This is a genomic window from Pantoea sp. SGAir0184, from assembly GCF_043544755.1.
In genome coordinates, this window is sequence record NZ_CP028050.1 from 628,574 (window position 1) to 743,916 (window position 115,343).

Annotated in this window: 95 protein-coding genes, 4 tRNA genes and 1 pseudogene (2 of these 100 running past the window's edge); 63 read left to right on the forward strand and 37 right to left on the reverse strand. The window is 58.3% G+C overall.

The window, feature by feature from the left end:
- Both C1N60_RS02965 and C1N60_RS02970 read right to left on the reverse strand, forming a co-directional pair.
- Window positions 1–2,590, reverse strand: partial view of an Ig-like domain-containing protein gene (locus C1N60_RS02965; RefSeq protein ID WP_394521373.1) — the 5' portion only. Its footprint begins 830 nt before the window's first position; 2,590 of the gene's 3,420 nt are visible here — the first part of the coding sequence; it begins with the start codon at window positions 2,588–2,590; its stop codon lies beyond the left edge, outside the window.
- A gap of 194 nt (window positions 2,591–2,784) precedes the next feature.
- On the reverse strand, window positions 2,785–4,629 hold the full coding sequence (locus C1N60_RS02970; RefSeq protein WP_394521374.1) for an Ig-like domain-containing protein: 1,845 nt from the start codon (window positions 4,627–4,629) through the stop codon (window positions 2,785–2,787).
- A 401-nt stretch (window positions 4,630–5,030) separates the two neighbouring features.
- Between C1N60_RS02970 and C1N60_RS02975 the strand changes: the two genes are divergently transcribed.
- Window positions 5,031–6,353: an MFS transporter gene (locus C1N60_RS02975; RefSeq protein ID WP_394521375.1), complete on the forward strand. Its 1,323-nt coding sequence runs from the start codon at window positions 5,031–5,033 to the stop codon at window positions 6,351–6,353.
- 640 nt (window positions 6,354–6,993) lie between these two features.
- Here C1N60_RS02975 and C1N60_RS02980 read toward each other — a convergent pair.
- From C1N60_RS02980 to C1N60_RS03005, 6 genes are all read right to left on the reverse strand, one after another.
- Window positions 6,994–8,148 carry an IS481 family transposase gene (locus C1N60_RS02980; protein ID WP_394520916.1) on the reverse strand — a complete coding sequence of 385 codons (1,155 nt, stop codon included), beginning with the start codon at window positions 8,146–8,148 and terminating at the stop codon, window positions 6,994–6,996.
- Window positions 8,149–8,592: 444 nt separating this feature from the next.
- Window positions 8,593–9,555 carry a Csu type fimbrial protein gene (locus tag C1N60_RS02985; protein WP_394521376.1) on the reverse strand — a complete coding sequence of 321 codons (963 nt, stop codon included), beginning with the start codon at window positions 9,553–9,555 and terminating at the stop codon, window positions 8,593–8,595.
- Window positions 9,552–11,984, reverse strand: coding sequence for a fimbria/pilus outer membrane usher protein (locus C1N60_RS02990; protein WP_282996826.1), 2,433 nt, complete (start codon window positions 11,982–11,984; stop codon window positions 9,552–9,554). Before C1N60_RS02990 ends, C1N60_RS02985 begins: the two co-directional genes overlap by 4 nt.
- Entirely contained in the window at window positions 11,984–12,682 is a 699-nt protein-coding gene (locus C1N60_RS02995; RefSeq protein WP_370445701.1) for a fimbrial biogenesis chaperone, read from the reverse strand. The genes C1N60_RS02990 and C1N60_RS02995 overlap by 1 nt, the downstream gene beginning before the upstream one ends.
- Before the next feature lie 24 nt (window positions 12,683–12,706).
- The gene (locus tag C1N60_RS03000) at window positions 12,707–13,210 is read right to left on the reverse strand and encodes a Csu type fimbrial protein (RefSeq protein WP_021509579.1); all 504 of its coding nucleotides are present in this window, start codon (window positions 13,208–13,210) and stop codon (window positions 12,707–12,709) included.
- Window positions 13,211–13,232: 22 nt separating this feature from the next.
- Window positions 13,233–13,802, reverse strand: coding sequence for a spore coat protein U domain-containing protein (locus C1N60_RS03005; RefSeq protein WP_021509578.1), 570 nt, complete (start codon window positions 13,800–13,802; stop codon window positions 13,233–13,235).
- Window positions 13,803–14,349: 547 nt separating this feature from the next.
- On the opposite strand from C1N60_RS03005, the gene C1N60_RS03010 reads away from it, so the two are divergent.
- From C1N60_RS03010 to C1N60_RS03020, 3 genes are all read left to right on the forward strand, one after another.
- The gene (locus tag C1N60_RS03010; protein WP_346303051.1) at window positions 14,350–16,449 is read left to right on the forward strand and encodes a putative bifunctional diguanylate cyclase/phosphodiesterase; all 2,100 of its coding nucleotides are present in this window, start codon (window positions 14,350–14,352) and stop codon (window positions 16,447–16,449) included.
- Window positions 16,450–16,611: 162 nt separating this feature from the next.
- A complete protein-coding gene (locus C1N60_RS03015) occupies window positions 16,612–18,702 on the forward strand; it encodes a putative bifunctional diguanylate cyclase/phosphodiesterase (protein WP_150360415.1) in 2,091 nt (696 codons plus the stop codon).
- A 255-nt stretch (window positions 18,703–18,957) separates the two neighbouring features.
- Entirely contained in the window at window positions 18,958–20,388 is a 1,431-nt protein-coding gene (locus C1N60_RS03020) for an aminotransferase-like domain-containing protein (protein ID WP_021506715.1), read from the forward strand.
- Window positions 20,389–20,400: 12 nt separating this feature from the next.
- On the opposite strand, the gene C1N60_RS03025 is transcribed toward C1N60_RS03020, so the two are convergent.
- The 4 genes from C1N60_RS03025 to pepA form a co-directional block, all read right to left on the reverse strand.
- Entirely contained in the window at window positions 20,401–20,907 is a 507-nt protein-coding gene (locus C1N60_RS03025; protein ID WP_370586218.1) for a GNAT family N-acetyltransferase, read from the reverse strand.
- A 63-nt stretch (window positions 20,908–20,970) separates the two neighbouring features.
- Window positions 20,971–23,826, reverse strand: a complete 2,856-nt coding sequence (locus C1N60_RS03030; protein ID WP_058776584.1) for a valine--tRNA ligase — start codon at window positions 23,824–23,826, stop codon at window positions 20,971–20,973.
- Window positions 23,827–23,831: 5 nt separating this feature from the next.
- The gene (locus C1N60_RS03035; RefSeq protein ID WP_058757215.1) at window positions 23,832–24,290 is read right to left on the reverse strand and encodes a DNA polymerase III subunit chi; all 459 of its coding nucleotides are present in this window, start codon (window positions 24,288–24,290) and stop codon (window positions 23,832–23,834) included.
- A 335-nt stretch (window positions 24,291–24,625) separates the two neighbouring features.
- Window positions 24,626–26,137 (reverse strand): leucyl aminopeptidase, encoded by a 1,512-nt coding sequence (pepA, locus tag C1N60_RS03040; RefSeq protein ID WP_021506719.1) that lies wholly within the window; start codon window positions 26,135–26,137, stop codon window positions 24,626–24,628.
- A gap of 267 nt (window positions 26,138–26,404) precedes the next feature.
- Here pepA and lptF point away from each other — a divergent pair, with 267 nt between their 5' ends.
- Together lptF and lptG are read left to right on the forward strand one after the other, a co-directional pair.
- Window positions 26,405–27,505: an LPS export ABC transporter permease LptF gene (gene lptF / locus C1N60_RS03045; protein WP_031279533.1), complete on the forward strand. Its 1,101-nt coding sequence runs from the start codon at window positions 26,405–26,407 to the stop codon at window positions 27,503–27,505.
- Window positions 27,505–28,581, forward strand: coding sequence for an LPS export ABC transporter permease LptG (lptG, locus tag C1N60_RS03050; RefSeq protein WP_021506721.1), 1,077 nt, complete (start codon window positions 27,505–27,507; stop codon window positions 28,579–28,581). Before lptF ends, lptG begins: the two co-directional genes overlap by 1 nt.
- A gap of 115 nt (window positions 28,582–28,696) precedes the next feature.
- On the opposite strand, the gene C1N60_RS03055 is transcribed toward lptG, so the two are convergent.
- From C1N60_RS03055 to C1N60_RS03065, 3 genes are all read right to left on the reverse strand, one after another.
- A complete protein-coding gene (locus C1N60_RS03055; RefSeq protein WP_394521377.1) occupies window positions 28,697–29,974 on the reverse strand; it encodes a DUF445 domain-containing protein in 1,278 nt (425 codons plus the stop codon).
- Between the two features lie 23 nt (window positions 29,975–29,997).
- Window positions 29,998–31,500: a helicase HerA-like C-terminal domain-containing protein gene (locus C1N60_RS03060; protein ID WP_058757213.1), complete on the reverse strand. Its 1,503-nt coding sequence runs from the start codon at window positions 31,498–31,500 to the stop codon at window positions 29,998–30,000.
- Between the two features lie 167 nt (window positions 31,501–31,667).
- Window positions 31,668–33,242 carry an ABC transporter substrate-binding protein gene (locus tag C1N60_RS03065; RefSeq protein ID WP_394521378.1) on the reverse strand — a complete coding sequence of 525 codons (1,575 nt, stop codon included), beginning with the start codon at window positions 33,240–33,242 and terminating at the stop codon, window positions 31,668–31,670.
- Between the two features lie 525 nt (window positions 33,243–33,767).
- Here C1N60_RS03065 and C1N60_RS03070 point away from each other — a divergent pair.
- The 3 genes from C1N60_RS03070 to C1N60_RS03080 are packed head-to-tail and all read left to right on the forward strand — an operon-like array spanning window position 33,768 to window position 37,556.
- The gene (locus tag C1N60_RS03070) at window positions 33,768–34,499 is read left to right on the forward strand and encodes a gluconate 2-dehydrogenase subunit 3 family protein (RefSeq protein WP_031279537.1); all 732 of its coding nucleotides are present in this window, start codon (window positions 33,768–33,770) and stop codon (window positions 34,497–34,499) included.
- A 32-nt stretch (window positions 34,500–34,531) separates the two neighbouring features.
- Window positions 34,532–36,301: a GMC family oxidoreductase gene (locus C1N60_RS03075; RefSeq protein WP_021506726.1), complete on the forward strand. Its 1,770-nt coding sequence runs from the start codon at window positions 34,532–34,534 to the stop codon at window positions 36,299–36,301.
- Between the two features lie 4 nt (window positions 36,302–36,305).
- Window positions 36,306–37,556, forward strand: a complete 1,251-nt coding sequence (locus C1N60_RS03080; protein WP_058776587.1) for a c-type cytochrome — start codon at window positions 36,306–36,308, stop codon at window positions 37,554–37,556.
- Between the two features lie 112 nt (window positions 37,557–37,668).
- On the opposite strand, the gene C1N60_RS03085 is transcribed toward C1N60_RS03080, so the two are convergent.
- The 5 genes from C1N60_RS03085 to C1N60_RS03105 form a co-directional block, all read right to left on the reverse strand.
- Entirely contained in the window at window positions 37,669–38,346 is a 678-nt protein-coding gene (locus C1N60_RS03085; protein WP_021506728.1) for a MarC family NAAT transporter, read from the reverse strand.
- Between the two features lie 541 nt (window positions 38,347–38,887).
- Window positions 38,888–39,523, reverse strand: a complete 636-nt coding sequence (locus C1N60_RS03090) for a hypothetical protein (RefSeq protein WP_021506729.1) — start codon at window positions 39,521–39,523, stop codon at window positions 38,888–38,890.
- Window positions 39,524–39,618: 95 nt separating this feature from the next.
- On the reverse strand, window positions 39,619–40,098 hold the full coding sequence (locus C1N60_RS03095; protein ID WP_021506730.1) for a carboxymuconolactone decarboxylase family protein: 480 nt from the start codon (window positions 40,096–40,098) through the stop codon (window positions 39,619–39,621).
- A 12-nt stretch (window positions 40,099–40,110) separates the two neighbouring features.
- Window positions 40,111–40,716, reverse strand: coding sequence for an FMN-dependent NADH-azoreductase (locus C1N60_RS03100; protein WP_241798640.1), 606 nt, complete (start codon window positions 40,714–40,716; stop codon window positions 40,111–40,113).
- Between the two features lie 11 nt (window positions 40,717–40,727).
- Entirely contained in the window at window positions 40,728–41,153 is a 426-nt protein-coding gene (locus C1N60_RS03105) for a GNAT family N-acetyltransferase (protein ID WP_159377945.1), read from the reverse strand.
- 120 nt (window positions 41,154–41,273) lie between these two features.
- Between C1N60_RS03105 and C1N60_RS03110 the strand changes: the two genes are divergently transcribed.
- Entirely contained in the window at window positions 41,274–42,653 is a 1,380-nt protein-coding gene (locus tag C1N60_RS03110) for a MocR-like pyridoxine biosynthesis transcription factor PdxR (RefSeq protein WP_394521379.1), read from the forward strand.
- A 109-nt stretch (window positions 42,654–42,762) separates the two neighbouring features.
- Here the strand turns inward: C1N60_RS03110 and C1N60_RS03115 are convergent, their stop codons facing one another.
- A complete protein-coding gene (locus C1N60_RS03115; protein WP_394521380.1) occupies window positions 42,763–43,278 on the reverse strand; it encodes a DUF2501 domain-containing protein in 516 nt (171 codons plus the stop codon).
- Between the two features lie 249 nt (window positions 43,279–43,527).
- Here C1N60_RS03115 and C1N60_RS03120 point away from each other — a divergent pair.
- The 8 genes and pseudogenes from C1N60_RS03120 (at window position 43,528) to C1N60_RS03155 (ending at window position 49,973) form a co-directional block, all read left to right on the forward strand.
- Window positions 43,528–43,612, forward strand: a tRNA-Leu gene (locus C1N60_RS03120).
- Between the two features lie 170 nt (window positions 43,613–43,782).
- Window positions 43,783–44,004: pseudogene (locus C1N60_RS03125) on the forward strand (integrase); the annotation flags it as partial.
- A 63-nt stretch (window positions 44,005–44,067) separates the two neighbouring features.
- Window positions 44,068–45,215 (forward strand): IS3 family transposase gene (locus C1N60_RS03130; RefSeq protein ID WP_394520889.1). Its coding sequence is split into 2 segments (ribosomal slippage): window positions 44,068–44,305 and window positions 44,305–45,215, totalling 1,149 coding nucleotides; the frame shifts between segments, so codons are not numbered across the junction.
- Between the two features lie 742 nt (window positions 45,216–45,957).
- Window positions 45,958–47,016, forward strand: a complete 1,059-nt coding sequence (locus C1N60_RS03135) for a hypothetical protein (RefSeq protein WP_394521381.1) — start codon at window positions 45,958–45,960, stop codon at window positions 47,014–47,016.
- A 147-nt stretch (window positions 47,017–47,163) separates the two neighbouring features.
- Window positions 47,164–48,042 (forward strand): AraC family transcriptional regulator, encoded by an 879-nt coding sequence (locus tag C1N60_RS03140; RefSeq protein WP_394521382.1) that lies wholly within the window; start codon window positions 47,164–47,166, stop codon window positions 48,040–48,042.
- Window positions 48,043–48,228: 186 nt separating this feature from the next.
- Complete coding sequence (locus tag C1N60_RS03145; RefSeq protein ID WP_058776421.1) at window positions 48,229–48,624, forward strand: DUF6088 family protein; 396 nt, start codon at window positions 48,229–48,231, stop codon at window positions 48,622–48,624.
- Window positions 48,617–49,573 (forward strand): nucleotidyl transferase AbiEii/AbiGii toxin family protein, encoded by a 957-nt coding sequence (locus C1N60_RS03150; protein WP_166711125.1) that lies wholly within the window; start codon window positions 48,617–48,619, stop codon window positions 49,571–49,573. Before C1N60_RS03145 ends, C1N60_RS03150 begins: the two co-directional genes overlap by 8 nt.
- Before the next feature lie 70 nt (window positions 49,574–49,643).
- Entirely contained in the window at window positions 49,644–49,973 is a 330-nt protein-coding gene (locus C1N60_RS03155; protein WP_058757234.1) for a DUF1493 family protein, read from the forward strand.
- Between the two features lie 37 nt (window positions 49,974–50,010).
- On the opposite strand, the gene C1N60_RS03160 is transcribed toward C1N60_RS03155, so the two are convergent.
- Complete coding sequence (locus C1N60_RS03160) at window positions 50,011–50,790, reverse strand: NAD(P)H-dependent oxidoreductase (protein WP_394521383.1); 780 nt, start codon at window positions 50,788–50,790, stop codon at window positions 50,011–50,013.
- A 90-nt stretch (window positions 50,791–50,880) separates the two neighbouring features.
- On the opposite strand from C1N60_RS03160, the gene C1N60_RS03165 reads away from it, so the two are divergent.
- The 4 genes from C1N60_RS03165 to C1N60_RS03180 all read left to right on the forward strand — a co-directional run bounded on the left by C1N60_RS03165 (window position 50,881) and on the right by C1N60_RS03180 (window position 55,150).
- Complete coding sequence (locus C1N60_RS03165) at window positions 50,881–51,771, forward strand: LysR family transcriptional regulator (protein ID WP_104093746.1); 891 nt, start codon at window positions 50,881–50,883, stop codon at window positions 51,769–51,771.
- 160 nt (window positions 51,772–51,931) lie between these two features.
- The gene (locus C1N60_RS03170) at window positions 51,932–52,801 is read left to right on the forward strand and encodes an SDR family oxidoreductase (RefSeq protein ID WP_394521384.1); all 870 of its coding nucleotides are present in this window, start codon (window positions 51,932–51,934) and stop codon (window positions 52,799–52,801) included.
- 44 nt (window positions 52,802–52,845) lie between these two features.
- Window positions 52,846–54,024, forward strand: a complete 1,179-nt coding sequence (locus C1N60_RS03175) for an arabinose transporter (RefSeq protein ID WP_394521385.1) — start codon at window positions 52,846–52,848, stop codon at window positions 54,022–54,024.
- A 79-nt stretch (window positions 54,025–54,103) separates the two neighbouring features.
- A complete protein-coding gene (locus C1N60_RS03180; RefSeq protein ID WP_394521386.1) occupies window positions 54,104–55,150 on the forward strand; it encodes a DUF1176 domain-containing protein in 1,047 nt (348 codons plus the stop codon).
- Window positions 55,151–55,183: 33 nt separating this feature from the next.
- Here C1N60_RS03180 and C1N60_RS03185 read toward each other — a convergent pair whose 3' ends face one another.
- Window positions 55,184–55,804: a TetR/AcrR family transcriptional regulator gene (locus tag C1N60_RS03185; RefSeq protein ID WP_394521387.1), complete on the reverse strand. Its 621-nt coding sequence runs from the start codon at window positions 55,802–55,804 to the stop codon at window positions 55,184–55,186.
- A gap of 321 nt (window positions 55,805–56,125) precedes the next feature.
- On the opposite strand from C1N60_RS03185, the gene C1N60_RS03190 reads away from it, so the two are divergent.
- Both C1N60_RS03190 and C1N60_RS03195 read left to right on the forward strand, forming a co-directional pair.
- A complete protein-coding gene (locus C1N60_RS03190) occupies window positions 56,126–57,265 on the forward strand; it encodes an MFS transporter (protein WP_394521729.1) in 1,140 nt (379 codons plus the stop codon).
- Between the two features lie 70 nt (window positions 57,266–57,335).
- A complete protein-coding gene (locus tag C1N60_RS03195) occupies window positions 57,336–58,289 on the forward strand; it encodes an alpha/beta fold hydrolase (RefSeq protein WP_394521388.1) in 954 nt (317 codons plus the stop codon).
- Between the two features lie 49 nt (window positions 58,290–58,338).
- Here C1N60_RS03195 and C1N60_RS03200 read toward each other — a convergent pair whose 3' ends face one another.
- Window positions 58,339–59,022, reverse strand: coding sequence for a YecA/YgfB family protein (locus tag C1N60_RS03200; RefSeq protein ID WP_088516721.1), 684 nt, complete (start codon window positions 59,020–59,022; stop codon window positions 58,339–58,341).
- Between the two features lie 206 nt (window positions 59,023–59,228).
- Here C1N60_RS03200 and C1N60_RS03205 point away from each other — a divergent pair, with 206 nt between their 5' ends.
- From C1N60_RS03205 to C1N60_RS03220, 4 genes are all read left to right on the forward strand, one after another.
- Window positions 59,229–60,248 carry an isopenicillin N synthase family dioxygenase gene (locus tag C1N60_RS03205; RefSeq protein WP_058780927.1) on the forward strand — a complete coding sequence of 340 codons (1,020 nt, stop codon included), beginning with the start codon at window positions 59,229–59,231 and terminating at the stop codon, window positions 60,246–60,248.
- Between the two features lie 18 nt (window positions 60,249–60,266).
- The gene (locus tag C1N60_RS03210; RefSeq protein WP_394521389.1) at window positions 60,267–61,049 is read left to right on the forward strand and encodes a MetQ/NlpA family ABC transporter substrate-binding protein; all 783 of its coding nucleotides are present in this window, start codon (window positions 60,267–60,269) and stop codon (window positions 61,047–61,049) included.
- Between the two features lie 111 nt (window positions 61,050–61,160).
- Window positions 61,161–62,498, forward strand: coding sequence for a serine hydrolase domain-containing protein (locus tag C1N60_RS03215; RefSeq protein ID WP_394521390.1), 1,338 nt, complete (start codon window positions 61,161–61,163; stop codon window positions 62,496–62,498).
- Between the two features lie 39 nt (window positions 62,499–62,537).
- Window positions 62,538–63,032, forward strand: coding sequence for an RcnB family protein (locus C1N60_RS03220; RefSeq protein ID WP_031279558.1), 495 nt, complete (start codon window positions 62,538–62,540; stop codon window positions 63,030–63,032).
- Here C1N60_RS03220 and C1N60_RS03225 read toward each other — a convergent pair.
- Complete coding sequence (locus C1N60_RS03225) at window positions 63,022–64,473, reverse strand: MocR-like pyridoxine biosynthesis transcription factor PdxR (RefSeq protein ID WP_394521391.1); 1,452 nt, start codon at window positions 64,471–64,473, stop codon at window positions 63,022–63,024. The two genes, C1N60_RS03220 and C1N60_RS03225, sit on opposite strands and share 11 nt — an antisense overlap.
- A gap of 105 nt (window positions 64,474–64,578) precedes the next feature.
- Between C1N60_RS03225 and C1N60_RS03230 the strand changes: the two genes are divergently transcribed.
- Window positions 64,579–65,289: a GNAT family N-acetyltransferase gene (locus C1N60_RS03230; protein ID WP_394517116.1), complete on the forward strand. Its 711-nt coding sequence runs from the start codon at window positions 64,579–64,581 to the stop codon at window positions 65,287–65,289.
- Window positions 65,290–65,314: 25 nt separating this feature from the next.
- On the opposite strand, the gene C1N60_RS03235 is transcribed toward C1N60_RS03230, so the two are convergent.
- The 3 genes from C1N60_RS03235 to C1N60_RS03245 form a co-directional block, all read right to left on the reverse strand.
- Window positions 65,315–65,866: a hypothetical protein gene (locus C1N60_RS03235; RefSeq protein ID WP_394521392.1), complete on the reverse strand. Its 552-nt coding sequence runs from the start codon at window positions 65,864–65,866 to the stop codon at window positions 65,315–65,317.
- Between the two features lie 241 nt (window positions 65,867–66,107).
- Window positions 66,108–68,408 carry a phosphatidylglycerol--membrane-oligosaccharide glycerophosphotransferase gene (opgB, locus tag C1N60_RS03240; RefSeq protein ID WP_394521730.1) on the reverse strand — a complete coding sequence of 767 codons (2,301 nt, stop codon included), beginning with the start codon at window positions 68,406–68,408 and terminating at the stop codon, window positions 66,108–66,110.
- 210 nt (window positions 68,409–68,618) lie between these two features.
- Entirely contained in the window at window positions 68,619–69,008 is a 390-nt protein-coding gene (locus tag C1N60_RS03245) for a tautomerase family protein (protein WP_394521393.1), read from the reverse strand.
- 120 nt (window positions 69,009–69,128) lie between these two features.
- On the opposite strand from C1N60_RS03245, the gene C1N60_RS03250 reads away from it, so the two are divergent.
- The gene (locus C1N60_RS03250) at window positions 69,129–70,052 is read left to right on the forward strand and encodes a LysR family transcriptional regulator (RefSeq protein WP_021506761.1); all 924 of its coding nucleotides are present in this window, start codon (window positions 69,129–69,131) and stop codon (window positions 70,050–70,052) included.
- On the opposite strand, the gene C1N60_RS03255 is transcribed toward C1N60_RS03250, so the two are convergent.
- Window positions 70,026–71,045 carry a glycosyltransferase family 32 protein gene (locus C1N60_RS03255; protein WP_264441984.1) on the reverse strand — a complete coding sequence of 340 codons (1,020 nt, stop codon included), beginning with the start codon at window positions 71,043–71,045 and terminating at the stop codon, window positions 70,026–70,028. The two genes, C1N60_RS03250 and C1N60_RS03255, sit on opposite strands and share 27 nt — an antisense overlap.
- A 415-nt stretch (window positions 71,046–71,460) precedes the next feature.
- Between C1N60_RS03255 and C1N60_RS03260 the strand changes: the two genes are divergently transcribed.
- Window positions 71,461–72,414, forward strand: a complete 954-nt coding sequence (locus tag C1N60_RS03260; protein ID WP_262257144.1) for a YncE family protein — start codon at window positions 71,461–71,463, stop codon at window positions 72,412–72,414.
- Between the two features lie 15 nt (window positions 72,415–72,429).
- Here the strand turns inward: C1N60_RS03260 and C1N60_RS03265 are convergent, their stop codons facing one another.
- Complete coding sequence (locus C1N60_RS03265; protein ID WP_021506764.1) at window positions 72,430–72,984, reverse strand: histidine phosphatase family protein; 555 nt, start codon at window positions 72,982–72,984, stop codon at window positions 72,430–72,432.
- 585 nt (window positions 72,985–73,569) lie between these two features.
- On the opposite strand from C1N60_RS03265, the gene C1N60_RS03270 reads away from it, so the two are divergent.
- The 4 genes from C1N60_RS03270 (at window position 73,570) to C1N60_RS03285 (ending at window position 78,502) form a co-directional block, all read left to right on the forward strand.
- Window positions 73,570–74,958, forward strand: a complete 1,389-nt coding sequence (locus C1N60_RS03270; RefSeq protein WP_021506766.1) for an MFS transporter — start codon at window positions 73,570–73,572, stop codon at window positions 74,956–74,958.
- A 75-nt stretch (window positions 74,959–75,033) separates the two neighbouring features.
- Window positions 75,034–76,056, forward strand: coding sequence for a LacI family DNA-binding transcriptional regulator (locus C1N60_RS03275; RefSeq protein WP_058771438.1), 1,023 nt, complete (start codon window positions 75,034–75,036; stop codon window positions 76,054–76,056).
- A gap of 12 nt (window positions 76,057–76,068) precedes the next feature.
- Window positions 76,069–77,052, forward strand: coding sequence for a nucleoside hydrolase (locus C1N60_RS03280; protein ID WP_059011088.1), 984 nt, complete (start codon window positions 76,069–76,071; stop codon window positions 77,050–77,052).
- A gap of 229 nt (window positions 77,053–77,281) precedes the next feature.
- Window positions 77,282–78,502, forward strand: a complete 1,221-nt coding sequence (locus C1N60_RS03285; RefSeq protein ID WP_021506769.1) for an MFS transporter — start codon at window positions 77,282–77,284, stop codon at window positions 78,500–78,502.
- Here C1N60_RS03285 and C1N60_RS03290 read toward each other — a convergent pair.
- The 3 genes from C1N60_RS03290 to C1N60_RS03300 all read right to left on the reverse strand — a co-directional run bounded on the left by C1N60_RS03290 (window position 78,499) and on the right by C1N60_RS03300 (window position 81,095).
- A complete protein-coding gene (locus C1N60_RS03290) occupies window positions 78,499–78,963 on the reverse strand; it encodes a YbaK/EbsC family protein (protein WP_021506770.1) in 465 nt (154 codons plus the stop codon). The genes C1N60_RS03285 and C1N60_RS03290 overlap by 4 nt on opposite strands.
- Window positions 78,964–79,058: 95 nt before the next feature.
- Window positions 79,059–79,853, reverse strand: coding sequence for a siderophore-iron reductase FhuF (gene fhuF / locus C1N60_RS03295; RefSeq protein ID WP_088516711.1), 795 nt, complete (start codon window positions 79,851–79,853; stop codon window positions 79,059–79,061).
- Window positions 79,854–80,000: 147 nt separating this feature from the next.
- Window positions 80,001–81,095, reverse strand: a complete 1,095-nt coding sequence (locus tag C1N60_RS03300) for a GGDEF domain-containing protein (RefSeq protein WP_021506772.1) — start codon at window positions 81,093–81,095, stop codon at window positions 80,001–80,003.
- A gap of 229 nt (window positions 81,096–81,324) precedes the next feature.
- Between C1N60_RS03300 and C1N60_RS03305 the strand changes: the two genes are divergently transcribed.
- Window positions 81,325–81,609 carry a DUF1435 domain-containing protein gene (locus C1N60_RS03305; protein WP_058757170.1) on the forward strand — a complete coding sequence of 95 codons (285 nt, stop codon included), beginning with the start codon at window positions 81,325–81,327 and terminating at the stop codon, window positions 81,607–81,609.
- An 89-nt stretch (window positions 81,610–81,698) separates the two neighbouring features.
- Here the strand turns inward: C1N60_RS03305 and C1N60_RS03310 are convergent.
- From C1N60_RS03310 to rsmC, 4 genes are all read right to left on the reverse strand, one after another.
- A tRNA-Leu gene (locus C1N60_RS03310) sits at window positions 81,699–81,785 on the reverse strand.
- A gap of 28 nt (window positions 81,786–81,813) precedes the next feature.
- Window positions 81,814–81,900 (reverse strand) — tRNA-Leu (locus C1N60_RS03315).
- 31 nt (window positions 81,901–81,931) lie between these two features.
- A tRNA-Leu gene (locus C1N60_RS03320) sits at window positions 81,932–82,018 on the reverse strand.
- A 144-nt stretch (window positions 82,019–82,162) separates the two neighbouring features.
- A complete protein-coding gene (gene rsmC / locus C1N60_RS03325; protein ID WP_058776440.1) occupies window positions 82,163–83,194 on the reverse strand; it encodes a 16S rRNA (guanine(1207)-N(2))-methyltransferase RsmC in 1,032 nt (343 codons plus the stop codon).
- Between the two features lie 106 nt (window positions 83,195–83,300).
- On the opposite strand from rsmC, the gene C1N60_RS03330 reads away from it, so the two are divergent.
- The 27 genes from C1N60_RS03330 to C1N60_RS03460 all read left to right on the forward strand — a co-directional run.
- Entirely contained in the window at window positions 83,301–83,711 is a 411-nt protein-coding gene (locus tag C1N60_RS03330; RefSeq protein ID WP_031279565.1) for a DNA polymerase III subunit psi, read from the forward strand.
- Complete coding sequence (rimI, locus tag C1N60_RS03335; RefSeq protein WP_058776442.1) at window positions 83,683–84,123, forward strand: ribosomal protein S18-alanine N-acetyltransferase; 441 nt, start codon at window positions 83,683–83,685, stop codon at window positions 84,121–84,123. The genes C1N60_RS03330 and rimI overlap by 29 nt, the downstream gene beginning before the upstream one ends.
- 20 nt (window positions 84,124–84,143) lie before the next feature.
- Entirely contained in the window at window positions 84,144–84,824 is a 681-nt protein-coding gene (gene yjjG / locus C1N60_RS03340) for a pyrimidine 5'-nucleotidase (RefSeq protein ID WP_394521394.1), read from the forward strand.
- Between the two features lie 865 nt (window positions 84,825–85,689).
- Complete coding sequence (locus C1N60_RS03345; protein WP_031279568.1) at window positions 85,690–86,286, forward strand: SH3 domain-containing protein; 597 nt, start codon at window positions 85,690–85,692, stop codon at window positions 86,284–86,286.
- Between the two features lie 22 nt (window positions 86,287–86,308).
- Window positions 86,309–86,806: a type VI secretion system lipoprotein TssJ gene (gene tssJ / locus C1N60_RS03350; protein ID WP_021506780.1), complete on the forward strand. Its 498-nt coding sequence runs from the start codon at window positions 86,309–86,311 to the stop codon at window positions 86,804–86,806.
- 8 nt (window positions 86,807–86,814) lie between these two features.
- Window positions 86,815–88,155 carry a type VI secretion system baseplate subunit TssK gene (tssK, locus tag C1N60_RS03355; RefSeq protein ID WP_058771443.1) on the forward strand — a complete coding sequence of 447 codons (1,341 nt, stop codon included), beginning with the start codon at window positions 86,815–86,817 and terminating at the stop codon, window positions 88,153–88,155.
- Between the two features lie 19 nt (window positions 88,156–88,174).
- Window positions 88,175–89,416 (forward strand): DotU family type VI secretion system protein, encoded by a 1,242-nt coding sequence (locus C1N60_RS03360; RefSeq protein ID WP_136545644.1) that lies wholly within the window; start codon window positions 88,175–88,177, stop codon window positions 89,414–89,416.
- 3 nt (window positions 89,417–89,419) lie between these two features.
- On the forward strand, window positions 89,420–93,049 hold the full coding sequence (tssM, locus tag C1N60_RS03365) for a type VI secretion system membrane subunit TssM (RefSeq protein WP_136545645.1): 3,630 nt from the start codon (window positions 89,420–89,422) through the stop codon (window positions 93,047–93,049).
- Window positions 93,050–93,063: 14 nt separating this feature from the next.
- Entirely contained in the window at window positions 93,064–93,777 is a 714-nt protein-coding gene (gene tagF / locus C1N60_RS03370; RefSeq protein ID WP_021506784.1) for a type VI secretion system-associated protein TagF, read from the forward strand.
- Between the two features lie 17 nt (window positions 93,778–93,794).
- Window positions 93,795–94,805 carry a type VI secretion system protein TssA gene (gene tssA, locus C1N60_RS03375; RefSeq protein WP_058780967.1) on the forward strand — a complete coding sequence of 337 codons (1,011 nt, stop codon included), beginning with the start codon at window positions 93,795–93,797 and terminating at the stop codon, window positions 94,803–94,805.
- 79 nt (window positions 94,806–94,884) lie between these two features.
- Window positions 94,885–95,412 carry a type VI secretion system contractile sheath small subunit gene (gene tssB / locus C1N60_RS03380; protein WP_150361261.1) on the forward strand — a complete coding sequence of 176 codons (528 nt, stop codon included), beginning with the start codon at window positions 94,885–94,887 and terminating at the stop codon, window positions 95,410–95,412.
- Window positions 95,413–95,414: 2 nt separating this feature from the next.
- Window positions 95,415–96,911, forward strand: a complete 1,497-nt coding sequence (gene tssC / locus C1N60_RS03385) for a type VI secretion system contractile sheath large subunit (protein ID WP_021506787.1) — start codon at window positions 95,415–95,417, stop codon at window positions 96,909–96,911.
- 132 nt (window positions 96,912–97,043) lie between these two features.
- Complete coding sequence (locus tag C1N60_RS03390; protein WP_058776444.1) at window positions 97,044–97,700, forward strand: hypothetical protein; 657 nt, start codon at window positions 97,044–97,046, stop codon at window positions 97,698–97,700.
- Between the two features lie 647 nt (window positions 97,701–98,347).
- Window positions 98,348–98,830, forward strand: coding sequence for an Hcp family type VI secretion system effector (locus tag C1N60_RS03395; protein ID WP_072208636.1), 483 nt, complete (start codon window positions 98,348–98,350; stop codon window positions 98,828–98,830).
- A gap of 412 nt (window positions 98,831–99,242) precedes the next feature.
- A complete protein-coding gene (locus C1N60_RS03400; RefSeq protein ID WP_394521395.1) occupies window positions 99,243–99,869 on the forward strand; it encodes a hypothetical protein in 627 nt (208 codons plus the stop codon).
- Window positions 99,862–100,269, forward strand: a complete 408-nt coding sequence (locus tag C1N60_RS03405; protein WP_394521396.1) for a hypothetical protein — start codon at window positions 99,862–99,864, stop codon at window positions 100,267–100,269. Before C1N60_RS03400 ends, C1N60_RS03405 begins: the two co-directional genes overlap by 8 nt.
- 273 nt (window positions 100,270–100,542) lie before the next feature.
- Window positions 100,543–102,363, forward strand: a complete 1,821-nt coding sequence (gene tagH, locus C1N60_RS03410) for a type VI secretion system-associated FHA domain protein TagH (RefSeq protein WP_394521397.1) — start codon at window positions 100,543–100,545, stop codon at window positions 102,361–102,363.
- Entirely contained in the window at window positions 102,360–103,151 is a 792-nt protein-coding gene (locus tag C1N60_RS03415; RefSeq protein WP_021506792.1) for a PP2C family protein-serine/threonine phosphatase, read from the forward strand. Before tagH ends, C1N60_RS03415 begins: the two co-directional genes overlap by 4 nt.
- Window positions 103,152–103,161: 10 nt before the next feature.
- Window positions 103,162–104,139 (forward strand): hypothetical protein, encoded by a 978-nt coding sequence (locus tag C1N60_RS03420; protein WP_058771450.1) that lies wholly within the window; start codon window positions 103,162–103,164, stop codon window positions 104,137–104,139.
- A gap of 16 nt (window positions 104,140–104,155) precedes the next feature.
- Window positions 104,156–104,980: a type VI secretion system accessory protein TagJ gene (locus C1N60_RS03425; protein ID WP_394521398.1), complete on the forward strand. Its 825-nt coding sequence runs from the start codon at window positions 104,156–104,158 to the stop codon at window positions 104,978–104,980.
- Window positions 104,970–105,545, forward strand: coding sequence for a type VI secretion system baseplate subunit TssE (gene tssE / locus C1N60_RS03430; protein ID WP_021506795.1), 576 nt, complete (start codon window positions 104,970–104,972; stop codon window positions 105,543–105,545). Before C1N60_RS03425 ends, tssE begins: the two co-directional genes overlap by 11 nt.
- Before the next feature lie 2 nt (window positions 105,546–105,547).
- The gene (tssF, locus tag C1N60_RS03435; protein WP_058771452.1) at window positions 105,548–107,422 is read left to right on the forward strand and encodes a type VI secretion system baseplate subunit TssF; all 1,875 of its coding nucleotides are present in this window, start codon (window positions 105,548–105,550) and stop codon (window positions 107,420–107,422) included.
- On the forward strand, window positions 107,419–108,465 hold the full coding sequence (gene tssG, locus C1N60_RS03440; protein ID WP_058771453.1) for a type VI secretion system baseplate subunit TssG: 1,047 nt from the start codon (window positions 107,419–107,421) through the stop codon (window positions 108,463–108,465). Before tssF ends, tssG begins: the two co-directional genes overlap by 4 nt.
- Window positions 108,466–108,519: 54 nt before the next feature.
- Window positions 108,520–111,129, forward strand: a complete 2,610-nt coding sequence (gene tssH / locus C1N60_RS03445) for a type VI secretion system ATPase TssH (protein ID WP_394521399.1) — start codon at window positions 108,520–108,522, stop codon at window positions 111,127–111,129.
- A gap of 29 nt (window positions 111,130–111,158) precedes the next feature.
- The gene (locus tag C1N60_RS03450) at window positions 111,159–112,625 is read left to right on the forward strand and encodes a serine/threonine protein kinase (RefSeq protein WP_394521400.1); all 1,467 of its coding nucleotides are present in this window, start codon (window positions 111,159–111,161) and stop codon (window positions 112,623–112,625) included.
- Window positions 112,626–112,641: 16 nt separating this feature from the next.
- Entirely contained in the window at window positions 112,642–114,570 is a 1,929-nt protein-coding gene (locus C1N60_RS03455; protein ID WP_394521401.1) for a type VI secretion system Vgr family protein, read from the forward strand.
- Between the two features lie 9 nt (window positions 114,571–114,579).
- On the forward strand, window positions 114,580–115,343 hold the 5' portion of the coding sequence (locus tag C1N60_RS03460; protein WP_058757152.1) for a DcrB-related protein. Its footprint extends 31 nt past the window's final position; the window shows 764 of its 795 coding nt (coding positions 1–764); it begins with the start codon at window positions 114,580–114,582; its stop codon lies beyond the right edge, outside the window.

Genomic DNA, 115,343 nt, shown 5'->3' on the forward strand with positions numbered 1-115,343 from the left:
CACCCTCATGTGCTTTTCCGGAGAATTTAACGCCACCCACTAAGACGTTAACCCGCGTCATGTCGAATTTGAAGTCAATGTCGTATTTGTCAAATGACTCCAGGCCAGAGCCAATATTGAGGCCCCAGGCAATGTGATCAATGGTGAACCCTCCATCATTAGTATTTTCAGGTCCGGAGTCATCTCCGACAATGAAGTCAATTTTTGATATCATTTTTCCGGGCTGAGCTATATATTCGAATTTTTCATATGTGTTATCTGTGGCTTTCAATGGACCTTCGGATAGTAATTCTCCTGTTGTGGAAAATATTTTTATTTTATGACGCTCAGGATGGAATATATGATTGTAATCAAAGGATATCTTATCGGTTTTATCGAAATCAATTTGATAGTGAGAGTTATTTTTTAAATATAATGAATTATGGCTATTTATTTCGGTATTTTCATAGACTTCAGCTTCGGAGCCTGAAAAGGTTCTAAATATCAGTCCACTAGCTATTGCTTCATCTTTGTTCAGTGCATACTTTTTACCTGCTGTAAGCGTGTCGAAAGTTTCGAACCCATGGTTGAGATCGCTAACATTTATATTAGAGTATCTTTGAGTAATAATGTTATCAATACCATACGCAGTAAGTGAACCTATAATATGAATCTCAGCATAGCTGATCTCTGAGTTGCCCGAACTAAATTGCAATATCTCTCTGGTATTACTTCTTTCACCATGGGGATAAACTCGTCCAAGTTCTTTCCCATTCTCATCAAAGAAACTGATATATGACTTGGTACTTTCCCAATCAAGCGCGGTGAGTTCAAAGTAATTTATTTTCTCCTGGAAATTTACTTTCTGGACAAATTCATTAACATTGCTATCTTTTCGGATGACGAAAAACCCGCCCCAGCGCTCATGATCTTCTATTGCTGTAGTGACATTATCATGCTTTTTATAGATAAATGTCAGATTTCCGTAATTCACATTTTTCGTGATATTGACAGGGGTAATGTCTTCAAAGTTGTAAACATGAGTAATGGTTTCACTGTCAATAATATTTAACGAATAATTTGCACTGTAACTATTGCCATTAGTGGTTTTCGCCCTGAAATCCCAGTTACCATATTCCAGCTCTTCCTTGGGCGTAAACGACCAGCGACCATTCGCATCCGCAACCGTTGACCCGCTATGCCAGGTTTTGCCGTCGCGTGAGTACTCAACCTGCACAACCGCATTCGCCTCGGCACTGCCGCGCAGCTCCGGCTGAGTATCATTGGTCAGCCCGCCCGATTTCACCTCACCGGTGATTTTGCCCACATCATCCCAGGCCATAGCGATCTCTGGTGCGACGCTGCCCGGCGCCACAATCTGCAGCCCAAACGGTTTACCGTTTGCATCTCGGGTTGACGATCTCCCGGCCTGAAACTCATACGTCCCCGGCATCAGTCGATCAGTCTCATACTCCCAACGCCCATCGGCGCCGGCAGTCACGCTGTCCAGCAGTTCCCATGCGCCCAGCACATTGCGATAGTGGATATACACCAGGCTGTTAGATTCGGCGCGGCCGTGCAGGTTTGGCGTACGGTCATCGGTAATCGCGCCGTTGCCCAGCGTGCCGGTGAACGGGCCAAAGTCATCGTAAGCGTGGGTGATTTCCGTTTTTGCTGCCGGTGCGAGATCGATATCCAATTTAAATTCATCAGTCCAGCCGCTGCCGGCGTTGGCGCGGAATTCCCAGTTACCGGCACCCAGCGCCGGATTCGGCGTCCAGCTCCAGTTGCTGCCGTTCATTACCGCATTGCCGCCGTCGATCCATTCACCTTTATCGTTACGGTACTGAATGCGCACCACGCTACCTTCCGGTGCGCTGCCGCGCAGCTCGGGCGTAGTGTCGTCGGTGATGCCGCCGCTTTTCAGTGAGCCGGTCAGGCTGCCGGCATTGTCGATCGCCTCAATGATTTTGGCCACGCCGCCCGGATCGCTCGGCACGTCGCCGTCTTTTCCGATAGTAATGTTAAACTCATCGGATACTTTGCCCTCACGCACCTTACCGGCGAAGGTTTCCGCAGCCACCAGCGTCAGGTTGTGACGGCCATCCGCCAGGTCCACATTCGGTTCCAGCGTCCACAGACCGGTTTTCTCGTCGGCTTTGGCGCTGCCGATCACGGTGTTGCCCTCTTTCAGATACACCACGGTGCCCTTTTCGGCGATGCCGGTCAGGGTCGGGCGGCGATCGTCGGTCATTTTACCGGCGTCAAAGCTGCCGGTAATGGCGCCCTGATCGTCGTACAGGTTCAGCAGCGTCGGTGCGCCCGGCGGCGTAGTGTCGACGATCAGCGTGCGCTGCGACGGCGTACTGAGGTTACCGGCGGTGTCGATGGTCATAAAGGAGATGCTGTATTCACCGTCGGCCAGCGCTTCTGGTGGCGTCCACTTCCAGCTGCCGTCCTGCGGGTTGATGTCGACAAAGAAATTCCTGTCGCCAAGCGTAATCATTACCTGGCCGCCTTTGCCCACTTCTGAATCGATTTTACCGAAAAACGTTGGGGTGTTGGTGTCGCGCTCGAGGTATTTCACCTCTTTAAAATCAAACAGATCCATGGAGATTATTCCTGTGTTTTACGTTGGGTCTATTGCAGCAAAGCCCGCTGCGCCTTGTTATAAAGTGCGCATTTTGTAATAGATGACGTAAAACGCTGTATGAGACCTGTCCCGAAGGGAGAAAAGTCCGAACGGGTGAAAAGCCGGGGGAAAGAGGGCAGGGTTATGCCGTGCTGCGCGCACGGCATCGGGGGTTACACCAGTTGCAGTTGCACGCCGTCCTGCACCAGCAGTTCGGCGTCGCCGTGACTCCAGACGTGGTATTGCGTGCCGGCGATGGTCAGGGTGCCGGTCTGCTGCGTCCAGCCATCAACCGCTTCGCCTGCCGGCAGAATATCCTGCAGCTGCACGCTGTCGCCCGGCTTGCCGTTCACCAGCAGCTGGGTGCTGTCATCCTCAATGAACAGCCCTTTGCCACCTTCGCTCAGCAGTTGGTGCAGCGTCAGCGCGTCCGGCTGGGCTTCATCCTGCGCCTGCTGATCGAACGCGGCGTCAGGGCTGACGTCGAGCACGAATTTGCTGCTCCAGTTGCTCTTCATCTCGCCGGTCGAGGCGCGCGCCTGATATTCCCACACGCCAGGTTGATGCAGATACGGCGAGGTGAAGCTCCACTTGCCGTCGGCATCGACCAGCACGCTGCCGGCGTGGCGCAGGCCTTCACCCTGCACGCCATATTCGATCTCAATCACCTGGCCCGGCGTGCCGCTGCCGTGCAGCGTTGGCGTGGTGTCATCGGTTGAGTCGTGCTGATAAACCGGCCCCTGCAGCGGGCCCGCGTTGTCCCAGGCGTAGTCGATGGTCGGTTCCAGCGGCGCGCCGGGGATCACCAGCAGCTCGAACTTATCGCTCCACGCACTGGCTTTGCCATCGGCCACGCCGCGCGAGCGGAAACCCCATTCGCCAAAATAGGTGAGTTCGAAGCCGGCGAACTGCCAGTTGCCCTGCGCATCGACCGTCACGCTGCCCGCGCTGTGCCAGCCGCTGTTACTCAGGTTGTACTCAATCTCAACGATGCTGCCCGGCGCACCGCGACCTTCCAGCACCGGCGTTTTATCGTCAGTGGTGCCGCGATGGTACACCAGGCCGGTATGGGCGCCGGTATCGTCACGCGCAAAGTCGATAGCCGGACGCAGATTCTCCAGCGCCGACATATTAAGGCTGAAATCCGGGCGGTAGTCGTCTTTGCTGTTCTCGTAAGAAGCATAGAAGGTGTAGATGCCGTCACCGCTGATCATCGCGCGCGACTGAATCACCCAGTCGCCGTTGGCATCGGTTTTAACGCTGCCTTTATAGCCGATTCCGCCGTGATCGTTCTGCGCGAACAGATAAACGATGCTGTTCGGCTCCGCGCGGCCCACGATCAGCGGCGAGAAGTCGTCGGTGGTGGAACCGCTGGCGAGCTGGCCCTGCACGGTGCCGACATCGTCAATCGCGTAGCTGATGGTCGGCGGCACCGGTCCGCTCTCAACCACGGTAACGTCGAAGTGATCAGAAGGATCGCTGACGCGGCCAAACTCGTCGGTGGCGGTGACGGTTAGCTGATGCCCGCCCGCGCCCAGCAGCGGCTCCAGCGACCATTCGCCGCTTTTACTGGCCACGGTGCTGCCAATCAGCCTGTCGTGATCGTACAGCCGCACCGTGCTGCCCGGCAGCGCATAGCCCTGCACTTTGGGCGTGGTGTCATCAATGGTGTGTCCGCGCCCGACCGGGCCGGTTTCGCTGCCGACGTCGTCAAACAGCGCGGTGATCGCCGGTTTGTCCGGCACCGAGAGCGCGACGTCAACAGAGAACGGATGCGGTTCACCGTTGTCGCCGATGCGCGCCACCATGTCGTGGCTGCCTTCGCTCAGCGAGAACGGCGGCTGAAATGACCAGCTGCCGTCGGCGGCAATCGGCGTGCTGTAGCGGTGATCGTTGATAATGAATTCAATGATTTCACCGGCCTGCGCCGGCAGGCTGCCGCTCAGCAGCGGATAAGGTGTGCCCACTCGCAAGGTATTAATGGATGAAAAGGGGTCAAAGCTGAGAGGTGTTAGCATAAGTATTCTCCACCAAAATCATCAACGGCGTGATTACCGTTGCCTGCCCAGCATAACGGGGGAGGGGATGGCGGCATGTACCAGAATCGTCTCGTTTCTAAGACTGATCTTAATAAGTTCTGCTAATGAAAAAGGCATTAAAAAGAGTGGGATATGGCTCATGATATTGTTTGCTGGGGTTTGATATCGCTGAATTTATGCTACTGGTAAAGTCGATAGTCTGTGCTGCACCTGTCACCTGGAAAGCTCAGAATTATTAACTTTCCTCATAAGCTGATCGGACCGGCGGTGTTAACTATTTGTTACCTTTGTTTGTACTTTTGTAAAGTGCAATGGTGAACAGGATCACATCTATTCACGCGCCGGCAGGCTAAAACAGGAGAAAAACCAGGAAGGACGATATGAGCCCAAGTCACGCTTTACAAAAGTCATCGCAGGGCGGTGCCAAAACCATCTTTAGCGTTACCAGCGGTAACTTTCTTGAGATGTACGATTTTATGGTGTTTGGCTACTACGCCACCGCCATTGCAAAAACCTTTTTCCCGGGCGACGATCCGTTCGCCTCGCTGATGCTGACGCTGATGACCTTTGGCGCCGGCTTCCTGATGCGTCCGCTCGGGGCGATTATACTGGGGGCCTACATTGACCATCACGGCCGGCGTAAAGGGCTGCTGCTGACGCTCGGCCTGATGGCGCTCGGTACGCTGACTATCGCGCTGGTGCCAGGCTACGCCACGCTGGGCGCGGCGGCACCGATTCTGATTCTGCTGGGTCGCCTGCTGCAGGGTTTCTCGGCGGGCGTGGAGCTGGGCGGCGTTTCGGTTTATCTGTCTGAAGTGGCCCCCAAAGGCCGCAAAGGCTTTTACGTCAGCTGGCAGTCTGGCAGCCAGCAGGTGGCGGTAATCTTTGCCGCGCTGCTGGGGCTGGGGCTTAATCATCTGCTGGCGAAGGACGCGGTGACCGAATGGGGCTGGCGTATTCCGTTTGTGGTCGGCTGTCTGATTGTGCCGTTCCTGTTCTGGATTCGCCGCATGCTGGAAGAGACCGAAGCCTTCAGCCAGCGCAAATCGCACCCGTCGATGGGCCAGATTGTGCGTTCCGTGGGACAGAACTGGGCGCTGGTACTGGCCGGCATGCTGATGGTGGTCACCACCACGGTGATGTTCTACATGATCACCGCATTCACCCCGACCTTTGGTAAAACCGTGCTGATGATGAGTGACAAGCAGAGCTTCCTCGTGACGCTGTTTGTCGGCATCTCCAACCTGTTCTGGCTGCCGGTGATGGGCGCGCTGTCGGACCGCGTTGGGCGGCGGCCGCTGCTGATTACCTTTACCGTGTTGATGATCCTGACGACCTGGCCGGTGCTGCACGGGCTGGTGGGATCGCCGACCTTTGCGCACCTGGTGGAAGCGGAGCTGTGGTTATCGTTCCTGTACGCCAGCTATAACGGCGCGATGGTGGTGTATCTGGCGGAGATCATGCCCGCTGAAGTGCGTGCTTCGGGCTTTTCGCTGGCTTACAGCCTGGCGACCGCGCTGTTTGGTGGTTTTACGCCGGCGATTTCGAGCTATCTGATTCATGCTACAGGCGATAAAGCGATGCCGGGCGTCTGGCTGTCGTTTGCCGCAGTGTGCGGCCTGGTGGGCACGCTGCTGATCGGCCGCATGGTGAAACAGTACCAGGCGCGGCACAGCGCAACGGTAGTGGGCGCGTCGCTGTAGTTCGAGTTGGTATGCGCTGCTCCTCACTTTAACATTTTCCCACTTGCCCTCACCCTGACCCTCTCCCGCACGCGGGAGAGGGAACCGTTCAGTGCGGTTTCGCAGACCTGCACTTCACCTCAACACTCGCTTGGTTGGCTCCTTCTCCCGCTGGCCCTCACCCTAACCCTCTCCCGCACGCGGGAGAGGGAACCGTTCGGTGCGGTTTCACAGACCTGCGCTTCACCTCAACACTCGCTTGGTTGGCTCCTTCTCCCGCTGGCGGGAGAAGGCGGGGAATGAGGGGCAAGCCAGCTCCTGCTCTGCCTGCTGGCCCTCACCCTAACCCTCTCCCGCACGCGGGAGAGGGAACCGCTCGGTGCGGTTTCGCAAACCTGCGCTTCACCTAAACATCCACTCGGTCGGCTCCTTCTCCCGCTGGCGGGAGAAGGCGGGGGATGAGGGGGCAAGCATGCTCCTGCTCTGCGCGCTGGCCCTCACCCTGACCCTCTCCCGCACGCGGGAGAGGGAACCGTTCAGTGCGGTTTCACAAACCTGTACTTCACCTCAACACCCGCCCGGTCGGCCCCTTCTCCCGCCAGCGGGAGTGTACGGTCCGGGGACATGGCAGACAGGTGTTCGGGGACATAGTGAACACTTTTTAACATCCTTTACCCATGGTGATCGACTTTTTCTTCAGGTCGATCACCCCCACTTTTGTGCTGTACCACCACACCTCGTAATAACCGTCTTCCCCCGTCTCCTTCAGCCCGACACGCTCTCCCCTGAACGCCTTGCCCGCCTTCAGGCTGAGCCCTTTTACGCTCAGCTTCCCGCTGATATCCACCTTCCTGACCATCACGCCCTCGTCGTATTCCGGTGGCGCTACGCGGGCGCTGTACTGCCGCGATGAGGGCTGATAGCGCGACGCCGGCACCGCCATCTCCAGCGCCTCATGCGGGCGCTCGAGGTTGTAGACCGTCCGCCAGTGGTCGAAGGCGCGCTGCTGCTCACCGCTGTCCACGAACCACTTCCCCTGCAGCACTTCCGCCTTCAGGCTGCGGTGAAAGCGCTCCAGCTTCCCCTGCGTCTGCGGATGATACGGCCGCGAGTGCCCCACCCGGATGCCGTGGCGCATCAGCCACAGCTCCACTGCCGTCCAGGTGCCGGTGGTGTCGCCCCACGGCGAGCCGTTGTCCATCGTCATCCGGTCCGGCAGGCCGTAGCGCTCAAAGACGCTGACCAGCTGCTCCTGTACCGTCTCACGCCGTTCGTCAGCGCAGTGCACCAGGCACAGCGAGAACCGGGAGTGGTCGTCCAGCAGGGTGAGCGGGTGGCAGCGGCCGCCGCCAAAGGGAAAGTGGCCCTTGAAATCCATCTGCCAGAGCCGGTTCGGGGCCGCATGCTCAAACCGGCCGGTGGCCGGGACGCCCGGCGCTGCGCCCGGCAACAGGCCGTGGCGGGCCATCAGGTTGTGGACGGTGCTGAAGGCCGGCATGCGGTGCCCGCAGTCTTCGAGCCAGCGCTTAATCTTGCGGGCCCCCCAGTGCTGATGAAGCTCATGCGCCATACGCAGCAGGTCAGTGATGTCGTCAGGTGAGCGGTTGGGTGAGTGACAGGGCGCGCGGGAGCGGTCCTGAAGGCCGGACGGTCCTTCCTCCTCCCAGCGGCGAAGCCACTTGTAGCCGGTGGCGGGAGATATGCCGTAGCGGCGGCACAGCTCGCGGATGTTCGCCCCGTCTTGCGAGGCGAGCAGAACAAACTCAGTACGTAATGACATGGTATCTCTCGCATCCCAGGGCATAAGCGACTCCATAAACGGGTTCTTATGCCTTAGTTGTAGGTGTCTACCATGTCCCCGAACAAGTGTTCACGATGTCCCCGGACTGTACAGGAGAAGGCGGGGGGATGAGGGGGCAAGCATGCTCCTGCTCTGCGCGCTGGCCCTCACCCTGACCCTCTCCCGCACGCGTGAGAGGGAACCGCTCGGTGCGGTTTCGCAGACCTGCACTTCACCTCAACGCCCGCGCGGTCGGCCCCTTCTCCCGCCAGCGGGAGAAGGCGGGGGATGAGGGTGCCAGCCTGCTCCCGTCTGCCTGCTGGCCCTAACCCTAACCCTCTCCCGCACGCGGGAGAGGGAACCGTTCAGTGCGGTTTCGCAAACCTGCACTTTACCTCAACAACCGAGCGATCGGCCCCTTCTCCCGCTGGCGGGAGAAGGCGGGGGATGAGGGAATCACCCACTCCTGACCCCACCCCGCTAAAACGCCACATCCACCACCACGCTATCGCTGTAATTGCCCGCTGCGGGCGTATTCTGCGTAGTCAGAATCTGCGCCGTATAGGTAAAATTGCGCGTCACGGTATCCGCGTTGAGCGATGTCGAGGTCGCGCTGCTCCAGCGGTCGCTGCCGCTCGGGCCCCAGCGATTAGTGGTGGTGGTGCCTTTATAAATATCGTAAGCCAGCCGGTTGGTGCCGCTCGCCATCTGGCGCGTGGTGCCGCTGAAATAGCTGCCATTACTCAGTCCCACCGTATACGTGCTGCCCTTTGAACACACCACGTTAATCGTCTGCTGCACAGTAGAAAAACTGCCGACCAGCGGCGCACTGCCGAAGCTGACGTTCGGCGCCGTAATCGTGGTGCAGTCGTTAGTGATCACCATATTCACGGTGATCGGCATCGCCGTCCCGCTGCTGCTCTGCACCGTGCCGACGCACACGCCGGCCACATTTAACCCGGCACACACGTTATAACTCACTGTCAGCGTGAGGGTGGTGGTGTAACTGCCGGCGGCAATCACCTGGCCAGGCACGGTACGGAAATAGAGTGGAATGACAAAATTGAGGCTGTTGCCGAGCGCCAGCAGTGCGGAAGAGTTCCAGCGATAGCTGCCGCCCTGGCGCAGTTCGGTGGCACAGGCGCTGTCGATGCACAGCTGAATCGGCACGTTATCGGTGCCGCTGGCCGATGCCTTCATGGTGGCGCGCGTGCCGCTCAGGTAGTTGGCGGTGGTAAACGCATAGGCGACGTAATCGCTGCCCAGCAGGTTGAGCGTGCCGGTGCCGCAGTTAACGTTGGTGTTACTGGAAGTATTGACCGCCGTCGACTGCACGTAAAACGTGGTTTGCGTGCCAAAGCTGGCGCTGGGGGCCGAAAGCGAACAGAGTGCGTAGCTGCTGGCCGGCAGCAGCCACAGCAGCAAGAACAGAAATTTCCTCATGGCGAGATCCCTGACTGTGAGTTGTTGGCGGCATTCACTGCCGTACCAGGCGCGGCAGGCGGCAGCGGGCAGGTGAGTGGACCGTAAGTCTGCAGCGCTTTAGGCTGACCCTCAGCGATAGCCAGCGTGGTCTCGCACTGGCGGCCGTCCGGCGTCACCACGCGCATCGGGTTGCTGGCGCTGAGATCTTCCATCCACACGAGGCCGTCCCAGCCGACATATTCGGTGGCGCGATCGCGGCGCAACACCTGGCTGGAGACTGGCAGCGGCTGGCCGTCGCTGTCGTGCAGGATCACGCTGGCGGCGCGCAGGCGCTCCACCGGGAAATTCAGCAGATAGCCACTTTTGCGCTTCACCGCGAAGCGCTGCTCCACTCTCGGCGCGGTCATGTCAGCCGGCAGATCGAGGGTATCGATATCGTACTTCGCGCCGTAATAGCTGCTGATGGACGGCACCAGCAAATAGCCGGCGTCATCGGTGCGGCCCATCGTCTGGTTCTCGTAGCGCACCGTCACGTCCGGATAGCGGGTTTTCACCACCACAAAGGCATCGTTGATGTTGTTGGCGGCGAACACATGGTTGTCCATCAGCACCAGCGAGCCGGTGAAATCAGCCCACTGCGTGGTGTTGTCATCGTCGCCGTAAAAGCCGGCGGAAGTATCGATCTTGTTGTTGCGATAGCGCAGACTGCCCTGACGATAATCGCCGCTGTCGCCGCCCTGATGCGCCCATGACGCATCGTAAGCAAAACCGCCGTCGCTCGGCATGGCGCGCGACACGTACAGGCGCTGATTGCTTTGTCCCTGCTGATCGCGCTCGACACTAATTGATGCGCTGCTCTGTTCGCCAAACGGAATCACCAGCGAAATCGCGCCGCTCCAGTCGCCCTGCTGCTGGTCGCGGCTGGCGGAAATGTACAGGCTGCTGTTGCCCCACAGGTTTTTACTCCACGATAAATTCCACAGGCGGGTGCGATCGCCGCTGCCGCCGGCGATGTCCAGATACGCCAGACCGAGGCTGCCGTACTGGCTGAGCGACAGGCTGGCGGTGTACTGCGCGCTGCGTCTGGCGAGCGAATAGCTGGTATTGGCGCTGTCGCCGCGGCTGCCGACCAGCGCCAGGTTGCCGAAATCCGCGCTGCGCAGCGTGTGCTGGGTGCCGAGGCTGAACCAGCTGTTGTTGTACTGGTAACCCCAGCTGTACTGGGTACCGGGCCTGCCGTCCAGCTGGCTCTGCGCCAGCGCGGCGTTGATGACGCCCAGGCTGCCCAGCTTCACCAGTGCGCCGGCACCGCCCATCGCCACGTCGCTGCTGCCTTCGGCGTGCGATTCCAGCGTCAGCCAGTCGCGCAGGCCGTAACGATAGGATCCGCTGGCCGCCGCTGCGCCGTAATCAAAGTTTTTGATGCCGTAGTTCTCGCGAATCGCCCCGGCGGAGAAGGCGTAATCGGACAGGCCGGTTTTCAGCAGGCTGCTGGAGACATAGAACGGCAGCGTTGTCGTCACCTGACGGCCGACCGCGTCGGTGGTGGTGATCACCGCATCGCCCGCCCCGTTCACGAACGGCACATTGGTCAGCGACCACGGCCCCGGCTGAACGCTGGCCTGTGCGCTGCGGTAACCATTGATAAACAGATCGACTGACGACGGTACCGCCGCCTGGCCGCTAAAGGCCGGCAGCGGGTAAGTGACCAGATCCGGCCGCACGCTGAAGTCACGCGCGATCTGCACGCCGCCAAGGCGCACGCTGTTGCTCCAGCCCAGCGCATCCGTAATCAAATCGCCGGCGCGCCAGCTCAGCGCGGCGTTCTCGTTCTCGTTGCTGTACCAGGTGTCGTAGCGAATGTAACCCTGCTGCTGGCCGCGGGTGTCGCCCGCAAGCTGCTGGATATAGACACCGTTACTGGAGAACTGGCCGGCCGGACCGAACAGGCGCAGCTCATTCCAGCTGGAGAGGCGCGAACCGGCGTTGTCGGTGCGCGTGGCGTAGAAGTCGTAGTTGAGCAGCGCGCCGTTGCTGGCCTGGCCGGGATAGCGCGGACCGTTTTGCGGCTGACCAAGCGTCTGCTCTGGCAGCCAGGCGGGCGGTACCGTCAGCAGCAGGCGCTGGCGGCGTTCATCATATTCCACTTTAACCTCCCCCAACTGACCGGGAGCGACCTGTTCGCCAGCCAGCTTCGCCGCCGGAATGCCGGCGCGCTGCAGATCGCCGCTGCGCAGCCAGAACTCACCGTCGCGCCGCTCGACCGGCACAATCTCGCCCCGTTCGCGCTGGTTCACCACCAGTTCCAGCATGTATTGCTGGCCGCTGGCGCTGTGGCTGACGGCAGGCGGCGGTGGCAGCTCAGAGAAAGTCTCTGCGCTGCTCAGCGGGGAAAAGCACAGCACGCTGGTCACCGCCAGCGCGCAGGGAGGCGGCGTCAGTTTCATCAGCGCGCGGCAGCGCTGCGCCAGTGAGTTTTATTCACCTCGGCCGCGAGTTCACCGCTCACCGGGCTGTTCAGCGGCCAGCGGTGGCTGCTGTTAGCCAGCACATAGCCAAACAGGCCGTTGCCGAGCGCGCGACCGCCGACGGTGACGTTGCTCAGGCGCGCGTGGCCGTTGCCGCGATTGGTCAGCTCCAGCCAGCGTTTGCCGTCGCGGCTGACCTGACGCCAGCTGAGATCGGCTTTGGCGCTGTCGCGCGTCAGGCCATCGCCATAGACAAACAGCGGCACCGAGTAGCGCATCTGAAACGTCAGCCCGGCCTGATTCTCGCCCGGCGAGCGCGGCGTCGGGATCTCATCCAGCACCACTCGATAGGCTTGCTCTACGCCGGCGGGCGGCGCGCTCTGGCGAATCAGACGCACCAGCTGCTTCTGCCCCGGCTCCAGCCGCACCATCGGCGGGCTGGCGACCACCTGCTGCTGCGTTTGATACTGCTCCTGGCCGTCAATCTGCTGCCAGTTGAAGATGCGTACCTGCATGATGGTGGTGGCGTTACCGCGATTCTCCAGCCACAGTTCGCTGGCTTTTTCCTGTGGGTTGATGGCGGGATCGATCGGCCAGATCATCAGCGAGTTGGCAGCGAAGCTGGCGGGCGACAGGGCCAGAAGAAACCACAGAAGCAGGGCGCGCAGGCTCATCATTATTCATCCTTTTTTATGCTGCCGTCACCAGCTCAGGGTGACGGTTAACGTATCGGTATAGGTCCCGGCGCGCGTCGGGCCAGGCAGGGTTAACAGGCCATAAATCGGCAGCACGATGTTATTGGCGTTGCTGTAACTCAGCGCCACCGGCGAGTTAACCGGAATCGCCGTGGTGTGCGCTGCGTTGGTATACAGGCTGTACGCCACGGTATCGGTGTTACTGGTGTGTTTGAGATTGCGGCTGCTGGTGTAATTGCTGCCGCCGTTGATGCTCATGCTGAGGGCGGTACCCGGCGTGCAGGCGAGGGTAAGGGTGGTGCTTTGCACGTAGCTGGCGCTGACGCTGCTGCTCGCCACGCCCGACTGGGTGCCAAAATTCAGCGTGCCAAACACGCCGGTATTGGTACCGGAGATCACGCAGCCTGCCACCACTGACGCAGAGACCTGGAAGGTGGCCGTCGGCAAACTCCAGGCCGGGACGCTCCCTATCAGCAGGGCCAGGCTGCCAGCACGCAGCAGCCAGACCATCCTTCTTACCCCACCGCTGGCGTCAGTAGTTCACCGCCACGTTAATAGTATCGGTGTAGGTACCGGCCGGAATCAGTGGGTTAAAGCCGCCGCCGACTACCCGACCGTAAATGGCATAGTTGGTGCCGAGCGTCGGATCGGTGGTGCCGCTGGCGGCAATATTGGTGTTGTTGGCGATGGCGGTGGTAAACGCGGCGTCGCTGTACAGCGTGTAAGCAATGCCCTGCGTATTGTTGGAGCCGAGGATCAGGTAACGTGGCTGGCCGCTCACCGTACCGTAAATGGTGGCCGGTGCCGGATTACTGCTGGTGACCTGCACATTGAAGGTCTGGCCGGTGGTGCAGCGGACAAAAATGCCGTTCCCGGATGCGCCCACCAGGGTGGCGTTTAAGGTATCAAAGGTTGCAGCGCTGCTACCGAAGTTCAGGGTACCGAAGTTAACCCCGCTGGTGGCGGACTGACCGTTCACCAGACAGCCGGTGGTGAGCGTCAATGTGGCATTGATGGTTCCCGTTGTGGTGGCAGCAAAAACCGTTGCAGGGGCGAGCGCGGCGCTCAGACTGGTAGCCAAAAGAAAAAGCTTGAGTTTCATAATCAATCCTTACTGATTATCCAAGGTCAGTGCTTTTTCGCCTGGTGATTTATTAATGAAACGAACCCGTAAATAACAAGACGCCGCGATCGGCAAATGAACTTAATGCCCTGCCACCTAAGAAAATTCTTAAAGGCTGAGTTAGTGATTTATATCAGTTTTATTTACTATAGAACACCCTTTTGCCGCTTGTACAACGCACCGGAGAATTTTCGCTAATCAATTTCTCCTTTTCCCCGGTAATGCAGTCATAACAAGGGCTGGCGGCCCGTTAAAAAAACCAAACGGCAAGTGATTACCCCCTCTACCGCGACTTCAGGTTCAATGCTATGTTCATGCATTAATCAGATATCATTACTTTTCCCGGCCGCGACAGACGATGAGAATAAAAAATAGCCGTGCAATACCTCCAGTTATTTATGGATCTGTTTTTGTGTTGCCGCATCGCTGGTGGTCATTACCTGCCTCTCATTGATGTTTTCACTTTTTCTGTTGTTAATTGACGATACCGCACCTGCGCCGCCGCGGGTTGAGTTGAGGAGCGCACATGTTGCTGGTTACCTGGGATAGCGTTCTGGTTGCCGTTTCGCTGATTGTGGCGTTTATCGCGGCGTTTACGGCGCTGGATACCGCCGGGCGCGTCGCCGTGTCGCGCGGCCTGCTGGCGAAGCTGTGGCTGGTGGCCGGCGGCACGGCGATGGGCATTGGCATCTGGGCGATGCACTTCATTGGCATGCTGGCGATGATGATGCCGATGACCATGCGCTATGACATTCCGCTCACCGCCTTCTCGCTGCTGCTGGCAATTCTCACCAGCATCTTCGCCTTTGCGCAGGGCCTGCAGGGCAGCCATCTGACGCGCCGCCGGCTGCTGCGCGGCACGGTGATCCTCGGCAGCGGCGTGGTTGCCATGCACTATCTCGGCATGCTTGCGCTGCTGATTGAACCCGCCATTCACTGGGATTTGCGCCTGGTGGCACTGTCGGTACTGATTGCCTACGGCGCATCCGGTGCTGCGCTGTGGCTGGCGTTTCACCTGCGCCACGGCGAGAGCCTGCTGCTGATGCGCGCCTGCGCGGCGCTGGCGATGGGGGTAGCGATTGCCGGCATGCACTACACCGGCATGGCGGCCGCGCAGTTCAGCGCCCCAGGCAGCATGCAGCACCACGGCATGGGACAGGAGGGGCTGGCGGTGTGGGTAACCATCATCACGCTCACCATTCTCGGTCTGACGCTGCTGATCTCGATGCTGGACGCCCAGCTGCGCGCGGCGCGTCTTGCCGCCCGGCTGCGGCGCGCCAACAGCGAGCTGCGCCAGCTGGCGCTGCACGATAATCTCACCGCACTGCCCAATCGCGTGATGCTGGACCAGCAGCTCAGCACGCAAATCAAACACGCGACGCTGTATGACCAACCCTTTGCCCTGATGTTTATGGATCTCGACGGCTTCAAAGCGGTGAACGATACCTGGGGGCATCACGTCGGCGATCGTTTGCTGGTCGCCGTGGCGGAACGGCTGCGCAGCCAGCTGGATGCGGACATTTTGCTGGCACGCCTCGGCGGCGATGAGTTTGTCATGCTGTGTCCACAGTACGCGGCAACGCAGGCTGAAGCGCTGGCGCAGCGGCTGGTGCACAGCATTGATGCACCGTTTGAGCTGGATCGTTACTCGCTGCGCGTCTCGCTCAGCATCGGCATTGTGATCTTCCCGCAGCATGGCCGCAGCCCGCAGGAGATGATGTTCAACGCGGACTCGGCCATGTACCACACCAAGCACAGCGGGCGTAACGGCTGGAGCCTGTTTGAACCGGTGATGAGCGCGGTGGCGCAGCATCAGCTGGCGCTGGCCAACGATTTATGGAACGCGCTGGAGTGCCAGGAGATGCGCCTGTTCTACCAGCCGAAGTTTCGCGCGGGCGGGACCATTCTGATGGGTTTTGAGGCGTTACTGCGCTGGCAGCATCCGCGCCGCGGCTTGCTGATGCCGGATATGTTTCTGGCGCGCGCCGAGAAAACCGGCCAGATTGTGGCGCTCGGCAACTGGGTGATCAACGAAGCCTGCCGCCAGCTGCGACAGTGGCATGACGAGGGTAACCGCGACTGGAGCGTCTCGGTTAACCTCTCCGCACTGCAGTTTCATCAGCGCGATCTGATCGACACGCTGCGCCAGACGCTGCAGCGCTACCAACTGCCGGAAGGCGCGCTGATGCTGGAAATCACGGAAAACATCGCCATGCGCGATCCGCAGTTCAGCCAGCAGCGCATCGCCGAACTGCAGCGGCTTGGCGTCAAAGTGGCCATCGACAACTTCGGCATTGGCTACGCCAATCTGCTGCACCTCAAGCATCTTGAGGCCAGCGAGCTGAAAATTGATCGCGCCTTCATTAACAGCCTGCGTGCCGACAGCGAGGATGCAACCGTGGTAACCGCCATGCTGACGCTGGCGCAAAGCCTTAACCTGCGCATGGTGGCGGAAGGCGTGGAGACCGAAGAGCAGCAGCGCCTTCTGACCGGTCTCGGCTTTGACACGCTGCAGGGGTATCTGCTGGGCAAGCCAACGCCGGCGGAGCGCATCGGCGAATTCACTGCATCAACGCAGATTGCGCCGCACTTTCCTGATAACGTGCTGCCGCTCACCGGCGCCTGACCAGCAATTTTTGTTCTCCTTCACATCGGAAGCTTTCATCGTTCAGTGACTCATATCGGCAGCCGGTCTGCCGATAATTTCAATTATAAAACCAACATTTTCTTTTTCATTTCAACAACACCACAGCTGACTTAACACAGCTTTTTTATATGGGAAATCACTATGTTAGTGACTTCGTACGATGCGTTTACCGTTATCGTTTCGATACTGGTAGCGATGCTGGCCTCGTTTACCGCGCTGGATATGGCGGGGCGCGTCGCTTCCTCCACCGGTCGGGTGGCGCTGGTCTGGCTGCTGGGCGGCGGTTTCGCCATGGGCGTGGGCATCTGGGCCATGCACTTTATCGGCATGCTGTCGATGAGCCTGGATATGGTGATGAGCTACGATCCGCTGCTCACCGCCGCCTCAATGGTGGTGGCGATTCTTGCCTCCATCTTTGCCCTGTGGCTGGTTTGCTCGTCCGGCGACTTGCCGTGGCGACGGCTGCTGGGCGGCGCGCTGGTACTGGGTTCCGGCGTGGTGGCGATGCACTACACCGGCATGGCAGCGCTGATGTTTGAGCCGGGCATCAGCTGGAACTGGGGCTGGATTGCGGTTTCGGTGCTGATTGCGCTGGTGGCTTCCGGTGCCGCGCTGTGGCTGGCGTTCAACCTGCGCGAAGGGCATGGCCGCGTCACGCTACTGCGCGTCGGGGCGGCCGTGGTGATGGGCTGCGCCATTGCCGGCATGCACTATACCGGCATGGCGGCAGCGAACTTTCCGATGCACAGTCACGCCACGCATCACGGCGTGAACAGCGACTGGCTGGCGATGCTGGTCACGGTGGTGACGCTGGCGATCCTCGGCATTACGCTGCTGGTTTCGATGCTCGACGCGCGCATGCAGGCGCGCACCTCGATCCTCGCGCGTTCACTGGCGGAGGCCAACCGCGAGCTGGCGCAACTGGCGCTGCACGATAACCTGACGCGACTGCCGAACCGCATCCTGCTGGAGGATCGCCTCGAGCAGGCGATCAACAAGGCCAACCGCGAGCGCTCGCAGTTTGCGCTGATGTTTATGGATCTCGACGGTTTCAAAGCGGTCAACGATGCTTTTGGTCACCACGTCGGCGATAACCTGCTGATTGCGGTAACCGAGCGCATGACCGACCAGATGAAAGGGCATTACACGCTGGCGCGGCTGGGTGGTGACGAGTTCGTGCTGCTGATTGAGATCGGCGATCCCAACGATGCCGCCGCGGTGGCGGATGCGCTGGTAAAAGCCGTGGATCGCCCGTTTAGCGTGTCACGCTACGAGCTGATGGTGTCGCTGAGTATCGGCATCGCCGTTTATCCTGGTGATGGCAAGGACGAGCGCGAGCTGATGTTTAACGCCGACGCCGCGATGTATCACACCAAGAACAACGGCCGCAACGGCTACAACTTCTTCCAGCCGTCCATGAACACGCTGGCGCAGTCGCAGCTGCAGCTTAATAACGACCTGTGGCAGGCGCTGGATAGCAACGAGCTGCGTCTGTTCTATCAGCCTAAGTACTGCGCGCCGAGCGGGCCGATCATTGGCTTCGAAGCGCTGCTGCGCTGGCAGCACCCGACGCGCGGCCTGCTGACGCCGGACAAGTTTTTGCCGATTGCCGAGAAGACTGGCATGATCATTAATATCGGCAACTGGGTGATCAACGAGGCCTGCCGCCAGCTGCACATCTGGCATCAGCAGGGCCATCCGCACTGGTCGGTGGCGGTGAACCTCTCTGCCTTGCAGTTTGAGCAGTGCAACCTGGTCGACACCGTGACGCAGGCGCTGGAACAGCACCAGATCCCGGCAGAGCTGCTGACGCTGGAAGTCACCGAAACCACGGCGATGCGCGATCCGGAAGAGAGCGTGCGCATTCTCACCGAGCTGACCAGCATGGGGGTCAAAGCCTCGATTGATGACTTCGGCACCGGCTACTCCAGCCTGTTGTATCTCAAGCGCTTACCGGCCAGCGAGCTGAAAATCGACCGCGCTTTTGTTAACGAGCTGCAGGCGAAATCGGAAGACGCAACCATCGTCTCCGCCATCGTCGCACTGGCGCAGTCGCTGGATCTCAAAGTGGTGGCCGAAGGCGTGGAAACTCAGGATCAGCAGGCGTTCCTCACCGGGCTCGGCTGCGACACCCTGCAGGGCTTCCTGCTGGGCAAACCGCTACCGCCAGAGCGCATCAGCGAGCTACCGGATTTTGTGAAGGACAAACCCGCGGCGCTGACGGCGGAGTAGGGGCATAGCGGCAGAGCATTCCCCCTCTCCCGCGTGCGCGCAGTGTGTCTTTTCTCCCTCTCCCGCGTGCGGGAGAGGGCCGGGGTGAGGGCCAGACCGCACCCAACCCAACAAAAAGCCGCAGCATCCCTGACACCTTCGCTCAGCTTCCAGTCGTACGGTGCAACATCAGTTCTGAATGTCTCTGAGGACGCGATATCCTCTCCGAACCAATCCATGTAAACTGGCGCGCGACATTTCCGCAGCGGAGGCGCCATGGCCAAATACCAGCAGCTGGTAGATCAGCTACGTACGCAAATCGAAGCACGCATCTGGCCGCCGGGTGAAAAGCTGCCGTCGCTGCGCCAGCAGGCGGAGCAGAGCGGGTTGAGCCTGATGACGGTGATGCACGCTTACGAAGTGCTGGAGAGCCAGGGCTGGATTGTGTCGAAGCCGCAGTCGGGCTACTACGTGGCACCGCGCGCGGCGGAGAGCCGTCCGCGTTTGCCAACCCAGGCGATCGCTAAAACCGATCAGGCCGATACCAACAGCTTCGTGTTCGATGTGCTGCAGGCGACGCGCGATCCGGCCATCATGCCGTTTGGTTCTGCTTTCCCCGATCCGGAACTGTTTCCCCAGCGCCAGCTGATGCGCTCGCTGGTGAAGGTCTCGCACAATCTTAAACCCACCGATGCCCTGAATAATCTGCCGCCCGGTAATGAAGCGCTGCGAAAAATCCTCGCCCAGCGTTATGCGCAGCAGGGTATTACGCTGTCGCCGGATGACATCGTCATTACCAATGGTGCGATGGAAGCGCTGAATCTCAGCCTGCAGGCGGTGACCGAACCGGGCGACTGGGTGGTGATCGAGAACCCTTCCTTTTATGGCGCGTTGCAGGCGATTGAACGGCTCAAGCTGAACGCGATAGCTATCGCCAGCGATGTGGAGCAGGGCATCGATCTGGATGAGCTGGAGCAGGCGCTGCAGCGCTGGCCGGTGAAAGCCTGCTGGCTGATGACCAACCGGCAGAATCCGCTCGGCTTCACGCTTAGCGCCGGGCGCAAACAGCAGCTGGTGGCACTGCTGACGCGTTATCAGGTGGCGATGATAGAGGACGACGTCTACAGCGACCTGTATCACGGCCACGATAAGCCGTTGCCAGCCAGAGCGTTCGACCGCGAGGGTTACGTGCTGCACTGCGGCAGCTTTTCGAAAAATCTGGTGGCGGGATTTCGCGTGGGCTGGGTCGCGGCGGGGCGCTATGCGCAGCGCGTGCAGCGCATTCAGATGATGAGTACGCTCTCGACCAGCGCGCCGATGCAGCTGGCGCTGGCGGATTTTCTCAGCACCCGCAGCTACGATACGCATCTGAAAAAGCTGCGTCAGACGCTGGCGAAGCGCAAACAGCTGGCACAGCAGGCTCTACGCCGCGTGCTGCCCGCCGAGGCGCACATCAGCGATACGCCCGGTGGCTACTTTTTGTGGATTACCTTGCCGGAGCAGATTAACGCCACGCAGCTGTATCATCTGGCGCTACAGCAGGGCATCAGTATTGCGCCGGGCCAGCTGTTTTCCAGCAGCGAGAGTTTTAGCCACTGCTTCCGCTTCAACACCGCCTGGCCGTGGGATGCACGCGCTGAGGCGGCGGTAGAGACGCTGGGGGCGTTGATTGGTCAGCTGGCGCAGGGCGTTGCGGTAGAGAAGTGAGTGGTTTTTCCCTCACAACACCCGCAGCATTCTCACTTCGCAATCCACGTGGCCGGTACAGCCCATCGCGTCCGCAATCTGTTCAAAGCCCAGCGACTGATAGAGCTTAATGGCGCGCGTCAGGCTGCCGGTGGTCTCCAGGTAGCAGCGCCGGAACCCGCGCTGGCGGGCAAAATCCATTGCGCGCAGCGCCAGTTCGCGCGCTAAACCCAGCCCGCGCACCGACGGCAGGAAATACATCTTCTGCAACTCACAGATATCCGGTGCGCTGCAGGCGAGCGGTGCCACGCCGCCGCCGCCGACCACCTGACCTTCATGCTCCACGATCCAGTAGGCGCTGTCCGCCGCACTGTACAGCTCAAACAACCGATCGAGCTGCGGGTCGGACACGGTATAACCTTTATCCGCCGTCAGGCCGAACTCGGCGGAGACATCGCGGATCACCTGCGCAATCCGCGGATTATCGGCGGCGACAATCGGGCGCACCTGCAGGTTAAGTGGCGTGGCGGTGGTCATCATAATCTTCCGATAGAAAAAAGCCGGGCAGTGCCCGGCTTCGATTAAGCGTCAGGACTGAAGCGCTTACAATGCCGCAATCACGCCCTGCTGTTCAATCAGTTTTGCTTTTGATTGCTCCAGCTCGGCTACGCGCTCGCGCTCTTTCGCCACCACCGCTTCTGGTGCGCGCGATACAAAGCCTTCGTTAGCCAGTTTGGTCTGAATCTTCTCGATCTCGACATCCAGCTTCACCAGCTCTTTCGCCAGACGCTCCAGCTCGGCTTCCTTGTTGACCAGATCTGCCATCGGGATCAGCAGCTCTGCGCCATCAACAATCTTGGTCACCGAGACCGGACCTTTCTCGCCGGCTGGCAGAATGGTCAGGCTCTCCAGACGCGCCAGGCGCGACAGGAAGTTGCGGTTCTCTTCAACACGACGCTGCGCCGCCGGCGAGCAGTCGCGCAGCAGCACGTCGAGCGGCTTGCTCGGCGCGATGTTCATTTCGGCACGGATATTACGCACCGCCACAATCGCCTGCTTCATCCACTCGATATCGGCCTTCGCTTCCGCGTCTTCCTTCGCCGCGTCATACTGCGGGAACGGCTGCAGCATGATGGTATCGTGGTCGATGTTCTTCAGCACTTTCACGCGCTGCCAGATGGTCTCGGTAATGAATGGGATGATCGGATGCGCCAGGCGCAGCAACGCTTCCAGCACCGTCACCAGCGTGTTGCGCGTGCCGCGCAGCTCCGCTTCGCTGCCGCTGTTCATCACCGGCTTGGTCAGCTCCAGGTACCAGTCACAGAACTGGTTCCAGGTGAAGTCGTACAGAATGTTAGCAGCGATATCAAAGCGATAGCTATCCAGCGCTTCGCGGTACGCTTTCACGGTGCTGTTGAATTCCGTCAGAATCCAGCGATCCGCCAGCGACAGCTTCAGCTCGCCGCCGTTCTGGCCGCAATCCTGATCTTCGGTGTTCATCAGCACGAAGCGGCTGGCGTTCCACAGCTTGTTACAGAAGTTGCGGTAGCCTTCCAGGCGTTTCATATCCCAGTTGATGTCACGACCGGTGGACGCCAGCGCGGCGAGGGTGAAGCGCAGCGCATCGGTGCCGGAAGGCACGATACCGTCCGGGAACTGCTTCTCGGTGCGTTTGCGAATCTTCTCAGCCAGCTGCGGCTGCATCATGTTGCCGGTGCGTTTCTCCAGCAGATCTTCCAGCGAAATGCCGTCCACCATATCCAGCGGATCGATGACGTTGCCTTTCGACTTGGACATCTTCTGGCCTTCTTCATCGCGGATCAAACCAGTCATGTAGACGGTTTTAAACGGTACCTGCGGCTTGCCGTTCTCATCTTTGATGAAGTGCATGGTCAGCATGATCATGCGCGCAATCCAGAAGAAGATGATGTCGAAGCCGCTCACCAGCACGCTGGTAGGATGGAAGGTGCGCAGCGCTTCGGTATTCTCCGGCCAGCCCAGCGTAGAGAATGTCCACAGGCCGGAAGAGAACCAGGTATCAAGCACGTCGTCATCCTGGCGCAGCGTCACGTCGGTGGCCAGATTGTTTTCCTGACGCACTTCTTCTTCGCTGCGGCCAACATAGACGTTACCGTTGTTGTCGTACCAGGCCGGAATGCGGTGGCCCCACCACAGCTGACGTGAGATGCACCAGTCCTGGATGTCGCGCATCCACGAGAAGTACATGTTTTCATATTGCTTCGGCACAAACTGGATATCGCCGTTTTCTACCGCTTCCACCGCGACTTTCGCCAGCGGTGCCGTGCGTACGTACCACTGATCGGTCAGCATCGGCTCGATCACCACGCCGCCGCGGTCGCCGTACGGCACCGTCAGATCGTGTGGTTTGATTTCGTCGAGCAGGCCGAGCTCGTCAACGGCGGCGACAATCGCTTTACGCGCGGCGAAACGCTCCATCTTCTGGAACTGCGGCGGAATTTCATCGGAACAGGCATCGCTGACTTCACCGTTGGTGTCGAACACTTCCGCACGCTCGCGGATGTCGCCATCAAAGGTCAGGATGTTGATCATCGGCAGCTTGTGACGACGGCCCACTTCGTAGTCGTTGAAGTCGTGCGCCGGGGTGATCTTCACGCAGCCGGTGCCTTTCTCCATATCGGCGTGTTCGTCGCCGACGATCGGAATACGACGGTTCACCAGCGGCAGGATCACCTCTTTGCCGATCAGATCTTTATAACGTGGATCTTCCGGGTTGACCGCCACGCCGGTATCGCCCAGCAGGGTTTCCGGACGGGTGGTGGCCACCACCAGGTAATCTTTGCCTTCGGCAGTTTTCACGCCGTCCGCCAGCGGATAGCGAATGTGCCACATTGAGCCTTTGCTCTCGCGGTTTTCCACTTCGAGATCAGAGATCGCCGTGCGCAGTTTCGGGTCCCAGTTCACCAGGCGCTTGCCACGGTAAATCAGGTTTTCTTTGTACAGACGGACGAAGACTTCTTTCACCGCGTTGGACAGGCCTTCATCCATGGTGAAGCGCTCGCGCTCCCAGTCAACCGAGTTGCCAAGGCGACGCATCTGGCGGGTGATGGTGCCGCCGGATTCAGCCTTCCACTGCCAGATTTTTTCGATAAAGGCGTCACGACCGTAATCCTGACGCGTTTTGCCCTCTTCAGCGGCGATCTTGCGCTCAACCACCATCTGCGTGGCGATACCGGCGTGGTCCGTACCTGCCTGCCACAGGGTGTTTTTACCCTGCATGCGCTGGTAGCGGATCATGGTATCCATGATGGTTTGCTGGAAGGCGTGACCCATATGCAAGCTACCGGTGACGTTCGGCGGCGGGATCATGATGCAAAAGCTTTCCTGGCTGGTATCGCCATTCGGTTTGAAGTAGCCCTGCTGTTCCCAGTGCTCGTAGAGCGGCTGCTCGATATCTTGCGGGTTATATGTCTTTTCCATATCTGCTATGTCGTTTGCGGCGGGGGTGGCGTCGCCGTATTCAATTGGAAACCAACGCTGCGATACGCTTTATAGCGGTCACGCGCCAGTTGTTTCAGGGATTCTTCATAAGGTACGAAGTCTATCACTTCATGGAAACCGGTAGCAAAATCTGCAAACTGCGGCAGCAGGCTGATCAGCAGATCGCGCGGCGCACTGCCGCGTCGCTGCGGCCAGGCCAGCTCAACCGGCGCGCCGTAGCGCGGGCCTTCGCCGGCCAGATTGTGCGGCACAAAGGCGTTGGCCGGACGCTGCCACAGTGCTTCATCCAGCCGATTGGCCTGCTGTTCATCTTCGCAGGCAATCAGGATGCGCTTACCGTCTCGCCAGCGGCTGGCGGCCAACTCGCACACCAGCGCTTCGATGGCGCTTAAGCCGTCGCTGGCGCTTTCAGACTCCATCACGAAGAAGGTGGCGTTTTTCATGGCAGGTTATTTCCATCAATGACAGTGGGGCGCATTGTGCGACAGTAAGATTGCGGCGTCCAATAATAAGGTCGCCATCAACGGCGACCCTGTAAACCGTGCGGCTGATAATCAGGTCGCCGTGAACGGCGACCCTACACCGTAGGGTGCGCAGTGATACGTATCATTACACCCGTAGGGTGCGCATTCATGCGCACCGTTCCAATGGCCGCACGGTATTTAACGCATTTATACGCACCATCACACCCGTAGGGTGCGCATTCATGCGCACCGTTCCAATGGCCGCACGGCGTCAAACGCATTCATACGTACCGTTGCAGCATTCGCCCCGGCTCTTAATCGTCGCCGTTCAGGCCAGCGCGGTTCAGCAGGAACTGCGACAGCAGCGGCACCGGACGGCCGGTCGCGCCTTTGGCTTTGCCGGAGCGCCAGGCGGTGCCGGCGATATCCAGGTGCGCCCAGTTAAACTTGCGCGCAAAGCGTGCCAGGAAGCAGGCGGCGGTAATTGCGCCGCCCGGCCGGCCACCGATATTGGCCATATCGGCAAAGTTGGATTCCAGCTGCTCCTGATACTCATCGGCCATCGGCAGACGCCACGCGCGGTCGCCCGACTGCTCTGACGCGCTGATCAGCTCGTGCGCCAGCGGATTGTGGTTCGACATCAACCCGCTGACGTGATGGCCCAGCGCAATCACGCAGGCGCCGGTCAGGGTAGCGACGTCAATCACCACTTCCGGATCGAAGCGCTCAACGTAGGTCAGCGCATCGCACAGCACCAGGCGGCCCTCGGCATCGGTATTCAGCACTTCAACCGTCTGGCCGGACATGGTGGTCAGCACGTCGCCCGGACGCATCGCGCGCCCGTCCGGCATGTTCTCACAGCCCACCAGCACGCCGACCACATTCAGCGGCAGATTCAGCTCCGCCACCATGCGCATCACGCCGTACACCGACGCCGCGCCGCACATGTCATATTTCATCTCATCCATCGCCTCGGCAGGCTTGATGGAGATGCCGCCGGAGTCAAAGGTCAGCCCTTTGCCCACCAGCACGATAGGGCGCGCATCGGCGTCGCTGCTGCCTTTGTACTCAATCACCGACATCAGCGACTCGTTGTGCGAACCGGCACCGACCGCCAGATAGGCGTTCATGCCCAGCTCTTTCATCTGCTGTTCGCCAATCACGCGGGTGGTAACGTTTTTGCTGTACGCATCGGCCAGCTGACGTGCCTGCGACGCCAGATACGCGGCGTTACAAATATTCGGCGGCATATTGCTCAGGTCTTTCGCCGCTTTGACGCCGGCGGCAACGGCCAGACCGTGCTGAATAGCGCGCTCACCGCTGGTCAGCTCACGGCGGGTCGGCACGTTGAACACCAGCTTGCGCAGCGGACGGCGCGGCTCAACTTTGTTGCTTTTCAGCTGGTCGAAGTTGTACAGCGCCTCTTTAGAGGTTTCTACCGCCTGGCGCACTTTCCAGTAGGTATTGCGCCCTTTAACGTGCAGTTCGGTCAGGAAGCACACCGCTTCCATCGAACCGGTGTCGTTCAGGGTATTGATGGTTTTCTGAATCACCTGTTTGTACTGGCGCTCATCCAGCTCACGCTCTTTACCACAGCCGATCAGCAGGATACGTTCGGACAGGATATTTGGCACATGGTGCAGCAGCAGCGTCTGGCCCACTTTGCCCTCCAGCTCACCGCGGCGCAGCAGCGCGCTGATGTAGCCATCGCTGATCTTATCCAGCTGCTCGGCAATCGGTGACAGACGACGCGGTTCGAAAACGCCAACCACAATGCAGGCGCTGCGCTGTTTTTCCGGGCTACCGCTTTTTACACTGAACTCCATGCACTCTCCTGAATCTTAAAGACAACGGCCTTAGCTGTCGTTAGAATGTAGCGCGTTCGTAACCCATTAATTTGTTGCGACGCCATGACAATTTAACGCCGGCGGCCATAATGAGTGGGGTGACAATGTGTTGTTTTTTCACCACCCTAACGCGTTCGTCATACTATTTTAGCTACCATGACGGCCATTGATGAAGAAAAATGGCTGATAAGCGTTGAAACTAGCGATTTTCCTGCAAAAAGACAAGTTTTCACAGGCGTACTAAGCGTGATCATCATTAGATATCTGGTTCGGGAAACGCTCAAAAGCCAGCTGGCTATCCTGTTCATCCTGCTACTTATCTTCTTTTGTCAGAAGTTAGTCAGGATTTTGGGTGCGGCGGTGGATGGCGAAATCCCAACAAATCTGGTTCTGACATTGTTAGGACTTGGCGTGCCTGAAATGGCACAACTTATCCTGCCCCTAAGCTTGTTTCTGGCGATTTTAATGACCCTTGGGCGGCTGTACACCGAAAGTGAAATCACGGTGATGCACGCCTGCGGGCTGGGTAAAGGCGTCCTGATTAAAGCGGCGATGATCCTGATGCTGTTCACCTCGCTGGTGGCGGCGGTCAACGTGATCTGGCTTGGCCCGTGGTCCTCGCGTTATCAGGATGAAGTGACACAAAATGCCAAAGCCAACCCGGGCGCGGCAGCGCTGGCGGCGGGGCAGTTCCAGACCTCCAGCGACGGCAATACCGTGCTGTTCGTCGAAGACGTGAAAGGCAACAAGTTCGGCAGCGTGTTCCTGGCGCAACTGCGGCCGAAGGGCAATGCACGGCCATCGGTAGTGCTGGCCGACAGCGGTCACATGGAGCAGCACAAAGATGGCTCGCAGACCGTAACGCTGGACAAAGGCACGCGCTTTGAAGGCACGGCGCTGCTGCGTGACTTCCGTATTACCGACTTCGTCAATTATCAGGCGCTGGTGGGATACAAAGAGGCGGTGCTCGATCCCAACGATGCCGATCAGGCCGATATCAGCACGCTGATAAAAACCAAAACGCCACAGTTCCAGGCGGAGCTGCACTGGCGTCTAACGCTGGTGTTCGCTGTGCTGGTGATGGCGCTGATGGTGGTGCCGCTCAGCGTGGTTAACCCGCGTCAGGGCCGCGTGCTGTCGATGCTGCCGGCAATGTTGCTCTACCTGATCTTCTTCCTGCTGCAGAGCTCACTGCGCTCTAACGCGGCGAAAGGCCGGTTTGATCCGGCGATCTGGATGTGGGTGGTCAACCTGGCGTATCTGGCGCTGGCGGTGGCGCTCAACGTATGGGATACCGTGCCGATGCGCCGTTTCCGCGCGCGCTTTAGCCGTGGAGGATCCGTGTGATGTTTAAGGTCCTTGACCGCTATATCGGCAAAACCATCTTCAACACCATCATGATGACGCTGTTCATGCTGGTGTCGCTGTCGGGCATCATTAAGTTCGTTGATCAGCTGCGTAAAACCGGGCAGGGCGCGTATACCGCGCTGGATGCCGGTTACTACACGCTGCTCAGCGTGCCGAAAGATATCGAGATCTTCTTCCCGATGGCGGCACTGCTGGGCGCGCTGCTGGGGCTGGGCACGCTGGCGCAGCGCAGCGAACTGGTGGTGATGCAGGCCTCCGGCTTTACCCGTCTGCAGGTGGCGCTGGCGGTAATGAAAACCGCGATTCCGCTGGTGCTGCTGACCATGGCGGTGGGCGAGTTTGTCGCCCCGCAGGGCGAGCAGATGGCGCGTAACTACCGGGCGCAGCAGCTATACGGCGGCTCGCTGGTCTCGACGCAAAACGGCCTGTGGGCGAAAGACGGCAACGATTTTATCTACATTGAGCGCATTAAAGGCGACAACGAGATCGACGGCGTCAGTATCTATCGCTTCACCGACCAGCGACGTCTGCTGAGCGTGCGCTATGCCGCCACCGCAGTCTGGAATAAAGATCGCAAACTGTGGGAGCTGTCGCAGGTGGATGAGTCAGACCTGAAAGATCCGAAGCAGATTACCGGTTCACAGAGCCTGAGCGGCGAATGGAAAACCAATCTGACGCCAGACAAGCTGGGCGTGGTGGCGCTGGACCCGGACGCGCTGTCGATCAGCGGTCTGTATAACTACAGCAAATATCTCAAACAGAGCGGCCAGGAATCCGGGCGCTACCTGCTGAATATGTGGGGCAAAATCTTCCAGCCGCTGTCGGTGGCGGTGATGATGCTGATGGCGCTGTCGTTTATCTTTGGTCCGCTGCGAAGCGTATCGATGGGCGTGCGCGTGGTCACCGGCATCAGCTTTGGCTTCCTGTTCTACGTGCTGGATCAGATCTTCGGGCCACTGAGTCTGGTGTACGGTTTACCGCCGGTGCTAGGCGCGATTCTGCCAAGCGGCGCGTTCTTCGCCATCAGTTTGTACCTGTTGCTGAAGCGGCGGTAGTGATGGTTGCAGGGGCGCGATTCAGGGCGCCCCTGTCATTCCCGCACCGTTACCGTAGGGTCGCCATTCATGGCGACCTTTTTTATTCATGGCGACCAGGTCGATGCCCGCACCGTTAGCGCAACGTCTGCACCCAGCCCGGCAGCTGCGACAGCAAAAACAGCACCAGGCCAATGGTACCGCCCACCAGCGTGCCGTTGATGCGGATAAACTGCAAATCACGGCCAATGTTCAGCTCAATCTGTTGCGACATCTCGCGCGCATCCCAGCTTTTCACCGTATCGCTGATGTGACGGGTGAGAAACGCCGCAAACTCCGGCGCGACACTGCGCGCAGCGTCTTCCAGATGCTGATTCATTGAAGTACGCAGTGCTTCATCGGCGGCGAGCGTTTCGCCCAGCCACAGCGCCGCCAGCCGCACCCGCTCCTGCACGCGCGAATCGTCACTGTTGAGGTCGCTCTTCAGCCAGCGGCGCAGGTCCTGCCACAGCTCGCCGATATAACGGTTGAACGACTCATCCTCTTTCAGCCAGTGTTTGAGGGTCTCAGCCCGTTCGGCCATCTCCGGATCGCTTTTCAGCCGCTCTATCAGGCGCTGTACCGCGCGGTTAAAACCGAGGCGAAATTCGTGGCCCTGGTCGCGCGCCACTTCATCGAGAATCGAATCCACCGCGTTGGCGACCAGCTCGGCGCTGTGTTCGCCCAGCCATTCGGTCGGCAGCACTTTGGCTTTGATCGGATGTTCGCGTTTCAGCCAGCGCACAATCTGCAGCGCGATAAACTCGCGCGTGCCGGGTTTGTGCAGCAGACGCAGCAGCTGTTGCACTGCAGCGTCCAGCAGCTCCTGATGGCGATTGTTTTTGGTCAGGCTGTCCAGCAGCAGCGCGCTGGACTGGGTCAGATCGACCTTATCCAGTGCGCGATGCACCGCGCGGCGCAAAAAGCGCTGAATACGCTGATCGTCAGTAAGATCGAGGAAACCGCGCATCACCTGCAGCAGATGGCGGCCAATGCGATCGGCGTTGCCCGGCGTATTGAGCCACTGCGCCAGCAGCTGTGACGGATCGTGGCGGCGAATCAGTGCCAGCAGCGAATCGGTATCGAGAAACTTCTCCTGCACGAAGCGGCCAAGATTCTCGCCGATGCGATCTTTGTTGCGTGGAATAATTGCCGTATGGCGCGAGATGAACGGTACCGGCACGCGACGAAACAGCGCCACCACCGCAAACCAGTCGGCCAGCGCGCCGACCATCGCCGCTTCGGCAATCGCCTTCAGCCCCAGCACCCAGAACGTGGGCGGCAGAAACAGCGTCACGACAAAGGTCGCGGCGGCAATCAGCAGCAGCGACAGGGCCAGACGCTTGCTCCGTTTTAATTGTTGATATTTATCCATACCACGATCATAGCAGAGGGCGATTAACGGCGGCGTCCACCGAGCAGACTGCCCAGCACGCCGCGGATGATCTGATTAGTCACCTGGCGCGCCGCGCTTTTCGCCACGCTCTGTACCACGCCGTCGCGCTTGCCGCCGCGCGGCCCGGTGCTGCCGAACAGAATCTCTTTCAGCCCACCCAGAATGCCGTCATCCACCGCCACGCTATTGCCTTTGCTGGGCGGCGCATCGGCCTGCTGCGGCGCGGCCTGCACGCCTTGCTGTAACATTTCGAACGCCGATTCGCGATCGACGGCACTGTCGTATTTGCCGTACAGCGGCGAATGGTTGATCAGGCTGTTGCGTTCATCAGGAGTGGCCGGCCCCATGCGCGAGCCCGGCGCGATCACCATGGCGCGCTGCACCATCGACGGGCTGCCTTTCTCATCGAGGAAGGAGATCAGCGCCTCGCCGGTGCCCAACGCCTGAATCGCCTCCACGGTATTAAACGCCGGGTTGGCGCGCATCGTTTCGGCGGCGCTTTTCACCGCTTTCTGGTCTTTCGGCGTGAAGGCACGCAGCGCATGCTGCACGCGGTTACCCAACTGACCGAGCACATTATCTGGAATGTCCGCCGGATTCTGCGTGACAAAGTACACGCCAACGCCTTTCGAGCGAATCAGGCGAATCACCTGTTCCACTTTCTCCAGCAGTACCGGCGGCGCGTCGTTAAACAGCAGATGCGCTTCGTCAAAGAAGAACACCATCTTTGGTTTTTCCAGATCGCCGGCTTCCGGCAGCTGTTCATACAGTTCCGCCAGCAGCCACAGCAGGCTGGTGGCGTAGAGTTTCGGCTGCTGATAAAGCTTTTCCGCTGCCAGGATATTGATGAAGCCTTTGCCGTCAGCGTCGCAGCGCATCCAGTCACGGATATCCAGCATTGGCTCGCCAAAGAAGTGTTCGGCACCTTGCTGCTCCAGCGCCAGCAGGCCGCGCTGAATGGCGCCCACCGAGGCGCTGCTGATATTGCCGTACTGCGTCTGAAACGCTTTGGCGTTGTCACCGATGTATTGCGTCATGGCGCGCAAATCTTTGAAGTCCAGCAGCAGCAGGCCCTGATCGTCGGCGATACGGAAGATAATTTGCAGCACGCCGGACTGCACCTCGTTGAGGCTGAGCAGCCGCGCCAGCAGCAGCGGGCCGAGATCGGACACCGTTGCGCGCACCGGATGGCCCTGCTGGCCGAAGATATCCCACAGCATCACCGGATTTTTCTGCGCCTGCCAGTCGGTGACGCCAATCTTCGCCAGCCGCGCCAGCAGCTTTTCCGAGCCGTCGCCCGCGGCCGCAATGCCGGAAAGATCGCCTTTGACATCGGCCATAAACACCGGCACGCCGATGGCGGAGAAGGATTCTGCCAGCTTTTGCAGCGTCACGGTTTTACCGGTGCCGGTCGCGCCGGTTATCAGTCCGTGACGGTTAGCCATGGCGGGCAGCAGATGCAGTTGAAGGTCAGGCGTCTGGGCGATCAGCAGTGGGGTAGTCATAATGGTTGCGCTCTCCGGCATTGCGTAATGACTCAAAGAATAGCAAGCGGTGCGCGGGAGAGAGAGGGATATTTGGGTGAAAAATAAGGGGAGTTCCGGTTGCTGCCTGCGCGATCGGCTCCTTCTCCCGCGGGCGGGAGAAGGCTGTGATGAGGGGCAGCGCGCACCTACTTCTTCTCTACCGCATCGAAAAACAGCAGGCTCACGCCGATGCCCTGCTGCACGTGGCTGACATTATTGCGCACCGCCACCTGCTGCGCGCCCTGCAGCATCACCACGAACGGCGAATCCTGCTGTACGCGCTGTTGCAGCGCGGTATACAGCGCGCGGCGCTGGCTGGCGTCGCTCTCACCGGCTGCGGTGCGCGTCTGCGCGCTCAGTTCGGGAATCTCCCAGCCGACGCGCCATGCCAGCGTTTTCGAGCCGCCCGGCACGTTATAGGCAAAGGCGCTGGCGTTGGTATTCGGATCCACATAGTCGGCGCCCCAGTAAATAAAGATCGACTGGAAATCACGTCCGCGCATTTTGCTCCACAGTTCCGATTCCGCCACCGGCTGCAGTTCAATCTGCACGTCGGCTTTGGCAAAGCTGGCCTGCAGCGCCTGCGCCACGTCGATGTACGGCGGCTGGTTGATCACCGTCAGCGAGAATTTGCTGCCGGGCCTGATACCGCCCTGCGCCAGGATCGCTTTGGCTTTGGCCACATCGTAATGGAACGGCTGATTCTCCAGCGCGCCGTCAAAGCCCTGCGGCAGGAAGCTCTGGTGAATACGGTACTGGCCTTTCAGCAGATCGCGTGAAATGGCGTTGTAATCCACCAGCCAGCGCGCCGCCTGCCACAGCGCCGGATTACCCAGCGCCGGCTGCGCTTTGTTTTGCGTATTAAACGCCAGGTAATAGACCAGGCTCGACGGGAAGGCCTCAATGCGCAACTGCTGGTCGTTTTTCAGCGCATCGATCTGGTCCGGGCCCAACTGGTATGCCACATCGACATCGCCCTGCTGAATCAGCAGGCGGCGCGCACCGGCATCGGCCACGCCTTTCAGCAGGATGCGTTTCAGCTGCGGCTGCGGGCTGGCGTGCGGATTTGCGCTCAGCACCAGCGCCTGCTGCGGCACATATTGCTGGATGCTGAATGCGCCGCTGCCCGCGGAGTGAGTGTGCAGCCAGCCGTTGCCGCTGTCGTTGGTGGTAATGTGCTGCTGCACGGTTTTGCTGTCCACCACCGAGGCCACCGGCGCGGTCAGCAGGCGCAGCGCCAGTTCCTGACCAATCTGCGCCGGCCACTGAATCTCCAGCTGATGATCGTTCACAACCCGCAGCTGGCTGGCGATGTTGTCCGCCGTCCAGCCAAACTCAGCGAGAATAAACGACGGGGCTTTGTTGAGCTGCACCGCGCGCGTCAGCGAAAACACCACGTCCTGCGCGGTCACCGGGTTACCGCTAACGAAATGCGCATCCGGTTTCAGATTGAACACCAGGCTGTGCGGCGTGCTGCCGGGCTGCCATGAGGTGGCGAGCAGCGGCGCGAGTTTTTGTGGCGCATCGCGATCGGCCTCTACCAGCGTCTGATAAATATTGCGCTGCACGCTGTTACTGACGGTCTCAAAACTTTCTGCCGGGTCGAAGCTGATAATGCCGTCGAGCGGCACGGCCACCACCAGCGTGTCTTTTGGCGTGGCGGCCTGCAGGGCAAAGGCGCTGCTGAATAAGGTGAAGAACAATAAGAGTGCTCGCATCATGATTATCCTGAGTAATTGATGCGACGACTTTATCGCTGTCGCGCTGCTGGCTAAATGCCGGTTTGTTCTGAGCTGTGCCGGAAATAACAATTAATACCGGAAATTAACTAATCGGTTATTTTGTGCGCGCGCTGTCATATTCAGGAAATAAACCGCTCAGACGTTGCGCATTGAGCCAATAAGCGGTTATTGATAAGAATAAGCTCTGGTATGGAAGTATGATTTTTTCTGATTAATTAAGCTGAGCGACTATTTCTCACGCCGATTTGTTTCAGTCATTTGCCCAGTCTCTGGCGCTAATCTCCTGGCATTTGTACGGTTAAAAGCGCAATTCCCGCTGCGAAAGCGCGTCCACAGCGCCTGGCGACTTTTCGTCAGGTTGATGGTTTCTCATCAAAACACATTTATAATTTAATGCTTACATCCTGAAATATCTGTATCCATAAGATTGCCAGCTTGTTTGCCGATTTATAAATCTATTAACAAAAATAATTCCCTTTCTTAGCAAGTGAGAGTCTTCGCGCCATGCTTTTAGAAAAACCGACCACCAGACGTAAGTTTTTACTTGGGTCGTTGCTGGCTTTGCCATTAAGCGACCTGGTTTTAAAAGGACTGACTGCAGCCCAGGCTGCGGAAATGGCAGCACCGGACCTTGCCGACTATAAACCGATCTTTTTTAGCGCTGAGGAGTGGCAATTTATTCTGGCCGCGACCGATCGCCTGATCCCCGCCGGTGGCAACGGCAAAGCGCCAGGTGCGCTGGAAACCAACGTGCCAATCTTCATTGACCAGCAGTTGCACAGCCCGGAGTTCGGCGCAGAGATCTACCTGCAGGGGCCGTTTGACGTGCACGCGCCCGCCACCATGGGCTATCAGATCCCGTTCACGCCGCAGCAGATGTATCGCACCGGCATCAAACTGGTGGAGCAGTGGACGCAGAGCACCTACCACAAAGCGTTCTCTCAGCTGACGCTGGCAGAGAAAGACGCTGTGCTGACCAAAGTGAATAAAAACGACGGTATCGACTTCGCCGCACTGGGCGAACCAAACCTGAAAGCCTCGCAGTTCTTCAGCCAGCTGCTTTCCGATACCAAACACGGCTACCTCGCTGACCCCATGTACGGCGGCAACAAAGGCATGAAAGCCTGGATCGCCATCGGCTTCCCGGGGGCACGCGCCAGCTTCACCGAGTGGGTGAAGCAGCACAACGTGCCGTATCCGCTCGGACCGGTCAGCCTGATGGGCGAACGCGCCTGAATCCCCGTATTTGGTATGTGAGACAGAAAAACATGGCACAGATTACAAAGAAAGAAGTCGACGTCGTGGTGTGCGGCCTCGGCTGGGCCGGCTCGCTGATGAGCATCGAGCTGGCAATGGCCGGTCTGGACGTGCGCGCCCTTGAGCGCGGTGGCGAGCGCGACTACCCGGATTTCGCTTACCCGAAACCGGCCGATGAGTACGCCTATAACGTGCGCAACAAAGTGTTCGCCACGCCAAAAGAAGTGGCGGTCACCGTGCGTTACAACATGGACCAGACGGCGCTGCCAACCCGCAAATGGGGCGCATTTGCTCCGGGTACCGGCGTCGGCGGCGCGGGCATGCACTGGACAGCGGTACTGATTCGCCCCACGCCCACCGATATCAAACTGAAAACCTACGTCGATCAGGCCTATAAGCCCGGCATCCTGCAGGATGACATGCGCGTGATGGATTTCCCGTTCACCTGGGATGAGATCGAGCCGTATTTCTACAAGTTTGAGCTGATTTGCGGCCAGTCGGGCACCACCGGCAACCTGCGCGGGCAAATTCTGGAAGGCGGCGATCCGTTTGAAGGCCCGCGTTCTGAGCCGTATCCGCTGCCGGCGCTGGACGATACGCTGAACAACGTGATGTTCAAAGAGGCGGCGAAGAAGCTGGGCTATCATCCGTTCCCGAACCCGTCAGCCTGCGTCTCACGCGCGTGGAAAAACCCGTACGGCAACCAGATCGCTCCCTGCAACTACTGCGGCTACTGCTCGAAATATCCGTGCCTGAACTACTCAAAAGCTTCGCCGCAGACGGCGGTGATGGATGCGCTGAAGCGCATGCCGAACTTCTCCTATGAAGTGCACGCGGAAGTGTACAAAGTGGTGCTGCACGACGACGGCAAAACCGCGAAGGGCGTGCTCTATTTTGATGCCGACGGCAACGAAGTGTTCCAGCCTGCGAAAATTGTAGTGCTCTCCAGCTTCCAGCTGTACAACGTGCGCCTGATGCTGCTGTCCGGCATCGGCAAGCCCTACAACCCGATCACCGAAGAGGGCGTCGTCGGGCGTAACTATGCGTTTCTGTCCAACGGCGGCGCCACGCTGTTCTTCAAAGACAAAAACTTCAACGCCTTCGCCACCGCTGGCGCGACCGGTCAGATGTTCAACGACATCTCGCCTGGCAACTTCGACGGTCCGGGACTTGGCTTCCTGGGCGGCGCCAAAATCCACAGTTCGCAGGCAACCGGTACGCCGATTGGCACCGCGCTGCCGAAAGGCACACCAAGCTGGGGCATGGGGTACAAAGAGGGGCTGGAGCAGTGGTACAACCATTCGATGAAGATCAGTATTACCACCACCTGCCAGTCGTACCGCGATATCTATCTGGATCTGGATCCGCACTACACCGACCATCGCGGGCAGCCGCTGCTGCGTATGACCTTTAACTGGAAACAGAACGAGCTCAAGCTGCAGCAGCACCTGAAAGGCATCGTTGGCGACATCGCCAAAGAGCTGAATCCGGACAGCATGAGCATGAGCTTCCTGCCGATGGGCGCTGACTTTGACCTGACCAAATACGTCTCTACCCACAACGTGGGCGGCGCGGTGATGGGCGACAACCCGAAAACCTCGGCGCTGAACAAGTACCTGCAAAGCTGGGATGTGCACAACGTGTTTGTGCCGGGCGGTAACGCTTTCCCGCAGAACTTCCAGGCGAACCCGACCGACACCATCGGCGCGATTACCCTGATGGCGGCGCAGGCTATCAAAGAGCACTATTTGCAGAATCCCGGCCCACTGGTACAGGCATAAGCACATGAAATTAAAATCATTGTTAATCGCTCACGCGGTGCTGCTGGGAAGCTGTGCGGTGCAGGCGCAGGCAGCAGATGACGCATCACTGATTAAAAAGGGCGAGTACCTGGCGCGCCTTGGCGACTGTATGGCGTGCCATACCGTGGCCGGCAAAGCGGATTACGCCGGCGGACTGGCGATTGAGTCGAACCTCGGCACCATTTACTCCACCAACATCACGCCGGATAAACAGCACGGCATCGGCAACTACAGCGAGCAGCAGTTCTCGGACGCGGTGCGCAAAGGCGTGCTGCCGGACGGCTCGCGCCTTTACCCGGCGATGCCGTACCCGGATTACGCCAAAATCAGCGATGAAGACCTGCACGCGCTGTACGTCTACTTCATGCAGGGCGTGAAGCCGGACAGCGAACAGCCGCCGGAAACAAAGCTGAGCTTCCCGTTCAGCCAGCGCTGGGGCATGCGTTTCTGGAACTGGGCGTTTACCTCTGACAAACCGTTCCAGCCGATTGGCGGCGCGTCGGCGGAGGTTAATCGCGGTGCTTACATCGTGGAAAGCCTCGGCCACTGCGGTAGCTGCCACACGCCGCGCGGCCTCGGCATGAACGAGAAGGCGCTGGACAGCAGCGACGATCGCTTCCTCGCCGGCGGCAGCCTGAATAACTGGGAGGTGCCGTCGCTGCGCGGTGTGCCACGCTGGAGCGAGCAGGAGATTGTCGATTATCTGCAAACCGGACGTAACGATAAAGCCGCGGTGGGCGGCGAGATGACGTCGGTGGTGGAGCACTCCAGCTCGCACATGACGGATGCCGATCTGCAAGCGATTGCCGCTTACCTGAAGTTCCTCGGTGGCAATCCGCCGCTGCAGGCGTACGACGTGCAGGCGCAGCAGAAGACCGAAGCGAAGCTGACGGCGGCGAAGAATCTGTCCGAAGGCGAGCGTCTGTATCTCGACAACTGCGGTGCCTGTCACTTTGTCACCGGCAAAGGCGCACCGGGGATCTTCCCGGAGCTGGATCAGGCCACTATCGTCAATGCGCAGGACCCCAGCGGGTTGATTCACACCATTCTGGCCGGTGCGCAGCAGCCCTCAACGGAGAAAGCGCCGTCGACGCTGGCGATGCCGCCGTTTGCGTATCGTCTGACCGATGATGAAGTGGCGCAGCTGGCCACCTTTATTCGTCAGGGCTGGAGCAACCACGCGCCGGCAGTGACGAAAGAACAGGTGGCGGATGTGCGGAAAACGCTGCACTAAAACGTAGCGGCGCGACCTGGCGCGCTGTCCTGATGGCAATGCCCGGCGTCGCGTGATGGCGGGCATTGCGCGATGAATCGCACCGCTAGCGTACGGTGCGATTTTTTATTGTTTAATGAAACGTGTGCGCCACTTCCAGCACGCCGTTGATGACAAACTGCACGCCCATACACACCAGTAAAAACCCCATCAGGCGCGAAATCGCTTCGATGCCGCCTTTGCCGACCAGCTTCATGATGGCGCCGGAGCTGCGCAGCGAAATCCATAAAATCACTGCCACCGCCAGGAACGTCAGCACCGGCGCGATGGCCACCACCCACGCGGGGAAATCGACGCCGGCTTTCACCGTCGAGGCCGAACTGATGATCATCGCGATGGTGCCCGGTCCGGCGGTGCTCGGCATTGCCAGCGGCACAAAGGCGATATTCACCGTTTCGCGCGGATCGTCGCTGGCGTCGAGTTCATCCAGCTTGTGTTTGGCCTCCACCGAATGCCCGACCGGTTTGGCGGGGAACAGCATGCGAAAGCCGATAAAGGCGACAATCAGCCCGCCGGCCATGCGCAGCCCGGGAATCGAGATGCCAAAGGTGTGCAGCACCGCGTTACCGGCGTACCAGGCGACCATCATAATCAGGAACACGTAGATCGACGCCTGCAGCGCCTGGCGATTGCGTTCCTGAAAGTTCATGTCACCCGCGAGGCCGAGAAACAGCGCCACGGTGGTTAACGGGTTAGCAAGCGGCAAAATCACCACCAGGCCGAGCCCGATGGCTTTGAACAGTTCCAGCATGATTTATTCCACATCCAGGTGCGCCCATGATGGCGCGGTTAACAGGCACATCATTCAGACGCGCTCTTATTGCACCCAACCCGTAGCGGCGCAATTTATTGCGCATCAGACAGCGATGCGGCTGTCCAGGGCGCGCGAAAAATCGCGCCGCTACAGAATGTGCGATTAACGGGGGCAGACTCAGTCATCTGCATATCCCATCGTGGCGCAAAGCATTCAGACGCGCTCTTATTGCACCCAACCCGTAGCGGCGCAATTTATTGCGCATCAGACAGCGATGCGGCTGTCCAGGGCGCGCGAAAAATCGCGCCGCTACAGAATGTGCGATTAACGGGGGCAGACTCAGTCATCTGCATATCCCATCGTGGCGCAAAGCATTCAGACGCGCTCTTATTGCACCCAACCCGTAGCGGCGCAATTTATTGCGCATCAGACAGCGATGCGGCTGTCCAGGGCGCGCGAAAAATCGCGCCGCTACAGAATGTGCGATTAACGGGACAGAATCAGTCATCTGCATTTCCCATCGTGGCGCAAAGCATCATCAATGCTTCGGCGTTTCCATCGCTTCCAGCAGCTCGGGGAAAAAATCTTCCAGCAAATCCGGCGTCATCAGCTCGGGATAATGAATCAAATGCTCGCGAATGCGTTCATTCACGTCTGGCAGCAGGCGCTGGGCGGCGTCGCTGGCGCTGATTTTCTTCTGCTTCATCAGGCGCAGCACGTTATCCGGCAGGTTATCCTCATCTTCCTCGCTCTCCACGCCTTCCAGATCGTCCAGCTCATCCAGCAATTCCATCAGCGCTTCAATCTGCGGCGTGCGTGACTGATACTCTGCCGGCTTCTCATTCTCCAGATAGCGCAGCAGCGCGCGCACCGGCGAGCCGTCCGGCGTGGCGGGCGGTTCACTGGCGAACCAGCTGAGCAGCGCATGCTGGCTCACCTGATGCACGTGATAACCGTTGTCCACCAGCTCATCGGCGAGGATATCGGCGGTGTCGTGCTCAATCAGGCAAATATGGGTGCGACCCGGCGTGAACTGCTCCAGCCACTGATAAATCTCCTCAATCACGCTGTCGGCGTAATGAAACGTCTGGCTGAGGTAGCTGTCATCCGGCTGGTGAACGCAGATGCGAATCAGGTCGGGATCGAAGTAAATCGCAATGTTGATGCCTTTCATGCGCGGTGTCCTGTGTGGTGCAAAACCTCACTATAGCGTCAGGGCGCGCAGAAAAACATGCTATCGCCAGCAGCCGCAGCCACTGGCGATAAAAATTACCGCAAATCAGCACGATCCAGCCCGTAAGCGCTGTCGAGCGCGCCGGGTGCCATCTGCGACAGGATCATCAGCCGGTTCCAGGTATTGATCACCGCGATCTTAAAGGTCAGCTCGCTGATCTCCACCTCGGAGAAGTGCGCGCGCAGCTCACCGTACAGCGCCTCGTCAACGCCGTGCTCGCCAATGCGCGTCAGCGCTTCGGTCAGAGCAAAGGCGGTTTTCTCGCGCGCGCTGAACAGCGGCGATTCGCGCCAGATCGCCACATGGTGCAGCCGCAGCTCATGCTCGCCGTCAATCGCCGCCTGCTTGATGTGCATGTCAAGGCAGAACGCGCAGTGGTTGAGCTGCGAGGCGCGGATATCCACCAGATGCCTGAGCGACTTCTCCAGCGACGCGCTGGCGACGCTATTCGACAAATCCGACATCGCTTTGGCCAGCGCCGGGGTGGTTTTAAAATGGTTAACGCGTTGAGTCATGATTTTCCTCCGTCAGAACAGACGTTCAATGGTTTCGAGTGCTTCGGGTAATGCGCGGGCACGGCTGAGCGGGTCGTGCGTGCCGTCGACGCGGATAAACTGCACATCGCTGATGCCGATGTACGCCAGCGCCGCGCGCACGTACGGCGTGAACTGGTCATCCTGCATAAAGGGCCCGTGGGCAAACACGCTGCCGCTGGCCATCACGCAGTAAACTTTTTTGCCACTCACCAGCCCGACTTTGGTGCCTTCAGGCGTAAAGGCGAAAGTGCGGCCGGCGCGGGTAATATGGTCGAACCAGGCTTTCAGCACCGACGGCAGCCCGAGGTTCCACATCGGCGATGAGATAACCAGGGTGTCGCAGGCAAACAGCTGATCCACCAGCCGTTCCGAGGTGCGAATGGCGTTACGCTGCGCTTCATCACGCGCCTCCGGTGGGGTAAAAAAAGCCCTGATGGTGAAAGCATCGAGATGCGGCAGCGGCTGTTGCGCCAGATCCAGCACCGTCTCGTGCAGATCGTGATGGCGGCTGCGCAGCTTTTCGATCAGACGCGCTGAGGCGATGCGCGACGCCGATCCCGCCAGATCCGGGCTGACTTTAATGTGCAGCACATTCATGCAGTGGTTCCTCATACGATAGAGCGATAAAAATGCAGGCCGAGCGCCTGATAGCCGCAGCGCTGATAAAACGCCTGCGCCCGGGTGTTACTGATTGCGGTATCCAGCACCATGCGGCTGCAGCCGTACTCACGCGCCAGCACCGCTAAGCCGTCGAGCAGCGCGGCGCCGAAGCCCTGACCGCGCAGCGCGGGATCGCTTACCAGGTCATCGACGTAGCAGAAGCTGCCGTGGATAAAATTCTCCAGCAGGCGATAACCGGCCAGCACCGCCGGCTGTCCCTGATGTTCGATACCGGCGAGGTGATAACCCTGCGCCTGCTGACGCTGCGCCTGAGCGATAAACTGCGCCTCATCCGCCAGCCGCCCGCGCAGCGCACGCATCAGCGGGTAGCAGCGCGCGAGTTGTTCTGCGGTGGCGTAATGCACAATCTTCATGGCTGTCATCCGTATTGCGGGGGGAATGCCTGCATCTTAAACTGCTATGTCTGAGCGAACAGGGCCATTATGCGTGAAAACAGGTAGGACATAGCGCAGTGGCTGAGAAAGGAGTGACGCGTGGGTTACAAAGAGATTTACCAGCGCTTCCGGCAGCAGATTCTTGCCGGACAGCTTCGGCCGGGCGACCGCGTACTGGCGATCCGCGTGCTGGCGGGCGAGCTGCAGGTGGCGCGTAAAACGGTGGAGGCCGCCTATGAAATCCTTATCGGCGAAGGCTATTTTGTCAGCCAGGGTGCGAAGGGCACGCGCGTCAATCCACAGCTGAAGCTGGCGAGCGCAGCTACGCCACCGCGCGCACCGGTGACGACGCCCGCGCTGCTGCCGGTGACCGAGGGCAAAGGCGAGCTGCGGCTCGGCATCCCGGCGCTGGACGAGTTTCCGCACAAGAAGTGGCGGCTGCTGTCGGCGAAAGCGGCGCGCAGCCTGCGACCGGACGAGATGATGATACCGCCGGTGATGGGATATGCGCCGCTGCGGGCGGCCATCGCCAGCTACCTGAACATTTCGCGCGGCCTCAACTGCCAGCCGGAGCAGATCTTCATCACCAGTGGCTACCGCGCTAACCTGCGACTGATTCTGGCGGTGCTGGCGCAGCCGGGCGACAAAGTGCTGTTCGAAGATCCCGGCTACTTCTTCGGCCAGCAGCTGCTGAAGCGCATCGCACCCAATCTGCACTATGTGCCGGTGGATGGGCAGGGCGTCGACGTGGATTATCTGCTGCGCTATCACGCCGACGCGCGCTTTGCGGTAGTGACGCCAACGCACCAGAGCCCGCTGGCGGTTAGCCTGTCGCTGCCGCGCAAACATCAGCTGCTGGCGTGGGCGCAGCAGCATGACAGCTGGATTATTGAAGATGATTACGACGGCGAATTTCACTACACGCGCAAGGTGATTCCGGCGCTGAAAAGCCTGGATGTGCACGACCGGGTGATCTACACCGGCACCTTCAGCAAAACCATGATGCCGGCGATGCGCATCGGCTATCTGGTGATGCCGCAGCACACGCTGGCGCAGTTCGGCGAGCTGGGCGAGATTCTGGAAACTGGCCTGCCGCTGCTGCCACAGAAGATCCTCGCGCAGTTCCTCAGCGAAGGGCATTTTTATCGCCACATCAAGAAGATGCGCATCCTGTATCAGCAGCGCCGCCGCATGATGCTGGAGGCCATCGAAGCCTGTTTTCCGGGGCTGTTTACCTTTGAACTGACCGACGGTGGTATGCACATCGTGGCGTTTCTGCGGCGTGGCACCCAGGACGTGGCACTGGCGACGCTGTGGGCGCAGCAGGCGCTATACGCGCGGCCGCTGTCGGGCTGGTACGCGCAGACGCAAAAGCGCTATGGCCTGGTGATTGGCTACACCAATATCCAGTCGTTTGAACAGGCGCGGGCGCTGCTGGCGCGCGTGATGGATGAGACGCGGGCGTTGTTGAGGGCTTAGCGGCAGCGTGGCGAGAGAAGAGGGCGCGGGGGACAGCCCGCGCCGGCTGGCATAAGGTGAGCGGCGATTCAGACGGCAGGAAGGCGGCCTCTGAACCCACGCGAAGGAATCACATGCCGATGTATTTTTTGCCCTGCTTCAGCACCACATCGCAGGCTTTGGTTTTCAGCTTCTCACCCATTGGCGAGTTGCTCAGGCTCTGCAGATTCAGCTGCTGGCCGTTGCCGGTGTTCAGCAGGCCCTGCAGCCCCTGCTGGTAATCGGTTTTCTGCTGCTGCGCGGTGCTGCTGCTCAGGCCCAGCTTGCTCAGCACCTGATCCTTCACCGACTTCACGTTGTTATCCACCACGTTGTGCTGCACGCAATACTCCATCACGCCGGCGGCATTGGTCATGCTGTTGGCGCTCACCGCTTTATCGCCGCCGTTCAGCAGGCCGCTGAGCGAAGAGAGCGACAGTCCGCCGTTCTGCGTATTGCTGGTGGTGGTGTTGCCGCTGTTCTGCTGCGACAGCTGCGATGCGGCGCTGCTCAGCTGATCCTGCCAGCTCGCCGCCGATGCGCTACCGGCCACCAGTGCCGCCGCGATACCCCATCCCCAAACTAACCGTTGTGTTGCTTTTTTCATCTCAACCTCGTTGTGCTTATACGTCTGACTGCGTCAGTTGTGGTTAAGAGGCATGTGGCGGCAGAAAGTTCCGGAGAAGTGGCCGCCGCGCGCGAGTTTGGGAGTGTTCCGGAGGCGATTGCCGGGGTTTTGCGCAGCGTTTTTGGCAGCGCTGCTTTTTTCGACGCTTAGCGCACATCCCCATCGATTCCGGTTGCGCCGCAAGCGCGTAACGGTATAATCGCCCACGTTTTCCGCATCCTCTTCAGTGCCGAAGTGGCGAAATCGGTAGACGCAGTTGATTCAAAATCAACCGTAGAAATACGTGCCGGTTCGAGTCCGGCCTTCGGCACCATCTGATGCAACTTAAGTCGCTTACGAGCGGCTTTTTTTGTGCCTGAAATTCAGTAGCTGCAAGGCTTTTTTTGATTTTCACTTAGCTTAAGTCAACCTGATTCAATCAACATCAATTTACTGATGCGGGTACAACTGCAGGTATTTCCCGGTTCGATAATGTTTGTACCCACCTTGTTGATGTTCATTCGCTCTAGCGAATTGCGTTTTGCTCATTGGTCTGAAATAGATTTTGAAACATCAATGTGGACGATACCCGCAGAGCGCGATGCTATTGAAGGGATAAGGTACTCTCAGCGCGGCTCAAAAATGCGTACATCTCATTTGGTGCCGCAATCTCTGCAGGCGTTAGCAATCCTTAAACAGGTACACAAACTTAGTGGCGATCGCGATTGAATCGCCACGGCTTTAACAGACACCTCGGAGTCATTTAAGATGGCTTAAAGAGAGGTGCCCATGAGCGGTAAGCGTTATCCCGAAGAGTTTAAAATCGAAGCAGTCAAACAGGTTGTTGATCGCGGTCATTCTGTTTCCAGCGTTGCAACACGTCTCGATATCACCACCCACAGTCTTTACGCCTGGATAAAGAAGTACGGCCCGGACTCATCCACTAATAAAGAACAGTCAGATGCTCAGGCCGAGATCCGCCGACTCCAGAAAGAGCTGAAGCGGGTTACCGACGAGAGAGACATACTAAAAAAAGCCGCGGCGTACTTCGCAAAACTGTCCGACTGAGGTACGCCTTTATCCGCGACAACCGCCGTTGCTGGCCTGTTCGTTTGCTCTGTCGGGTTCTGGACGTCCATCCGAGTGGATTTTATGTCTGGCTTCAGCAGCCACATTCACAGCGTCACCAGGCAGACCAGATGCTGACCGGGCAGATCAAACAGTTCTGGCTTGCGTCTGGCTGCGTCTATGGTTATCGCAAGATCCATCTGGACCTGCGGGATAGCGGGCAGCAGTGCGGAGTGAACCGGGTCTGGCGGCTGATGAAGCGTGCCGGTATAAAAGCTCAGGTTGGGTACCGTAGCCCACGGGCACGTAAAGGCGAAGCCAGCATCGTGGTACCGAACAGGCTCCAGCGGCAGTTCAATCCGGACTCACCAGATGAGCGTTGGGTGACGGACATAACCTACATCCGAACTCACGAAGGCTGGCTGTATCTGGCCGTGGTGGTTGACCTGTTCTCCCGGAAAGTTGTCGGCTGGTCAATGCAACCCCGCATGACAAAAGAGATTGTCCTGAACGCATTATTAATGGCGGTGTGGAGGCGTAATCCTCAAAAACAGGTACTGGTTCATTCTGATCAGGGCAGTCAATACACGAGCCATGAGTGGCAATCGTTCCTGAAATCACACGGTCTGGAAGGCAGCATGAGTCGTCGCGGTAACTGTCACGACAACGCGGTTGCGGAAAGCTTTTTCCAGCTACTGAAACGCGAACGGATTAAGGAAAAGATCTACGGAACACGGGAAGAAGCCCGCAGTGATATTTTTGATTACATCGAAATGTTTTATAACAGTAAGCGTCGGCATGGCTCGAGCGATCAGATGCCACCAACTGAATACGAAAACAAATATTATCAACGGCTCGAAAGTGTCTAGATTATCCGTGGCGATTCAGTTTTAACAAAAGGCTTGAGTTATAATGTTTATATAGAACATTGACCATTAACTTTTAATTTGAGATATGATAACATGTTTTTGCACCATTCTTTGAAATATAAATAGACAATGAAAAATAGAAAGTTATATTGATTTACCTTTCAGGCTCGAATATATGAGCTGCCTTTTTTTGGCTGTTTAGAAAAGTGTTAGAAGGCATGAGTGATAAAAAGTACGTATTGATAAAGTCATAACGGGGAATGGTATTCCTGTACGTATAGGAGATTAGTTTTTCTGAAAGGTAATTTTAAAAATAGTGATATTTTATTTAAGGTGGGGTAAAAATTAAACAAAAATATCCATAGTCACTGAAGCCTATCCTTCATGATGTTAGCATAAGTCATTGCTTTAGCTATAGATATAAAGCTTGAGCAGGATTTTTTCTGAAGCGCAGATAGATGACATAATAAATTTCGCGCGAGAAGAGATACGTATCGGTAATGAATTTAATAGAAAGTGTATAACAATAACTTTTTGCTTGATAAAGGTAATGAAACTAAAGCATTCGAATGCACATGTTATCGCTTAGGTTTTTTTATGTTGCATTGGTTTTTTGATGATTAAATTAAATCAACTGCTTTCCACATCTTTTAATTATAGTGATTTAGTTTTTTCTTTGTTTTGTTTTTTATGTTATTTTAATGATTTTATTTTTCATATCAAAAAGTAAATGGGGTTGAGAATGAATGAAAATAAAAATTTGGAAGAAAATTACCTGAGTGATTTCAAATATTTCGTTAAAGGGTTGGGAGTTGTGATTCCTTTGTTAGGTCCAATGATAATAATTTATGGGGGAGTGCTGTTATTAAATATTTGCCTATCATATAATATAGACTTTGTTGATATGGTAAAAGTGAATGTTTTGGTTGTATTTGGATCGGCATCCTTTATCATCACTATGATAATTTCAGCGTCGTTGACAATAATTATTTTTAGTCAGCATTTCACTGCTCGATTCCTCGTTAAAAATTTAATATATTGTTCTAAGGTTAAATCGATAAGAAGATATCCAATCATTTTTTTGTTTTTAGGGTGTTTTTTGTTATCATCCTGGCCATACTTTATCCTGCTAGAAAACTTAACATTGATTATTTTTTCAATGTTCTTAATTGCTGTGGTTTTTGCTATGTATATCATGGCTTTGACTAAGTATAGGACTAAGAATATCACGCTTTATAAGCGCCTTATTCATGTAATCCATTGTCTAATGGCTTTATTCTCACCAATGTTTTTTGGATGTCTTGGTTTCGCCATAATAGTCATGATTTTTCAAGATAGCCTTGGAGGCGTCAGTTTGTTTAAAGCTTGCATGACCGTTTCTATCCTGTACTACTTGGTAATATTCCTCACTTTCCAAATGGCGCTGGCTTATAAAACACATAAAGAATTGACATTTTATTGCTTGGTTTTTTTTGTTTGCTTCTTCATGGTCTTTTCCCTTAAGTTTTCAGATGGTATTTTGATAAAGGTTATAGGCAGGGTGGGATTAGGTTTTGCATCTGAATGTTATTTAAAATCTGATTATGAAGAGCTTAAAATTCCTGATGTTTTCTCAAGGGAAACGATGAGTGATAAGATTATTCAACTTTCTGTGGTAACACATTTAGATAATATTTATTACCTAACAAGTAATTTAAGTCCAGCATCTCCAGCACAATTAAGATTTGAATCCGAAAAGCTTAAAAGGATTGGCTGTCCCCCACTTAATAATAAAATCATATCAAATGCGAATGGAAGATAATCCGTTTTTAGTAGATAAAACGTCTTTGATTGATTTGTTAAAGCAAGATGTATTCAAAATGACATCCCTACAGCGGCATTAATTGAGCAAGATCCATCAGGCCCACTCTCCGCCGCACGGGCATACTCATTCCCCAGAGAGGATGCTATGCCAGTAAACAAAAACCATCACCGCGAGACCTACCGCAAGCGCTTTGACAAGGTGTTCGACTACATCGAACGTCATCTTGATGAAGCGCTGCTGCTGGAGCAACTGAGTGAAGTGACGCACTTTTCGCCGTACCACTTTCACCGCCAGTTCAGCGCCTGGTGCGGCATGCCGCCCGGGCGTTACATCCAGCTGATGCGGCTCAAACGGGCGTCGTACCGGCTGGCATTCAATCCGCACGAGAAAATCATTGAGATTGCGCTCGATGCCGGTTTTCAGCATGCCGAATCATTCAGTCGCGCCTTTAAACAGGTATTTGACGTGACGCCGAGTGAGTTTCGTCAGCAGCCGGTATGGATTACCTGGCATCAGCGCATGCCTCAGCCACCCGTCAAACGGAGAGAGAGTATGTCAGTTGAGATTAAAATGTTTGCCACCACGCCGGTGGCGATGCTCACGCATCACGGCGATCCGCAGCGCATCAACGAAACGGCAGCGCAGTTTATTGCCTGGCGCAAAAGTAGCGGCGCATCGCCGGTGCGCAGCAGCCAGACGTTTGGTATCGCGCCGCACGATCCGGCCAGCACGCCAGCCGCGGATTTTCAGTATCACCTCTGCGGCTCGGTGACTGCACCGATTAACGAAGACAACGCCTTTGGCGTCGTTAACAGCACCATTCCCGGCGGACGCTGCGCGGTGCTGCGTCATCACGGTTCGCACAGCGCGCTGACCGAGCTGGCGCGTTCGCTCTATAGCGAATGGCTGCCGGCCAGCGGCGAAGAGCTGCGCGATTTCCCGCTGTTCTTCCACTATCACAACTTCGTGCATGAAGTGGCGGAACACGAATTGCTGACGGATATTTATCTGCCGCTTAAGTGATGAGGAATCCCGATGGCGAAGGTCATCGGGAATGACTTCATGCAGTAACACTGTCTGCTAACCTGAAACCTTAATTATGCTGAAACCTGCTGAGAGCAAGGCCTGCAGAAGACTTGATGTCGTATGTTTGCTTTCCATAATGTCGTATGTTTGCTATGATGAAAAAATGAACAGAGAGGACGCAACATGACTATTAAAGCGCGCATGCAGTCACGGCTGAAACGCTCTAAGCGTTATGTTTTCACGCGTGATGACTTCAACGATCTTGCCGGTTACGACCAGATTGGCCGTGTACTGCGGGAACTGGTGAACGAAGGTCAGCTGCTTAAGGTCGGCTATGGTGTGTACACCAAAGCAAGAAAGAACGCGATTACGGGCAAGGTAATGCCTGCTGCACCCGGCGGTTCTGCTGCCGTTGTCATCGAGACGCTCGAACGTCTGAAGGTTGATTATCGTCTGGTTGGCGCGTCGGATGCCTATAACAGTGGGAAAACCACGCAGATTCCTGCATCCATGCAGATCAAAACGTCGCCACGTTTTAAACGCACCTTGTCAGTAGGAAGCAGTAAATTAAATGGATGACTTCATAGCGTTATTTCCTGATGTAGCCGATGCATTAGGCATCGAGTCTGTCGCTATCGTGGAAAAGGATTTCTATATTGTTGAATTGCTGCGGCTGTTACAGCCTTTGAACTTCGGGAGCCATCAGCTGGTATTTTGTGGTGGAACCGCTTTATCTAAGGCGGGTATTGCGCTTAACCGCATGTCTGAAGATGTGGATATCAAGCTTGTTCCCGTCGCCGATTTCTTTGATAAAAACTCACGCACGCAGCGCAAAGCCATTCGTAAACACATCATCGCCGAAATAACGGAAGCTATAGCCGCTTCAGCGTTTTTTCGTTTTGATGAGGCATACCCTAAAACTATTCGCGATGAGTATCGTTATAGTGAACTTCCCATTCGTTATCCGCAGAAATACGCTCAGGTGCCATGCCTGAGGCCCTTCATTAAGCTGGAGATCATTGAGGCGACATTACTTGAACCGCCAGAAAAGCGTGATATTCAGTCGCTTGTCACTTCCCTGACACAACAAGGCGTTACGGTGCCGGGTTTTCCCTGTGCAACAGTGCTCGCTACCCAGGCGGAAAAGCTGGTGTCCATGATGCGCCGCACTGCGGCACGCATCAGAAGGCCGCAAAGGGAAGACGATGCATCTTTAGTACGGCATGTGTACGATAATTTCTGCATTACTCGCACCCATAAGATTGATTTAGCACGGCTAAAAGCATATGTGCGTCAATGTATTAAAGAGGATATCGAGCGGTATGGTATTCAATATCCCGAATTCTGCACCTCCCCAATTGCAGAACTCAGAATGGGTTTAGAAGAGCTGGCAGAGAATCCTGTTCACCGCCAGCGTTATCAGCAATTCGTTGTGCCCATGGTTTACGGCCAGTCTCCGGCTTCCTGGGAGGAGGCATTTGCCCGTTTTCGGCAGACGGCTATTGAGGTCCTCAGCGCCGCACGTTAATGCTTAGGCGAAGAGGGCAAGGCATGGCAAAATGCCCTGCGATCCTATCAGCACAGGCGAAGAGGCGACGATGACAGAGCAACTCGAACAGCGTATCTATGAACTGGTGCGGCGCTATGACGGCGTGTATCTGTTCAAGCAGAAAACGCTCACGCCGCAGATTGATATCGACAGCGATCTCAACTTCGAGCGCGACGAAGCCGCCGCGCTGATGGAGGAGTTTTTCAGCGAGTTCGCGGTCGATCGCGCGAATTTCGCCATTGAAACCTACTACCCGGACGAACCGTCGCTGGCGCAAATCCTCAACCCGTTCAATAAACGTGAAGTGCCGGTAGTGCCGGATTTCACGCTGGGCATGCTGATTGCGTCGGCGCAGGCGGGGCGCTGGCTGTTTGAATAATGCGGCAGCGCGCCGCTGCGGTTTGGCGGCCTGCGGCTCAGCGCGCCACGTGCACGCCAAATCCGCGCTCACCTTCCGCAAGATCCTCGCGCAGCGTCAGCGCCGGAATCGCATATTCACCGCCGTTCTGGCGACGGAAGGCAATCGGTTGATCCTGCGCTAAGCGATCCAGTCGTTGCGCCAGCGCGGCGCACCAGTCGGCAAAGCGCTCCTGCGCCGACTTCTGCACGCGATACAGCACCAGCGGTGGCAACACGCTGAAGCCGGGATAGAACAGCATGCCGTGCTGGATCGGGAACAGCAGATCCTCAATCGGGCCGTTGATGCCGCGCGGCGCGTAGTGCGACTCCCAGCCGCCGGTGGTCACCACCAGCATGGCGCGCTTGCCGGCGAGCGTGCCTTCGCCGTAGCGATCGCCCCAGTGATGATCGTTGTGCTCGCCGACGCCATAGGCAAAACCGTTGGCATAAACGCGGTCAAACCAGCCTTTCATGATTGCCGGCATCGAAAACCACCACAGCGGAAACTGAAAAATCACCGTGTCGGCCCAGCGCAGCTTCTCCTGCTCGGCGGCAATGTCCGCTGCCTGCAGCTGGTTGTCGTAGGCGAAACGCGAATCCAGCGTGGCATCAAAATGCGCGCCCACCGGGGGCGCCAGCGTATCGGCGGCATCCAGCGGCGCTTTCCACTGCATGGCGTACAGATCCGAAACCTGCACCTGATGGCCCGCCTGCTGCAGATGATTCACGGCAAAGTCTTTCAGCGATCCATTCAGCGAGCGCGGTTCCGGATGGGCATACACAATCAAAACATTCATGGCGGTATCCTGTGAGATGAAAACCGCTGCAGGTTAAGCCAGCGCTGGTTATAGTAGAAATCAATTACTGATATCTCAGGTATAGATGGCATGAATATGCACTCGCTGGATTTGAATCTGCTGCACACCTTAGACGTGCTGCTGGTGGAACAGAACGTGACGCGGGCGGCGCAGCGCCTCAATCTGTCGCAGCCGTCGGTGAGCGCCCAGCTGGCGCGCCTGCGGGTGCTGTTTGACGATCCGCTGCTGTTGCCCGGTCCGCGCGGCATGCTGCCCACCGCCCGCGCCGAGGCCCTGCGCGAACCGCTGCGTCTGGCGCTGGAAGCGCTGGAGCGCGCGGTGGCACCGCCGGCAGCGTTCGATCCGGCGCGCGCGGAGCTCACCTGGCGCATTGCCGCCACCGATTACATGTCATCGGCGCTGATCCTGCCGGCGCTGAAACTCATTCGTGAAGCGGCCCCGCGCAGCCGCATGGCGGTGTTTGCACTCAATCCGCCGCAGGTAGCGCAGCAGCTGGAGAAGGGCGAGCTGGATATGGTGTTTCACACCGGCGACAACGCGCCGCCGACGCTGCATCAGCGCCGCTTGTTCAGCGAGCGCTACGTGCTGGCTGGCCGGCACGATCATCCGCAGCTGCAGCAGCCCCTGACGCTGGACCGTTTTTGTCAGCTGGAGTTTGTGATGGTTTCGCCGGATGGCGGCGGCTTCAGTGCGGCCACCGATCGCGCGCTGGCAACGCTCGGCCGCACGCGCCGCGTCGCGCTCTCAGTGCCGCATTTTCTGTTTATGCTCGACACGCTGGCCAGCAGCGATTTGGTCGCTGTACTGCCGGAGCGCCTGGTGCGAAACGCGCCGCAGCTCACCGTACTTGCACCGCCGCTACAGATTGAAGGATTTGACATCCTGATGCTGTGGCACGAGCGCCTGCATCGCGATCCCGCCCAGCAGTGGCTGCGCCAGCAAATTGTCGCGGCACTGTAAACCTGAACTCTCGCCGAATAAGTAGTGGTCTTCATGCTCTCAGGCCTTGCCCGACAAGGCTTGCTCCTGCATTGCTGATGCGATTAGCGCCACCGCTCCACAGCACGCATCATATCAACACGACGAAACACTCGCGTTTTAACGTGCAGGAGAGAAGACCATGCAGATATTTGTCACCGGTGCCACCGGCTGGGTAGGTTCAGCGGTGGTGGAAGAGTTGATCGCGGCGGGCCATCAGGTGACAGGGCTGGCGCGTTCGGCGGAAAAAGCCGTGGCGCTGGCCGTCACTGGCGCACAGGTTATTCGCGGTTCGCTGGAGGATGCTGACGTGCTGCGTGACGCCGCGCGTTCTACGGACGCCATCATTCATACCGCCTTTAACCACGATTTCTCGCGCTTCGTGCAGAACTGCGAGCAGGACCGTCAGGTAATCGAGCTGCTCGGCGAGGCGATTGCCGGATCGGATCGCATGCTGCTGGTGACGTCCGGCCTGTCCGGTATGGCGCGCGGGGCGACGGAACTGGATCAGCCGCAGCCGGTGTCACCGCGTCAGTCGGAAGCGGCGGCGCAGGCGCTGTCGCAGCGCGGCGTGCATGTGGCGACAGTGCGGCTGGCGCCGTCAGTGCATGGTCTCGGCGACCACGGTTTTGTGCCGATTCTGGTGCGGCTGGCGCGTGAGAGCGGGATTTCCGCCTGGTGCGGCAGCGGTGAGAACTGCTGGTCCGGCGTGCACCGTCGCGATGCGGCGCGCGTCTATCGGCTGGCGCTGGAGCAGGGCGTCACCGAACGCGTTTATCACGCGGTGGCCGATGAGGCGGTGCCGTTCCGCGCAATCGCGGAGACGATTGGACGCCAGCTCGGATTGCCCAGCGGCGAGCGCGACCGGGCTCATTTTGGCTGGTTCGCCAACATGGCGGCGGGCAACATGGCGGTCTCCAGCCAGCGCACGCGCACGCTGCTGGACTGGTCTGCAACCCGCCCGGACCTGCTGAGCGAGCTCGATACGCCTGCCTATTACACCCATCTCTGATATCACGCTGCCGCTGCGTGCGGCAGTTTTTCTGGATTATATCAATGAAAAGTAATGTATTTATCACCTTGCTGCCGGTGACGCTGGCGGTGTTTATCGCTTTTCTCACCATGGGGATGCAGCTGCCGGTGCTGCCGCTGCATCTGCAGCAGAACCTCGGCATGGATACGCTGGCGATCGGCACGGTCATCGGCGCGCAGTTTGTCGTGTCGCTGCTGACGCGTTCGTGGGCGGGCAACTTCGCCGATATGCGCGGCGCGAAACGTGCGGTGCTGGCCGGGCTGTTGGTGGTGGCGAGTTCCGGTGTGATCTACCTGATTTCGCTGCTGTTCATTGATCGGCCTGCCAGCTCAGTGGCCATTCTGCTGCTGGGGCGTGTGGTACTGGCGCTGGGCGAGAGCCTGCTGGCCACCGGCGCGCTCGGCTGGGGACTCGGACTGGTGGGACCGGCCAATGCTGGTAAAGTGATGGCGTGGATCGGTATCGCGATTTACGGCGCCTGGGCGCTGGGTGCGCCGCTGGGCGTGGCGATTTATCACGGCTGGCACTTCACCGGCATCGCCATGGCGATCATCGTGGTACCGCTGCTGCCGCTGATGTTTATCACCCAGGTGCGCGCCGTCGCGCCGACCTCGACCAAACGCACGCCGTTCTACAAAGTCATGGGCGCGGTATGGCGGCCCGGGCTGGGTCTGGCGCTCGCCAGCGTCGGTTTTGGCATGATCACCGCGTTTATCGCGCTGCTGTTTGCGGCCAGGGCCTGGGGCAACGCGTCGCTGGCGTTCACCGCGTTTGGCGTGGCGTTTATCGCGGCGCGCCTGTTCTTTGCCCATCTGCCGGATAAGCTGGGCGGCGCGCGTGTCGCGCTGGTATGCGTGCTGATTGAAGCCTGCGGTCAGCTGCTGATTTGGGGCGCTGATGACGCGACTCTGGTTTATCTCGGCGCGGCGCTGACCGGTTTTGGCTATTCGCTGGCCTTTCCGGCGTTCGGCGTGGAAGCGGTACGCCGTGCGCCGCCGCACACCCGCAGCCTGGCGATGGGGGCTTACGTGGCGTTTCTTGATATCGCCCTGGCAGTCACCAGTCCGCTGGCGGGTGCGCTGGCCGCCCACCGCGGCGTGGCTTCGGTGTATCTCGCTGGCGCGATTGCCGTGGCGCTGGCGATGCTGGTGGCGCTGAGCCTGATGGCGCGTCAGCCACAACCACAGACAGCGATGGAATAAGACCCGCCGCAAAAAATTCACTTCTCCCGCGCCGCAAAAATCATCACACTAGCCACCTTTACCATTAGGGAGAGATGGCATGAAAAGCCGATTGCTGCTGGCGCTGACGCTGTTCGCCAGCCTGAGCACGCCGTTGTGGGCCGATGAAGGCGTCTCGTTTAGCCATAAAGACTGGGAGCTGGCTTGTGATAATACGCTGACCTGCCGCGCCGCCGGCTACAGCGCCGAAGAGGGCGCGGGCGGATCGGTACTGCTGACGCGCGCCGGCGGGCCAGACAGCCTGACGCACGGGCGCGTGTTGCTGGCCGATACCGGCGACGATGATGCGCAGCAGGTGAATGCGCTGGCGCTGTGGATTGACGATCGCGCGCTGGGCGAAGTCAGCAAAGCGGAGAACGATGAGTGGACGCTGAGCGACGCGCAGACCCAGGCGCTGATCGCCGCCATCAAAGGCAGCGCCAGAGTGGAGTTTCGCGGTGCGGCCGAGCCGTTTGAGCTCTCCGGCAACGGGGCCTTTGCCACGCTGTTAAAAATGGATGAGGCGCAGGGACGGCTGAACACGCCGGGCGCGCTGGTGCGCAAGGGTAATCAGCCGGAAGCCAGCGTACCGGCGGCAATGGCGATGCCGGTGATTCAGCAGGTCCATGTGCTGAAAGCCGCGCCGCGCCCGCTGACGTCGGACGAACTGGCGCAGGTCAAGCCAAAGCTGATTGCCTCGCTGACCGACGACGACAGCTGTGACAATCTCGCGCCGTCCGACGATCAGCCGGAAGAGGGCGCAGAACCGCCTACGCTGACGCCGGTGGATGCGCAGCACGTGCTGATCGCCGCGCTGTGCTGGCGCGGGGCTTACAACGAAGGCTACGGTTTCTGGCTGCTGGATAACGCGCTGCAGGGCACGCCGCAGCTGATCACCGATTCCGGATCTGATTATCACGACGGCGTGATCAGCGAAGCGCAGAAAGGTCGTGGCATTGGTGACTGTTGGAGCACCGCTGCATGGGTGTGGGATGGCCGCCAGTTTGTGCAGAGCAGCGAGGCCACCACCGGCATGTGTCGTGCCATCCGCGCCGGCGGCGCATGGCAGCTGCCAACGCTGGTCACCGAAGTCAAACCGGCGGGGTAATGCTCAGCGCGCAACGCCGGGCGGCAGGGATGCTTAATCCGTCACAGATTTTGCCGCGTCCCACACGGCCATGACGTGGGCGATGGCGGTATCGATCTGCGCGCCGTTGACGCCGTCGCGCACCAGCACCGACACGCCCAGCAGAAAAGCGTCGAGGGCTATGGCGAGGGCGGCGGCATCGGTGTCGGCGCGCAGTTCGCCGCTGTCGATGCCGCGCTGCACGCAGGCCGTCATGCCTGCCAGCGTGCGGGCGCGTGAGCGCGCCAGCGGCTGCGTGACGTCCGCGTGTTCGGCGGAAGGCGCACTCATCACGCCCAGGCCGACCATACATCCCAGCGGATGGCCGGACTCACACTGCATTCTGGCCGAGCGCCGCAGCGCGTTCTCCATTGCGGTACGGGGCGGCAGGCTGTTATCCCACAGCGGCTCCACTACCTGCGCGTAAGTCGACAGATAGCGCTGCACACACTCCTGAAACAGCGCCTGCTTCGAGCCAAAGGCCGCGTAAAAGCTCGGTGCGGAAATACCGCCGGCAATTCCCGCCTTCAGCTGCGTTAACGATGTCGACTCATAGCCGTGCTGCCAGAAAATCTTCATCGCCTGTTCAATGGCCGCATCACGATCGAACGTACGCGGCCGTCCCATAGTGGCCATCTCAGTGCTCCGTTAAGCTCAATGTTTAAATACTAATCGATACATAAGTCGTTGACAACGGTCTCGCGCGTCAATTAATGTATCGATCAGTATATATTTGTGCCGGCGGGCGGCGGATAGCGTATCCGCAGGGTTGTTCCTGAACCGTAACAGGTTGTCGTACTTCGCCAATTTATATACTGATCGGTACATATAATTTCAATGACCGGCGCGCGCCTCAACTGCACGCTGATGACATCGGGAACGCTGATTGTGACGACTTTGAATACCGCCGCGGATAAAACCCGGCCGCTACCGCTGGGCGCGCTGCTGGCGCTGGCCATGACCGGTTTTATCTGCATCATCACCGAAACCTTACCGGCCGGACTGCTGCCGCAGATGGCGGCGGGCCTCGGCGTTTCCACCGCGCTGGCCGGGCAGACCGTAACCGTTTATGCGCTTGGCTCGCTGCTGGCGGCGATTCCGCTGACCATCGCCACTCAGGGCTGGCGCCGCCGTAACGTGCTGTTACTGGCTATTGTCGGTTTCCTGATTTTCAACTCCATCACCACGTTCTCGACCCACTTCGCACTGACGCTGGTGGCGCGCTTTTTCGCCGGCGCAGCGGCGGGGCTCGCCTGGAGCCTGCTGGCCGGCTATGCGCGGCGCATGGTGCCGGTCCATCAGCAGGGCAAAGCGCTCGCCGTGGCGATGGTCGGCACACCGATTGCGCTGGCGCTGGGCGTTCCCGTCGGCACCTGGCTGGGCACGGCGGTGGGCTGGCGCACGGCGTTCGGCATCATGTCGGCGCTGACGCTGCTGCTGATCGGCTGGGTGCTGCTGCGGGTGCCTGACTATCCGGGACAAAGCAGCGATCAGCGTCTGCCGCTGCGCACGGTGTTCATAACGCCAGGCGTGCGCCCGGTGCTGGGCGTGGTGCTGGCGTGGATGACGGCGCACAACATTCTCTACACCTACATTGCGCCGTTCGTTAGCCAGGCGGGCCTCGCCGGGCAGGTGGACAGCGTGCTGCTGGTGTTTGGCATCGCGGCGCTGGCGGCTATCGGCCTGGCCGGTCGCCTCGTCGATCACCACCTGCGAGTCGCCGTGCTCGGCAGTCTGGCGCTGTTTGCGCTGGTCTCGCTGCTGTTCATCTGGCTGGCGCGCTTGCCGCTGCTGGTTTATGTCGGCGTGGCGCTGTGGGGGCTGACGTTTGGCGGGGCGGCCACGCTGCTGCAAACGGCGCTGGCGGATGCGGCGGGCGAGGGCGCGGATGTGGCGCTGTCGATGAACGTGGTGGTGTGGAACAGCGCGATTGCCGGCGGCGGTCTGGCCGGTGGCGTGTTGCTTACTCACTGGGGCGTGGCGTCTTTCCCGCTGGCGCTGCTGTTGCTGCTGGCGGTTGGCTTCCTCATCGCACTGCAGGCGCGTCAGCACGGTTTTCAGGCCGGCGCGCGGCACCAGCGCGTACAAGGCCACTGACCTGCCGGGCTGACTTAAAAATTTAACCCACTGTTTTAAATGGCATTATCACAAAATGGAGATCAGTCACGTGTTCAAAAAATTACTGTTAACCCTGCTACTTGCCTCGACCGCGCTGTTTTCCGCCGCCGGCACCGCCGCGTATGAATTCCCGCTGCCCGCCGGTTTCACCAGCAGCTATCAAACTGTGGATGGCGTGCGCCTGCATTATGTGAAGGGCGGCAGCGGACCGCTGGTATATCTGGTGCACGGTTTCGGGCAGACGTGGTACGAGTGGCACCAGCTGATGCCGGAACTGGCAAAAAACCACACCGTCGTGGCGGTGGATCTGCCGGGGCTGGGGCAGTCTGACGTGCCGCATTCGTATCGCGCCACCGATGTCGCACCGCTGCTTTATCAGCTGGCACAACAGTTCGCCGGCGGCAAAAAGTTCGATCTGGTGGCGCACGACATTGGCATCTGGAATACCTATCCGCTGCTGGTGAAACATCAGGACAACATCCGCCGCGCCATCTTTATGGAAGCGCCGATCCCGGATGAAAGCATCTATCAGTTCCCGGCCTTTACGCCCGAAGGCGAATCCCTGGTGTGGCACTTCAGCTTCTTTGCGGCGCAGGGACAGCTCGCTGAGCAGCTGATCGCCGGTAAAGAGCGCCTGTTCTTCGAGCATTTCATCAAAGAACATGCCGCCAACAAAGCGGTGTTCACCCCGGCGCTGCTCGATCTTTACAGCAAATCCTATGCAAAACCGCACAGCCTGAATGCCGCCTTTGAATATTACCGCGTGCTGAATCAGGGAGTGGCGGACAATAAAGTGCTCTCCCGCGAGAAAATTGCTGTGCCGATGCTGGCGATCGGCGGTGGCGGTCACGGCGGACTGGGTGCTTATGAGCAGCAGGTGGTCAGCCGCTACGCCTCGCAGGTCACCGGCAAAGTATTACCTGGCTGCGGTCACTGGTTACCTGAAGAGTGCCCTGCGCCGCTGAATGCGGCGGTGATGGCGTTTCTCGCGTCCGGGAAATAACGCGGTGCGCAGGCCAGTTTTAGCGCTGGCCTGCATAGACGTGAGCGTCTCAGGCTTTATTCAGGCAGCACTGCTTAAACTTTTTGCCGCTGCCGCACGGGCAGGGATCGTTGCGGCCGGTTTTTTCACCGGCAAAATGCGGCAGCTGCGGGGCCGGATCGGGCTGCGCCATGCGCTGTTCCTGCCAGTACTCGTGCAGTTCCAGCGCCGCCGGGCGGATCGCCTCGATGCTGGCCTCAAACGCGTCCGGGGTGAAGGCTTCACGCTGCGCCAGCTGCTCTTCACTGCCGTGCAGCGCAATCGCCTGCAGCGCCGGTTGCTGTGCCGCCGGCAGCTGCGACCAGTCTGCATCCAGCGCCACGCCGCGCATATAGCCGTAGCACCAGTCTTCCACCACGGTAAACAGCTGGCCTTCCATCTCCTGCTCGCCGAACAGCGGATCAAACTGCTCTGGGTACTCCGCCAGCCGCTCGGCGATGTCGTTAAAGTGCTGGAAGGTCAGCGCCATGAAGCGGTCCATTTCGCGCGCGTTCGCCCACTGAGGAATCTTCTTCTCACCGCCCCAGATCGCCACCAGCCATTCGCTCGGTTCGATATCGTTCGGGCCGGAGAGCAGGGCGGTCAGCATGCCGTCCAGTTCGGCGGTGTCCACCACGGAGTGTTCGTTGCCATATTTTTCCAGCATGTCATCAAGCCAGTTCAGCTCTTTTTCGGTTAACGGACCCTGATTCATCCGGCGTCTCCTGCGGTGTGCATTGGTGGGCAAAAATTGCTGGGCGCGATTATAGCGGCAGCGCGCCTGATTTACCGCTTTTTGCATATCGATAGCCGAAGTGCGCCTAAAAAGGAATCGCCATAACTTATCGCGCAACAGTATTGGCGGGAAACGGCGGCGAATGTCAGCGTAAACGCAGGATTTACCGATAGCGAGGAGACAACATTATGGCGGATACCCTGCCAGTACTGGATCTGGCTCTGCTGGAACTACCGGACGCAGAGCAGGCAGCTTACCTGGCGCAGCTGCGGGAGACCGCGCGTGACGTCGGTTTCTTCTATCTGGTTAATCACGGCATCAACCCGCAACTGCTGCACAACGTGCAGAGTATCACGCGGGCGTTTTTTGCCCTGCCGCAGGCGGAGAAGCAGCGCGTGGCGATGATCCACTCGCCGCATTTTCGCGGCTACAACCACGCCGGTGTGGAATACACCCGCGACCAGCGCGATCAGCGTGAACAGTTTGATATCGGTGCCGAACGCGCGGCGCTGACGCTGCAGCCGGGCGATCCGGCGTGGAAACGGCTGCAGGGGCCCAACTTATGGCCGGAGGCGTTACCGCAATTGCGTCCGGTGATGCACGCCTGGCAGCAGGCGATGACCGCCATCGCGCTGCGCCTGCTGCGGGCCTTTGCCAAAGCGCTGGCGCTGCCGCCGGATGCGTTCGACGCGCTGTATGGCACCCAGCCCAATGAGCACATCAAGCTGATTCGTTATCCCGGTCAGGCAGCAGAAGCCAGCCAGCAGGGCGTAGGCGCACACAAAGACTCCGGTTTCCTCACCTTTTTGCTGCAGGACGATCAGCCCGGTTTGCAGGTGGAAGTGTCACCCGGTCACTGGGTGGATGCGCTGCCAAAGCCGGGCGCGTTTGTGGTCAACATCGGCGAACTGCTGGAGATTGCCAGCAATGGGTATCTGCGCGCCACCGTGCACCGCGTGGTGTCGCCGCCGGCTAATCGTGAACGCGTGTCGATCGCTTTTTTCCTCGGTGCGCAGCTGGACGCCGAAGTACCGCTGTATCAGTTGCCGCCGCAGCTGGCGGCAGAAGCCCACGGCCCGACCAGCGATCCTGACAATCCGCTGCTGCGCGAAGTGGGCTGGAACTACCTCAAAGGGCGTCTGCGTTCCCATCGCGATGTGGCGCAGCGCTATTACGCTGATGCATTAAGCACAGTGAAATCATAAGAAACGTAAGGAAAGCCCATGCAGAAAACGATGATAGCGTCACTGGCCCTGATGGCCCTGTTCAGCAGCGTGGCGTCCGCCGCGGCACTGCGCGTGGCCGCCGATCCGGTGCCGCACAGTGAGATTCTCAACTACATCAAACAAACCGACAAACAGCTCGACCTGAAGGTCATCGAGCTTAACGGCAATTTAAATGCCAACGAGCTGCTGGCGCGTGGCGATGTTGATGCCAACTATTTCCAGCATGTGCCTTATCTGCGCGATCAGGAAAAAGCGCTGGGCGAAAAATTTGCCGTGGTGGCGACCGTGCATATTGAGCCACTCGGGATTTATTCGCACAAAGTTAAATCCCTGAAAGATCTGCCGGATGGCGCGCAGGTGGCGGTGCCCAACAACGTCACTAACCTGAGCCGTGCGCTCTATCTGCTGCAGGCCAACGGCCTGATTACGCTGAAAAGCCGCAGTTCCAGTACACTGGTGACTACGGCGGACATCAGTGACAACCCGCACCATCTGAAGATCATTGAAGTTGAAGCGCCGCAACTGCCGCGCGCGCTGGATGATGCGCAGCTGGCGATTATTAACGGTAACTATGCCCTGCAGGCCGGGCTGGTGCCGTCAAAAGACGCGCTGGCGCTGGAACAGGCAAAGGATAATCCGTATGCCAACGTGCTGGTCACCACGCCAAAGCTGGCCAGCGACCCGCGCATTCTCGCGTTAGCGAAAGATCTCGAATCAAAGCAAACTGCTGAATTTATCAACCAGCACTACAAAGGATCGGTTATCCCGGTTAATCAATAATGCCCGGCGCCACCTGCGGCTGACAGGTGGCGCACCCGCTGTTCTGTGGTATATTTCGCCACCAACACCAGTGGCACCTGCTGCATAACATAAAAAATAACTTATCAATTGATGGCTACTTCCCGCTTCGTCAGGCTTCAGCGGCTGACGCTTTCTCGCGCATGGTTTCATCTGCGGCTGTCAGCCCTGTGTCTGCTGCTCAGCGGCTGTGGGACGCTGTCGCAAACGTCCGCGCCGGTGGGCGATCGCGTATACCTTTCCCATGCCTCCTTCCATGAAAACGTCGATGACATTGTGCGCCACTACATGCAGCAAAAGCAGGTAGCGGGCATCAGCATCGCCATTATTCATCAGCGCGGCGCGCCGCAGTTTTACAGCTATGGCGTCACCGATGCGCGTCAGCGTTATCCCATCACGCCGGATACGCTGTTTGCGCTGGGATCGCTGAGCAAAGGCGTTACCGCGGAGGTCATTATCGGGCTGGTGGATCGCGGCGAGCTGCACTGGAACGACACGCTGGCCACGCTGCTGCCGCGCGGCGTGCCGCTGAGTGAGGATGCAAAACGCATCACGCTGCTGCAGCTGGTCACGCACACCTCGGGGCTGCCGCGTCAGGATATGGATCTGCCGATGTTCCTGAAATTTATGGCTTACCTGCGCAGCGGCGAAAATTTTTACAGCAATCTGGATAGCGATGCCGTGCTGAGTTATCTGGCCGATTTCAGCGCCCCCGCGCACCCGGCGGCGCAGTATTCCAATCTCGGCTATGCGCTGCTGGGCTATATTCTGCAGCATCGCCTGCATCAGGACATTGAAACGCTGGCGCAGCATCAGCTGTTTGGTCCGCTCGGCATGACCAGCAGCAGCTTCCATCCGCAAACCCTGCGCGGCTATCCGTGGCGCGCGCTGGGCCACGCCGGCGATCAGCCGAAACTGATCGCGCGTGGTCAGCTGACGCCGGACTGGGCCTTTCGCGGCAATATGGTGGCGGCCGCCAGCCTGTACAGCAATGCGCGCGATCTGATTCGCTACCTCGATGCGCATCTGCACAGCGATGCGCACGGCGCGCTCGGTCAGGCGCTGGCGCAGGTCAATCATCCTTATGAGCAGCATGGCAATCAGGCGCAGAATATCGCCTGGGTAACCGATACCTATGGTCAGCAGCAGATCACTTATCAGGTGGGGTATATTGGCGGTTATGCCAGTTTTATCGGCTACGATCGCGTCCACGGCAATGCCATCGTGGTGCTGCAGAATGCCTTCAACTGGAGCAACTATCTCGGCATTGCGCTGCTGCGTGATTTGGCGCGTAAAGATCGCCGGGATATGAACACGGTTGCTTGCAATTTTGCTGCTCAGCAAAGCGCGCCGCCTGAGGTATGCTGTGGAGCGAAATTTGACGCGCTAAGCGCGGCGCGGGAACCTTCCGCACGTGGCGCTTGTCAGTAAATGGGACAGTTAAATAATTAACCAGAGTGGAAATCACCAATGCGCAGGACACACGTCACCCTTCTTTCAGCAGGAATTTTTCTGGGCGCTTTAAGCCTGACGCCAGCAGCGCTGGCAGAAGGTGAGCAAACCGATAGCGTACCGATGCCGCCGCAGGTGCAGCAAACCGCACCGGACGCCTCAGCGCCAGCGGCCACCAGCGATGCGCCCGCCAGCAGTGAACCGGCAGAATCCAGTGGCGATGTCGCGCCGATTCGCCCGTCACAAAACGGTCCGGGTGAAGCGCCATCCGCCGCCAATAATTACGATCTGCACACCATTATCATCGATTACAAAGAGTATAAAGTCGGTGACGTCGTGCCGGATGAGTACCGTAAAAAGCAGTACACCATCGTTGAGTGGCAGCCGCGCCACCTGCCTGCACCGCAGGAAGGCACGCACTGGGCTTACATCAACGCCAACTACATCCTGATCACTGACGACAGCGGCAAGATCGTGATGGGCAAATCCGGCGACATTTTCTTCAAGGGTTAATGCCCGGCAGCAGTCGCGCTAACTGCGCCACGCCTGCCATTATCTGACTGGTGCTGGTATTACCGTATCCCAGCACCAGTCCCTGCTGTTTTTGCCCGCCCAGATAAAAGCCGGACAGCGCGCCAGGCGCATAGCCATGGCGAAACAACTGCGCCGTCAGCGCCACATCATCCACCGTATCCGCCAGCGGCAACACCAGATGCATACCGCACTCACCGCCCAGCAGCGGCACCTGAGCACCAAACGTCTCCTGGAGCGCAGCCCGCAGCGTGGCCTGCCGCTGACGATACAGACGGCGCATTTTGCTCAGGTGGCGATTGAAATCCCCGCTGCGTAGAAACAGCGCCAGCGCCTGCTGTTCCGGCCGGTTACCGCCGCGTAACAGCTCATGCAAGGCCGGCCGCAGCCGTGGCAGTAGCGGGGCAGGCAGCACCATGTAGCCGATACGCAGCGCCGGAAACAGGGTTTTGCTGAAGGAGCCGATGTAAATCACCGGCGTCGGCTGCGCCATGCCCTGCATCGCGGCGATGGGCTCGCCGCTGTAGCGAAAATCGCTGTCGTAATCATCTTCGATAATCCACGTCTGATGCCGCTGTGCCGCCGCCAGCAGCGCCAGCCGGCGCGCGGCGCTCATGATCGCGCCGGTGGGATACTGATGCGTCGGCGTGGTGTAAATCAGCCGCGGCGGGCGCTGCTGCCAGTCCTGCGCTGTCGGTGCCAGTCCCTGCGCATCCACCGCAATCGGCTCGATCTGCAGATCGCCCAGGCGCATCGCTGCTTTGGCGCCGCGATAGCCCGGCTCCTCCACCCAGCCGGTGTCGCCACGATTGGTGAGCAGCGCGACGCACAGCGTCAGCGCCTGCTGCGCGCCTTCGGTAATCACAATCTGCTGCGGCGCACAGCGCACGCCGCGCGCCAGCGCCAGATGCTGCGCCAGCGCCTCACGCAGCGCCAGCTCACCCAGCGGATCGCCGTAGCCCAGCAGCTGTGCCTGCTGCGCGGTTTGATTGAGCGCGCGACGCCACTGCGCCAGCGGGAAATGCGCCAGCGCCGGCGTGCTCGGGCGCAGCGCCAGCTCCTGGCTGGAGAGGCGATGCAGCGAATGCAACCCGGCAGCGCGCGCGGAAACCGGCCAGTCGGCGCTGTCGTCTGACGTCTGCGCGGGCAGCGGCGTGTGCGCCAGTCGGCTGACGCGGCTTCCCTGGCGGTCGCTGAGGATAAATCCTTCCGCCTGCAGCTGTGACCAGACGGCGATCACCGTATTGCGCGACACCTGCAGTTCAGCCGCCAGCTGGCGGGTCGCCGGCAGGCGCGTGCCCGCCGCCAGCTGACCATTCAGTATCGCCTGGCGCAGCCGCTGATACAGCTGCTGTTGCAGCGTCAGGCTGCCGTCGGCCTCTGGCGGTGCCAGCAGCAGCGAATGCCGGTTTAATGCGCGCATCGGCGCCTCCGTGGATCTATCGATTTGTCACATTGTGGCGCTTTTTCCGGAACCAGCAAAGTGGCACGCTGCACGCTGTCACTCTCACACAGAAGGAATCGCCGTATGTCATCGCAGACCAATCGTTATGGACAACCCATCGGCCCGGCGCTGGAGGCGTGGCAGCCGCGCCCGCTGCCGCAGGGGCAGATTTTCACCGGCCAGTATTGCCGGCTGGAGCCACTGGATGCCGCACGTCACGGTCGCGAGCTGTATGCGGCTTATGCGCTGGCGGAAGATGGCCGCGACTGGACCTGGCTGCCGGTCGGGCGCTTTGACGATGAAGCGTCTTATCTGGCATTTGCGCAGCAGTGCCAGCAGAGTCCGGATTACCTGCACTTCGCGGTTATTGACCGGCAAAGCGGGCAGGCGGTCGGCTCGCTGGCGCTGATGCGCATTGAACCGCAGCACGGTGTGATGGAAGTCGGCTTTGTGGTGTTCTCTCCGCTGCTGAAGCAAACCCGCATGGCCACCGAAGCCCACTATCTGCTGATGCGTTACGCCTTCGAACAACTCGGCTATCGTCGCTACGAGTGGAAATGCGACAGCTGTAACCAGCCGTCGTACAACGCCGCACTGCGGCTGGGCTTTCGTTATGAAGGCACGTTCCGTCAGGTGGTGGTGTATAAAAATCGCAGCCGGGATACCGCCTGGTTCTCTATCATCGACTGTGAATGGCCGCAGGTGAAGCTGGGCTTTGAGCGCTGGCTGGCGGCAGACAATTTCGACGCCCGCGGGCAACAACGCGCCAGGCTGGAGACATTACGTCAGGCCTGACGCGCGCGCCGGGCTGGCTGCCCGGCTAACCGGCAAAAATATATTTGGCGGCTGACAACACAAAGGCGCTGGCCATCGCCATCAACAGCCGCCGATGCCACAGATTATCGCGTTTGAGCTCATTGAAACCGAGCTGCATGCGATGGTCGAGATCCAGCAGGCGCTCATCCACTTTTTCAAAGCGTTTATCAATTTGCCTGAATCGCTCATCGATTTGTTCAAAACGTTGATCGATTGTCCTGAATTGCGCATCCACCTTTTCAAAGCGTTTATCGATTTCTTTGAATTGCGCATCCATCTTTTCGAAGCGTGGATCGATTTGTTCAAAGCGTTGATCAATTTTCCGGAATTGCTCATCGACGTTATCAAACCGCAGCTCAATGGCTTTAAACGTATGGCGGACCTCATTTTCAAAATGCCTGAGGCTCTGTGCCAGTTTATCGACACGCTGCGCGGTGGCTTGATTTGCCCGCATCACGCCTTCCATGGCCTGCGAAAGGTGCGTTTTGGTCAGGCTGTTTTCCTGCTGCATTTGGGCAAAAATGTCGACCATCACTTCGGCCTGGTGATCGGCCACGCCCGCCTGCTGCAGCGCTTTGAATGCCTTATGGGTGTTCATCATCGTCGGTATCATCCCTGTTGCTCCTGGTCGCCTTTCCTGTTGCCTGCAAGGTTATCCAGGTGGTGATAGTTGCACCATGTGATGATGTGGATTTTGCGCGACGTCTCGAAAAATATCAATTCGTACAAAGAGTAACGCTAAGCGGCAATAAAAAGGGCCTGCACGCTGGCAGGCCCTGGTCTGGCACGCATTTCTATCAATTTTCGGGCTGCGGAATTATTTTTATCTCCGCCATGCCGATACCGAGTTTGCGTGGATCCTGACCGGTAATGTTGCCGAGATTAGACAGCTGTGGTTCTGGCGGCGTGATGATCAGGTTGCGGCTGGCGCCGGGGTTGGTGAAATGCAGCGTTTGCGTGGAGAACGCGTCACCCAGATTGAGCTGCTGCACTTGCTCGCCGACGCGCACCGGAATCGGTCGATGGGCGTTAGCCCCATAGGCGCGTGCGGTGATCACCACGTCAAAACGCGCCGGCAGCGGATCGACATATTCAATGTTCACCTCCGGCGCGAGGTTGGCGTTCGACCAGCGTCCCCAGCTTTCCGGCCGTGAAATACCGCTAAAGCGCTTCACGCTGGCCGGCGCGCCCGGCACGGTCAGCAGGAAGCTGTCCGCCTGGTAGCGAATGGCATTATCCTCGATGCGCATTTGCTGCTCGTTGAGCTGATAGGTCGCCGCACTGACCTTTACTTGCGGGAACTGCGCTTTGCCCTGCCACACCGGCTGGTCGATGCGCGTCACCGTGGGTTGTCCGCCGGTCTGGCCCATCGCCAGACAGAGATCGGTCGACAGCGCCAGCGCCGGCTGCCACAGCCGGCCCATTTTGAAGCAGCGATCGACCCAGACAAACTTATCGCTGGCGGCAAAATCGGCCAGCTGGAAGCGCAGCGGCGCGGCGTATTCGCCTTCCGGCAGCGGCTCTACCTGATGATCGGATACGCGGAACAGGATCGGCAGCCTGAACGTCGCGCCCGAGAAGCTAAAGGTATTTTTGGGCTGGTCGATGGTGAACGTCTTCATCTGGCTGGGGAAATTCCACAGCTGAATGATATCGGCTTTCCACGCCGTGACTTTCTTCGCCATGTCATCGAACTGGCTGGAGAGCGAGGCCGAAGACAGCCCGCTACGGCCAAGGCCAATCGCGTTATCCCCGCCGAGAATATCCAGCACCGTGGCGCCGTTATCCAGCGTGCTGCGCTTGCCGTCCAGCACCTCGGCCTGCGGCTGATCGCCACGGATCACCATAAACAGATCGCGGCGCGGCTGCTTGATCAGATACTGATGCGCCGTGTTATTCATCGCCAGATGATCGGAACTCACCACAATCACGGTATTTTTAAACCACGGCGAGGCTTTGATGCGGGCAATCAGGCGCGCCACGTGCTCCTGGGAACAGGCCACCGCGCTAAACGACTGATTGGGTTTACCGTCATAGCTGTAACTTTTGTGCTGACAGCTGCGCGAAATGAAGCCGTCCGGATGATGGGTGTCCACGGTGAGCGTAAACAGCGCAAAGCGTTTCTGCTGACGCGACAGCTCCTCATATTTTTCAAACACCTCATCCATCACCGTATCGTCGTAAAAGCCCCAGTTATTACGGTAGTTAGGGTCGGCGACGCGGCTCTTCAGCTCCTGCGAGCCGTACATGTTGGCGGCATCAAAACCGTGTGACAGCAAAAAGGTGTCTTTGCCGGCAAAGCGCAGGTCTGCGCCCTGAATAAACCAGTTCTCATAGCCGGAGTGTTTGAGGATATCGCCGAGGCAGATATTTTGCGGATAGAAGCTGGAAAGCGAAGCCGAGGCGTTGCCGTCGAACGGCGCAAACAGCGGAATTCCGCACTGCGACGCCACCATGCCGGCGATGGTGTAATCGGTGCCGGGCAGTTGCTCGGTGTTGCTGAAGTCAATGCTGTGATCTTTTTCGCGGCTCAGCTCCGGTGCCAGGCCAGGAAAAGCCTGTTGATCGAAGTAGGTGCGCTCAAGGCTTTCGCCGTAGATATACACCAGGTTGAGCTTCGGCGCGTTAATCTGCTTATTCGGCGTTTTGTAATAGGTTTCGAAATCCGAGTCGGCCTGACGCGCGTGGGAGGCGATCAGCTCTTTCACCTGGCGAAACGCCGGCGTGGTTTGCACCGAGCCGGCAGCACAGGCGATCGCCAGCAGGCTCCAGCCGAGATGATGCGGACGTTTATGCCGGCGCAGCACCCAGGAGAGAAAACAGAACAGTAAAAACAGGCCGATGATCAAGCCAAGCGCCGGTACCACATATTTGCTCACGCCCGCGCCGGTCAGGCTGTTGGTCAGGGTATAGAGCACCGCATCGTTGATGCCATCGCCAGTAAAATAGTTGCTGGCATACAGCGTGGCGTTGAGCACGATGAACAGGGTGAGCAGCAGCAAGATCAGGATAAACCAGAATTTATTTCGCCCGGCTTTATACGAATAGACTGCGATCGCAGCCAAAAAGAGCACTATTGAAAGCAACTCCAACGGCAGATCCTCACATAAAGTAAAAAGAACGCGTTACCTGCGTCTGCGGCCCTCTGCGGGGGTTTTGCGTCAATCTATATTGGCTGTCACAGGGCTGCAACACATCCAACCAGATTTGTGCGATGCATTGCGAATCGTTTAAGGCGGGTTTAGGCGGAGTCTGATTTAGTCTGGCAGCAACCGGCGCGCTGCTGCCAGCCAGGGCGGGCGCGGGTGTTACAGCTTACCGGTGAGATACTGCGCTTCGCCGTCGGCAAAGCTCCAGTCACCTTTGCTATTGGTGATAAAACTGATCATCAGATCGTTGCCCTGCACGCCACAATTTTCCCGCAGCTCGCGCGCTAACTCTGCCATGAAGTGCGTTTTCTGTTCTTCACTTCTTGGGCTGGTGTACACGCGCACCATCACCAGATTGTCGCTGCGCGCAAAGCCCAGCCCGGTATCCTGAAAGACCATCTGATAACGCTTGTTTTCATGAACAATCTGATAACGATCGCGCGACGGAACCTTAAATGCCGTGAGTACCGCGCGATGCGCGGCGTCGAGTAAGGTACGAATCTCTGCTTCAGAACGGCCCTGAATAACATCAAAAGTCAGTAACGGCATCAATAAATCCTCGTTTTTGCCCACGCGGAAAGAGTAGGATGAAACGCTATGCTGCCGCTTGCTGCCGGAAAGAAAAAGCGCGCTGATTAAAATGATTATTTATTATTTTGAACAATCATGATGAAAGAAATTAAAACCGATGCACTCTGGGTGCATTTGCACTGGCTGACGGTGCTGGCGGAACAGGGCAGTTTTACCCGCGCGGCTGAACGCCTGGATGTCAGTAAAGCGGCGATGAGCCAGAAAATCAAAGAGCTGGAGCAGATGGCGGGCGTGGCGCTGGTGCAGCGCACCACGCGCAGCGTGCGGCTGACGTCGGCCGGTGAAAAGCTGGTGGACGACCTGCGTGAGCCGTTTGCGCGCATCGCGCAGAGCTTCTTTAGCGTGCGTGACGAAGCCGGGCCGGTGCGCGGTCTGGTGCGCATCAGCGCGCCGGTAGCGTTTGCCCGGCAGCAGCTGGTGCCGATTATCGGCGACTTTCTGCGCGACTATCCGCAGGTGCGGTTGCAGCTCAACGTCAGCGATCGGCTGGTGTCGCTGGGCAGCGAAGGATTCGATCTCGCCATTCGCCACAGTCAGCAGCTGCCGGAAACGCACGTCGCGCTGCCGCTGTGTGAAACGCGCACGCTGCTGGTGGCCGCGCCGGACTATCTGACCCGTCACGGTACGCCAGATACGCCGCAGGCGCTGCAGCAGCATAACTGCCTCTATTATCCGCGCGGGCTGGAGTCGCCGCAGTGGCGCTTTCGTCTGCACAGCGATGACAGCGAAACGGTGCAGGTGAAGATTCAGGGTAATTTCGCCACTAATAACAGCGAGTCGATTCGTGACGCTGCGCTGCAGGGGCTGGGCATTGCTATGCTGCCAGACTTTAGCGCCAGCGCGGCGCTGGCCAGCGGCACGCTGCAGCAGGTGCTGCCGGAGTGGCAGGCGGTCGATGCCTTTGCCGACCGCCTGTGGGTGGTGCGGCCCTACGCAGCGCAGGTGCCGCGTGCCGTCACCACCTTTATCCACTGGCTACGCACGCGCTTTGTTGATGGGTGAGGCCAGCGGCGCGCTGAGCGGTGTACTAGGCTGCATCATCGCTCCCAGCAGGCTGCGACGGTTATAGTTACCGAGACGCAGATTGAAGTCGAGATGCAGCTGCTCAATGCCGCTCAGCTTGATCACCGGCGGCGGCGTATGCGGGCGCTGATGGAATAGCACCGTGTGCGCAAAGGCGTCACTTTGCCAGTTGCTCAGCCGCTGATAGTAATAGGCGTTGGCCTCGCATTTACGCAGATACAGGTTCACGCGGCGATGTTCGCGCATCGCCGCCTGCTGCGCCAGCGAACCCAGCTGCTGTGCCGGCTCGGCGATTTTCTGAGTCAGCAGGGCAAAATCATCGCGCTTTGCCAGCTCATTAAAATAGTTGTGCGCCCCCAGATGCTTGATCGGCGCGTACTGTTTTTGCCACTCGCGAATAAAAGGATTATTGGGCGCAGCGGCGAGAAACCAGTTTTCAATCACCGGTGCCAGATAGTTGACGGTGGCAATTTCGCGGTAATAGCCAATCACATCCATGCGGCGTTCCTGATGCGCACGGTGCACCCAGCTCAGGTCTTCAAATAACAGCGTGCTGCAGTCAATCGCAATACCGCCGTAGCGTAATAATAATTCGAGGCGAATGACTTCACTTTTTTGCTGCTCGCTTAATTGTGTCGAGGTAAAAATAAAATCCGGCAGGACTTCTTTAAGCGTTAAACGGTTTAATACATACACCTGATGGTCGGGATTATCCTGACGCAGCTGCTGGATATTTAACGCCATCGATTTCGGTAAATATTCATTGTCCCAGTACATCCAGATTTTTTTGGGTATTTCCGGCAGCGCTTTCTCACCCGAAAGCAACACGATATTGTCCTCTTCGCTGGGATCATATTCCGGCGCGCAGAGCGCAGTATGCTGTTTGTTCTGCAGTAATGTCTGGCCGGTGAAGGCGATTCTCTGCCAGTGTTGCCAGAGCGTAAGGGCTGGCTGGAAACGTTTTTTTGTCATGATGCACCTGATTATTGTGATTATGGGGAGCAAAGATTCCCTGATGCTGGCGGCTTGAGCGCGCTTATGTGTCCTGACGGCTGTGTGTAAAAAGACTACCCTTGCTTAATAATCGATCCGCAGCGGCAAGGCTACGAATTTTTTTCGCTTTCAGATTTACCGGAAACGCCGGGATCCGGGATGGCTAAAAAGAGGTATCAATAAAATGATGGGGGACGGCGTTTTTTATTTTTGCTCGATTAAGACTATTCCTAATAAAATAACCCTCTGCAGGCGCAGGCTGCGGCGCGGAATAAAAATGAGCGATCGGCGGTCCGTTAACCGCGCTGTATTTTCCTCTGGCCTCGCCGCCGCTTGCCCAACGCGGAGGCAGGTTAGCTACGCTTAGAGCAGGCAACGAAAAAAAGGAGACACTATGCAGCCACACAAGCGTGGGTTACTGGCGGTTGATAAGCAGGGCAACCGCGTGCTGTTTCTCAATCCCGACAGCTTCGCCGTTGAGCAGGAGCTGAATGCCTTACCGCCGCGACCGCATGAGCTGCTGATGCTGCCCGCGCTGGAGAAGGCGTATGTGCCGATCTACGGTGATGGCGTCCACGGCGACAATCCGCATCCGGGGCACAAGGTGGCAATTATCGATTTGCGCCGCCGGCAGATTCGCGGCTTTATCGATCTGTCACCGCTCAAGGCGCCGCACAGCGGCCAGCTGGGACGCGATGGCAAAGTGTATCTGTGCTGTGAACACAGTGCCGCGGTGGCGGTGATCGATCCGCACAGCGACACGCTGGAGAAAACTATCCGGCTGCCGTCGCACAACGCGCACCGGCTGACGCTGTCGCCCAGCGGCCGCAAGCTGTTTACTGAAAACGAAGAGGATGCCAGCATCACGGTGGTAGATCTGTGCGAGGCGGAAGGGCGCATCATTGATAACATCCTGCTGCCGGGACCGATTGCCGGCATTGCCGCCTCGCCAAAGCACCCTTACCTGGTGGCCAGCGCGGCAGACGCGCCGCTGCTGTACGTGGTGGATCGTCAGAGCCATCGTATCCGCCAGCGCATCACGCTGCCCGGCCATCAGCAGCCGTGCCAGGTGGTGCGCTTCAGCGCCAACGGTGAGCGGCTGGTGGCGATTGGCGACGGGGAAGGAGTGGTGACGCTGTTTGACGACTTGCTTAATCCGTTGGGTGACGTTGCGGTCGGCAATCAGCCGATGGATGGCTGTTTTAGCGCCGATAACCGCAGCCTGCTGATCGCTAATCAGGGTGACGGTTCGCTTAGCCTGATCGATCTGACGCAGATGAAGGTCATCGCCACGCCGCAGGCTGGCACCGGCTGCGAAGTCCTGAGCTACTTTCAGCTATCGTCCTGAGTGCGAAGGCCGCCATCAAATAAACGGCCGGTGATAAATCGCGCTGCTCCAGTGGCGGCTGCTGGCGTGTTTTTCTGCCTGCCAGCCGCGTTTGCGCAGTTGGCGCGCAATCAGTTTGTTCATAATACCGTGGCCCACCAGCAGCACCGTGCCCTGTTGCGACAGGGCTATCAGTTTGTCTGCCGCCCGCTGCGCGCGCTGCCGGGCATGCTGCACTGATTCCACGCGTCCGGCGTAACCGCACAGCCACAGCAGGCGCAGCAGCGCCAGCCACAGCGTCAGCGGCAGATGCAGGCGCGCGAACGGCAGCAGCGGCATCGCCACTTCACTGAACACCTCATCCACGTCCTGCGCCTGCAGACCGAGCCGCGCCAGCGACGAACGCGCGCGCGGCAACGGGCTGCAGGCAATCACGCTGGCCATGCGCGCAATCGCCATACTGCGCGGCGGCGGCGCATCACAAATCACCGCCTGGTCGTAGCCTTCACACCAGTCCGCCAGCGCCCGCGCCGTAAAGCGCCCGCTTACCGGATGGTCTGGCTTGCCGTGTCGCATGAGGATAATGGTCATGATGCTCCTGAGTGAAGGTCATCCAGTCTACTGCAGGCGCGCAGGATTTCGCGCGGCCCGGGCGGTTTTAAGAATAATGCCCGGGTGTCATCAAAACTTAACTGAAATGTGCGAAAACGGCGCGGTGAAAGTTTGGTCGCCGTTTTTGCCAATGATAAGCAATAGTCGTTAATCACGCAGCGTGCGTGGATTTTTTAATGACGCTGGCTGTAATGTAATGTCATGAATTAACGCCGTTTTTATCTTTTTATCCTGCACCATTGTGAAGATAAGTTAATTATTTTCCTGTTGATCACTTGATTTATCTACGCGCGTAGATAGACTGTCTTCACAGTGACAACTCACGGTGCCAGAGACGAAGTTGGCCTTGAGATGACCCAGTTACATTTGCCGTACTAATGCGATCGATGAAAAAAACATCGGCGAAATCAGGCAAATAGATGAATTCCAACACCAGGGAATTCCTTACTGACCTTTCATCCAGGTTTGCCTACTGAACGTCGCCACCGGGGAGTTCCGCTTGTTGCAAGGGAACCGACCCACGGATGGGCGTTTACTGTTTTCACCTCTTTCAGGGAAATGGTTATGACGGTACATCATTCCGTTACGCAACAAGGTTCACCCGCTTCCGCCGCCGATGCGCGGCTGGAAACCACCTCCGGGCGCAAAGATTTCTGGCGCGCCACCTTCTCCTGCTGGCTGGGCACCGCGATGGAATACGCGGATTTCGCCCTGTATGGCCTCGCTGCCGGCATCATTTTTGGCGATGTGTTCTTCCCCGAAGCCACCCCGGCGATGGCGCTGCTCTCCAGCTTTGCCACCTGGTCGGTCGGCTTTATTGCACGCCCGATCGGGGCGCTGCTGTTTGGCTGGATTGGCGATCGCAAGGGCCGCAAGGTAGTGATGATCAGCACCATCATTCTGATGGGCGCTTCGACCACGCTGATCGGCCTGATTCCTTCCTATGCAACGATTGGCCTGTGGGCGCCGGCCTGCCTGGTGCTGCTGCGTTTTACGCAGGGGCTGGGCGCCGGCGCAGAGCTCTCGGGCGGCACGGTGATGCTGGGTGAATACGCGCCGGTTGAGCGCCGTGGCCTGGTGTCGTCGGTGATTGCGCTTGGTTCCAACAGCGGCACGCTGATTGCGTCGCTGGTGTGGCTGGCGGTGATTCAGATGGATAAAGCCACGCTGCTCGACTGGGGCTGGCGTATTCCGTTCCTCAGCAGCGTGCTGATTGCTGCGGTCGCGCTGTGGATTCGCCGTCATCTGCGTGAAACGCCGGTGTTTGAGCGTCAGCAGGCGGAACTGCAGGCGCAGCGCCATGAAACGCTGGCGCAAAGCGCGACGCAACCCGACAGCCGCAGCTTCTGGCAGCGCAGCCGCGCCTTCTGGACCATGGTAGGCCTGCGCATCGGTGAGAACGGCCCGTCCTATCTGGCACAGGGCTTTATCGTCGGCTACGTCGCCAAAGTGCTGATGCTGGACAAATCGGTGCCGACCACCGCGGTGTTCATCGCCTCGCTGCTCGGTTTCCTGATCATCCCGTTTGCCGGCTGGCTGTCGGACCGCTTTGGCCGACGCATCACCTATCGCGGCTTCTGCCTGTTACTGATGGTTTACGCCTGGCCCGCCTTTAGCCTGATGGACAGCCGCGAGCCGGCCATCGTGATTCCGGTGATTGTGGTGGGGATGGCGCTGGCGTCGCTGGGCATCTTTGGCGTGCAGGCGGCATGGGGCGTGGAGATGTTTGGCGTTAAACACCGTTACACCAAAATGGCGGTTGCCAAAGAGCTGGGGTCTATTCTTTCAGGAGGCACCGCACCGCTGGTGGCGGCGGCGCTGCTGTCGTTTACCGGCCACTGGTGGCCGATTGCCGTGTACTTCTCGGCCATGGCGACCATCGGTTTCCTCACCACCTTTGTGGCACCGGAAACGCGCGGACGCGATCTGAATCTGCCGGAGGATGCTATCTGACGCGCAGGATCGTGCAACATTCTTTGATTACGCTGGCCGGTACTCCCGGCCAGCGGCATTAACGCAGAGGCAATATTGGCGAAATCCCCAACCGGAAATGTGACACGCAGTGACGTCGCCAAAGCCGCCGGAACCTCGGTGGCGGTGGTCAGCTATGTGATCAACAACGGACCGCGTCCGGTGGCCGAAGCCACGCGTCAGCGCGTGCTGGCCGCCATCCAGCAAACCGGCTATCGCCCGAATGCGGTGGCGCGCGCACTGGCCTCCGGCAGTACCAAAACCTTTGGCCTGATCGTGCCGAATATCGCAAACCCGTTTGTCGCCTCAATGGCGCACGTGCTGCTGCAGGAGTCGCTGAACCACGGCCACGTAATGCTGCTGGGCGATGCCGGCGACGATCGCCAGCGCGAGCTGGAGCTGATTCAGGGTTTGCTGAATCGTCAGGTGGATGGCCTGTTTTACACCAGCGTCGATCGCCATCCCTATATTGACGTCATCCAGGCGAGCGGAACGCCGCTGGTGATGCTGGACCGCATCGAACCGCGTCCCGGCGTCAGCATGCTGTGCGTGAACGAACGTGAAGCGGCGCGCCAGGTCACGGCGCATCTGCTCAGCCACGGCTATCAGCAGGTCGGCATGATCAGCGGTCCGCGTGAGATGCTTAACGCGCAGGATCGTATTCAGGGCTGGCGCGACGCCATGGCGCAGCACGGGCTGACGGTAGATGAAGCGCTGATTTTTCCGGCCGGCTATTCGCGCCAGGGCGGTTACGACGCCGGGCAGCGCATGATTGCCAGCGGCCGGGTGCCGCGCGCGCTGTTTACCAGTAACGAAGGGCAGGCGATTGGCTGTATTCGCGCGCTGTCCGAACATGGCCTGCGCGTGCCGCACGATGTCGCGCTGGTGTGTTTCAACGGTACCGAGCAGTCGGCCTTTCATGTGCCCACGCTCACCACCGTGCGCCAGCCGCTGCGCGAAATGGCACGCAGCGCCATCGCCATGCTGAAAAACGGTCATGGCGAGGCGCAGCTGGCCGAATTTCCTCACCATCTGGAGATCGGTGAGTCCTGTGGCTGCCAGCTATCTCAACAAAAATAAATATATAACATTATGAAAAGACTAATTATTGATTGTGATCCGGGGAATGGTATTGCTGGCGCTAACACCGATGACGGGCTGGCGCTGGCCTTAGCGCTGGCGTCACGCGCGCTGGCCGTTGAGCTGATCACCACCGTGAGCGGCAACACGCCGAGCGCGGTGGGAGCGCGGGTGGCTAAAGATCTGCTGCAGCGGCTCGGACTGAACATTCCGGTAGTGCAGGGCGCGCTGCAGGCGCTGCGCGAAGATCCGGCGCCGTGGCGCGCGCGGCTGGATAACGTCGCCGACCCGGCGCTGGGCGAACTGTGGCGCGGCGTGCGTCAGCCGCAGATGGTGGCAGCGGACGGCAACGATGCGGCGGGCGTGATGGGCCAGCTGATTTGTGACAATCCCGGCGAGTTTACGCTGGTGGCAATAGGCCCGCTGACCAACGTGGCGCAGGCGCTGCAGCGCTATCCGCAGATGGCGGATTCCGTAGCGGAGATCGTCATTATGGGCGGCGTATTCGCGCTGGATGACTACATCAAAGACACCAATTTTGGCCTCGATCCGGAAGCGGCGCATCAGGTGCTGCACAGCGGCGCCACCATCACGCTGGTGCCAATGGATGCCACCACGCAGACGCTGCTGACCCATCAGGATCTCACGCGCCTGACCGCCTGCGATCATCCACTGCCGCAGTTTGTGCGCGAAACGCTGCGACCGTGGATTGATTACTCCATCCGCACCCGCCATCTGCCGGGTTGCTGGATCCACGATGCGCTGGTCATTGCCTGGCTGCTCAACCAGCGCGTGGCGGACGGCGTGGATTATCACGTCGATATTGAGCTGCGTCCCGGTGCCACGCGCGGCAAGACCTGGCGCTATCGCACGCCGCTGCGGCTGGATGTCGGCGTGCCGGCGGACGCGGGCGCACTGGTGCATGTGATGCAGAACGTAAACAATCCGCTGCTGCTGGAAGTGATTGAGCAGACGTTCAACGGATTGAAACGCTGAGATTTTGCTGCGGCGCGCGGTCTCCCGGCCGGAGTACCGTGCGCCGCTTTCCTGCCGACACGCTTCCTTACATCGCGAATCACTCGCTGACAATTCCCCGCCGCGCGGCGCCTTTCTGACATGCTATATACAAATGGTTAACACAATAATAACCAGTGCAACCATTCGCTGGATAACGTTCCAATAAAAATCTGGCCGCGAGCCGGAAGCAATCAGACAGGATACCCTTATGTTTAACTGGACTGCGACCCAGCGCAACGTGGCTTTCGCCAGTTTCGCCAGCTGGACGCTGGATGCGTTCGACTTCTTTATTCTGGTGTTTGTGCTCAGCGATCTTGCGCGCTACTTCAACACCAGCGTCTCCGATGTTTCCATTGCCATTATGCTGACGCTGGCCGTACGACCGGTGGGCGCATTGATCTTTGGCCGGCTGGCGGAAAAATATGGCCGCCGGCCGATCCTGATGCTCAACATCGTGCTGTTTTCGCTGTTTGAGTTGCTGTCGGCATGGTCGCCCAACTTTGCTGCCTTCCTGACCTTCCGCGTGATTTACGGCGTGGCGATGGGTGGCATCTGGGGCGTGGCCTCTTCGCTGGCGATGGAAACCATTCCCGACCGTTCGCGCGGCCTGATGTCCGGCATCTTCCAGGCCGGTTATCCGTGCGGCTATCTGCTGGCGTCGATAGTGTTTGGCCTGTTCTTCGAACAGGTGGGCTGGCGCGGCATGTTCCTGATTGGCGCGCTGCCGATTCTGCTGCTGCCGTTTATCTATTTTAAAGTGCCGGAATCGCCGGTATGGCTGGCGGCACGCGAGCGTAAAGAGAATCACGCGCTGCTGCCCATCATCCGCCAGCACTGGAAAATCTGTATTTACATGGTGCTGCTGATGGCCTGTTTTAACTTCTTCAGCCACGGCACGCAGGATCTCTATCCGACGTTCCTGAAAGTGCAGCACCAGTTTGACGCCCACACGGTGAGCATTATCGCCATCGGCTATAACATCGCGGCGATGCTCGGCGGCATTACGTTCGGCTCGCTGTCCGAGCGTATCGGGCGTAAAAAAGCCATCATGCTGGCGTCGTTTCTGGCGCTGCCGGTGCTGCCGCTGTGGGCGTTCTCCAGCGGTTCCTGGGCGATTGGGATCGGCGCGTTCCTGATGCAGTTTATGGTGCAGGGCGCATGGGGCGTGGTACCGACCTACCTGACCGAGCTGGTGCCGGCCAATGCGCGTGCGGTACTGCCGGGCTTCGTTTATCAGCTGGGGAATTTAATTGCTTCGGTCAACGCCACGCTGCAGTCACGCATTGCCGAAGCCCACGGCGGTAACTACGGACTGGGCATGGCGATTGTCGCCGGCACGGTGGCGGTGCTGATTTGCGTGTTCGTGGCGTTTGGCCGCGAGACGCGCGGCATCGAAATATCCGGGGCGGTGGCGAAAGAGACGCGTTAACGCGCCTCGCAGACGTCAATCCATTTCGCCGCCGTGAGCTCAGCCATGCGCTGCGGCGAAATGCGCACCGCGCTGTGAATCGAACCGGCCGCAGGTAACACTTCATCGAAACTGCGCAGCGACACATCGCAATAGACGGTCAGCGGATTTTCCAGCCCGAACGGGCACACGCCGCCGACCGGATGGCCGGTCCAGTTCACCACCTCATCCACGCTCAGCATGCGCGCTTTTGCCCCGAGCGCCGCCTTCAGCTTGCGGTTATCCAGCCGGGCGTCGCCGCGCGTGACAATCAGCACCACGCTCTCTTTCACTTTCAGCGACAGGGTTTTGGCGATTTGCCCCGGCGCCACGCCATGTACGCGTGCGGCCAGTTCTACGGTGGCAGTGCTTTCCGGCATCTCGATGATGTCGATATCCGGTGCGTGTTCGGCAAAGAAGTGCCGTACCGACTCCAGGCTCATTTTTTTCTCCGGTAAAAACAGAGCGTAAAAGCTGCCATAAGGCGGGAAAGCTGTAAACGGGAGAAACGGAGAATCTGTAACAGAATACGCCGCGCTTACACGGCATTTAACGTGCAGTTACCGCAGCGTTCGACGTCCGGAATGCGATAGCGCTGGCAGCAGCTACGCCGCTCCATCGCGCCGTTGCGCGGGATCATGGTGCGATACAGCGGATTATCACTGCCGTCGGACAGGGATTTGCTGAAAAACAGCGCCTGTTCCAGTTGATGCCGGGTGGCCGCAGGCAGCTGCTGCTGCAGTTCGCCAAGGAACCAGTAAAACGAGAAGCCTAAGTTGTTCCAGATCAGCCGCGCGTTGATATCACCGTGCTGCGCCATGCCGTTAACGGCGGGGATCAGGCCGTGCTGAATCAGGCGTTCGATACGCTGCTGCGGATTGAGATAGCGCGCATCCTCATCCTCCTGCACATCAATCCAGAAGGCGCAGGGATGGCCGTTTTCGTGGAACTCAACGTGGATACGCTGCGGCGAGCAGTCGAGCGCGCGCGGCTCCTGCAGCAGCGCCAGCATTAATGGCGGCAGCAGCAGGCCAAAATACCACTGGGCCCACAGCGACTGCAGCGGTTTGGCTTCCTGCGGAACATCGGGATGGTGGCGATAGAGATAGTCGCTGTAGCGCTGCGTCAGGCGGCGATAGTGAAACGGCGTGGACCATTCGGCCAGCGTCAGCGTGCCTGCGGGGGCCGGCTGGCCCAGCTTCACGTTTTCCCGCATGTAGCTGCGCTGGTCGCACATCAGATCTTCCAGCGCGCTGGCTAAGCTGCGATCGCTCTGCATAAAGATCAGCGGATGCGCGCTAAAGCGATGATCCTGACGCGTGATGATGGCCATGCGGCTCCTGAGTGAAAACGGGAAGCGAAAAACAAATGATAATCGTTCCCGATTCACTGAGCAAGATGCCAGCAGCGCTCACTGCCTGGCCACCGCGCATTTTGCGTGAAATCCCCCGGAGAGGGCGCGGCGTTGTCGCCGCACCGCTTACACCAGATCGCTGCTTACCGGCGCCAGCTTCGGTAAATCCTCCCACGCCAGAATGGTGTTACGTCCCTGATTCTTCGCCACATACAGCGCGCGGTCGGCGTTGGCCACCGCCTGGTCGAAGTCTTCTGCGAAAATCGGCGCGATACCGGCGCTGATGGTCACGTGGGTCGAGACTTTATCATTGAAGCGGTGGGGAATTTCCAGATCAACCACGTACTGACGGATGCGTTCGGCCAGCTTCATGGCAATCGAGGCGTTAACATTGGTCATCAGCACCAGAAACTCTTCGCCGCCGTAGCGCGTCACCACATCGCGCGAGCGCACCGCATCGCGAATGGCAACCGACACCCGCGCCAGCGCCTGATCGCCCATGGCATGACCGTAGTTATCGTTGTAGGCCTTGAAGTGATCGATATCCAGCAGCAGCACAAAGTGGCTGCCGGCATGATTTTCCATGATGGTATCCAGCCGGTTCTTCAGCCCGCGCCGGTTATACAGGCCGGTGAGCGGATCGAGCATGCTCAAATCGCTGAAACTTTGCTTCTCCTCATACAGCTGGCGCACCAGCCGCAGGGTGAAGGTGTCGAAGCGGCGGCGCATCAAATGGTGCAGCGAGAAGCCGATCAGCGGCAGCGTAATGGTGAACAGAATGGTCATTAAATGCTGACCATCGTCCAGTAACAGTACGGTTAATACCGGTGGCGTAATATGTAAACAGAACGCAAGCAAATAATCACTCAGGGCAATCGCGCTGATAAAAAATACGCTCAGCAGACTGATTATTAAAAAGCTACCGTCAAAATAAAACACCAGATGGTAACGATGATTGATATGCCAGGCCCACAGCGCGCCTAATAGCAATGCGACAGGATTTAATAACGGGAATTTTAGATTTGGCGCGATTAAACATAGCGCCAGCAGCGTGGTGCTAAAGCCCGCCACCAGTGTTACCGGCAGCGAATTGATGGGATTATCCGTGCCGAAAAACGGCAGCAGACAAAAAAGCGAAACGGCGACATTCAAAAACAAAAATAGCATCAGCGACAGCCGATACTTGCTGTGTTTCAACTCATCATAAGATTGTAATTTCATTATTATTACTCGTGACAGCCCTGAAATATCAAAGCGCTACCCGCAGGAAATAATCCCACAACGCGGATAGTGAGCACGTTTTTGCTGTGTTATCAAAATAGTTATCGGCGGCAATCTATCATTTTCCAGTAATTCTGTCATCCGGCGCGGGCAGGGCAAAAAATTCGCTGCAAGATGAGAAATATTGTCATATGATAATGGGAATATTTATCATTTGAAGGGTTGCGCGATGATCATGGCGATGATGGCCGCCTGCGGCTTGTGGGGCGTAAGCTGGGTGATGGGAAAACGTCTGGATAGCGGCTGGGGCGTGTTGCTGCCCTGCGCGGCCATGCCGGTATTTGCACTGTGGGAGCCGAGTTTCAGCCAGTGGCGCTTAGTGATGATCGTCGCGCTGCTGCTCACCGTGGTGATGCTGTTCCACCATCGTCTGCGTCATTATCTGCTGCTGCCTTCCTGCCTGGCGCTGGCGGGCGGTCTGGCGGCTATCTCGGTGAATTTTCACGTCATTTAACGGCGAGCAGAAACGACAATATCACGCAAAGGCGTGATAGCAGTGGTAACAATCAATGGGGATGTACTGCAGAAGAAGTGTGACAACGTTGGTGCGAAGAGAGGGACTTGAACCCTCACGTCCGTAAGAACACTAACACCTGAAGCTAGCGCGTCTACCAATTCCGCCACCTTCGCATCGTAGTTGTCTGTTTATATCACCGCATGGTGCGAAGAGAGGGACTTGAACCCTCACGTCCGTAAGAACACTAACACCTGAAGCTAGCGCGTCTACCAATTCCGCCACCTTCGCGCAGTGCACGCGATATAAACTTTGTGATTATTGGTGCGAAGAGAGGGACTTGAACCCTCACGTCCGTAAGGACACTAACACCTGAAGCTAGCGCGTCTACCAATTCCGCCACCTTCGCCTACCTGCAATACATTACAGTATTGCTAACCACGGAGGCGCATTTTAGAGATTTTACTCATTGCGTCAACACATATTTTGCGACGGTGAAACGACTGCTGCAAAAAGCAACGTTTTCCCCGTCGCATCGCGGATTTTACTACGCTTAGCGCGCTTTCGCGCCGCGGCCATATACGGCGCGATATACTTTGAAGCGGCCGGTCTGCGCCAGCACTTCATGGTTACCGAAGGTTTCATCCAGCACCTGCGGATAAGGCAGGAAGGCGTTGGCCACGATGCGCAGCTCGCCGCCGCTGTTTAGATGCTTCACCGCACCGCGAATCAGCGTGTGGGCGGCATCAAGGCTGGTTTGCAGACCATCATGGAACGGCGGGTTAGAGATGATCAGATCAAAACGGCCGCTGACGTCCGAGAACACGTTACTGGCAAACACTTCGCCTTCCAGGCCGTTAGCGGCCAGCGTGGCTTTACTCGCCTCGATGGCGGCGGCGTGCACATCGCACAGCCACAGCCGGACTTTCGGCGAATGCTGCGCCAGCGCGGCGGCTAATACGCCGCTGCCACAGCCGATATCCAGCACTTTACCTTTGGTGTGCGGCGTAAGAGTGGAAAGCAGCAGATCGCTGCCGATATCCAGCCCGTCGCGGCTGAACACGCCCGGCAGGGTATGAATGGTGAGATCGTCCAGCTGATAGCGATTGCCGAACGCGCTGGCGTCAAAGCTGGCCTGCTGCGTCAGCTGACCGTGATACAGCCCACAGCGGCGCGCGCTGTCGATCTTCTCCAGCGTGGCCCAGCTCTCCAGCATGCCTTCGGCGCTGCGCACGCCGCTGCGGTTTTCACCGACGACAAAAATATCGCAGCCCAGCGGCAGCAGCGACAGCAGGTTTTGCAGCTGGAACTGCGCTTCCGGTTTGTTCTTCGGCCAGAAATAGACCAGTGTGTCGCAACCGGCTACGTCGGCCGCACCGGCCACCAGCCCGTACACTGCCCGTTCACCGAGGCGACGGCTGAGGTTCTGCCAGTGATGGTACTGCTGAGTGTGCACGCGGCTCGACGCGGTCTCCAGCTGGGCGGGCAGGTCATCCTGCAGGTCGCCGGCGAACAGTACGTGGCGGGCGGTAAATTCATCACTGTGGCGCAGAATCACTTCGCTGGCCGGGGTAAAAGCAGACATGGAACGCTCCTGTTAAATCAGAGCGGCGATTATAGTGCTTTGTTGGCGCATGTTCGATGGGTTTGCTAGCATAGCGTCGCATTCTGGCAGGATTACAGGTAACAGCATGAGCACAAGGCGCGACTGGCTTCTACAGCAAATGGGGATTACGCAGTATCAGCTGCGACGTCCGCGCGTGCTGCAAGGCGAAATTGCCGTCACGCTGACGCCGGACACGCGGCTGGTGCTGGTCGCTGAGCAGGCGCCGGATCTGCAGGAGCCGCTGGTGCGTGACGTACTGCGGACGCTGAGCATTCAGCCGGGGCAGGTAATGACGCTGACGCCAGAACAGCTGCCGATGCTGCCGGAGCAGGTCGACTGTGCCGGCTGGCTGCTGGGCGTGACCAGCGATCATCCTTTTAACGGCATCACGTTCACCAGCGCCGTTTTCAATGAATTAATCAGCAGCGGCGCGGCCAAACGCGCGCTGTGGCAACAGATGTGTAACCATGACAGCCATCTCTTTCATCACCCCTGATTTACAGCCGCGGCTGCTGGAGATCGAGCGCCGCGCGCATGCGTTTCCGTGGAGCGAGCAGACCTTTGCCAGCAATCAGGGCGAACGTTACGTCAATCTTTGCCTGCACGCGGACGGCCAGCTGGCCGGCTTCGCCATCACCCAGGTGGTGCTGGATGAAGCGTCGCTGTTCAACATCGCGGTCGATCCCGCGTTCCAGCGCCGCGGCTATGCGCGTCAGTTACTACAGCAGCTGATTGCCGAACTGGAGCAGCGTGCGGTAATGACGCTGTGGCTGGAGGTGCGCGCCTCCAATCAGCCCGCCATTGCGCTGTATCAGCAGCTGGATTTTCATCAGGTCAGCGTGCGGCCAAACTACTATCCCACCGCCAGCGGGCGCGAGGATGCCATCATTATGGCGCTCACGCTCTGACGTCATTCAAAAGGGGCACTATGTTAAACGACTGGGACTGCATCCTGTTCGATGCGGATGACACACTTTTCCACTTTGACGCCTTCGCCGGCCTGCAGCGCATGTTTGCCAGCTACGACGTGCACTTCAGCGATCAGGATTACGCTGATTATCAGGCCGTCAACAAACCGCTGTGGGTCGATTACCAGAACGGCACCATTTCAGCGTTACAGCTCCAGACGCGCCGCTTCACGCTGTGGGGCGAAAAACTGCGCGTGGCGCCGGAAGTGCTTAACAGCGACTTTCTTAATGCGATGGCCGAGATCTGCCTGCCGCTGGATGGCGCAGCCCGCCTGCTGGATACGCTCAAGGGCAAGGTAAAAATCGCCATCATCACCAACGGTTTTACGGCGCTGCAGCAGGCGCGCCTTGAACGCACCGGCTTCCGTGACTACTTTGACGCGCTGGTGATCTCCGAACAGGTGGGCGTACCCAAGCCGGACGCGGCGATTTTTGACCATACGCTGCAGCTGCTGGGCAATCCCGATCACCGCCGGGTATTAATGGTCGGCGACACGCCGGAATCGGATATTCTCGGTGGTATGAATGCCGGCGTGAAAACCTGCTGGATCGATCACGGCACGCGTCCGCTGCCGGCGCACATCACGCCCACCTGGCAGGTGAAAACCTTGCCTGAGCTGCAATCTATTCTGACTGCTTAACAATCCCGATACCTGCTATTTTAGCGTATTAAACCAGCCTGGTCCGCCTGGCTGGTTTTTTTCACTGTCAGTTTGTCTTTATCACCCCTTTTTTATCGCCTGCCTGGGTTTTATCGCGCGCAGACAAAATGCGTGCCGCTCAGCGCCATTTTTTTTATGACAATTTTTAATGATCGCGCGAGCAAATTTTCATCTTTCATTTACAATCTTTCACAGTTTTAATGGATTGCTAAGAATAGTCTTAGGTTTACGGGCAAAAGTGACGCAAATTTGCATTAAAAATATTTGTTAACCTTTACTGAACTAATTTCCTCTGCTAGCGGCGCGTTGAAATTTTGTCAGGCTTCTGTAAACTTCCGTCAGACATTAACAAATGGATTGTGATTGCATGCTCACGGGCAGGTTTTACCTGGCTCGTGCGGTAGCTATGATGTTTCCAGTCTTTTATATGTTGTTGATATATCTCAATAAATAGCAATGCTGTCAGCGAATGCCGTAAGTTGTTGCTGTTATCCTTTTAATCGTTACCGATTAACCAGATTCATTGAACGTGATAGTTTTTAACCCAGGGATGGCATAAGAGAAACCGAGGTTTGGCTGTGGCCGACCCCTTCGCTTAGCAAAAATTGATCATGTTGCTGATTGTTTGTGAAACGATCAGAATTCTTCCGACATCATCCCTGTCACTAATGTTGCATTTTTAATACTTAATTCAGACTGATCAATTTTTGCCTCGCTGGCGCGATGCGTTAGCCACACTCATTAAAGGGTCAACTTTTTAACTGGTACTGAATCGACGCCGGCTCCAGTCGTGCGCACGGTTCATTTTGCTCTTAACCGGCCTCTGGCCACTTTTTAGGCGTTAATGGAACTAAACATGAAGAAAATGGTGAATCTCCGTATGGCGTTGGGCCTGATGTTTGTTTTCGCAGTGGCTGGCTGTAAAGCACCGCCAAAGATGACAGACGACACGATTGTCAGCAGCACCGTTGACGGCGTCACGCTGTCGCACCGTTATGCCGTCCAGCCGCCGGCACAGTTCAGCCCGGTGAACGAGGCTTATCGCGCGCTCTATCCGGCTTCGATCATGACCCGCCCGAGCTTCGGCGGCAAAGTGGTGGATACGCTGAAAAGCGGTGAAACCTACACCGTGATTGGCCAGGTTGAAAACAACTGGCTGGCACTTGGCGAGTCGGCGCAGGCCGCAGACGAAGCGCAGCCTGAGACTGCACCGGCCGATGACAAAAAAGCGCAGCAGCCGGCGGCTCAGCCTGCGGTACAGCTGATCGGTTATGTCCCGTTCCGCGCGGTGGTGAAAAGCGCGCTGTATGAGCAGACCATCAAAGCGGACCAGCCGAAGCGTCGCGCCCGCGCCAGCAGCAAGAAAAAGACCTGCGTCGCGGTGGATGGCGACAGCAAAGCGTGCCAGAACAGCAACAGCGGCACCTGGATCATCAACTAACACGGTAAGCAGGGAGGGCTGAATGATGACGATGATTTCTCTCCGCCGCGCCGGATTACTGCTGCTGGCTTGCCTGCTGGCCGCCTGCAGCAGCAACAGTCCGGCGCCGGTTGCACGCTACAATCTCGACTTTCAGGCGCATCCGCAGATCAACGCGGGTGCGCCGCTCAAAGTCCGGGTGATGTTGCTGACCTCCGATGCGGAATTCATGTCCGCTGATTTCTACTCCCTGCAGAACCAGCCCGCCACCGCGTTGGGCAGCACGCTGCTCAACAATCAGCAGTTCTTCCTGATGTCAGGTCAGCTGAGTAAAACCCTCAGCGCGAAAAGCCTGCCGGAAGCGCGCTTCATCGGCATCATGGCCGAGTATCAGGCGCTGGACGGTAAAGTCTGGCGCCTCGCGCTGCCCTTTCCGGATGGCGACGACAGCGCATTCTGGCAGTTCTGGAAAAATAACGATGGTGAGTTGAATGCCCGCGTCGTGGCGGATATCAACGGCCTGCGCGTGGTTAAGCAGTAAGGATGCCTATGAACCGAGCCGAAAAGGTTGTCTGGACCGAGGGGATGTTCCTGCGCCCTCACCATTTCCAGCAGTCGGAAAATTTTCTACACAGCACCCTGCGCGAGTGGGGGCAGTCGCAGCGCGCCTACACCTGGGGGTTTTTTGATCTCGAATTTGATGAAGCGCTGTTGCGCCAGGGAAAACTGGCGCTGAGTGCCGCCAGCGGATGTCTGCCTGACGGCACCTTTTTCTCTTTCAGCCAGCCACAGCACGGTCCGGCCCCGCTGGATCTGCCGGCGAATGTCGATCGCAGCAAAGTGGTACTGGCGATCCCGGCCCGGCGCAACGGGCGCGAAGCGGTGGCGTTTCAGGAGACGCAGGATTCACTAGCGCGCTATCTGGCGTGGGAAGCCGAAGTCGAAGATGACAACGCTCAGGCGGTCGGCGCTGCCACCGTTCAGTTCGGCAAACTGCGCCTGCGCCTGATGCTGGAACAGGATCTCACCGCGGAATGGACGGCGATGGGCGTGGCGCAGGTGATTGAAAAACGCAGCGATAACCACGTGCGCCTCGACACCGATTACATTCCGCCGATGCTGACGCTCAACGCCAGCCGGCCGCTGCAGAGCATGCTCAATGACCTGCACGGCCTGATTCAGCAGCGCAGCCAGCAGCTGAGCCAGCGCACGCCGGGTACCGGCCGTTTTAACAGTGCCGACATGGTCGATTTTATGCTGCTGACCTTACTCAACCGTCAGCTTGGCCTGCACGCGCACTTACAGCATCTGCCGCTGCTGCACCCGGAAACGCTCTACAGTCACTGGCTGCAGCTGGCCGCTGAATTGAGCAGCTGGATGCCGGCGCGCACCCCGGACGCGCTGCCGCTGTATGACCATGACGATCTGTACAGCTGCTTTACCCGCTTAACGCTGCTGCTACGCCAGGGACTGTCGCAGGTGATGGAAGAGAGCGCCATCCAGCTGCCGCTGACGCAGCGCTCGCACGGCCTCAACGTGGCCACGGTGCCGGAAAGCAGCATGGTGCGCGAGTTCGGCTTTGTGCTGGCGGTCAAAGCCAGCGTGCCAGCCGAGGCGCTGAAAACCCACTTCCCGGCGCAGATGAAAGTCGCGCCCGTTACCAAAATCCGCGATCTGGTACAGCTGCAGCTGCCGGGACTGGCGCTGAAAGCCATGCCGGGCGCGCCGCCGCAAATCCCGTGGCATGCCGGCTACAGCTATTTCGAGCTCGATAAGAACAGCGAGCTGTGGCAGGAGATGGAGCGCTCAGGTGCCTTTGCGCTGCATCTGGCCGGTGAGTTTCCGGGCCTGAACATGGAGTTCTGGGCCATTCGTAGTCAGTCAGAATAATCAAAACTGAGCACGCCGCATGATGCAGGAACAACAGAAACCGAACAGTGACGTCACACAGCAGGATGTCAGCCATCAGAATGTGCTGGTCGCCGCGGCGAATCCGCTGATTAACGCGATCCCGCAGATTCGCCACTCCGTCTCGCACGACGATCCGGCGCGACTGCGCCAGCAGCTGATCGATCAGATCCGTCGCTTTGAGCTCAGCTGCCAGCAGTCGGGGCTGAGTTATGAAGTGATCGTCGGCGCGCGCTACTGCCTGTGCACCGCGCTGGATGAAGCGGCGGCGCTGACGCCGTGGGGCAGCCGCGGCGTGTGGACCAGCAATGGCCTGCTGGTGACGTTTCACAATGAAACCTGGGGCGGTGAGAAGTTCTTTCAGCTGCTGGCCAAGCTGTCGCAAAATCCGCGTCAGCACATCCTGCTGCTGGAGCTGATCTATTTCTGCCTGCTGCTCGGCTTTGAAGGGCGCTACCGCGTGCTGGATAACGGGCGTTCGCAGCTGGAAACCATCAAACAGCGTCTGCTGCAGATGATCAAAAGCGTGCGCGGCAGTTACCCGGCGGCGCTGTCACCGCATCCCACCGATCAGCCGGTGCTGCGCAAGCTGTGGCGGCCGATGATTCCACTGTGGGCCTGTGCGGCGGTGGCCGGCTTTGCTGCCTGCCTGTTCTACATCGTCCTGAACTGGCGTCTCGGCGACTACACCTCGCCGGTGCTGGCCAGCATCTATCAGACCGCGCTGCCGGAAGTCCAAATCAGCAATCCGGCACCGCCGCCGCCCGCCACGCTGAACCTGAAAGCGTTCCTCAAGCCGGAAATTGATGCCGGCCTGGTGGCGGTGCGCGATGAAGCCGACCAGAGCGTGGTCACCCTGAAGGGCGATGGCCTGTTCGCCTCGGCATCCACCGAAGTGCGTGGCCGCTACGATGCGGTGATTCAGCGCATTGCCGCCGCGATGAATAACGTCAGCGGGAAGATTCTGGTGATTGGCTACAGCGACAACGTGCCGATTCGCAGTGCCCGCTTCGCCTCCAACTATGAACTCTCGCTGGCGCGCGCGCAGTCGGTGCAAACCCTGCTGCAGCAGCAGCTGGCACAACCGTCGCGGGTTAAAGCCGAAGGGCGTGGCGAAAGCCATCCGCTGGTGCCGAACACCAGCGCGGAGAATCGCGCCCGCAACCGTCGCGTAGAAATTACTCTGCTGGTCGCGCCGGATGCGACGCAAGCGGAACTCAACGGCCTGGCGAGAGGGAACTAATCCATGCTGAATATGCTTTTTGCGGTGCTGACCAGCCGCCTCGCCTGGGGTTTTGTCGGCATTACCGCGCTCTCCTTTATCATCTGGGTGATTGGCCCGGTGTTTTCCATTGTCGACTCGCGGCCGCTGGAGCCAGAGCAGAACCGCATCATCAGCATTGCGCTGCTCTATCTGGTGTGGGGGCTGAGCCAGGCGATTCCGCGCCTGTATAACTTCTGGCTCAACCGCAAACTGATGTCGAGCCTCGAAACCAGCAAAAGCGATGCGCCGGAGCAGGACCGCAAACGCCTGACCAATGAAGAACAGGTGCTGGCGAGCCGTTTCTCCGAAGCCACCGACATGCTGAAAAAAGCGCACTTCCAGCGCGCCAGCAGCAAGGGCGCGCCTTTCTGGGCGCAGCGCTTCAGCCATCAATACCTCTACCAGCTGCCGTGGTACATGATCATTGGCGCTCCGGGTGCCGGTAAAACCACCGCGCTGGTCAACTCCGGGCTGCAGTTCCCGCTGGCGGACAAGTTCGGCAAAGCGGCGCTGCGCGGCATTGGCGGCACGCGCAACTGCGACTGGTGGTTCACCAACGAAGCGGTGCTGCTGGATACCGCCGGTCGCTATACCACCCAGGAGAGCCAGCAGGAGCGCGACGCCAGCGAGTGGCATCATTTTCTCGACCTGCTGCGCAAATATCGCGGCCGTCAGCCCGTCAATGGCGTGATTGTCACGCTCAGCGTGTCCGATTTACTGACGCAATCGCCGGAAGCGCAGCGCAATCAGGCAATCGCACTGCGTCAGCGGCTGATGGAGCTGCACGATCGCCTTGGCATTCGCTTCCCGGTTTATGTGCTGGTCACCAAAACCGACCTGCTCAAAGGCTTCCGCAGCTACTTCGCTTCGCTGGATAAAACCCAGCGCGAGCAAATCTGGGGCTTTACCTTCCCATGGGCGCAGGCGTCGACCGCAGAGTTTGAGCTCAACAGTCAGTTTCAGCAGGAGTATTCACTGCTGCAGCAGCGTCTGGATGCCGGCCTGGCCGATACGCTGTTAGCGGAAAGCGATGCGCAGGCGCGGGCGGAGAGCTATCTGTTTCCGCAGGAGTTCGCCGCGCTGCGGCCGCTGCTGGCGGAGGCGCTGGATACGCTGTTTGCCCGTTCGGATTTCGAAACCCAGTTCGCTCCGCGCGGCATCTATTTCGCCAGCGGTACTCAGGAAGGACTACCGTTTGACCGCGTAATGGGCGAGCTGAGCCGCGCCCTGCATCTGCCGGGACAGCGCAGCGGCGAGTCCGGCAGCTGGGACCAGGTCGACAAAGAGTCACCGATCCCGCCGAACAAAGGCCAGAGCTTCTTCCTGAAAGGCGTGCTGGAAAATGTCATCTTCCAGGAGTCGGGCCTGGCGGGCAGTAACCGCTGGTGGGAGCTGCGCAATCGCGCCGGATTGTGGTCCGGCTATCTGGCGCTGCTGGTGCTGGTACTGATTGCCGGAGCACTATGGCTCACCAGCTACAGTAAAAACAAAGCCTATTTGCAGGAGATGGCGGGTAAAACGCCGCAGGTGGAGCAACTGGGACAACAGCTGGAACGCCAGGGCAATGGCGATCTGTTTGCGCTGGTGCCGTATCTCAACACGCTGCTGCAGCTGCCGAAAAGCGCCGACTTCTCGCTGGAAGATCCCCCGCTGACGCGCCGTATGGGGCTGTATCGCGGTACCGAAGTCAGCGACGCCACGCGCACCCTGTATGACAAAGCGCTGAAACAGCTGCTGCTGCCGCAGGTGGCGCAAAACATCACCCGCTGGCTGCGTAACGACAACGGCAGCGATGCGGATTACAGCTACGAAGCGCTGAAAGCTTACCAGATGCTGTATCAGCCAAAACATTATGACGGCAAATTCCTGCATGCCTGGCTGATGCTGAATATTAGCCGCGAACTGCCGCAAAACGTGACGCAGCAGGAAGTGAAACAGCTGGCGTGGCATCTGCAGCAGCTGCTGGAGACACAGATTCAGTCCTCGCCGTACGCGAAGGATGATGCGCTGGTAAAGCGCGAGCAGGCGCTGATTAACCAAATGCCGCTGTCGCAGCGCGTCTACGGACGTCTGAAGCGCCTGCTGCAGCGTGACGGCAGCCTGCAACCGGTCACCCTCGCGGCGCTGGGCGGGCCGCAGAGTGAGCTGGTGTTTTCACGCAAAAGCGGCAAATCAGTCAATGATGGCGTGGCCGGCCTGTTCACGCCAGACGGTTACTGGCAGCACGTTGATAAACAAATCGCACCGGTCACGCAGGCTCTGTTTCAGGATGATGTCTGGGTGCTGGGCGGCGTTGCGTCGCCGGAGAACAGTCAGCAGACCGACCTCGCGGTGCGCCAGCTCTACGTGCAGGATTACATCCGCCAGTGGGAGCAGTTCCTCAGCGATATCCAGCTCAACAGCAGCGCGGATTTGTCGCAGCGCATCAACACCGCACGTCTGCTGTCGGGCAACCACTCGCCGCTGCGCCAGCTGGTGGTTAACCTCAGTAAGCTGCTGACGCTGAACCGCGCACAGCCGGATGAGCAAAGTACCCAGGCACAGCCGGCGACGGGCAACAGCGCCACGCGCACTTTAGAAGCGCTGTTCAGTTCCTCCAAAGCCAGCGCGGCGCCGGGCCAGGGCGCAGCCCAGCAGGCACCGGAGCAGGCGGTGGCGGTGCACTTCGCGCCTGTGCTGGAGCTGGCACAGCCGCTGCAGCAGGGCAGTAAAGTGCTGGCGGTGGATGATTTTCTCCATCAGATCGACGATCTCTACCGCTACCTGACGGCGGTACAGGACGCCGCCAACAGCGGCATGCCGCCGCCGTCCGGCGATGCCATCAGTCGTCTGCAGGCCAGCGCCGGTCGCTTACCGGGTTCGCTGCAGAATATGGTTTCCAGCATGGCCGTGGGCGCCAGCAGCGATGCACAGCGCCGCGATATGGATAACGTGCGCAAGCGCATCACCATGGAAGTGGGCAGCTTCTGCCGCCAGGCGATTGCCGGCCGTTATCCGCTGGTGCGCAATGCGCGCAGCGAAGTGACGCCGGACGATCTCGCGCGCATGTTCGCGCCGGGCAGCGGGCTGATGGACAGCTTCTTCCGCGACAATCTGGCCAGCAAAGTGGATACCACCAACGCGGCGTGGCGTTTCACGCCAGGCATCGACGGCAAAACGCTGCCGGGCGGTGAGGCGCTGCTGCGTCCGTTCCAGCAGGCGCAGTCGATTCGTGATGCCTTCTTTGCTAACGGGGCGACCACGCCGTCGTTCCGCGTCACGCTGCGTACGGTGAAAATGGATAACGACATTCTCAACCTGACGCTCGACGTCGATGGCCAGATTCTGCGTTACAGCCACGGCCCGCAGGCGGTGCAGATGGTGAGCTGGCCCGGACCGGGCGGCACCAGCCAGGTGCGGATGCAGCTTGGTCTGACCAACGGCACCACCTCAACGCTGGTGACCAGCGGTCCGTGGGCGCTGAACCGCTTCTTCGATCGCGCTCGTTTAACCGCGGTCGGTGGCCTGACCCGCGAGGCCAGTTTTAACGTCGATGGCCATCAGGTCACGTTGTCGTTCACCCCTGGCAGTATTCGTAACCCGTTCCAGCTTCCCGGCTTTAGCTGCCCCTGAAACAGGACCTGATAATGACTCATTACGCAGCACCCGGCTGGTACGGCAAATTGCCCAGCTCGGGTGACTTTGTGAAGCGACGCTTCCCCGATGTGCTGTACCGGCAGTGGTCGAACTGGTTTCAGGTCGGACTGCATCACTGGCAAACCAGTGAAGAGAGTAAAAACGCCCCGTCGCGCGCCTTTCTCAAAGCGCCGGTGTGGAATTTTGTCGTGCCGCCGATGCTCGGCAGTCAACTGATCCAGATGGGCTGCCTGATTGCCGCCCGCGACAGCGTCGGCCGCAACTATCCGCTGTGCGCGCTGCGCCATTTTACTCCTGCCGAGTGGTCACCGGCGCTGCTGGCCCGCTCGGGCGAGTGGTATCAGCAGGTCGGCAATATGCTGCTGCGCGTGGTGCAAAACGGCGGTACGCCAGAGCAGCTCGACCAGGCGCTGCTGAGTATTCCGCAGCCCCAGCAGCCGCAAACTGACGGCGAACAATCGGACATTTTACAGGTGATTGGCGACGGCGAGCCGTCAACGCTCAACTGGAAACTGCCGGGTGACAGCTTCGACCCGCAGTTTTACACCAGCTTCTGGTGGACAAACCAGAGCGACGGTTTCCCGCTTTACACCCAGGTGCACAGCGGCAACTTCACCGCACAGCTGTTCTCACTGCTGTTCGACCCGGCCGGCGGGGCAAAACCCGGACGAAACGGACTTTATCCTCCGATGTTTGAATCCTGAGGCTAACCGCTATGACGATGAATATTGACGCGCTGCTGGCGCCGGTCAGCAGTGATAACCCCTGCGGCGACAACCTGGAGTATCACGCGGATTACCAGGCGATGGAGCAGGCCAGTACCGGTAAAGCCGAACAGCAGTTTGGCGAGACCATTATCCCGGCTGAATCAGCGGACTGGAATAAAGTCGAAAAGCTGGCGATTGACTTGCTCAGCCGCAGCAAAGACCTGCGAGTGATGTTAGCGCTTACTCACGCCTGGACCGAGCTGAAAGGGCTGCCTGGCTATGCGCAGGGGCTGAAGCTGATTGAGCAGGCGCTGCTGCTGTACTGGGAGCCGCTGTGGCCGCGACTGGAAGAGTACGGCGAACAGGATCCGTTTTACCGCATCAATGCGGTGGCGCTACTGGGCGATAAATCAGCGCTGAGCAGCGCGGTACGCCAGAGCTGGCTGCTGCGCTACGCCTCGGATGGCATCACGCTGCGCGATGCCGCAGCGCTGTGCGACGGCAGCAAGACCGAAGTCGCGGACTATCCTGGCGGTCTGCCGCGCCTGACCGATGAGCTGGCGCGCGGCGAGCAGCCCGGTATTGAAGCGGTGCTACAGATAAGTGAGCGTTTGCAAACTATTACCGAAACTCTGACAGAACAGCTGGGGGAAGCGGCGGTGCCGGAGCTGTCGCAGCTGCGCAGGCAGATCGCTATGATCGCCGAACGCTGTCAGGCCACTGACCTCAGCACGCTGCAGCCGGCCGTGGTAACAGAGCCGCCGCCGGAACCGAGCGTCGCCGCGCCCGCAGCAGCGGTTCGCACGGCTGACTGGCGCAGCGTGCAGCTCAGTTCGCGCGCCGATGCGCAGCTGATGCTGGAGAAGGTGAAGCACTACTTTGCTCAGCACGAACCCAGCCATCCGGCACCGCTGATGATCGACCGCGTACAGCGGCTGATTGAGCTCGATTTTATGGACATCATCCGCGATCTGGCGCCAGACGGCGTGCATCAGCTGGAAAATATCTTTGGACGCCGCGACTAAGCGAGCGTAACAACTCAACGCAGCGAGACCTGCGCGCCTCCTGCGAAACTTTACCCGCGCACCCTTAATGGAGAAAACCATGGCACCAACGAAATCCAGTGGGCAGAAGTTCATTGCCCGCAATCGCGCGCCTCGCGTTCAGATTGAATACGACGTGGAAATTTATGGCGCGGAACGCAAAATTCAGCTGCCGTTTGTGATGGGCGTCATGGCGGACCTGGTCGGTAAACCACTCGAGCCGCAGGCGAGCCTTGATGAGCGTAAATTCCTGGAAATTGATATCGATAACTTCGATGAGCGCATGAAAGCGCTGAAGCCGCGCGCGGCGTTTCAGGTGGATAACACGCTCAACGGCGAAGGCAAACTTAACGTCGAACTGACCTTTGAGAGCATGGACGATTTCTCACCGGATGCGATTGCCCGTAAAGTCGAACCGCTGAGCAACCTGCTGGAAGCGCGTACCCAGCTTTCGAATCTGCTGACCTACATGGACGGCAAAAACGGTGCGGAAGAGCTGATCGGTAAGATTCTGCAGGATCCAACGCTGTTGAAAGCGCTGACCCACCTGCCGAAGCAGGATGCAAACGCTGAAGGTAAGGAGGAGTAATCATGACCCAGTCTTCGCATCAGCAGCAACAGGGCGCCTCGCACTACAGCGAGAATGAACTCAGCGCCCTGCTGAACAAAGAATTTCGTCCAACCAGCGATCAGGCGCGTGCAGCCGTCGAAAGTGCCGTGAAGACGCTGGCGCAGCAGGCGCTGGAAAACACCGTCACCATCTCGAATGATACCTATCGCACCATCCAGGCGCTGATCGCTGAGATTGACGACAAGCTGTCACAGCAGATCAACCAGATTATTCATCATGAAGAGTTTCAGCAGCTGGAGAGCGCGTGGCGCGGTCTGAGCTACCTGGTGAATAACACCGAAACCGACGAGATGCTGAAAATCCGTTTCATGAGCATCTCCAAGCAGGAGCTGGGACGCAGCCTGAAGCGTTTTAAAGGCGCTGGCTGGGATCAGAGTCCGCTGTTTAAGAAGATTTATGAGCAGGAGTACGGTCAGTTCGGTGGTGAACCGTTTGGCTGCCTGGTGGGCGATTACTATTTCGATCACAGCCCGCAGGACGTGGAGCTGCTGGGCGAAATGGCGCGTATCAGCGCGGCGGCACACTGCCCGTTCATCACCGGTACCGCGCCGACCGTCATGCAGATGGAGTCATGGCAGGAGCTGGCGAACCCGCGCGATCTGACCAAAATCTTCCAGAACACCGAATATGCCGCCTGGCGCAGTCTGCGTGAATCGGAAGATGCCCGTTATCTCGGCCTGGTCATGCCGCGCTTCCTGGCGCGCCTGCCGTATGGCATTCGCACCAATCCGGTGGATAGCTTTGATTTTGAAGAGCAGACCGATGGCTCAAATCACAACGGCTACACCTGGAGCAACGCCGCCTACGCCATGGCAGCCAACATCAACCGCTCGTTCAAAGAGTACGGCTGGTGCACCGCGATCCGCGGCGTCGAGTCTGGCGGTGCGGTTGAAAACCTGCCGTGCCACACCTTCCCGAGTGATGACGGCGGCGTAGACATGAAATGCCCGACGGAGATTGCCATCAGCGATCGTCGTGAAGCCGAGCTGGCGAAAAACGGCTTCATGCCACTGGTGCACCGCAAAAACTCCGACTTTGCTGCCTTTATTGGTGCGCAGTCGCTGCAAAAGCCTGCGGAATACCATGATGCCGATGCGACCGCCAACGCACGTCTGGCTGCACGCCTGCCGTATCTGTTTGCCTGCTGCCGCTTCGCGCACTACCTCAAGTGCATCGTGCGCGACAAGATCGGTTCATTCCGCGAGCGTGATGAAATGGAGCGCTGGCTGAACGATTGGGTGATGAGCTACGTCGACGGCGACCCGGCGAACTCGTCACAGGAAACCAAATCGCGTAAGCCGCTGGCTGCCGCCGAGGTGAGCGTGGAAGAGCAGGAAGATAACCCGGGCTACTACGCCGCGAAATTCTTCCTGCGTCCGCACTACCAGCTGGAAGGCCTGACGGTGTCACTGCGTCTGGTATCTAAACTGCCTTCACTCAAATCGAATGAGAATTGATTTTAATAACAAAGCACGCTGATACAGGCGTGCTTTATTAAAAACTCTGATTTATGCTGCTTTTTCATTTAATTAGGTTTTGAGATTTTAAAGGTTTTTGTTGGTTAAATATGACTATGGAGAGTGTGAATTATGTCTGATGTAAATAAAATTGCACAAGGTATGCTTCAATTAATTAATGGCAAACAAAGTATCAGGCATACATTCTTTGAAAGTGTAATCGGTGGTTTAACTTCATTCACACAAGATATCTCTTTAGTGGCAAAAGATTACTTTGATACTGATCATCGATGGAGAAATCAGACCGATAAAATCAGACTTGCAGCACTAATCAAAAGAGGGGCATCTTCGGATAGCCTGAAGAAAATGGCGACAATAGTGGTGCAAAACTATTGGAGTAACCTCACGGCTGAACAAGCTGAAAAGCTGGCAGCAAAAGTAGGAGGTACAATTGCGGGAAAAATGGCTTTTAATTATATAGCACTCAGTCAGATTCTCATTCTTTTCTTTGAAAAAGCTATTGCGCGCTTCATTTTCTCCCTTGGTATTGGATCTATTTTTTCAATTGGAGCTGCGGCTTCAGACTCAGTTTATTCATCAAACGATCTCAAGGCACGCAATCCAAAAATATATAATGAATTACGTAGTAATGGTGATCTGGATTTACTTTACTTTCTTCTTAAAGAATACCTCGACCCATATTTAGAGGCTATTGAATTACAGAGTACCAGTCCGACTTTATCCAATAATATTTTCAATGTTTATGTCGATGGGATCAGGAATGTCTAGAAAAGTAATACTCTATATTCTAAGCCTTTTCATTAGCAGTATCTCAGGTTTGCTTTTTTTTGGTTTGGGTGGTTATTGTATTTTCATCATGAACTGGTCCGGCGGGCTATGGATGAACATACTGAATGCAGTGATTCTCCTGGCAATCTTCACCGCTTCAGTATTTGTTTTACATCTGTCGGATCTGGTCAGGAAAAAAATCTAGATTTCACTTTTCTTAATAAAATAATAATTAATATAGTGAAAACAATAAATAATAACTGACCAATCAAATATCCTGAGGATATCAGGTCAATTTTCTCAAAGGCAATGGTTATGTATAAGGATTTAATCAATAAATAGCCGCAATAGCATGCTGAAAATAAAGAGAAGATTATTAAAATATTTAAAATTACTTTCATTGCTATATTAAGTGGCGATTCCTTCATTTTCTTTCCTCCGATTAATGACAATTGACGTGCGTTCAAAGAAAATAATGTTTCAATTTGAAAAAGTCAAGATTATTCAATTTTGATTTTATATCTCCATGTAGCGGAGATAACCTAGGAGCAATGGTAAACTATGGACTGGTTAAGCAGCCCCATACTTTTCTATTTGCTATTACGATGCTTCTAAAGCATTTTCTTAACTAAAGAAGAGTTGAAATTATGGCTATTGATATGTTTCTGAAAGTTGATGGTGTAACAGGTGAGTCTAAAGATTCAAACCATACAGGCTGGACAGATATTACCTCCTTTGGTTGGGGGGCAACGCAACCAGGTAATATGGCCGTAGGCGGTGGCGGCGGAGCAGGTAAGGCCGCATTTAATAATCTGGCTGTAGATGCTCTCATCGACAAATCCACTACAGCAATCCTGAAACATTGTGCAAGCGGTAAGCATATATCTAAAGTTGAACTTTCAGTTTGTAAAGCAGGTGGTCAACAAGTTGAGTATGCAAGAATTACTTTAGAAGATGTTTTGGTTGTTTCCGTAAACTATAATGGTTCTAATAACGGTGACGTTTTAGGCGTCAGCTACGCATTCCAGGCTGCTAAAGTCAAACAACAATACTGGGAGCAAACGTCTTCGGGCGGTAAAGGTGCTGAAAGTAGTGCTGGCTGGAATATCAAAGAAAATAAAGAAGCATAATTGCTTTCATGAGCGGCCCCTGTGGGGCCGCTTTGTAAGAATCATATTGAATGCAAGGTTTATTTTATTTGATTTACGAGGGTTATGATAATGGCTACTCATTGGAGAATACATGATAAAAAGATTTACCTTACTATTTGCATTAGCATGTGCTGTGAGATCTTTAGCAGTTAGGGCAGAATCCTTAGCTTTAGTTAGTTGTAAGAAACTTAATGGCAGGATAGAAGACCAGTGCGCTGAAGGAAATCTAAGTGATACAAGGTCTGGCTGACATCAATCAGCCTAAAAACGCACCAATCAATATGGTTAAAAAAACACTTACTGGTTCGCACATTGCGTACGACACGAAATAAAGCATGATAAATGCTCTTTTTAAAATAAATACGAATTACGAATCAGGATATTTGATAGCATGAAAGCGAAATTATATTGTTGTGTACTGCCTTGCTTACTCGTTTGGAATATTGCTTCCGCGACGACAGCGCTTATACCAGGCGATAAACAAGAATATAAGCCAGCTATAATGGCCCTGGCTCAGCACAGCGGACTCGAGCGTGTTGAATTGAATCTGCAGCAATCTTTCACCGTCAAACGCGACGATAAAAGCATAGGTATGCTGATACAGGGACGGGGTTGGGTGAGGGAGGTTCATCCAGTCTGTTTTATTGGCTGGAGCAGAGATGGCGAGCATGTTGACCAATTTTGGTTAACTATCGGTCAGGATGAATGGGAAGCGACAGGTTGCCACAAGATTTCTGCAGTAGGAATTATATCAGGAAAGAATGAACAGCAAGTGAAAATAGCGGTTGTTTATGAGGTTGAAGCTGCCGAGCGTTATGCTTTTAATTATTATATTTTGGGTCTAAATAAAACTGATGGTGATATTTACTATGATCGGGAAATAACACATCGATTTGAAAATAGTTATCTTAATAATATTACTGAGTTACGCAGGGCGTATGAAAAAATGTCAAATGGTTATACGCATAACAATCACTCTGAAAAAAGCGAAAAGATTATTAGGAGACACTATGAATAAAGTTGATTTCTTTCTGTATTTAGCTTTGCTATTGATTTTATTTGCGTTAATTATGCAGGTTTTTTCATGCTACATCTTTAAAAAGAATGAACGTAAATACATTGAGTTGGTCAATGAGTTCAGACGTCGTGATCTCGACTTAGACATAGTAACTAATATCTATTCTTTTTTGGGTTCTCTATTTAATGCCAATAAGATAGTCTATTTTATTGATCTTTATAATGGGAGGGCGATGAAGTTAGCGAAAGGAAAGCTTGTAAGTAATAATGCATACAATTTCATACAGTCACAGCCTAAAGAAAATATATCATGGATGCTGAGGCTTCATAATTTAAACCTTATAAGTTTTTTTCTGTTGTTTTCAGGCGTGGGTATCGGTTTGATTGTTGGTTTTATTTAATGAGCCAAATAATTTTTTGCCACGAATTCTAATAATGCATTACAGCCAAAAAATTATAATGTTTATTGAGTGGTCAATAGAATAAAATTGCAATCATTTCTAAGCCAACGAAAATTCTAAATGGCAAATATGACACAGCGCATCGCGTTTTAAAGCACAGCCTCAATCACCTGATATCGCACACAGCATCGTATTACCCGCTTCCTATATTCCGCGTCTTTCCCGGAGAGCCGCGCAATATAGATGCCGAACCGCTAACCGCAGGAACCCGTTATGCGCTTTACGATAATAACGACTAAACCCGGCCACCAGCCGCCGCAAACCCGCTGTGACTTTATGCCGCCCGGCGGCACCATTGGCCGCGGAGTGGACAACAATCTGGTGCTGCCGGATGACGATCGCACCATTTCTCGCCTGCAGGCGATTGTGCACATCACCGCCGCTGGCGAATGCCGCCTCACCAACCGGGGCAACGTGACGCGCGTACTGCTCAATGACATCCCGCTGGAGCGCGGGCGTCAGGTGGAATTACAGGATGGCGACGTGCTGGGCATCGATGATTACCAGCTGCTGGTCAACGATCTCAACGGTGCGCAGCAGCCGCAGGCCGCCACGCAGGCACCGCAGCCGGTGGTGCAGGCGGCGGTAATGGCTGATGCGCCACCGGCGGAAAAAGATGCCAGCACCGCCGCGATCCCCAGCGAGATCTGGGACAGCCTCGCCAAAGAGTTCTCGATCTCTGACGATCTGTCGAAGCGCAAAGCAGCGGCCGAGGTGCTGCCGGAGGCCAATCCGCTCACCGCGCCGGCCAGCCTCGATCGCAACCCGGAGGATCCGCTGGCTCAGCTGGTGAACGATGCGCCGCTGGATATTGGCCAGCAGCCGAAAAACACCAGTCTGTTCGATGAAGGCGATGCGCTGTTCGCGCAGGAAAGTATCTTCGACGATCGCACCCCCAGCACACTGTCGGCGCAGCAGAATGCCGCCGCGCAGCCGCAGGTCGAGAGTGCCACCGAGCTCGATCCGCTCAGCCTGTTTGGCAGCCAGAGCAGCAGCGACGTGCGCAACCACGACGATCCGCTCGGCCTGATGATGGGCAATGCGGTTCCGCTGGCGCAGCCGGAGATCGCGCCGGCACAGACGGTTCAACCGCAGCCCGTCGCCCAGCCGGAAACGCCCAGTGAACCCTCGCCGGAGACGGCACCGGTCGAGCTGGCGGATCTCAGCAGTTCGCCACTGTTTGATGACACCGAAACCCAGGCCACGTCGCCGCTGATCGAACCGCAGGTGGAGCAGCCGGAGACGGTCGCGCCGCAGATGGATTACGGCGGCATTACGCTGCCCACGCCGCAGGCGGTGCAACGTGTACCGTCGCCGACGCCGAAAGGGCGGCTGCGTATCGATCCGGTGGCTTCCAGCCATCAGAACGCGGCACCCGCCAGTCAGGCGACAGCCAGCCACAGCAGCGGCGACGCGCTGAAAGGCGAACTGCTGGATGCATTGCTGGAAGGCATGGGGTTGCGCGATCTGCAGCCCACGCCGCAGTTCGACCGCGAGCAGATGCTGCAGTTTGGCCAGATGCTGAGCATGTTCTCGCAGGGCACCGTTGCGCTGCTGTCGTCACGTTCGATTCTTAAGCGTGGCGTTAAAGCGGATATGACGGTGATCCTCGACGACGCCAACAACCCGTTCAAACTGCTGCCGTCCGGCAAAACCGTGTTGATGCAGATGTTTGGCAGCCGTATGCCGGGCTTCATGCCGCCGCGTCAGGCGGTGCGTGATGCGCTGATCGATCTGCAGGCGCATCAGCTCGGCATGATCGCCGGGATCCGCGCCATTATCGCTTCGATGCTGCAATCCTTTAATCCGGATCAGCTTGAAGAGGAAGCCCGCCAGGCGGGATCGCTGTCGCGCCTCGGCCTGCCGGGCAGCCGCAAAGCTGCGCTGTGGGAGCATTTTGTTGAGCGCTACGGCGAGACGGCGGGCGAGATTGAGGACGATTTCCATACCCTGTTCGGCGAAGCTTTCCTGCATGCCTACGACCTGGAAGTTAATCAGTACAAAGATTCACAAACCCACACGGATGACGCATGAATATCACCATTGCTTCCACGTCGAATCAGGGCGACCGCGCCAGCAATCAGGATCAAACCGGTGAGGTAATCGGCGAACGCTCAGCCTGCTTCGTGGTGTGTGACGGCGTAGCAGGATTTCCAGGCGGCGACGTGGCCGCCCGCATCGCGCGCAGCAGCCTGATGGAGGCGTTCGACGGTAACGCGCACCTGGATGCGCAGTCGATTCGCAACTACGTCAACCACGCGAATCACGCGATTCGCCAGCAGCAGAAAGCCAGCAGCGAGCACAGCCGCATGGGCACCACGCTGGTCAGCCTGTTCGTCGACCGCGACTACGAGCTGGCCTACTGGGCGCACGCGGGCGACAGCCGGCTGTATCTGTTTCGCCGCGGCTACCTCTATCACGTGACTACCGACCATAGCCTGGTGCAGCAGATGAAAGATGCCGGCCACCAGACCGAAGGTATCAACAGCAACCTGCTCTATTTTGCCCTCGGCATGGGCGATGAGCAGCGCGACGCCAGCTACAGCGATGTGGTGGAAATAGAAGACGGCGACGCCTTTTTACTGTGCACCGATGGCTTCTGGCACGGCGTGACGCTGGAGCAGATGCAGCAGTCGTTGCACATGGTCAATACGCCGGAAGAGTGGCTGACGCTGATGCAGCAAATCATCCGCAACGGTCAGCCGGATAACGGTCAGCAGGATAACTTCAGCGCGCTGGCCGTCTGGATTGGCTCACCGCAGGACACCACCTTACTGCACTCGCTGTCCGAAGCGGCGCAGTTTTTCCCTCTTCGAGATTGAGAACGCCAACATGAAACATGGATTACTGGGTCTGGCTGCGCTGCTGCTCAGCACGCACGCATTTGCTGAGAACTATCGCATCGTGCAGTCCCCGGCACAGAAACTGGATGTCTGGATTGATGACGTGAAAGATAACCAGCTGGCGAGCTGGTGTAAGCGCAATGTTGATCTGCGCATCGTCACCCACGGCGCGAAAAACGTCGCGGCGCTGGAGGATTTTCTGCCGCGCGTCGCCGGGCTGATGGCATCGCAGTGTAAAGCGCTGCAGCAGCTCAACTGGGCGCTCAATGATGATGACGGCAACCCGATCGCCAGCGGCAGCGCTGCCAAAGCGCAGCAGTGGCAAACGGTGGTAACGCCGCCGCCCGCGCCCGTGCAGCAGCCAGAGACCGCTGCGGTTGCCCCTGCCGCGCCGGTGCTTAACTCGCCGCAGGCCGATACCACGCCGTGGCTGCAGTTCAGCCTGCTCGACGGCTGTCACTTCCGTACCTGGTGGCAGCATCCGGCGCAGACCAGCGCGCTGTTCGTGCCGTCAAAACAGGGGCTGAGCTGCGGTCAGGATGGCTGGCTGAGCGGCCGCAGCAGCCTGACGCAGATGGGCAACGGTGCGGCGAAAAGCGTGGTGGTGACGTTCCTGCAGGGCTTCCCGATTGCCGGCCTGAATAACAAACAGCAGAGCGCCGAGCTCAGCATCACCACCGTCAACAGCGAACGCATGGTGCTAAGCAACGAGAAGTCGCCAGACAGCTGGCTGGTGCTGCCGTTCAGCAGCCAGTTCAACGGCTGGCAGGCACCGGATCAGGTGGTGGTGCAGATGCCCGCCAGCGATGCCGCCGATGAGAGCGCGCTGCGCGCACGGCTGCAGGAAGTACGCAAAGTGTGGTCGCCGTGGCTGAGCGCCAGCGCACCGCTGAAAGTCCAGCTGGTAGAACAGCTGCATCCGGAGCTGAAAGATCCCGCCGCCGCGGTTTACCGCACCATCAACTAACGCAAAAGGAGCTTGCATGGATTCGCTACAATCGCGCCTGGCCAGTGCCTCACTGGCCGATAACCTCGCCGATATCACCCGCCAGATTCAGGCCAGCCCGGCCAATGCCGACCTGCGCGCGGCGTTTGTGCAGCTGCTGTGCCTGGCGGGCAACTGGACGCGCGCGCAAACCCAGCTGCAATCGTGGCTGGCGCTGACGCCCCAGGCGCAGCCGACCGTCACCTTACTGCAGCAGGCCATTGCCGGTGAGCAGCAGCGTGAAGCGGTACTGCGCGGCGCGGCGCAGCCGCAGCTGCCGGGCAGCGCGTGGGCGTGGTGTGAAACCCTGCTGGCTGCGCTGACCGCCGACATCCGCGGTGACTTCGCGCTGGGTGCGGAGCAACGTGCCGCCGCGCTGGCGCAGGCCGAAGCCAATCCGGGTCAGCTGCAACAGCAGGAACAGACGGCAGACTTCGCGTGGCTGATGGACGGCGACAGCCGCTTCGGGCCGGTGTGCGAAGCCATCGCCAACGGCCGCTACTACTGGATTCCGTTCGCCGCGATCCGCGAGATGGAATTTCAGGCGCCTGCCAGCGTCACCGATTTGGTCTGGCGCCATACGCGCGTGCAGCTGGTAGATGGCAGCGAGCAGATTTGCCAGATCCCGGTGCGCTACCCGCTGCTGCCGGGGGCGGATGAGCGCTACCTGCGCGCCAGCGTCACGGAATGGCAGCCGCTGGGCCACGATGACAGCCAGTTTACCGGTCACGGCCAGAAGCTGTGGCTGAGCGACAGCGGCGAGTATCCGCTGCTGACGCTGCAGCAGCTGACGTTCCAGCCAGGCGGCAGCGATGAGCCGTGATAACAGCTCGCACAACGACGGCTATGCCCAGCTGCATGGCGGTTTCCGCGCGCGTAAAAATCGCGATGCGCTAACCGCGCGCGACAAGTTGCAATCCTCGTTACTCGATCGTCTGACTGACAACGCGCCGGACAAGCAGAGCGAAGCCAGCAATACCACGCTGATTTCCCACAGCACGCTGCGCCGCCACGTGCTGCGCGATCTGCAGTGGCTGTTTAACACCATCAACAACGAAGCCCAGCAGGATCTCAGCGCCTTTGGTGAAGTGCAGCGCTCGGTGTGGAATTTTGGCGTGGCGCCGCTGGCCGGACAGAATATCTCCGACATCGAATGGCAGGATATGCAGCGCAAAATGACCGATGCCATTCTGCACTTTGAGCCGCGCATTCTGCCGCAGGGGCTGCAGGTGCGCTGCGTCAGCGATCTGAAATCGCTCAGCCTGCACAACGTGTTATCGATTGAGATCAAAGGCCGCCTGTGGTGCGTGCCTTATCCGCTGGAGTTTCTGTTCCGCACCCAGGTTGATCTGGAAAGCGGTCATTTTGAACTACTGGATGCAGGTTAATCATGGACAGCAAACTGCTCGACTACTACAACCGCGAACTGGCCTATCTGCGTGAGCTGGGCGCGGAGTTCGCTGCGCGCTATCCGAAAGTCGCCGGGCGGCTGGGGATGCGCGGCATCGAAGTCGCCGATCCTTACGTTGAGCGCCTGATGGAGGGCTTTGCTTTCCTCACGTCGCGCGTGCAGCTCAAAATGGACGCCGAGTTCCCGCGCTTTTCGCAGCGGCTGCTGGAGATGATTGCGCCGTCTTATCTGTCACCTACGCCGTCGATGGCGATTGCACAGCTCACGCCGGACAGCCGTAAAGGCGATATCAGCAATGGCTTCCACGTGCCGCGCGGCACCATGATGGAGAGCCAGCACCTGAAAAAAAGCGGCGTAACCTGCAGCTACACCACGGCGCATGATGTCACGCTGCATCCGCTGCGCATCAGCGAAGTTTCACTCGGCGGCGTGCCGGGCGATCTGCCGCTGGGCGAACTGAAGCTCAGCGGTCGCGGTGCCGCCAGCGCGCTGCGCGTGCGTATCGCCTGCGAAGGCATTTCGTCGCTCAGCCAGCTGAATGTCGCCGATTTAATGCTGTATCTCAGCGGCCCGGACATTCAGGCGCAGAAACTGCTGGAGCTGCTGATGCAGCACCGCGTCGGCATCGTGCTGCAATCGGTCGAACAGAAACCGCTGCGCCAGGTGCTGCCGGATGACTCGCTACAGCAGGAAGGCTTTGCGCCAGAGCAGGCGCTGCTGCCGGACGATCTGCGTAACTTCGACGGCTACCGGCTGCTGCAGGAGTATTTTGCCTTTCCGGCACGTTTCCAGTTCATCAACCTGAGCCAGCTGGCACCGTTTCTGCGCCGCTGCGATAACGCACAGGAATTCGACATTATCATCCTGCTGGATAAGGCTGACAGCGCGCTGGAAAGCGTGGTGGACAGCAGCCATCTGGCGCTGCACTGCACGCCGGTAATCAACCTGTTTCCCAAAACGGCCGAGCGCCTGAAGGTCAGCGACAGCCAGCACGAATATCATCTGGTGGTGGATAATATCCGGCCGCTGGACTACGAAGTGCACTCGGTGCAGCGGCTGTTCGCCACCGTTGAGGGCAAGCGCGAAGAGCAGTTATTCCGCCCGTTCTGGAGCACCTTCAGCGGCGACGACGGCGATTACGGTGCCTATTTCTCGCTACGCCGCGAGCAGCGCACGCTGTCTGAGCAGGCGCAGCGTTACGGCACGCGCACCGGCTATATCGGCTCGGAAGTATTTTTGTCGCTGGTGGATGAGCATCACACGCCGTGGCGCGACGACATGCGCTACCTGTCGGCAGACGTGCTCTGCACCAGCCGCGATCTGCCGCTGATGCTGTTGCAGCAGGAGCAGGGCAATTTCGTCATGCCGGATTCGATCCCGGTCGGGCAGCTGAAGTTGTGTAAAGGCCCGACGCCGCCGCGTCCGGCGCTGGCCGAAGGGCTCTCCGCGTGGCGTCTGATCAGCCACCTGCAGATGAACTACCTGAGCCTGATGGACAGCAGCGACGGTCAGGGCGCCGCCGCGCTGCGCCAGCTGCTGAGCCTGTACGCTAATCTCGCCGAAGCGGCGGTGGCGCGCCAGATTGACGGTATTCGCCACTGCCAGCTTAGCGCGGTCAATCGCCGGGTGCCGGAACCGGGCCCGGTGGTGTTTGCGCGCGGCGTCAGCATCACGCTGGAGGTCGACGAACAGGCGTTTTCCGGTGCCAGCCCGTGGCTGCTCGGCAGCGTGCTGGAACGCGTGTGCAGCCGGCTGGTGGCGCTGAATAGCTTTACCGAATTCACCCTCAACAGCCAGCAGCGCGGCGAGGTGGGCTACTGGCCGCCGCGCATGGGCAGGAAGGCGCTGCTATGAGCGAGGCGCAGATCATTCCGCTGCAGCGCGCCCAGCGGCTGCCGGACGATTTCTGGCAGGCAGTGATGGCGGCACCGTGGCGCTACGATCTGTTTCAGCTGCTGCGCCGGCTGGATGCGCAGGGCGGCCAGCGCTATCCGCTGGGACGCGCGCCGCTGCCGAAGTTCGAAGCGCTGCGCATTGGTCAGCAACCGTCGCTGGCGTTTGCCCCGGCAACGCTGGCCAGCGTGCAGCCGCGCGCAGAGGACGCGCGCCATGACGTGGCGATTTACAGCTTTGGCCTGTTTGGCCCCAACGGTCCGCTGCCGACCCACCTGACGGAATATGTGCACGAGCGCATCGTGCACCATCAGGATCACAGCCTGGCGGCATTTGCCGACATCTTCCACCATCGCGCCACGCTGCTGTTTTATCGCGCCTGGGCCGATGCGCAGCCGGCCGTCTCGCTGGATCGCGCCGATAACCGCCGCTTTGTCGATTACCTTGCCTGTCTGGCCGGCATCGGTTTACCGGCGCAGCAGCAGGCCAGTTCGCTCAGCCTGCATGCGCGGCTGATGCTGGTCGGCCATCTTAGCCGCCACGGTCACGACGCTGAAGGGCTGGTACGCATTCTGCGTCACTACTTTGGCGTACCGGTGCAGCTGGCACAGAACGTGCCGCAGTGGCTGACGCTGGACGCGCGCGATCAGGCGCGGCTGGGAGCCGGACGCCAGATGCCGCGGCTGGGCGAATCGGCGTTCCTCGGTGTGGCGGTGCGCGATGTGCAGCACCGTTTTCGCCTGCGGCTCGGTCCGCTGAGCGCGCAGCAGTATGCCCACTTTCTGCCAGATGCGCCGGGCGCGCGCGAAGTGCGCGACTGGGTGCGTCACTATCTCGGCATCGAGATGCAGTGGGACCTCAGCCTGATCCTGGCGGCGGAAGAGGTGCAAAGCGTCACGCTGGGAGGCAATGCCCGGCTGGGCTACACCAGCTGGCTGGGACACGCGCCACAGCCGCAGGATCGCGAAGATTTCATGTTTGAGGTTGAGGCAGCCGCAAGCTAGCCCAATCGCTTTTCCCTGTTACACAGCCTGCTTCTTTCATTAAAGAGACCCGATATGTCAGAAATCAGCCGTGCCGTGTTATTCGGCAAACTGGATACGCTGTTATTTACCTCGCTGGAAAGCGCCACCGCCTTTTGTAAACTGCGCGGCAATCCTTATGTTGAGCTGGTGCACTGGCTGCACCAGCTGATGCAGCAGCAGGATGGCGACTTACAGCGGGTGATCAGCCATTTTTCACTGGATGAAAACGCGCTGACGCGGGATATCGTCGCGGCGCTCGACCGCCTGCCGCGTGGTGCGAGCGCGGTTTCCGATCTCGCCGAACACATCGACAGCGCCGTCGAGCGCGCCTGGGTCTACGCCTCGCTGAAGTACGGTGCGACGCGCATTCGCGGCGGCCATCTGCTGATTGGCATGCTCAAAACCTTCAACCTCGCCAGCGTGCTGAAAGGCATTTCCGGCCAGTTTGGCCGTATCAATGCTGATGCGCTGCTGGAGCAGTTCGACACGCTGCTCGCCAGCAGCAAAGAGGCACAGCAGGCGCTGGTGGCGCATCCGAGCGTGGAGAGTGCCGCACCGGCAGCCAGCACCAGCACGCTGGCGCAGTACGCGCAGGATCTCACCGCGCGCGCACGCGAAGGACGCATCGATCCGGTCACCGGCCGTGATGAAGAGATCCGCCAGATGGTGGATATTCTGATGCGTCGCCGGCAGAACAACCCGCTGCTGACCGGCGAGGCGGGCGTTGGCAAAACCGCGGTGGTTGAAGGCCTGGCGCTGCGTATTGCCGCTGGCGACGTACCGGCTCCGCTGCGCGATGTGCAGCTGTGGCTGCTGGATATCGGCATGCTGCAGGCCGGTGCCGGCATGAAAGGCGAATTTGAAGCGCGCCTGCAGGCGCTGATTAATGAAGTGCAGTCCAGCCCGACGCCGATTGTGCTGTTCGTCGACGAAATCCACACGCTGGTCGGTGCCGGCGGCCAGCAGGGCACCGGCGATGCCGCCAACCTGCTGAAACCGGCGCTGGCGCGCGGCCAGCTGCGCACCATCGGTGCCACCACCTGGGCCGAATACAAAAAGTACATTGAGAAAGATCCGGCACTGACGCGTCGTTTCCAGACCGTGCAGGTGCAGGAGCCGGATGAAGCCAAAGCGATTCTGATGCTGCGCAGCACCGTCAGCGCGCTGGAGAAGCACCATCAGGTACTGCTGCTGGATGAGGCAGTCAGCGCAGCGGTGAAGCTGTCGCACCGTTACATTCCGGCGCGCCAGCTGCCGGACAAAGCGGTGGCGCTACTGGACACCGCCTGCGCACGCGTGGCGGTGAGCCAGGGCGCACAGCCTGCGGCACTGGAAGATTGCCTGCATCGTCTGGCCGCGCTGGAGATTGAAGCGGAGATCATTGAGCGCGAAAGCAAAGTCGGGCTGGGCGATGCGGCGCGTTCGCAGGCGGTTGCCGCGCAGCGCGCGACGCTGGAAACCGAGCGCGATGCGCTGCAGCAGCGCTGGCAGCAGGAGCGTGAACTGGTCGATCAGCTGATTGCCCTGCGGGCGCGCTGCGTGACGGAGGGTGAAGCCGCGCTGCGCGATGAGCTGGACGCGACGCAACGGCAGCTGCAGCAGGTGCAGGGCGAAGCGCCGCTGCTGTTTGCCGCCGTGGATGCCAGCGTGGTGGCCGCCGTGGTCGCAGACTGGACCGGGATTCCGCTGGGGCGCATGGTGAAAAACGAAATCGACGCGGTGCTCAATCTCGCCGATACGCTCAACCAGCGCGTGATTGGCCAGCGGCACGGTCTCGATCTGATCGCCAAACGCGTGCGCACCTCACGCGCGCGCCTCGACAATCCGAACAAACCGGTCGGCGTCTTTATGCTGTGCGGTCCCTCCGGCGTCGGCAAAACCGAAACCGCGCTGGCGCTGGCCGAGTCGCTGTACGGCGGCGAGCAGAACATCATCACCATCAACATGAGCGAGTTTCAGGAAGCCCACACCGTTTCCACCCTGAAAGGCGCACCGCCGGGCTACGTGGGCTATGGCGAAGGCGGCGTGCTGACCGAAGCGGTGCGGCGTCGTCCCTACAGCGTGGTGCTGCTGGATGAGATCGAGAAGGCGCATCCGGATGTGCACGAACTGTTCTTCCAGGTGTTCGATAAAGGCTGGATGGAGGATGGCGAAGGGCGCCACATCGACTTCCGTAACACCATCATTATCCTGACCTCCAACGTCGGTACGCAGCTGATCAGCGCGATGTGCGCCGATCCGGAGCTGATGCCGGATCCGGAAGCGCTGAGCACAGCGCTGCGCAAACCGCTGCTGGAGGTCTTCCCGCCGGCGCTGCTGGGGCGCCTGCTGGTGGTGCCGTATTACCCGCTGAGCGACGCGATGCTGGCGGAAATCGTCCGGCTGCAGCTGGGACGTATTGTTCAGCGCCTCGCCGACAACCACGGCATCAGCGCGCAGATTGACGATTCGGTCATCAGCCAGATCGTGCAGCGCTGCACGGAAGTGGAGTCCGGTGGCCGCATGGTCGACGCCATCCTTACCAATACCCTGTTGCCGCAGATGAGCCAGATGCTGCTCAGCGCTCACGCCCGCGATGAACGCTATCGTCGCGTGCAGGTACGCTGTGAGCAGGGCGAGTTTGTTTGCCAGTTCGATGTCTAAAGCCGTTAGTGATCAGAGAGTTTTCGAAAATGTCGGAACACGATAATCCCCTCAACGTACCCAACGCTCTGCCGGTGGGTTACCGTTTCAATGAGTTTGAAATTAAAGAAGTGATCGGTGGTGGCGGCTTTGGCATTGTTTATCGTGCCTGGGATCATCAGCTGGAGCGTGATATCGCCATCAAAGAGTTTATGCCGGCTTCGCTGGCGGTGCGCAGCGATGATCTGAATCTGGTGCTGCGCAGCGAACGCTTCAGCAAAACCTTTCATGCCGGGCTGAACAGCTTTATTCAGGAGGCGCGCCTGCTGGCCCGCTTCAACCATCCCAATCTGCTGCACGTGCTGCGTTTCTGGGTGCAGAACGACACCGCTTACATGGGCACGGTGTTTTACAGCGGCACCACCTTATCGAACCTGCGCGAGCGCAATCCGCAACTGGTGGATGAAGCCTGGATTCGTCGCCTGCTGCCGCCGCTGCTGGGTGCGATCAAAACCATCCACGACGCCGGTTACCTGCACCGCGATATCTCGCTGGATAACATCCAGATTCAGAGCAGCGGCGAGCCGGTGCTGCTGGATTTTGGCTCTGCGCGTAAAACCATTGGTAACCTGTCGGATGAGAGCGAAACCATGCTGCGTCCGGGCTATGCGCCCATCGAGCAATACAGCGATAACGACGAAAGCGAACAGGGCGCGTGGACGGATATTTACGCGCTGGGCGCGGTGCTGCACACGCTGATCACCGGGGCGCCACCGCCGGTGAGCGTGGTGCGCAGCATCGAAGATAACTACCAGCCGCTGGCCGCGCGCCGCCTGCCGGGCTACTCCCAGGCCTTGCTGACGGCGGTGGACCGTGCGCTGGCGCTCAAACCGGAAGATCGGCCGCAGGATATTGATGCCTTTGCCGGGCTGATGGCGCTGCCAGAGCGCGAACCGGAACCGCTGCTGAGCGCCAAAATCAGCGGACCGGGCACCATGCTGGTGCCGGTGGAAGAGGCGAACGAAGCCGAAACGCTTTCACCGGTGAAATCGTTGCTGCGCCATCGCTTTGCGCTACCGGGGCTGGTGGCTGCGGGCGTGCTGGTGGGATTGTGCGTGGGGCTGGTGATGTCCGGGGGCGATGAGCCTGCGGCGCCGGCAGAGACGGTGCAAAACAGCGCGCCAGCTGCTGATCCGGCAGTTTCACCTTCAGCGCCGTCAGCGTCGTCAGCGCCAGCCGCAACGGCAGCGGTAACACCGAAAAAACCGCACGAAGCGGAGCCGCAGCCTGCACCGCCGCCGGAGCCGGTCGCGCAGGTTTACATCAAGCTGCAGCAGGGCGAACGCGTCCAGGTGAATGGCAAACCGCAGGCGCTGGTGCCTGCCGCCAACGGTTTTGCCGCGCTGCAGCTGGCGCCAGGCAATTATACCTTTGCCATCAGCGGCCAGGGCGGCACGCGCGAGCAAACGCTGACCATCAGCGAAGAAGGCGTCTGGTTGCTCGATCCACACAGTTAATCATCAGGGATTTATTATGTTCTCACGCATCACCGCACAGCTGCCGATGGACGGCCTGCTGTTCTGGAAACTCACCGGCGCCGAGGCGCTGTCGCAGTCGTTTGAGCTGAACGCCGAGCTGCTGGCCACGGACGCGCGCATTGACCGGCACGCGCTGCTGGGGCAGCCGGTCACGTTCACGCTGCCGACGCAGAGCCTGCTGTCGCCGCGCTACCTCAACGGGAAAATCACGCGGGTGGCGGTGCGCAGCGAGGAGCTGAGCGGGACGCGCTACGCGGTGTACCAGCTGCGGGTGGAGCCGGACCTGTGGCCGATGCGACGGGACCGCAACCTGCGGATATTCCAGGGACAGACGGTGCCGCAGATAGTGCAGACGCTGCTGCAGGAGAACGGGGTAAACGTGGAGACGCGGCTGGGCAGCAGCTACCGGGTGTGGGAGTACTGCGTGCAGTACCAGGAGAGCAGCTTCGACTTCATCAGCCGGCTGATGGAGCTGGAGGGGATTTACTACTGGTTCCGCCACGAGGCGGAGCGTCACGTGATGGTGCTGTGCGACGGGGCGGACCAGCACGAGGCGTTCGCGGGCTACGAGACGATACCGTACCACGTGACGGCGTCGGGCGGGAGCGTGACGGAGGAGGGCATCAGCCAGTGGTCGCTGTGCGAGAGCGTGACGCCGGGAATGTACAGCACGGACGACTACGACTTCCGCAAGCCGAACGCGTGGATGCTGCAGGCGCGGCAGAACCCGGTGTCGCCGGTGCCGGGGGCGGTGGACGTGTACGACTGGCCGGGCCATTTTGTCGACCACAGCCACGGGGAGTTTTACACGCGCATCCGTCAGGAGGTGTGGCAGGTTGCGCACCACAGCGTGAGCGGAACGGGGACGGCGACGGGCATCGCGCCGGGGTACCGGTTCGGCATCGTGAACGCGCCGCACTTCAGCGACAACGGGGAGTACCTGGTGACGTCGGCGCGGTACGACTTCGAGGAGAACGGGTACGCGAGCGGCGGCGGCGGTGCGCGGCACAACATCGCGTTCACGGTGCTGCCGTCGTCGGTGACGTACCGGGCGGAGCCGGCGACGGCGTGGCCGAAGACGCACGGGCCGCAGACGGCGAAGGTGGTGGGCCTGGCGGGAGAGTCAATCTGGACGGACCGCTACGGCCGGGTGAAGGTGAAGTTCCACTGGGACCGCCTGGCGAAGGGCGACGACACGAGCTCGTGCTGGGTGCGGGTGTCGAGCGCGTGGGCGGGCCAGGGCTTCGGCGGCGTGCAGATCCCGCGGGTGAACGACGAGGTGGTGGTGGACTTCATCAACGGTGACCCGGACCGGCCGCTGATCATCGGTCGCGTGTACAACGAGGCGAGCATGCCGCCGTGGGCGCTGCCGGCGGCGGCGACGCAGATGGGCTTTTTGAGCCGTTCGAAGGACGGCACGGCGGACACGGCAAACGCGCTGCGCTTCGAGGACAAGGCGGGCGAGGAGCAGGTGTGGCTGCAGGCACAGCGTAACCTGGACACACACGTTAAGAATGATGAAAGTCATAATGTCGTGAATAACCAGATTATCACCGTAGGTGCTAACCATGACACGCGTGTACAAGGCGATCATAGCATCGGCACGCAGGGGGATAGCAAAACACTGACGAAGGGCAATCGTACAGAAAGGGCTCTGGCCTCTTATATTATTGCTGCTGGCGACAGCGTGCGAATTGAATGCGGTCTTAGCGCAATTGAATTAACCAAAGAGGGTGAGATTAATTTCATTGGTAAAAATTTCAATCTCACTGTAGATAGCAAAGGCCAAATTAACACTAAAAGCGGAGAGTTACACTTAAATCCAACGGGTGGTTCTGCAGCTATCGTGGCACCCGGCAGCGGACATAAAGAAGTCATTAAGAACGAAATTGATCAATATTTTTCTTCATCTGAGGGTGATTAAGGGATAAGTATGGCAATTTATACTCTACAGGAAGCATCCCTGGAATTACCAGATGTATTTAAAGATAGAACCATGAACCTGTTTACGCTGAGTGAAAATAACGCCAGCGAATTTACATTTGTAGTATCTCGGGCATCCGCCTTGCATGATGATACTGTGCAGAAAGTTGCTGCCCGGGTAATTCAGGAGATGAGCACTACCGTTCAGGCATTCAATAGCGTTACATCACAACTTATCGTGGTTGATGGTTTACCAGCGGTTGAAGCTTTTTATCATTTTGAGAATGGTGGTGTACAAATATGGCAAAAGCAAACCATTCTCCTGCTTGATGATGAACCTGGCGGGAAGAAAATTGTCTGTTATATAGGGACTTGTCCGGGACATTTCAGTGAATATTATCAAAAGCAGTATCGGGCAATTATAGATAGCATTAAGTTTAATTCACGGAATAGTGAGGTTGGGTCCGCTCCCGTTGCCTCTGACTCTTCCGATATATTTTTCTCTCTCGACAATGATACGAAAATACTCACCGCACATGAGGGCGTCAATGCACTTTATCAACACGTTGATTTAAAGAGGGCATTGAATGGTAGTTATTTATTCTATGATAAAGCAGGAAATCCTCTCCATATCGCTGCGTTAAATAATGAAGAACCTCTCCGTTATGCGCTCTGGACTTCCGTGGGCAAAAATCTCTCATCTTTAACTCAAATGATTGGGATCGCTAAAGCGATTGAGGGACCAGAAGAATTAAGTGGTGAGAAGCAAATTCT

What these genes read in the sequence shown, in the direction of transcription:
- C1N60_RS02970 (WP_394521374.1), bottom strand. Translation starts at nt 4,629, where the DNA reads ATGCTAACACCTCTCAGCTTTGACCCCTTTTCATCCATTAATACCTTG.
- C1N60_RS02975 (WP_394521375.1), top strand. Translation starts at nt 5,031, where the DNA reads ATGAGCCCAAGTCACGCTTTACAAAAGTCATCGCAGGGCGGTGCCAAA.
- C1N60_RS02980 (WP_394520916.1), bottom strand. Translation starts at nt 8,148, where the DNA reads ATGGAGTCGCTTATGCCCTGGGATGCGAGAGATACCATGTCATTACGT.
- C1N60_RS02985 (WP_394521376.1), bottom strand. Translation starts at nt 9,555, where the DNA reads ATGAGGAAATTTCTGTTCTTGCTGCTGTGGCTGCTGCCGGCCAGCAGC.
- C1N60_RS02990 (WP_282996826.1), bottom strand. Translation starts at nt 11,984, where the DNA reads ATGAAACTGACGCCGCCTCCCTGCGCGCTGGCGGTGACCAGCGTGCTG.
- C1N60_RS02995 (WP_370445701.1), bottom strand. Translation starts at nt 12,682, where the DNA reads ATGATGAGCCTGCGCGCCCTGCTTCTGTGGTTTCTTCTGGCCCTGTCG.
- C1N60_RS03000 (WP_021509579.1), bottom strand. Translation starts at nt 13,210, where the DNA reads ATGGTCTGGCTGCTGCGTGCTGGCAGCCTGGCCCTGCTGATAGGGAGC.
- C1N60_RS03005 (WP_021509578.1), bottom strand. Translation starts at nt 13,802, where the DNA reads ATGAAACTCAAGCTTTTTCTTTTGGCTACCAGTCTGAGCGCCGCGCTC.
- C1N60_RS03010 (WP_346303051.1), top strand. Translation starts at nt 14,350, where the DNA reads ATGTTGCTGGTTACCTGGGATAGCGTTCTGGTTGCCGTTTCGCTGATT.
- C1N60_RS03015 (WP_150360415.1), top strand. Translation starts at nt 16,612, where the DNA reads ATGTTAGTGACTTCGTACGATGCGTTTACCGTTATCGTTTCGATACTG.
- C1N60_RS03020 (WP_021506715.1), top strand. Translation starts at nt 18,958, where the DNA reads ATGGCCAAATACCAGCAGCTGGTAGATCAGCTACGTACGCAAATCGAA.
- C1N60_RS03025 (WP_370586218.1), bottom strand. Translation starts at nt 20,907, where the DNA reads ATGATGACCACCGCCACGCCACTTAACCTGCAGGTGCGCCCGATTGTC.
- C1N60_RS03030 (WP_058776584.1), bottom strand. Translation starts at nt 23,826, where the DNA reads ATGGAAAAGACATATAACCCGCAAGATATCGAGCAGCCGCTCTACGAG.
- C1N60_RS03035 (WP_058757215.1), bottom strand. Translation starts at nt 24,290, where the DNA reads ATGAAAAACGCCACCTTCTTCGTGATGGAGTCTGAAAGCGCCAGCGAC.
- pepA (WP_021506719.1), bottom strand. Translation starts at nt 26,137, where the DNA reads ATGGAGTTCAGTGTAAAAAGCGGTAGCCCGGAAAAACAGCGCAGCGCC.
- lptG (WP_021506721.1), top strand. Translation starts at nt 27,505, where the DNA reads ATGTTTAAGGTCCTTGACCGCTATATCGGCAAAACCATCTTCAACACC.
- C1N60_RS03055 (WP_394521377.1), bottom strand. Translation starts at nt 29,974, where the DNA reads ATGGATAAATATCAACAATTAAAACGGAGCAAGCGTCTGGCCCTGTCG.
- C1N60_RS03060 (WP_058757213.1), bottom strand. Translation starts at nt 31,500, where the DNA reads ATGACTACCCCACTGCTGATCGCCCAGACGCCTGACCTTCAACTGCAT.
- C1N60_RS03065 (WP_394521378.1), bottom strand. Translation starts at nt 33,242, where the DNA reads ATGATGCGAGCACTCTTATTGTTCTTCACCTTATTCAGCAGCGCCTTT.
- C1N60_RS03070 (WP_031279537.1), top strand. Translation starts at nt 33,768, where the DNA reads ATGCTTTTAGAAAAACCGACCACCAGACGTAAGTTTTTACTTGGGTCG.
- C1N60_RS03075 (WP_021506726.1), top strand. Translation starts at nt 34,532, where the DNA reads ATGGCACAGATTACAAAGAAAGAAGTCGACGTCGTGGTGTGCGGCCTC.
- C1N60_RS03080 (WP_058776587.1), top strand. Translation starts at nt 36,306, where the DNA reads ATGAAATTAAAATCATTGTTAATCGCTCACGCGGTGCTGCTGGGAAGC.
- C1N60_RS03085 (WP_021506728.1), bottom strand. Translation starts at nt 38,346, where the DNA reads ATGCTGGAACTGTTCAAAGCCATCGGGCTCGGCCTGGTGGTGATTTTG.
- C1N60_RS03090 (WP_021506729.1), bottom strand. Translation starts at nt 39,523, where the DNA reads ATGAAAGGCATCAACATTGCGATTTACTTCGATCCCGACCTGATTCGC.
- C1N60_RS03095 (WP_021506730.1), bottom strand. Translation starts at nt 40,098, where the DNA reads ATGACTCAACGCGTTAACCATTTTAAAACCACCCCGGCGCTGGCCAAA.
- C1N60_RS03100 (WP_241798640.1), bottom strand. Translation starts at nt 40,716, where the DNA reads ATGAATGTGCTGCACATTAAAGTCAGCCCGGATCTGGCGGGATCGGCG.
- C1N60_RS03105 (WP_159377945.1), bottom strand. Translation starts at nt 41,153, where the DNA reads ATGAAGATTGTGCATTACGCCACCGCAGAACAACTCGCGCGCTGCTAC.
- C1N60_RS03115 (WP_394521380.1), bottom strand. Translation starts at nt 43,278, where the DNA reads ATGAAAAAAGCAACACAACGGTTAGTTTGGGGATGGGGTATCGCGGCG.
- C1N60_RS03135 (WP_394521381.1), top strand. Translation starts at nt 45,958, where the DNA reads ATGAATGAAAATAAAAATTTGGAAGAAAATTACCTGAGTGATTTCAAA.
- C1N60_RS03140 (WP_394521382.1), top strand. Translation starts at nt 47,164, where the DNA reads ATGCCAGTAAACAAAAACCATCACCGCGAGACCTACCGCAAGCGCTTT.
- C1N60_RS03145 (WP_058776421.1), top strand. Translation starts at nt 48,229, where the DNA reads ATGACTATTAAAGCGCGCATGCAGTCACGGCTGAAACGCTCTAAGCGT.
- C1N60_RS03150 (WP_166711125.1), top strand. Translation starts at nt 48,617, where the DNA reads ATGGATGACTTCATAGCGTTATTTCCTGATGTAGCCGATGCATTAGGC.
- C1N60_RS03155 (WP_058757234.1), top strand. Translation starts at nt 49,644, where the DNA reads ATGACAGAGCAACTCGAACAGCGTATCTATGAACTGGTGCGGCGCTAT.
- C1N60_RS03160 (WP_394521383.1), bottom strand. Translation starts at nt 50,790, where the DNA reads ATGAATGTTTTGATTGTGTATGCCCATCCGGAACCGCGCTCGCTGAAT.
- C1N60_RS03165 (WP_104093746.1), top strand. Translation starts at nt 50,881, where the DNA reads ATGAATATGCACTCGCTGGATTTGAATCTGCTGCACACCTTAGACGTG.
- C1N60_RS03170 (WP_394521384.1), top strand. Translation starts at nt 51,932, where the DNA reads ATGCAGATATTTGTCACCGGTGCCACCGGCTGGGTAGGTTCAGCGGTG.
- C1N60_RS03175 (WP_394521385.1), top strand. Translation starts at nt 52,846, where the DNA reads ATGAAAAGTAATGTATTTATCACCTTGCTGCCGGTGACGCTGGCGGTG.
- C1N60_RS03180 (WP_394521386.1), top strand. Translation starts at nt 54,104, where the DNA reads ATGAAAAGCCGATTGCTGCTGGCGCTGACGCTGTTCGCCAGCCTGAGC.
- C1N60_RS03185 (WP_394521387.1), bottom strand. Translation starts at nt 55,804, where the DNA reads ATGGCCACTATGGGACGGCCGCGTACGTTCGATCGTGATGCGGCCATT.
- C1N60_RS03190 (WP_394521729.1), top strand. Translation starts at nt 56,126, where the DNA reads ATGACCGGTTTTATCTGCATCATCACCGAAACCTTACCGGCCGGACTG.
- C1N60_RS03200 (WP_088516721.1), bottom strand. Translation starts at nt 59,022, where the DNA reads ATGAATCAGGGTCCGTTAACCGAAAAAGAGCTGAACTGGCTTGATGAC.
- C1N60_RS03210 (WP_394521389.1), top strand. Translation starts at nt 60,267, where the DNA reads ATGCAGAAAACGATGATAGCGTCACTGGCCCTGATGGCCCTGTTCAGC.
- C1N60_RS03215 (WP_394521390.1), top strand. Translation starts at nt 61,161, where the DNA reads ATGGCTACTTCCCGCTTCGTCAGGCTTCAGCGGCTGACGCTTTCTCGC.
- C1N60_RS03220 (WP_031279558.1), top strand. Translation starts at nt 62,538, where the DNA reads ATGCGCAGGACACACGTCACCCTTCTTTCAGCAGGAATTTTTCTGGGC.
- C1N60_RS03225 (WP_394521391.1), bottom strand. Translation starts at nt 64,473, where the DNA reads ATGCGCGCATTAAACCGGCATTCGCTGCTGCTGGCACCGCCAGAGGCC.
- C1N60_RS03230 (WP_394517116.1), top strand. Translation starts at nt 64,579, where the DNA reads ATGTCATCGCAGACCAATCGTTATGGACAACCCATCGGCCCGGCGCTG.
- C1N60_RS03245 (WP_394521393.1), bottom strand. Translation starts at nt 69,008, where the DNA reads ATGCCGTTACTGACTTTTGATGTTATTCAGGGCCGTTCTGAAGCAGAG.
- C1N60_RS03250 (WP_021506761.1), top strand. Translation starts at nt 69,129, where the DNA reads ATGAAAGAAATTAAAACCGATGCACTCTGGGTGCATTTGCACTGGCTG.
- C1N60_RS03255 (WP_264441984.1), bottom strand. Translation starts at nt 71,045, where the DNA reads ATGACAAAAAAACGTTTCCAGCCAGCCCTTACGCTCTGGCAACACTGG.
- C1N60_RS03260 (WP_262257144.1), top strand. Translation starts at nt 71,461, where the DNA reads ATGCAGCCACACAAGCGTGGGTTACTGGCGGTTGATAAGCAGGGCAAC.
- C1N60_RS03265 (WP_021506764.1), bottom strand. Translation starts at nt 72,984, where the DNA reads ATGACCATTATCCTCATGCGACACGGCAAGCCAGACCATCCGGTAAGC.
- C1N60_RS03270 (WP_021506766.1), top strand. Translation starts at nt 73,570, where the DNA reads ATGACGGTACATCATTCCGTTACGCAACAAGGTTCACCCGCTTCCGCC.
- C1N60_RS03280 (WP_059011088.1), top strand. Translation starts at nt 76,069, where the DNA reads ATGAAAAGACTAATTATTGATTGTGATCCGGGGAATGGTATTGCTGGC.
- C1N60_RS03285 (WP_021506769.1), top strand. Translation starts at nt 77,282, where the DNA reads ATGTTTAACTGGACTGCGACCCAGCGCAACGTGGCTTTCGCCAGTTTC.
- C1N60_RS03290 (WP_021506770.1), bottom strand. Translation starts at nt 78,963, where the DNA reads ATGAGCCTGGAGTCGGTACGGCACTTCTTTGCCGAACACGCACCGGAT.
- fhuF (WP_088516711.1), bottom strand. Translation starts at nt 79,853, where the DNA reads ATGGCCATCATCACGCGTCAGGATCATCGCTTTAGCGCGCATCCGCTG.
- C1N60_RS03300 (WP_021506772.1), bottom strand. Translation starts at nt 81,095, where the DNA reads ATGAAATTACAATCTTATGATGAGTTGAAACACAGCAAGTATCGGCTG.
- C1N60_RS03305 (WP_058757170.1), top strand. Translation starts at nt 81,325, where the DNA reads ATGATCATGGCGATGATGGCCGCCTGCGGCTTGTGGGGCGTAAGCTGG.
- rsmC (WP_058776440.1), bottom strand. Translation starts at nt 83,194, where the DNA reads ATGTCTGCTTTTACCCCGGCCAGCGAAGTGATTCTGCGCCACAGTGAT.
- C1N60_RS03330 (WP_031279565.1), top strand. Translation starts at nt 83,301, where the DNA reads ATGAGCACAAGGCGCGACTGGCTTCTACAGCAAATGGGGATTACGCAG.
- rimI (WP_058776442.1), top strand. Translation starts at nt 83,683, where the DNA reads ATGACAGCCATCTCTTTCATCACCCCTGATTTACAGCCGCGGCTGCTG.
- yjjG (WP_394521394.1), top strand. Translation starts at nt 84,144, where the DNA reads ATGTTAAACGACTGGGACTGCATCCTGTTCGATGCGGATGACACACTT.
- C1N60_RS03345 (WP_031279568.1), top strand. Translation starts at nt 85,690, where the DNA reads ATGGAACTAAACATGAAGAAAATGGTGAATCTCCGTATGGCGTTGGGC.
- tssJ (WP_021506780.1), top strand. Translation starts at nt 86,309, where the DNA reads ATGATGACGATGATTTCTCTCCGCCGCGCCGGATTACTGCTGCTGGCT.
- tssK (WP_058771443.1), top strand. Translation starts at nt 86,815, where the DNA reads ATGAACCGAGCCGAAAAGGTTGTCTGGACCGAGGGGATGTTCCTGCGC.
- C1N60_RS03360 (WP_136545644.1), top strand. Translation starts at nt 88,175, where the DNA reads ATGATGCAGGAACAACAGAAACCGAACAGTGACGTCACACAGCAGGAT.
- tssM (WP_136545645.1), top strand. Translation starts at nt 89,420, where the DNA reads ATGCTGAATATGCTTTTTGCGGTGCTGACCAGCCGCCTCGCCTGGGGT.
- tagF (WP_021506784.1), top strand. Translation starts at nt 93,064, where the DNA reads ATGACTCATTACGCAGCACCCGGCTGGTACGGCAAATTGCCCAGCTCG.
- tssA (WP_058780967.1), top strand. Translation starts at nt 93,795, where the DNA reads ATGAATATTGACGCGCTGCTGGCGCCGGTCAGCAGTGATAACCCCTGC.
- tssB (WP_150361261.1), top strand. Translation starts at nt 94,885, where the DNA reads ATGGCACCAACGAAATCCAGTGGGCAGAAGTTCATTGCCCGCAATCGC.
- tssC (WP_021506787.1), top strand. Translation starts at nt 95,415, where the DNA reads ATGACCCAGTCTTCGCATCAGCAGCAACAGGGCGCCTCGCACTACAGC.
- C1N60_RS03390 (WP_058776444.1), top strand. Translation starts at nt 97,044, where the DNA reads ATGTCTGATGTAAATAAAATTGCACAAGGTATGCTTCAATTAATTAAT.
- C1N60_RS03395 (WP_072208636.1), top strand. Translation starts at nt 98,348, where the DNA reads ATGGCTATTGATATGTTTCTGAAAGTTGATGGTGTAACAGGTGAGTCT.
- C1N60_RS03400 (WP_394521395.1), top strand. Translation starts at nt 99,243, where the DNA reads ATGAAAGCGAAATTATATTGTTGTGTACTGCCTTGCTTACTCGTTTGG.
- C1N60_RS03405 (WP_394521396.1), top strand. Translation starts at nt 99,862, where the DNA reads ATGAATAAAGTTGATTTCTTTCTGTATTTAGCTTTGCTATTGATTTTA.
- tagH (WP_394521397.1), top strand. Translation starts at nt 100,543, where the DNA reads ATGCGCTTTACGATAATAACGACTAAACCCGGCCACCAGCCGCCGCAA.
- C1N60_RS03415 (WP_021506792.1), top strand. Translation starts at nt 102,360, where the DNA reads ATGAATATCACCATTGCTTCCACGTCGAATCAGGGCGACCGCGCCAGC.
- C1N60_RS03420 (WP_058771450.1), top strand. Translation starts at nt 103,162, where the DNA reads ATGAAACATGGATTACTGGGTCTGGCTGCGCTGCTGCTCAGCACGCAC.
- C1N60_RS03425 (WP_394521398.1), top strand. Translation starts at nt 104,156, where the DNA reads ATGGATTCGCTACAATCGCGCCTGGCCAGTGCCTCACTGGCCGATAAC.
- tssE (WP_021506795.1), top strand. Translation starts at nt 104,970, where the DNA reads ATGAGCCGTGATAACAGCTCGCACAACGACGGCTATGCCCAGCTGCAT.
- tssF (WP_058771452.1), top strand. Translation starts at nt 105,548, where the DNA reads ATGGACAGCAAACTGCTCGACTACTACAACCGCGAACTGGCCTATCTG.
- tssG (WP_058771453.1), top strand. Translation starts at nt 107,419, where the DNA reads ATGAGCGAGGCGCAGATCATTCCGCTGCAGCGCGCCCAGCGGCTGCCG.
- tssH (WP_394521399.1), top strand. Translation starts at nt 108,520, where the DNA reads ATGTCAGAAATCAGCCGTGCCGTGTTATTCGGCAAACTGGATACGCTG.
- C1N60_RS03450 (WP_394521400.1), top strand. Translation starts at nt 111,159, where the DNA reads ATGTCGGAACACGATAATCCCCTCAACGTACCCAACGCTCTGCCGGTG.
- C1N60_RS03455 (WP_394521401.1), top strand. Translation starts at nt 112,642, where the DNA reads ATGTTCTCACGCATCACCGCACAGCTGCCGATGGACGGCCTGCTGTTC.